Consider the following 115343-nt stretch of genomic DNA (forward strand, 5'->3'; position numbering starts at 1 on the left):
GGCCGGTCCAGCGCCGCGTGCCCGGCCATCAGGTGGCCCAGCGCCCCGGCCGCGCCCAGCCGGCCGCGGTGCAGCCGGCCGTCCAGCACGATCCCGGCGCCGACCTCGATGCCCACCACGACGGCCGCCAGGTCGCCCACCCCGGCCGCGGCGGGCGACTCCCGCACGGCCAGCGCGACCAGGTTGACGTTGCTCTCGACCGCCACCGGGACGCCGTAGCGCTCCTGGAGCAGCACCCCCAGCCGCAGCCCGGGCCAGTCCAGCGCGGGCGCGAACTCGACCAGCCCGATGCGGTCCCGGACCACCCCGGGCACGCCCACGACGAGGGCGCGGGGGGCGCCCGCGTGCCGCCCGGCCCAGTCCCGCAGGCCGTCCACCAGCGCGAGCAGCGGGCCGGTCAGCTCGTCGGCCGCGATCTCCCGCGGCCGGTCCGGGCCGGGGAACGCCCAGTGGTGCTCGGCCTCGTGCAGCACCGTGCCGTCCAGCGCGGCCACCACGCCGACGATCCGGCGCGGGCGCACCGCGATCGCCAGCACGGTCTGCGCGCGGGCGTTGTACCGGATCAGCTGCGGCGGCCGGCCGCCGCTGGACGGCGCCCGCTCCGTCTCCACCTCCACCAGCCCCTCGGCCCGAAGCACCTCCACCAGCCGGTGCACGGTCGCGGTGCTCAACCCGCTCTCGGCGGCCAGCCGCTGCCGGGACAGCGTGCCGTGCCGGCGCAGCACCTCCAGCAGGACGGTCTGGTTCACCTGGGCGACGGTCTGCGTCGTGGCGGTGGCGGGGGTACGGCTCGGGGGCATCGCGCGCTCCTCGGACCGGGCCGGGCCCGGACGGTCAGGACTTTGTCTCAGCTTGAATATATCCTTGGCCCGGCCCGCTCCGCCCTCCTCGCCCGCGCGGGTCGCCCTGCCCGCCCTGCCCTGCCCGCCCTGCCCTGCCCTGCCCGGGGCGCCCGACGAACGACGGAGCCGCCGTGCCGCTCGCCCTCTCCACGCTCGGCCTCCCCGGGCTCCCGCTGGCCGGGGCCGCCCGGCTCGCCGCCGAGCACGGCTGGGACGGGCTCGAACTGCGCTGCGCCGAGGGCGAGTCCGTCCACCCGGCGATGACCCCGGGGGAGCGCCGCAGCGCGGCCCGCGTCCTGCGCGCTCACGGCCTCACCCCGCTCGCGCTCGCCTCCTACGTCGGCGTCGCCGCCCCCGGTCCGGACCGCCCGGTGACCGACGCGCTCCGCACCCACCTGCGGCTCGCCGCCGACCTGGGCGCGGCCGGTCTGCGGGTCTTCCCGCGCGGCGGCGACGGCCCGCGCGCCGAGGCCGACGACCGGGCCGTCCGGCGGCTCGCGGAGGTCGCGGAGGAGGCCCGGCGGCTGGGCGTACGGGTGCTCGTCGAGACCCACGACTCCCACCGGGGCGGCCGGGCGGTGGCCGGGCTGCTGGCCCGGGTCGCCGACCCGGCCGTCGGCGCCCTGTGGGACCTGATGCACACCCACCTGGCCGGCGAGACCCCGGCCGGGACCCACGCGGCGCTCGCCCCGTACCTCGGCCACGTCCAGGTCAAGGACATCGCCGGCCCGCACGACCGCACCCCGCTCCCGCTCGGCGCCGGCGTCCTGCCGATCGCCGACTGCCTGCGCCTGCTGCCGCCGGACACCTGGGTCTGCTGGGAGTACGAGGCGCCCTGGCACCCGGCGGCCGCCCCGTTGCCGCCGCTGCTCCCCGCGGGCGCGGCCTTCCTCGCGGCCCTGCACCGCCCGTCGGGCTGAGCACCCCGCCCGCCGGGGCACACGGGTGCGGGGCGCCGGCCAGGCCGACGCCCCACACCCACGCGGCACCGCGGCCGCTCAGCTGTGCATCACGTCGTACTTCGAGGCCTCGACGAACTGCGGGGCCCACTTCTGCTTCAGGCGCAGGCAGTACCGGTTGAGCAGATCGGCGAACGGCCCCATCGGGCGGCGGAAGTCGACGATCACGATGACCCTGGGCTCGTCGCTGTGGTTCTCCACCTCGTGCTCGAACGAGACGTCCAGGACCGTTCCCTCGCCCTCCCGCCAGGTGTAGTAGTCGCGGTCGAGCCTGATCCGCGGCGGGTTGTCCTTCGGGATCCGCAGGCCGAGGTGGTAGCGCAGCACACCGGCGTACGGGTCCCGGTGGGCCGGCAGGCCGACGCCCGGGTCCAGGATCGAGATGAACGCGTTGACCACGTTGGGCGTGGACATCGCGAAGTCGAGCAGCGCCGGGCAGTCCTTCCTGGCCAGCTCGTTGGGCCGGCCGTACATGTAGGCGTAGTAGAGGCGCCAGTCCTCCGAGACCTGGGCCGCGCGCACGGGGTCGAAGGTCCCGTAGGTCGGGATGCTCGTGCGGCTCAGGAGCGCGTCCACCTCCGCCCGGACGGCGGGGTAGACGGCCTCCAGGGCGCGTACCTCGGGAAAGACCGTGCGCGGGGGGATGATCCGCGGGCGGCCCTCGCCGCCCGCACCGCGCAGGAAGATCCAGTTGGTGACGGCCCGAAAACGCGGGTGGTTGACGCTGGGTGAGCCTTTCATCGTCCGCTCCCGATTCCGTGTGTCCTGAGACGTGTCATGAGTCGATGGCGATGGCTTGGTGGGGTGGCGGGGTGGTGAACCCGGCGATGTACCGGCCGGCTCCGAGCACCGCCACCAGGACGATCCAGCCCGCGACCGGCGCGGCGGTGACCAGGCCGGCGACGAGCAGCGGGCCGGCCGCGCCCTGGGTGGTCTCGCCGAGGACGCAGGCGCTCTGGTAGAAGCCGTGCTCGTCGGCCGCCGCGAGCACGGCGGACAGGCCCCACTCGCCCGCGGCCTCCAGCAGTTCGCCGCCGGTCAGCGCGATCGTGGCCGCGACGAGCAGGACGACCTGCCAGCCGGTCGGCGCGAACCGGACCAGGCCGAGCAGCAGGCAGCAGCCCGCGGTCCACACCGCGGAGTTCCGGAAGCAGCGCAGCGCTCCCTCGCGCGTCGCCGCGCGCCTGCTCACGGCCAGCTGACCGCCCACGGCGATCAGCGAGTTGAGCATCACCAGCCAGCCCAGCACGGACACCGGCACCGAGGCGTGCCGGGTGACCCAGAGCGGCAGCACGGTGCTGAGCAGCGTCGTGTGGACCGTCAGGATCCCCGTCGCCGCGGCCAGTGCGCCGCCGGTGCGCAGACTCCGCGTGCCGACCACCCCCGGTGCGCGGACGGAGGGGGAGCCGCGCCGGCCGGCGCCGAGCGAGGTGGTGGCGAAGCACGCCGCCATGACGAGGTAGCCGCCGCCGATCAGCAGGTAGGCGGTCTCGTAGGCGGACGGCGAACGGGAGGCCAGCAGCCGTACGGAGCACAGCGCGCCGAGGGCGAACCCGATGTTGGTGACGGTGCGCGCCCAGGCGAGCGCCTTGACGCTGTCGCCTCCGGCGCCGGCCAGCATCGCGCGGCGGACCACGTTGCCCGCGCTGTCGAAGCCGCCGGCCACGCAGAGCACGAGCAGCAGGGCCCACGGCGTGTGGACCCGGGCCGAGAGCGGGACCAGCAGCGCCGCGCAGACGGCGGCGACGCTGCCGACGGCGCGGCCCCGGCCCCGGTCGACGAGCAGGCCGGTCGGGACCGCCACCGCCGCCGAGGCCGCCCCCCAGAGCGTCAGGCCGGCCGTCGCGAGCAGCGGCGTCAGCCCGACGATCTGCAGCAGGTAGACCATCACGGTGGCGAGGAAGGCGCCCTTGCCGACGGACAGCACGAGGGTGGCCGAGAGCAGCGCACCGGTCCGCTCGGGCGGCCTGACCCGGGCCGCCGCCGCTACGCGGGCGAGCACAGCCCGCCCCGGGAGGCCTGCCAGGTACGGGCCGTGCCGTCCGGCTGCCCGAAGGTGAACCGCAGCGGGGCCAGGCAGCGGTCCAGGGCCCGGAGCATCGCCGCGTGGTCCGCCGCGCCGCCGCGCAGGAAGTCCAGCCGCATCGTCATCACGCTCGGTTCGAGTTCGCTGCCCACCGGCACCCGGGTGACGTAGTCGACGAGGCCCGGCTCCCGCTCGGCCTCCCGCACCCCGTCCACCCGGCGGAGCGCGCCGCCGGCCAGCGGCGGCAGGTTCCAGTACTGGAAGGCGACGTCCCCGGGGGCGGGTGCCGACGGTTCGACCGGCTGTCCGCAGGCCACCGCGATGCCCAGCTCCAGCAGGTCCAGGCCGGTGGTCCGCCGGTGCAGGTCGGCGATGAAGGCGCCGAGCCGCCCGTTGACCTCGATGATCCGCGGGCCCCGCGCGGTGAGCTTGATCTCGGTGTGCACCAGGCCCCGCCGGATGCCGAGGGCGCGGGCCGCCTCGGTGGCCAGCCGGGCGACCTCGCCGCTCTCGGCGGGGGACAGCTGGGAGGGGAAGAACTGGCCCTGCTCGCGGAACGGGTCGAGCAGCGGGAACTTGCCGGTGACGCCGAGCGTGTGGACCGCGTCGTCGGCGACGAGCGACTCCACGGACACGTAGTCGCCGAAGTCGCCCTCGTCCCGGCCGCGCAGGTACTCCTCGACCACGAACGGGCGCTCGGCGGTGGGCGTCAGCTCCGCGGGGTAGCCCTCGGCGTCCGCCACCAGGTGGGTGTCGCGGCTGCTGTGGCTGTGGACCGGCTTGACGACCACCGGACCGGCCAGTTCCCGTACCGCCGCCAGGGCCTCCTCCCGGCTCGTCACCGGGATCGACCGGACGGCGTCCACACCGGCTCGCGCCAGCCGTCCGCGCTGCGCCCGCTTGTCGGTGAGCAGGGTGACCGTCTCGGCCTCGTGGAACAGCAGTCCCAGCCCGTCGCCGAGCCGCGCGGTCAGCGGGACCAGCGGCTCGCTGAACGTGGTGATGCCGCAGGGCCGGTGGGGACGCAGCAGGGCCAGCGCCGGCTCCGGCGCGTCGGGCTCGCACTCGACGACCGGCCCGAACCCCTCGTACGCCGCCCGCTCCGGCGCCCCCAGGGCGCCGGCGACGGCCACGAAGACCGGGCGGAGGCCGCGGGCCCGGACCGCCGCGGCGATGGCGGCGGGGCCGACGGCCGCGCCCGGGACGACAGCGACGACGACGGTGCTCATCTCTCACCTGACTCTGTGTCGGACAACCGGTAGACCTGGTCCTTGAGCTCCTCGATGCGCCGGTGGTCGCGGTGGATCGCGTCCGCGGTCCCGGCGCACTGGAAGATCCTGAGCGTGCTGGAGTAGAGGTCGACGGTCGGCCGGATCCGGTCCCCGGGCCCGAGCTTCAGGTTCAGGCCGAACACGCTCTCCAGCCCGGCGATCCGCCGCACCGCCCGCTCGTCGATGCTCTCGACCACGCCCGACAGCGTGGTGGAGGTCGTGCAGCAGACGGCCTCCTCGAACTTGTGGTAGCCGCGGCCCGCGTACTCGGCGGCGAACCGTTCGGGCCGCAGGTACGCGAGCGCGCTGAGCGTCGCCTGGTTGGCGCCGGTGCAGCGGTCGTGGAACCCGGGGTGCATGTTCCCGGCGATCCGCGAGCCGACCTCCACCAGCGCCGGCCCGTCGGCGGTGACGATCACCTCGGCGTGGCTCGGCCCGTGGCGGACCCCCAGCGCGGCGAGCGCCCGGTCCACGTAGTCGGTCAGCTCGGCCGCCGGCGGCTCGGCCGGCGACAGCAGGCGCTCGCGGTCGTAGATGTTGCGGCCCGAGGGCAGCAGGCGCTTCTGGTACTCCCACACGCCGCACACGTAGCGCCGGCCCTCGTGGGAGACCATGTCGACGACGTACTCCGTCCCCTCCAGGTAGGACTGGACGAGCGCCTCGCGGTTGGGCGAGCCGTAGATCGTCTCGGTGTCCAGGACGGCCTTCGCCGCGGACCGCACCTGCTCGGCGTCGGCGCAGACGACGACCCCGTCGCCGGCGGCGGAGTCGAGCGGCTTGACGACCACCGGGTAGCGCCCGGCGCGCTGCGCCCAGTCCACCAGGGCCTGCGGGTCGCCGCTCTTGAACTGGTCGGCGCAGTGCAGGCCGGCGGCGCGGAGCACCTCGATCATCCGGTACTTGTTCCGGCGGGCCTCGGAGAGCTCCGTCCCGTTGGTCGCGAGGCCCAGCCGCTCCGACAGCCGGTCCGCGAGCAGCACGCCCGGCTCCTGTCCGGCGAGCACGCACACCGGTGCGTACCGCGCCAGCTCCGCCACCGTCCGGTCGAGGTCCTCGTGGACGATGTTCGCCCGGTAGACGGTCAGGTCCGGGGCGGGCATGGAGGGCATGAGCCCGGGGGTGCTCTGGACGTGCACCAGGTCCGCACCCAGGGCGGTGAACTCCGGTGGCAGGTAGCCGCCGGAGGTGTAGGCGTCGACCAGTACGGCGACCGGCCTGAGCTGTGACAACGTTCCTCCTCGTCATGTCGGTCGGACGGAGCCCGCCGGGCGGACGGCCTCAGCGCGGAAGCCTCCGCGGCGTGCTCCTCCGGGTGGTGCGGGGCACTCAGACCTTCTGACGGGTGGGGCGGAGCCGGATGTCGTCGAGGTGCACGTGGGTCGGGCGGCCGACCGCGAACTCGACGACCGACGCGACGTCCTCCGGGGTCAGCAGCGGCCCGCTCTCGGCGGCGACCGCCTCGAACCACGCGCTGTCGTAGCCGGCGGCGTCCTGGAAGCCCGAGCGGACGAAACCGGGCTCGATCAGGGTCACCCGGACGTTGTGGGCGCAGACCTCCTGGCGCAGCGCCTCGACCAGCGAGTGGACGGCGAACTTGGTCGACCCGTACACCGGGTTCGCGGCCGAGACCTGCCGTCCGACGGTCGAGCCGATGACCACGATGTCGCGGACCCGCCGCCCCCCGTCCAGCTCCGCCTGCCGCACGAACTCGGCCGCGGCGTCCCGGAGCTGGTGGAGGACGGCGAGGACGTTGACCTCGATCAGCCGCTCCCAGCGGGTGGGGTCCGAGCCGAGCACGGTGCCCGGCAGGCCGTGCCCGGCGCAGGCGACGAAGATGCTCGCCGCCTCCCACTCCGCCGCGGCCGCGGCCAGCAGCTCCCGCGCGTGCCCGGGCGTCGTCACGTCGCCCGGGAAGGGCCGGACCGCCCCCGGGGCCTGGTCCGACTCGGCCGCCAGGTCGGCGAGCCTCCTGCCGTCGCGGCCGGTGGCCAGCACCCGCACGCCCTGCCGGGCGAAGCGCGCGGCGATCGCGCGCCCGATTCCGGAGGAGGCCCCGGTGACCACGGCGACCCGCTTCTCGTCCATGTCTGTTCCCTGTCTGTCGTCCATGTCGGTTACCTGGTGCCCGCGGAGGGGAGCTCGCCCTGCTGCCCGAGGCCGGTGAAGAAGGCGTGCAGCCAGGAGCCCGTCACCTCGGGGAACTCCACCCCCAGCCGGGCCAGCAGCCGCCGGGTGCGGGTGTGGTCGTACCGCACGTTGCGGTCCGGTCGGCCGGCCCAGAAGTGCGCGAGCGAGAGCTGCTCCCCGCCGTCGCCGAGGTAGCGGCCGAACAGCTCCGCGAAGCCTTCCGCCCCGTCCTCCGCCAGGGCGTACCCCTGGTCGCGCAGGACCGTGAAGAGCCGCTCGTAGGACACCTCGTGGTGGGTGTCGAGGTGGAAGGTGCCGCCCCGCACCCGCGCGCTGCGCGAGATCTCCAGGATGCCCCGCGCCACCACGTCCACCGGGCTCAGCGCGAGGGTCAGGGCGCCGACCCGGGGCACCCGGCCGATCCGCACCGACGCCCGCAGCAGCTGGACCAGCCGGTTGTCGCCGCCGTTGCGCTGGAAGCGGCCGGACACCGAGTGGCCGCTGACGTTGCCGGAGCGGTAGACGAACGCGTTGCCGCCCTGGGTGGCGAAGCCCTGCACGAGGCGCTCGGCGTCGTACTTGCTGCGCTCGTACTCGTTGAGGAACTCCTGGCCGATGTCCAGGCTGTCCTCCGAGAAGACGGCCGGCTCGCCCGGCGCGCCGCCGCCGCAGACCGCGAGCGTCGAGACGTAGTGCAGGTCCTTGGGCCGGCCGGTGGTCGCCAGCCGGATCATCGCCCGCACCGGCTCGGTGTTCTGCCGGTCGAAGGACTCGCGGTCGCCGAACAGCCTGGTGTCGGCGGCCAGGTGGTAGAGCGCCTCCGCCTCGTGGCACAGCCGTCGGTAGTCCGGCTCGGCGAGGCCGAAGTCCGGCTCGGCGAGGTCGCCGGCCAGCACGGTGAGCCGGTCGGCGTACTGGTCGAGGCGACCGTCCGGGACGTACCAGGCGTAGGCGTCCGCCAGGCGCTCGGCGGGTGTCCGGCCCTCCTTCGCGCGCACCAGGCAGACCACCTTCGACCGGGTGCGGGTCAGCAGGAGGTCGAGCAGGTGCGCGCCGATGAAACCGGTCGCGCCGGTGAGCAGGACGGTGCCGTACTCGCGGACGGACCCGGCGGGCGGCTCGCACTCCAGGGCGCCCGGCACCTGGGCGAGGAGCCCGGTGCTCGATCCCGACTCCAGCACGAACCGGCCGTCGGCGGGCGGGAGCCCCGCGCCGCGCAGCAGGTGGTCGCGGGTGGCGCGGGCCAGGTCGAGCATCCGCTCGGGGTCGTGGCGCGCGGGCGTGTAGGACAGGTCGGCCACCAGCTGCCCGTCGTGGACGCGCGCCGTGAGCTTGAGGCCGTAGCCGCGGTCGTTCTCCGGGCCGCGGACCGGCCCCACCGGGTGGCGCGAGGGCCGCAGGTGCAGGTCGTCGCCGAAGGGCAGGGCGAACGGGCCGAGGTAGTTGAAGCAGACGTCGGCCCGCTGCGGCTGCTCGTGCAGGCCGTAGGCGACCCCGAGGGCGGGCACCTCGGCCAGGGCCGCCGCCGCGGACTTGCCGGTGGCGGCGAGATCCCCGGCGACGGTGCGCACGCTGACGGGGAACGTCGAGGTGAACCAGCCCACCACGCGGGAGACTTCGAGCGTCTCGTCGAAGCAGATCCGGCCGTGGCTCTCCACGTCCGCGACGAGTTCGTCCGTGCCGAGCTGCTCGGTGAGCGCCTGGGCGAAGGCGCCCAGCAGCGCCGCGTGGGCGGGGATGCCGGAGCGGGCCGCGGCCTCGGTCAGGACGGCGCTCTGCGCGCGCGAGAGCCGGAACCAGAGGGCCTGGGCGTCGCCCTCGCGGTTGTCGCCGGGGGCGCCGGGCCGTGGCGCGACGGCGGGCAGCCGGGCCAGGGAGTCGAAGTGCGCGAGGTCCCCGCGCAGTTGCGCGGCCCGGTCGCGCAGGTGAGTGGCCCACTGGCCGAAGCCGGTCGGGCCGGGGGCGGTGGTGGGCTCGCCGCCGCGCAGCCGCTCGCTGTAGCAGCGGCTGAGGTCGCTGACGACGATGCGCCAGGAGACCGCGTCGATCGCCAGGTGGTGGCAGATCAGCAGCAGTTCGGCCCGGCCGTCGCCGAGGAAGAGGTGCACCTTGAAGAGGTTGCCGTCCGCGATGCGGATCTCCCGCTGGAGGGCGGCCGCGACGTCCCGGACGGTCCGGGCGGCCGGGCCGTCCTCCTCGGGCAGCCGGGACCAGCTGAACGCGTCGGCGGGATCGACGAGTTCGCGCCGCCGGCCGTCGGCTCCCGGGCGGAACGCGGTGCGCAGCATGGGGTGCAGGCCCACCACGTCGGCGACCGCGGCGGCCAGCTCGGCCGGCCGCGGCGTGCTGTCGGTCTCCAGCAGCAGGGCCTGGTTCCACTGGTCGGGCTGGGCGAACTCCTGCCGGAAGAACCAGGTCTGGGCGGGGGAGAGCGCACGGTCGTCCGCGACGACCCGGGCGGCGGACGCGCGGCCGTGGTCGTCGCCCCCGCGGTCCTCCCGCAGCCGGGTGGCCAGGGCGGCCGCCGTCGGCTCGGCGAGGAACGCCGCGGCCGACACCCGGTAGCCCTTGGCCTGGAGGTCCGCGATGACCTGGATGGCGTCGATCGAGCTGCCGCCGGCCTGGTCGAAGTCCTGGTCGACCGCGAAGTCGCCGTGGCCCAGGTGCCGTTGCCAGGAGGCGAGGACGTCGGCGAGCACCGGGTCGCCGCCGTCGGCGGCGGGGTCGGACGGGCGGGGCGTGCGCTCGGCGAGCCGTGCTTCGAGCAGCTCCCGGAGGGCGGCCTGGTCGGTCTTCCCGTTGGCGTTGCGCGGGAAGGCGTCGAAGGCCTCGATCCGGTCGGGGACCATGTGCGCGGGCAGCAGCTCCCGCAACTCCCGTCGCAGCGCGGCCGGTTGGACCGCCGGACGGCCGTCGGCGGCCGGCACCACGGCGGCGACCAGCATCGCCCGGTCCCTGGTGAGCAGGACGGCCACCGCGTCGGCGACCGCCGGGTGCCGGCGCAGGCCCGCCTCGACGTGGCCGAGTTCGATCCGGTACCCGCTGACCTTGACCTGCCGGTCGCCCCGGCCGAGGAACTCCAGCACGCCCCGGGAGTCGGCGCGCACCCGGTCGCCGGTGCGGTAGGCGCGTCCGAGGGCCGGGTCGAGCCGCGCGAGGTCGTCCGTGAAGGCCGCCGCGGTGGCCTGCGGGTCGTCCCGGTAGCCGAGCGCCACCGACGGGCCGGCGATGTACAACTCGCCCACCGCGTCCCGGTCGTGGAAGGTCCCGTCGTCGGCGCGGACCAGGAGCCGGGTGCGGCCCAGCGGGGTGCCGATGGGCACGGAGGCGCCGTCGAGGGCGTCGAGGTCGCCCGCGGCGGTCAGCCGGTGCGCGGCGACGCCCACCGTCGCCTCGGTGGGCCCGTAGTGGTTGACGAGGTTCCGGGTGACACCGGAGTCGAGGATCCGGCGGGCCAGCGGCAGCGCCAGCAACTCCCCGCCGAGCAGCAGGAAGCGCAGCCCGGGCCGGGTCGTCCCGTCCTGCCCGAAGGCCCGGAAGACCACGCTCCAGTGCGAGGGGGTGGTCTTCAGGACGTCCACCCGGTGGTCCTGGAGGTAGCGCAGGAGCGCCGCCGGGTCGCGCCGGGTGGCGTCGTCCACCAGGTGCAGCGTGCCTCCGGTCCACAGCGGGAGGAACAGGCAGGTGTTGCCGAGATCCGCGGCGAGCGTGGTCACGTGCGCGTAGGAGAGCGGTTCGGTGATGTCGAGCCGCTGGAGCAGGGACTCGGTGTAGTGCCGGATGTTGGCGTGCGAGACCTGTACGCCCTTGGGCACCCCGGTGGAGCCCGAGGTGTAGAGCACGTAGGCCGTGTCGTCGTCGGCGGGCCCGAGTGCCGCGGGCCCGTCGGCGGGGGCCGGCGGGGGCACGAGGCCGCCGCCGGCCTCGTGCCCGTCCGCCACCCGCAGTCCGGACCGGCGCAGCTCGCCGTGGTGGCGCGGCTCGGCGAGCACGAGGTCGGGGGCGGCGAGGGCGAGCCGGTTCGCCCCCTCGGCGACCGGCTCGGTGGGCTCGACGAGGGTGAAGGCCGCGCCGGCGCCGAGGACCGCCAGCTGGGCGACCACGGCGTCGGCCGTGCGGTCGAGATGGATGCCGACCAGACAGCCGCGACCGATGCCCGACGCCCGCAACAGGCCCGTCAGACGGTCCGCCCTGGAAGCGAGTCGGGCGTAGGTCAGACGTTCCCGACCCACGACGACGGCCGTTCGATGCGGGTGGGTTCGCGCGTGTGCGCGGACGAGCGCCGGGAGCATGCCGAAGTCCTCTCTGCGTGTCGACGGTCGATTCGAAGGCTGTGGCGGGAGCGGCGTCAGCTCCAGTAGACGAGCGGTTCCTTCGGGCCCTTGGTGGCGATGAACGCGGCCGCGCCGACCCGGTGTTCGTCCTCGCCGCTGGTCACCGCGTGCAGCATCCGGGGGCTGAAGATGATCAGGTCGCCGGCCTCGGGGTGGATCACGTGGACCGGGGGCTCCACGGAGTCGGGCTGCAGGCCCTCGACGTCGAGGATCGTCGCGGTCTCCTCCGGGGTCGGCTCGCGCAGCCAGAGGTGCAGGTCGCCGCCCTTCTTCGGGACCTGGAGGTAGACGTTGGCGACCAACTGGTTGAGCACGCCCGCGATTTCGGGGGCGTCGGTCTCCTGGTCGATCGCGTCGTTGTGCGGGTAGAACTTCGAGGTCGAGGGCTGGAAGACGCGGAAGGCGCCGACGAAGCAGGCCCGCTCGCGCAGCCGCAGCAGGTTGGCGCCGGCCGGCCACAGTTCCTGCAGCTCCAGGCGCACCCGGTCGATCGGCGAGAGGTACGGGTGGAACATCGAGCGGACGTCCTCGATGGCCGGCAGGGCGCTGTCGTGGTACTGCTTCGTCAGCTCGGCGTCCCACTTGGTGTCGATGTGCGGCATGTACACCCGTCCGACACTGCTGGTGTACTGCTTGTGGTAGTGCCCGAGCGCCTGGTGGTTGATCGCCTTCTGGGCGACCTGCTCGGCGATCTCGACGGGGTAGTAGCCGCGTACGTGGATCGCGCCGATCTCGCGCTCGGCCAGCTGGAGCAGGGTCCGGGCGGTGAGTTCGGTGGCGATCTCGTTCGTTGCCGACCTGACGACGTGCGCGGTGGCGGTCATGAGCGTGCTCCTGGGAAAGCGACGGGACAGGACTGTGCGCGCGCCTCCGGCGTTCAGCGGGGCGTTGGTGCGGTGGAGGCGTCGGAGGGGCCGCCGGCGGTGCCGTGACGCGTGAGCGGCACGGCGGACACGTCCGGCGCGGGTCTCGGCCGCGAGGACGCGTGGAGCGGCACGAGGAGTGGAACGGCGGTCGGCCGCGGGGGCGTTCGGAGCCCTGGTTTCCGCCGCGTCCCTCCGTTCCGTGACACCGGGCCCCCGGTGTCAGCGCTCGATCACCGTACCCCAGACAATGTGACAGTACAATGTCATGTTGTCCGAAGGGGCTGTGATCAGCCACTGGTGACGGATGGTCAGCAGTTCACGGACGGGACCGGACGGCGGGCGGTGGCGTGCCCGGGCCGGCCGGTGCGTAAGGTGGGTCCGCCGATGATCGTCCGCATGCCGGGAGGCCTCATGACCAGCACGCCAGCCGCCGACGCCCCGCTCCCGGTCGGGGTGATCGGCCTCGGCGACATCGCCCAGAAGGCCTACCTGCCGGTGCTCACCGCGCTGCCCGGGCTCGACCTGCGGCTGATGACCCGGGACGCGGCCAAGCTCGACCGGCTCGGCGAGACCCACCGGATCGCCCCCGAGCGCCGCTTCACCGACCTCGGCGCGCTGATCGACAGCGGCATCCGCGCCGCCTTCGTGCACGCCGCCACCGACCAGCACGTCCCGATCGTCGAGCGGCTGCTCACCGCCGGGGTGGACGTCTACGTCGACAAGCCGCTCGACTACACCCTGGACGGCGCCCGCCGCCTGGTCGACCTCGCCGACCGCACCGGCCGCTCGCTGATGGTCGGCTTCAACCGCCGCTACGCGCCCGGCTACGCCCAGGCCAAGGAGCGCCCGCGCGACCTGATCGTGCTCCAGAAGAACCGCGAGGGCCTGGCCGAGGCGGCCCGCACCCTGGTGTTCGACGACTTCATCCACGTCGTGGACGTACTGCGGTTCCTGGCCCCCGGCGAGATCGAGCACGTGGACGTCCGCGCCCGCACCCGGGACGGGCTGGTCGAGCACGTGGTGCTCACCCTCGGCGGCGAGGGCTTCACCGCCCTCGGCATCATGAACCGGGTCTCCGGCTCCACCGAGGAGGTGCTGGAGGTCTCCGGCGGCGACTCCAAGCGCGAGGTGCACAACCTGGCCGAGGTGGTCGACCACCGCGGCCAGCCGACCGTCCGCCGCCGCGGCGACTGGGTGCCGGTGGCCCGTCAGCGCGGCATCGAGCAGTGCGTGCTCGCCTTCCTGGCGGCCGTCCGCGCCGGGCGCACCCTGGACGCCCACGACGCGCTGCGCACCCACGAGCTGTGCGAGCTGGTCGTGGAGCGGATCGAGGCTTCCTGGGAGTCCGCTGGGAGCGGGCTGTGAGAAACCCGGGCTGAGCGGCCGTCACGTCACCTGCGGGGAACCGTCCGTTCACCGTCGGGGTCTTGTCGGGGCATTTTCTACGCGCGTATCTTGAGGGGCGCCGCGGGGGGCGGGAGACCGTCCTCCGCTTCTTCGCCACGCGAGCAGCGCGCGTTCGACGCGCGCCTCCGCCCGGACCGCCGTGCCACGACCGTGCCGCACGACGGAGCTAGGAGCCCTGCCCCGGTGACCACCGCCCCCGCCTCCCGCCCCCGCAGAACCCTGCTGCGCGCCGCCCTGATCCCGGCCACGCTGGCCGCCTCGCTGGTGCTCGTCCCGCTGCCGGTGGCGAACGCCGCCGCGCCCGCGACCCCGGCCCCGACCGAGGCCGGCCCGCTGCGGATCCACGACATCCAGGGCAGCACCCGGATATCCCCGCAGGCCGGCAAGCCCGTCACCGGAGTGCCCGGCATCGTCACCGGCGTGCGCGCGTACGGCAGCGTCAAGGGCTTCTGGCTCCAGGACCCGAACCCCGACGCCGACCCGGCCACCAGCGAGGGCATCTTCGTCTACACCGGCGGCAACCCGACCGTGCAGGTCGGCGACTCGGTGCTGGTGAGCGGCAAGGTCACCGAGTACTACCCGAACTACAGCGGCGGCTCGCAGTCCATCACCGAGATCACCGCCCCCGGCATCACCGTCCTGTCGGCCGGCAACCCGCTGCCCGCCCCGGTGGTCGTGGACACCCGCAACATCCCCGGCACCTACGCCCCGCCGGCCGGCCCGGACGGCTCCATCGACGGCGGCACGCTCCAGCCGGAGAAGTACACCCTCGACTTCTACGAGTCGCTGGAGGGCATGCTCGTCCAGGTCAAGGACGTCCGGGTGGTGCAGGCGACCGACAAGTACAACGAGCTGTGGGTCGCCGCCGACAAGCAGGACCAGCGCAGCAAGCGCGGCGGCCTGCTGTACGAGTCGTACAAGGAGCCCAACGTCGGCCGGCTGATGATCCAGCAGCAGGCCCCGGTGAACCAGCGGCCGTTCCCGGTCGCCAACGTCGGCGACGAGCTGACCGGCGCCACCACCGGCCCGCTGGACTACAACAACTTCGGCGGCTACACCCTGGTCGCCGGCACCATGGGCACCCTGAAGGACAACCACCTCCAGCGCGAGGTCACCGCCCAGGCCGGCGACCGCGAACTCACCCTCGCCACCTACAACGTGGAGAACCTGGCCCCGGGCAACCCGGACGCCAAGTTCGCCGAGCTGGCCCAGGGCGTCGTCACCAACCTGCGCTCGCCCGACATCGTCGCCCTGGAGGAGATCCAGGACAACAACGGCAACAAGAACGACGGCACGGTGGACGCGAGCCAGACCGTCGCCAAGTTCATCGCCGCGATCAAGGCGGCCGGCGGCCCGTCCTACGACTGGCGCTCGGTCGACCCGCAGGACGGCAAGGACGGCGGCGAGCCCGGCGGCAACATCCGCCAGGTCTTCCTGTTCAACCCGCAGCGGGTGTCCTTCACCGACATCCCCGGCGGCAGCGCCACCACCGCCGTCGGCGTGACCGGCACCGGCGCGGGCACCGCGCTGACCGCCTCGCCCGGCCGGATCGAGCCGAACGACGAGGCCTGGACCAACAGCCGCAAGCCGCTGGTCGGCCAGTTCTCCTTCCGCGGCAAGAAGGTCTTCGTCATCGCCAACCACTTCAACAGCAAGGGCGGCGACCAGGGCATCGACAGCCGCTTCCAGCAGCCGACCCGCAGCTCCGAGGTGCAGCGGATCAAGCAGGCCACCGTCGAGCAGTCCTTCGTCGCCAAGCTGCTGGCCGCCGACAAGGAGGCCAAGGTCGTCTCCCTCGGCGACTTCAACGACTACCAGTTCTCGCCCGCGCTGGCCGCGCTCACCAAGGACGGCGTGCTGCGCGACCTGGTGAACGAGCTGCCGGAGACCGAGCAGTACTCGTACGTCTACCAGGGCAACTCGCAGGTGCTGGACCACATCCTGGTCAGCCCCGAGGTCGGCTACGCCAAGTACGACGTGGTGCACATCAACGCCGAGTTCGCCCAGCAGGCCAGCGACCACGACCCGCAGGTGGTCCGCATCAAGCCGTAGTCCGGGCACCGGTTACGCTGCCTCCGCCACCGGTGATCACCGGCGGCGGAGGCAGCGCCGTGTGACGGGGAGACGATGGACCACCGGATCGAGCGGATCGGACGCGAGGACTGGCAGCGCCTGCGGAAGGTACGGCTGGCCCAACTCCTCGACACGCCCCTGGCGTTCGGCGAGACCCACGAGTACGCGAGCCACCAGGGCGAGGGCAACTGGCGGGCCCGCTGCAACTGGGTCAACGAGCCCGACAAGCTCGGCCTGGTCGCGGTGGACGCCACGGGGGAGTGGGTCGCCACCATGCTGTCCGTCCCGAACCGGGAGCAGCCCGGCGCGCTCGACCTGATCGGCGTCTGGGTGGACCCGGCGCACCGCGGCCGCGGGCACGGCGTCGCCGACGCCCTGCTGGACGCGGTGCTCGCCTGGGCGCGGGTCCGGGGCGCCGGGCGGATGCTGCTCGGGGTGCACGAGGCGAACCCCCGCGCCGCCGCCTTCTACCTGCGGCGCGGGTTCGTCCACACCGGCGGGTCCACGCCGTACGTGCTGGACCCCTCGGCGCGGATCCTGGAGATGGCCCTCCCACTGGACTGACCGGCCCGGCGGGAGGGCCCCGGCTCCGCGTGGGCGCGGCCCGGAGCCGGTACGGCTCAGCCCAGGTACCGGGCCAGCGCCTCGCCGGTCAGCGTGGACCGGGCGGCGACCAGCTCGGCCGGGGTGCCCTCGAAGACCACCCGACCGCCGTCGTGGCCGGCGCCCGGCCCGAGGTCGATGATCCAGTCGGCGTGCGCCATCACCGCCGGGTGGTGCTCGATCACGATGACCGACTTGCCGGACTCGACCAGCCGGTCCAGCAGCCCCAGCAACTGCTCGACGTCGGCCAGGTGCAGGCCGGTGGTCGGCTCGTCCAGCACGTAGACGCCGCCCTTGTCCGCCATGTGGGTGGCCAGCTTGAGCCGCTGCCGCTCGCCGCCGGAGAGCGTGGTCAGCGGCTGGCCGAGGCTCAGGTAGCCGAGCCCGACGTCGGCCAGCCGCTCCAGGATCCGGTGCGCGGCCGGGAGCTTCGCCTCGCCCGAGCCGAAGAACTCCTCCGCCTCGGTCACCGACATCGCCAGCACCTCGGCGATGTCCCGCCCGCCCAGGTGGTACTCCAGCACCGCCGGCTGGTAGCGCTTGCCCTCGCAGTCCTCGCAGGTGGTGGCCACCCCGGCCATCATCGCCAGGTCGGTGTAGACCACCCCGGCGCCGTTGCAGGTCGGGCAGGCGCCCTCGGAGTTGGCGCTGAACAGGGCCGGCTTCACGCCGTTGGCCTTGGCGAAGGCCTTGCGGACGGGTTCGAGCAGCCCGGTGTAGGTGGCCGGGTTGCTGCGCCGGGAGCCCTTGATCGCCCCCTGGTCGACCGAGACCACGCCCTCGTCGACCGGGATCGAGCCGTGGATCAGCGAGCTCTTGCCGGAGCCCGCCACCCCGGTCACCACCGTGAGCACCCCGAGCGGGACGTCCACGTCCACGTCCCGCAGGTTGTGGGTGTTCGCGCCGCGGATCTCCAGCGCGCCGATGGGCTTCCGTACGGCCTCGCGCAGCGCCGTCCGGTCGGACAGGTGGCGGCCGGTCACCGTGCCGCCGGCGCGCAGCCCCGCCACGTCGCCCTCGTAGCAGACCGTGCCGCCGGCCGCACCGGCCCCCGGACCGAGGTCGACCACATGGTCGGCGATCGCGATGGTCTGCGGCTTGTGCTCCACCACCAGCACCGTGTTGCCCTTGTCCCGCAGGCGCAGCAGCAGCCGGTTCATCCGGTCGATGTCGTGCGGGTGCAGGCCGGTGGTGGGCTCGTCGAAGACGTACGTGGTGTCGGTGAGCGAGGAGCCGAGGTGGCGGATCATCTTGACCCGCTGCGCCTCGCCGCCGGACAGCGTGCCGGAGGGGCGGTCCAGCGAGAGGTAGCCGAGGCCGATCTCCACGAAGGAGTCGAGGGCCTGCCGGAGCGTGCCGAGCAGCGGCGCCACCGAGGGCTCGTCGAGGTCGCGGACCCAGGCGGCGAGGTCGCTGATCTGCATCGCGCAGGCGTCGGCGATGCTGATCCCGGCGATCTTCGAGGAGCGGGCCGCCGCGCTGAGCCGGGTGCCCTCGCAGTCGGGGCAGGCGGTGAAGGTCACGGCCCGCTCCACGAAGGCCCGGATGTGCGGCTGCAGCGCTTCCTTGTCCTTGGAGAGCATCGACTTCTGGATCTTGGGGATCAGGCCCTCGTAGGTGAGGTTGACGCCGTTGACCTTGACCTTGGTCGGCTCCCGGTACAGGAAGTCCTGCATCTCCTTCTTGGTGAACTTCCGGATCGGCTTGTCCGGGTCGAGGAAGCCCGAGTTGGCGTAGACGCCGACCGTCCACCAGCTGTCGGTCTTCCAGCCGGGGATGGTGAACGCGCCCTCGGAGATCGACTTGCTGTCGTCGTACAGCTGGCTGAGGTCGATGTCCGAGACGCTGCCGCGGCCCTCGCAGCGCGGGCACATGCCGCCGGTGATGCTGAAGCTGCGTCGCTCCTTGACCGTCCTGCCGCCGCGCTCGACGGTGACGGCGCCGGCGCCGCTGATCGACGGGACGTTGAAGGAGAAGGCCTTGGGGGAGCCGATGTGCGGGGTGCCGAGGCGGCTGAACAGGATGCGCAGCATCGCGTTGGCGTCGGTGGCGGTGCCGACGGTGGAGCGCGGGTCGGCGCCCATCCGCTGCTGGTCGACGATGATCGCGGTGGTCAGGCCCTCGAGGACGTCCACCTCGGGGCGGGCCAGGGTGGGCATGAAGCCCTGGACGAAGGCGCTGTAGGTCTCGTTGATCAGCCGCTGGGACTCGGCGGCGACGGTGTCGAAGACCAGCGAGCTCTTGCCCGAGCCGGACACCCCGGTGAACACCGTCAGCCGGCGCTTGGGGATGTCGATGCTGACGTCCTTGAGGTTGTTCTCGCGCGCGCCGTGCACGCGGATCAGGTCGTGGCTGTCGGCGACGTGCGACTGCGCGTCCGTCCGCTTGGGCATCGTTCTCTTCGCTCCCTGGCTCTCGGCGGTCTCTCGGGGGTCTCTCTGAGGTCTCTCTGGGGGAGGGGCCGGCGGGCCCGCCCCGCGGCCGCCGTCGGTGTGCTCGAACCCTTCGATCCAACCATCGATCCGGCCGGGATCGAACGGCTTTCGGGTGCGGCCGACGGCGGGGAGGGACGGGCCCCGGCGCCCTCGGGCTGGGCCGGGCTTGTCCCGGCCCAGCCGGCTCAGCTCAGCTCGTTGAAGCGGACCATGGTGCCCGCCGGGTCGCGGAACGCGCAGTCGCGGACGCCGTACGGCTGGGTGGTCGGCTCCTGGACGAGCTCGGCGCCGCCGGACTTCAGCCGGTCGAAGACGCCGTCCAGGTCGCGGGTGCCCAGGACGACCCGGGCGTAGGTGCCCTTGGCCATCATCTCGGTGATGGTCCGCTGCTCCTCCTCGGTGCGGCCCGGGTCGGCGGAGGCCGGCTCCAGCACCAGGGAGACGTCCGGCTGGCCGGCCGGGCCGACGGTGATCCAGCGCATCGGGCCGCCGCCGACGTCGCTGCGCACCTCGAAGCCGAGCAGGTCGCGGTAGAAGGCGAGGGAGGCCTCGGGGTCGGTGTGCGGGAGGAAGGTCCAGTGAATGGTGAGGTCGCTCATGACTGCAACGCTAGGCGCGCACCCCGGGCGCGCGCTTCTCGAATCCTGATCGCTTCCCCTCCCTCCCCGCGGCGATCCTCGGGGCGCTCCTCGGGGAGGAACGACCGCGCCGGCCGCCTCGGGGGAGACGGCCGGCGCGGGGCGGAGGGGGCTTCCTAGCAGTCGGGGATGGTCGTGCCGTTGTTGTCCTTGGCGGTGTCGTTGCCCCAGCGGGACAGGTAGAACGCGGAGACCCACTGGCCGGCGGGGCCCCCGTCGGCGTCGGTCTTCAGCCACCAGTGGTTGACGCTGCCGCCGTTGGAGACCTCGCGGCCCCAGGCCTTGCAGTAGACGTAGTTCGTCCCCTGGTTCAGCGTCCCGGTGGCGTTGGTGGAGGTCGGCGAGGAGTAGACGCTCGCGCTCGCGAAGGTGTCCACCCAGTACTTGCCGGTGGCGGGCGGGGTGCCGCCGCCGGGGCAGGTGGGGATGGTCGTGCCGTTGTTGTCCTTGGCGGTGTCGTTGCCCCAGCGGGACAGGTAGAACGCGGACACCCACTGGCCGCCGGGGCCGGAGTCCGGGTCGGTCTTCAGCCACCAGTGGTTGAAGGCGCTGCCGTTGGAGACCTCGCGGCCCCAGGCCTTGCAGTAGACGTAGTTGGTGCCCTGGTACAGCGTCCCGGTGCTGGTGGTGGAGGTCGGGGAGCCGTACACCGGCGCGTTGGCGAGGGTGTCCACCCAGTACTGGCCGCTGTTCGACGGGGGCGTGGTCGGCGGCGGGGTGGTGGAGCCGGGGCCGTACAGCCGGATGGCGCCGTAGTAGTCGCCGTGCGAGGAGAGCGTCGCCACCTGGACGTAGCCGCCGGAGTAGGGGGCCTCGACTATCCAGCCCTGCCCGAGGTACATCGCGACGTGGTGGATGGTGGAGGCGGTGTTGCCGAAGTACACCAGGTCGCCGGGGAGCAGCGGTGCGGTCCCGTCCGCCCGGTAGTAGCGGGCGACGGCGCGGGAGGTCGGCCACTGGGTCCGGGTGGTGCCGTTGATGACGTCGTCGCCGACCGCCAGGTCGTAGGCGTAGCGGACCATGCCGGAGCAGTCCAGGCCGCGGACGTTGCAGTCGTTGGGGGCGCCGTTGGCGGGGTCGCAGAGGCCGTACGTCGGGCCGGGCTGCGAGCCGTGGCCGCCGCCCCACGAATACGGGGTGCCGATCAGCCCGCAGGCGGAGCGGACGGCGGCGGTCGCCTGCGGCGCCGCACCGGTGGAGAGCACCCCGCAGGCGGGCGCCGCCTCGGCCGCCCCGGCACCGGCGAAGAACACTCCGACCGACACCAGCAGCGACAGCAGGGCCGCCCACCGCAGCGGGGCGACCAGCCACCGCGACAGAACGTTTACGCGCGTAGTCATGGTCGCGAATACTTCCGGAGCCGCTGACTCCGGGTCAATGGTCCTGTCCCCCATACCTCCTGTGGTCCGCACACTTGCCGGTGTGCAGGTCACGGGCACGACTACCGGCAACAAGGGGGCAGCCCGGCGCGGACGTGCCGCAGCGGCCGCCGGGCCGGGCTGCTCGCCCCCGGGTGGCACCGGGGCGGGCCGTCACACCCCGGCGGCCAGGGCGGGCGTCGGGACGACCCAGAGCTCGGCGGGGCCGTTGATGATGGCGGACTCCAGCCGGGCCGGCGCCGGACGGGACGGGTCCAGGGCGCTGTCGGGGTAGGCGCCGAACAGGCCCTCCAGGGCCACCTCGGTCTCCAGTCGGGCGAGTGGCGCGCCGAGGCAGAAGTGCGGGCCGTAGCCGAAGGCCAGGTGCTCCTTGTCGGGGCGCGTCGGGTCGAAGTCGTCCGGCCGCTCCGGGTGGACCTCCGGGTCCCGGCCGGCCGCGCCGAAGCCGAGCAGGATCGGCTCGCCCCGCCGGATGACCACGCCCTCGCCCAGGTCGACGTCCTCCAGCGGGTAGCGGAGCGGGAGGTGCATCGCCGGGCTCTCGTAGCGCAGGGTCTCCTCGACGACGGCTTCCCAGTCGAGGGTGCCCGCGCGGACCTCGGCCAGGTGGCGGGGGTGGGCGAGGAGGGCCTGGACGGCGCTGGTGATGAGGTTGACCGCGGTCTCGTACCCGGCGCCGAGCATCAGGAAGAGGATGTCGCGGGACTCCTCCTCGCTGCGGCCCGTCCCGTCGCCGGTGTCGACGGCCGCCACGTCGCTGGCGAGGTCCGGGCCGGGGTCGCGCCGCTTGAGCGCCAGCAGCTCGGTCAGCACCACGTTGATCTCCGCGCGGGAGCGCGTCATCTGCTCGTTCGTGGCCGTCGTCGTCAGCAGGGTGTCCATCGCCGTGCCGATGGGCGGCCGCATGTCGGCGGGGACGCCGAAGAGGTCGCAGATCACCGTCATGGTCAGCGGGCGCGAGAGGGCGTGGCGCAGGTCCACGGCCTCGCCGGGGCCGAGCGTACGGAACGCGCCGACCAGGGCGGCGGTGGTCTTCTCGATGCCGGGCCGCAGCGCGGACACCCGGCGGGGCGCGAACGAGGGCGCCATCCGGCGCCGGGCCGAGCGGTGTTCGCCGCCGTAGAGGTTGAAGAAGTTCTGCTGGAACGCGATCGGCCCCATCGGCCAGCCCTCGGGCACCGAGGCCAGGCCGGGCCAGTGCCTGCGCGGGTCGCGGGAGATCCGCGGATCGCCGGTGAGGGCGCGGATCACCGAGCTGCGGGTGACGGACCAGGCGATGATGCCGCCGGGGAGTTCGACCCGCACGGCGGGTCCGGCGGAGCGGAGCTCGGCGTTCTGTCGGTGCGGGTCCCGGGCGGTCATGTCCAGCACCGGGCAGCGGCTGACGTCTGGATCTGGAGCCATGGTGTTGCTCCTCAGGATCTCTCGGGGTGCCCCGGGCGGGCCGTGCCGGGGCACGGTCCACCGTCTCCGGGGCCTGTGCTCCGTTGTAGAGGGGTACGGCGCGGCCGTCAACGGGGCCGCGGCCCGTCCGTGGGATTCGGTGCTGGCGGCCTCGCCGGATCTTCCCCCCTTTTCCCGGGTGCGGCACACCATCACCGGCGTCCGGGGCGGGCCCGCCGATAAGGCATACGGGCATCGGGAACGCAAATCGGCGATATGCGGAATGCGTAATGCGCCGCACGGTCGGCCGTCCTGGAATCGGCGGTAAGGCCATGGCTTCACCAGGTAAGTCAAGACTTACCTTCGGGGGGCTTTGACCGTATGGTGTGGCTCGAATCGAAGGAGTCCCCCGTGTCGAATACGAATGATCCCGTTGTGCGCGCGGTTGCGTCGGAGCGGGATTATGTGTCCTCTCTGTATGAATTCCTCACCGAGCGGCTTTCCGAGGCGCGAATGCACCGGGCGGGTCTGCTGAAGGCCCCGGCGGAAAGCGCCGGTGAGGCGTACGAGAGGGAAATCGCCGCCGATCGGCTGGCCAGGGAAATCGGCCGGCTGGAGGGCGCCGAAAAGGGCCTGGTATTCGGGCGGATCGACTGGGCGGACGGCACGGCCCTGCGCATCGGGCGGATCGGACTGCACCGGGAGGAGGACGACCTGCCGCTGCTGGTGGACTGGCGTGCGAACGCGGCGCGGCCGTTCTACGAGGCGACGCCGGTCCACCCGATGGGCCTGCGGCGGCGCCGGCACCTGCGCCTGGACGAGCGCACGGTCGTCTCGGTGAGCGACGAGCTGCTGGACGGCAGCGCCCCGACGGACGAGGACGTCGTGGGGGACGGCCCGCTGACCGAGGCGCTGTCGGCCCGGCGCACGGGCCGGATGGAGGCGGCCGTCGCCACGCTGCAGGCCGAGCAGGACGAGGTGGTCCGCTCCGCCCACCGCGGGGTGACCGTGGTGCAGGGCGGGCCCGGCACCGGCAAGACGGTGGTCGCCCTGCACCGGGCGGCCTACGTCCTGTACGCGTTCCCGCGCGCCGCGGAGGAGGGCGTCCTGGTGGTGGGCCCGAACGCCCGGTTCCTCGACTACATCTCCCAGGTCCTCCCCTCGCTCGGCGAGAACGACGTCGTCCTGGCGACCTGCCGGGAGCTGGCCGGAGTGTCGCCGGCCGCGGCGGACCGGTTCGACACGGCGCGGCTCAAGGGCGGCGCCGAGCTCGCCGACGCCCTGGCCGGCCTGCTGCGCGCCTACCAGGCCCCCGCCGGCGACTTCACCGTGCGGGTCGGGCGGGAGCCGGTCCACCTGTCCGCCGAGGAGGTCGCCACGGCACGCGACGCCGCCGCGGCGGCCGTACCGGGGCACAACCCCGCGCGCCAGGTGTTCAAGGAACTCCTGGTCGACGCCGTCACCGACGCGATGCAACGGGACATGGGCGACGTCCTGGAGCAGATCGACGCCGACACCGTCGCGATGACGGGCCTGGACCTCGACCGGTTCACGGGGGCCGGCCGGCACCGCGGCGAGGGCGCGGCCGACACGGGTCCGGCGCACGAGCTGGACCTGGACGCCCTCCGGGCCGATCTCCTCGACGACGCCGGCCTCGACCGGGCGGTCGAGGCGCTGTGGCCGCGGCTGGCACCCGGCGACCTCGTGCGGGCGCTCCTGACGGACGCCGACGCCCTCGCCGAGCAGCTGCCCCGCCTGACCGGGCAGGAGCGGTCCCTGCTGCTGCGCGGTCCGGACGCCCCGTGGACCGACGCCGACGTGCCGCTGCTGGACGAGGCGGCGAGCCTGGTCGACGGCCCCCCGGAGCGGACGTACGGGCACGTCGTCGTCGACGAGGCGCAGGAACTGACCGCCATGCAGTGGCGGATGATCGTCCGCCGCTGCCCGGCGCGGGCGATGACGCTGGTCGGCGACTTCGCCCAGGCGGGCCCGGTCGCGACGGCGCGCGACTGGAAGGAGGCGCTGGCCCCCCACGTCGGACCGCGGTTCAGGCTGCACGACCTGACCGTCAGCTACCGCACCACGCAGGAGATCCTGGAGAGCGTCCGGGGCCTGCTCGCGCGGATCGCCCCGGAGCAGAAGCCCACCCGGTCGCTGCGCGGCGGTGAGAGCCCCCGCACCGTGACCACGCCCCCGGACGGGTTGGCCGCCGCCGTCCTCCGGGAACTCCGGGCCCAGAGCGCCGCGCACCCGGGCGAGCTGCTGGGAGTGGTCTGCGCGGACGCCAGGGTGGGCGAGCTGACGGCCCGGGGCATCGCCCACCATGCGCGCGTCGTGCCGGCCTCCGAGGCGCGCGGCCTGGAGTTCGACGGGGTCCTCGTCGTGGGCCCGGAGGAGATCACCGCGGCCCGCCCCGGCGGGGAGCGGGACCTGTACGTGGCCCTGACCAGGGCCACCAAGCGCCTCTGCACGATCATCGTCCAGCCCGCCTGACGCGCCCCGGCGCCGGCGCCCGCGCCCGCGCCGCCGCCGCGGGCGCGCCCGGCGCGGGACGGACACCGGGGTGCGGCGTGGGCGGGGTACACCGGATCGCAGAAAACAAGCAAGCGTGATTGCTTTTTTCTGCGGGCGGTGCCACGCTGCTGGCGGTGGCGCCCGTCGAAGGGTGCGCCCAACTCACCGGCAGGGGAGGCGCATTGGTGCGCGACGGCGCGGTACTGCGGATCGGCAACGCCTCGGGGTTCTACGGGGACCGCTTCGCCGCGGTGCGGGAGATGCTCACCGGCGGGCCGCTGGACGTGCTCACCGGGGACTACCTGGCCGAGCTGACCATGCTGATCCTCGCCCGGGACCGGCTGAAGGACCCGTCGCTGGGCTACGCCCGGACCTTCCTGCGCCAGATGGAGGAGTGCCTCGGCCTGGCCCGCGAGCGCGACGTGAAGATCGTGGTCAACGCGGGCGGCCTCAACCCGGCCCGGCTCGCCGAGGAGCTGCGCGCGCTGGCCCGGCGGCTCGGCGTCGAGGTGGCCGTCGCCCATGTCGAGGGCGACGACCTGCTCCCGCGCCGGGACGAACTCGGCCTGCCGGAAGGCCTGTTGGCCGCCAACGCCTACCTCGGCGGGTTCGGCATCGCCGCCTGCCTGAGCGGCGGCGCCGACGTGGTGGTGACCGGCCGGGTGACGGACGCGGCGCTGGTCGTCGGCCCCGGGATCGCCCGCTTCGGCTGGACCCCGGAGGACCTGGACGCCCTGGCCGGCGCCGTGGTGGCCGGGCACGTCCTGGAGTGCGGCGCCCAGGCGACCGGCGGCAACTACGCCTTCTTCCACGAGCACGACGTGACCCGCCCCGGCTTCCCGCTGGCCGAACTGCGCGCCGACGGCTCCAGCGTGATCACCAAGCACCCGGGAACCGGCGGCGCCGTCACCACCGGCACCGTCACCGCCCAACTCCTGTACGAGACCGGCGGACCGCGCTACCTCGGCCCGGACGTCACGGCCCGGCTGGACACCGTGCGGCTCACCGAGGAGGGGCCGGACCGGGTCCGGATTGACGGCGTGCGCGGCGAGGCCCCGCCGCCCACCCTGAAGGCGGGCCTCAACCGGCTCGGCGGCCACCTCAACGAGGTGGTGTACGTCCTCACCGGCCTGGACATCGAGGCCAAGGCCGCCCTGGTGCGGCGGCAGTTCGCCGACGCGCTGCCGCCCGCCGCCCGTCCCGCCGAGCTGCGCTGGACCCTCGTCCGCACCGACCACCCGGACGCCGCCACCGAGGAGACCGCCTCCGCGCTGCTGCGGCTGACCGCCCGGGACCAGGACCCGGTCAAGGTCGGGCGCCAACTAGGCAAGGCCGCCGTCGAATCGGGGCTGTCCGGGTACCCGGGCTTCCACCTCACCGCCCCGCCCGGACCGGGCACGCCGTACGGGGTGTTCAGCGCCGTGTCCGTCGACCCGAAGGCCGTCGAGCACACCGCCGTCCTGCCGGACGGCCGCCGGATCGCCGTACCGCCGGCGCCCGTCACCGGCCACACGGCCCAACCCGACCGGCCCGAAGCCGAGTTGCCCGAACCGCTCCCCGAGGGCCCGACCCGGCGGGCCCCGCTCGGCCTGGTGGTCGGCGCCCGCAGCGGCGACAAGGGCGGGGACGCCAACCTCGGCGTCTGGGCCCGCTCCGAGGACGGCTGGCGCTGGCTGGCGCACGTCCTCACCGTGGAGAAGCTGCGCGAACTGCTGCCCGAGACCGAGGAGTTGCCCGTCACCCGGCACCTGCTGCCGAACCTGCGGGCGGTCAACTTCACCCTCACCGGCCTGCTCGGCGAGGGCGTCGCCGCCCGGCACCGCTTCGACCCGCAGGCCAAGGCCCTCGGGGAGTGGCTGCGCGCCCGCCACCTCGACATCCCGGAGGTCCTGCTGTGACCGTGCTGCCCACCCGCGTCGACCCGGCCGGGCCCGAGTACGCCGGGCACCGCGCCGCGATGGTCGCCAAGCTCGCCGAGCTCGACGCCGAGCACGCCAAGGCGCTGGCGGGCGGCGGCCCCCGGTACGTGGAGCGCCACCGCGGGCGCGGCAAGCTGCTGGCCCGCGAGCGGATCGAGCTGCTGGTCGACCCGGACTCCCCGTTCCTGGAGCTGTCCCCGCTGGCCGCCTGGGGGAGCGACTACCCGGTGGGCGCGGCCCTGGTCACCGGCATCGGGGTGGTCGAGGGCGTCGAGTGCGTGATCACCGCCAACGACCCGACGGTGCGCGGCGGCGCCAGCAACCCCTGGACCCTGCGCAAGGCCCTGCGGGCCAACGAGATCGCGCTGGAGAACCGCCTCCCGCTGGTCAACCTGGTCGAGTCCGGCGGCGCCGACCTGCCCAGCCAGAAGGAGATCTTCATCCCCGGCGGCGCCCTGTTCCGCGACCTCACCCGACTCTCCGCCGCCGGAATCCCCACCGTGGCCGTGGTGTTCGGCAACTCGACGGCCGGCGGCGCCTACGTGCCCGGCATGTCCGACCACACCGTGCTGGTCAAGGAGCGCGCCAAGGTCTTCCTCGGCGGCCCGCCGCTGGTGCGGATGGCCACCGGCGAGGAGGCCGACGACGAGTCGCTCGGCGGCGCCGAGATGCACGCCCGGATCTCCGGGCTGGCCGACCACGTCGCGGCGGACGAGGCGGACGCGCTGCGGATCGCCCGCCGGATCGTCGCCCGGCTCGACCACCGCAAGCCCGGCCCCGGCCCGGACCGGGGCGCCGAGCCGCCCAGGTACGACGAGGAGGAGCTGCTGGGCATCGTCCCGGGCGACCTCAAGGTGCCCTTCGACCCGCGCGAGGTGATCGCCCGGATCGTCGACGGCTCCGACTTCGACGAGTTCAAGCCGCTCTACGGCACCAGCCTGGCCACCGGCTGGGCCCGCCTGCACGGCTACCCGGTCGGCGTCCTGGCCAACGCCCAGGGCGTGCTGTTCAGCCAGGAGTCCCAGAAGGCCGCCCAGTTCATCCAGCTGGCGAACCGGCGGAACACCCCGCTGCTGTTCCTGCACAACACCACCGGCTACATGGTCGGCAAGGACTACGAGCAGGGCGGCATCATCAAGCACGGCGCGATGATGATCAACGCCGTGGCCAACTCCACCGTCCCGCACCTGTCCGTGCTGATGGGCGCCTCCTACGGGGCCGGCCACTACGGCATGTGCGGCCGGGCGTACGAACCGCGCTTCCTCTTCTCCTGGCCGAGCGCCAAGTCCGCCGTGATGGGCCCGCAGCAGCTCGCCGGGGTGCTGTCGATCGTCGCCCGGCAGTCGGCCGCGGCGAAGGGCCGGCCGTACGACGAGGACGCGGACGCGGCGATCCGGGCGATGGTCGAGCAGCAGATCGAGGCCGAGTCCCTGCCGGTGTTCCTGTCCGGCCGGCTCTACGACGACGGCGTCATCGACCCGCGTGACACCCGTACGGTGCTCGGCCTCTGCCTGTCCGCGATCCACAACGCCCCGGTCGAGGGCGCCCGTGGCTACGGCGTCTTCCGGATGTGAGGGACCCCAGACGATGATCACCAACCTGCTGGTCGCCAACCGGGGCGAGATCGCCCGCCGGGTCTTCCGGACCTGCCGGGAACTCGGCATCGCGACCACCGCCGTCCACTCCGACCCGGACGCCGGCGCCCCGCACGTGCGCGAGGCCGACGCCGCCGTCCGGCTGCCCGGCGCCGCGCCCGCCGACACCTACCTCCGCGCCGACCTGCTCGTCCGCGCCGCGCTCGCCGCCGGGGCCGACGCCGTCCACCCCGGGTACGGATTCCTCTCCGAGAACGCCGACTTCGCGCGGGCCGTGCTGGACGCGGGCCTGGTCTGGGTCGGCCCGCCGCCCGCCGCGATCGCCGCGATGGGCTCCAAGACCGCCGCCAAACGGCTGATGGCCCAGGCCGGGGTGCCGGTGCTGGGCGCGCTCACCGAGCCCGCCGAGGCCGACCTGCCGCTGCTGGTCAAGGCCGCGGCCGGCGGCGGCGGGCGCGGCATGCGGGTCGTCCGGAGCCTGGCCGAGCTCCCCGGCGAACTGGCCGCCGCCCGCGCGGAGGCGGCCAAGGCCTTCGGCTCGGACGAGGTGTTCTGCGAGCGCTACCTGCCCGCCGGGCGGCACGTCGAGGTCCAGCTGCTGGCCGACGCCCACGGCACCGTCTGGGCGGTCGGCGACCGGGACTGCTCGCTTCAGCGGCGGCACCAGAAGGTGATCGAGGAGGCCCCGGCCCCCGGCCTGCCGCCGGAGGTCCGCGCCGAACTGCACGCGGCGGCCCGCGCCGCGGCCCGGGCGATCGGCTACACGGGCGCCGGCACCGCCGAGTTCCTGCTCGCCGGGGACGGCCGGTTCTTCTTCCTGGAGATGAACACCCGCCTCCAGGTCGAACACCCGGTCACCGAGGCCGTCACCGGCCTGGACCTGGTGGCCCTGCAACTCGCCGTCGCCGAGGGCGCCGAGCTGCCGCCCGACCCCCCGGCCCCCGCCGGCCACGCGATCGAGGCCCGGCTCTACGCCGAGGACCCGGCCAAGGACTGGCAGCCGGCCACCGGCACCCTCCACCGGTTCGAACTGACGCTCCCGTACCAGGAGTTCACGTGTGCCGGAGCGGGCTCCGGCACCGGCCTCCGGCTGGACTCCGGCGTGGAGTCCGGCAGCGAGATCACCCCGCACTACGACGCGATGCTCGCCAAGGTGATCGCCTGGGGGCCCACCCGCGCGGCCGCCGCCCGCCGGCTCGCCGACGCGCTCGCCCGCGCCCGCGTCCACGGCCCGGCCACCAACCGGGAGCTGCTGGTCCGGGCGCTGCGCCACCCGGCCTTCCTGGCCGCGGACCTGCACACCGGCTTCCTGGCCGAGCACGCCGCCGACCTCACCGCCCCGGACACCAAGGGCGTCGACCGCGCCGCGCTGGCCGCCGCCCTCGCCGACGCCGCCGGCCGCCGCGGCGCGCTGCCCTCCGGCTGGCGCAACCTGCCCTCCCAGCCGCAGCTCAAGCGCTACCGGGCCGAGGACGGCACCGAGGCGGCCGTCCGCTACCGGCTCACCCGCACCGGCCTGCTGGCCGAGGACCACCCGGACGTCGAGCTCGTCGAGGCCGCGCCGGACCGGGTCGTGCTGTCAGAGGGCGGGCTGCGCCGCACCTACCGCGTCGCCCGGTACGGCGACCGGGTGCACGTCGACACCCCGGCCGGCGGCACCGCGCTCACCGCCCTGCCGCGCTTCCCCGAACCCGTCGTCCGCACCGACCCCGGCGCGCTGCTCGCCCCGATGCCCGGCACCGTCGTCCGGGTCGCCGCCGCCGTCGGGGACACCGTCACCGCCGGCCGGCCGCTGCTGGTGCTGGAGGCGATGAAGATGGAGCACCGCGTCGTCGCCCCGGTCGACGGCACCCTCGTCGAACTGCGCGCCACCCCCGGCCGGCAGGTCGAAACCGGCACCCTGCTGGCCGTCGTCCGGCCCACCGAAGCCTGAGGAAGGACCCCGCATGTCCATCGGCAGTCAGCTCCTGGAGACCCCCGAACGCCAGACCCTGCGCCGGGCCGTCGGCGACCTCGGCCGCCGCTACGGCTCCGCCTACTACCTCGCCAAGGCCCGGGCCGGCGAGCCCGCCGACGAACTGTGGGCGGAGGCCGGCAAGGCCGGCTACCTCGGCGTCAACCTGCCCGCCGAGTACGGCGGCGGGGGCGGCGGCATCACCGACCTCGCCATCGTCCTGGAGGAGCTCGGCGCCGCCGGCTGCCCGCTGCTGATGCTGATCGTCTCCCCGGCGATCTGCGGCACCGTGATCGCCCGCTACGGCACCCCGGAGCAGCAGCGGCGCTGGCTGCCCGGCCTGGCCGACGGCAGCCGCAGGATGGCCTTCGGCATCACCGAACCGGACGCCGGCTCGAACTCGCACCGGATATCCACCGTCGCCCGCCGGGACGGCGAGGACTGGCTGCTGACCGGCCGCAAGGTCTTCGTCTCCGGCATCGACCACTCCGACGCGGTGCTGTTCGTGGCCCGCACCGAGGACGCACGGACGGGGAAGCTGAAGCCCTGCCTGTTCGTCGTCCCGCGCGACACCCCCGGCTTCGAGTACCGGGCGATCCCGATGGAACTCGTCGCCCCGGAGAAGCAGTTCCAGGTCTTCCTGGACGACGTCCGGCTGCCCGCCGACGCCCTGGTCGGCGACGAGAACGCGGGCCTGCTCCAGCTGTTCGCCGGTCTCAACCCCGAGCGCGTCCTCACCGCCGCCTTCTCGCTCGGCCTCGCCCGCCAGGCCCTCGGCAAGGCCGTCGAGTACGCGAAGACCCGCACCGTCTGGTCCACCCCGATCGGTGCCCACCAGGGCCTGGCCCACCCGCTGGCCCAGTGCGCGGTGGAGATCGAACTGGCCCGGCTGATGACCCAGAAGGCCGGGCTGCTCTACGACGCGGGCGAGGACCTCGCCGCCGGGGAGGCCGCCAACATGGCCAAGTACGCGGCGGGGGAGGCCGCCGCCCGGACGGTGGACCAGGCGGTGCAGACCCTCGGCGGCAACGGCCTGACCCAGGAGTACGGGCTGGGCGCGCTGCTGACCGCCACCCGGGTCGGCCGGGTCGCCCCGGTCAGCCGCGAGATGGTGCTCAACTACGTCGCCCAGCACACCCTCGGGCTGCCGAAGTCGTACTGAGCGGCCGCCGCCGGTGGTCCTGAGCAGCCGCCGCCGCACACGCCACCCCGGTCGGCCACCCGTTCGGTGTCGCCCGCCAGGGTGGTGCCGGCGCAGGCCTTGACGTAGCCGTCGCCACCGGGCGCGGCAGGAGCGGGACGGGGCCGGACAGGGGCCCCACAGCGGGGAGTTCCGCGGGCGGGGCCGCTCCCGGAGGCGGGCGGCCGTGGTGCGCGCCCTCCGGTCGGGCGCCCCCCGGGAGCGACCGTGCCACGGATGGTCCATTACGGGTTCCCCACAATGGCCGAGCCAGGCCCCCTACTGTCCGTATGCTCCTGAACGCGCCCCGCACGGAACTGCTAGCCGGTTTTGTTGCTACGTCAACTTCCATACTGGAGGCCCACCTTGGTGTTCCGAAGCGAGTTCCCCGACGTTGCCGTGGTCGACCTGCCGATCCACGAGGCGGTGCTCGGCGCCGCGGCGAAGTACGGCGACCGCCCGGCCCTGATCGACGGCGTCACCGGCGAGACCACCAGCTACGCCCAACTCGCCGACGCCGTCGAGCGGGTGGCCGCCGGACTGGCCGAGACAGGCGTCCGCCGCGGCGACGTCGTCGCCCTCTTCAGCCCCAACTCGACCGCCTACCCGATGGCCTACTACGGCGCGACCAGGGCCGGCGCCACCGTCACCACCGTCTCGTCCTTCGCCACCCCCGCCGACCTCGCCGGCCAGCTGCGCGACAGCGGCGCCCGCTGGCTCGTCACCGTCTCCCGCTTCCTGCCGACCGCCCGTGCGGCCGCCGAACTCCTCGCCGAACAGGGCCGCCCGCTGGCCGAGACCGTCGTCCTGGACGGCGCCGAGGGCCACCGCTCGCTCGCCGACCTGCTGGCCGCCACCGGCCCCGCCCCCGAGGTCGCCATCGACCCGGGCGAGGACATCGCCGTACTGCCGTACTCCAGCGGCACCACCGGCCTGCCCAAGGGCGTGATGCTCACCCACCGCTCGATCGCCACCAACCTCTCCCAGTGCGACGCCCTCTACCGCCCCGCCGAGGGCGAACGGGTGCTCGCCGTCCTGCCGTTCTTCCACATCTACGGACTGGCCGCGCTGCTCAACCAGCCGCTGCGCTGCGGCGCCACCGTGGTCGTGCTGCCCCGCTTCGACCTGGAGCAGTTCTGCCGCACCGTCCAGGAGCACCGGGTGCAGGCCCTGGTGGTGGCCCCGCCGATCGCCCTCGCGCTGGCCCGGCACCCCGTCGTCGAGCAGTACGACCTCTCCTCGGTCGAGTACCTGCTGTGCGCCGCCGCCCCGCTCGACCACGAACTCGCCGACGCCTGCGCCCGGCGCCTGGGCCTGCCGCACCTGCTCCAGGGCTACGGCATGACCGAGCTCTCCCCGGTCACCCACGTCGTCTCCCCGCGCGAGGGCGACCCCTCGCCCGGCTCGGTCGGCCGGATGGTCCCCTCCACCGAGCTGCGGATCACCGCCCTGGACGGCTCCGACGGCGACCTCGGGCCCGGCGAGCCCGGCGAGCTGCTGATCCGCGGCCCGCAGGTGATGAAGGGCTACTTCGGCCGCCCCTCCGAGACCGCCGCGGTGGTCGACGCCGAGGGCTGGCTGCACACCGGCGACGTCGGCTTCGTGGACGAGCGCGGCTACCTGTACATCGTCGACCGGGTCAAGGAGCTGATCAAGTACAAGGGCTACCAGGTCGCCCCCGCCGAACTGGAGGCCGTCCTGCTCGGCCACCCGCAGATCACCGACGCCGCCGTGATCGGCGTCCCGGACGCCGAGGGCACCGAGTGCCCCAAGGCCTTCGTGGTCCGCGCCCCGGGCAGCACCCTGACCGCCGAGGAGGTCACCGGGTACGTCGCCGGACAGGTCGCCCCGTACAAGAAGGTCCGCCTGGTGGAGTTCGTCGACACCGTCCCCAAGTCCGCGGCCGGCAAGATCCTGCGCCGCGAACTGCGCGCCCGCGAGGCCGGGCGCGCCGCCGCCCGCTGACCGGCCGGGGCAGCCCCGGCGGCCGGGGACCGGGGCGCGTCTGTGAGGATCGTCCCGCCGCGCCCCGACCGGCACCCGCCGCGCCCCGACCGGAACAGGAACCGCCCGCCGCCATGACCAGCCACCCCGCCGCCCGCACCCCGCAGCAGGACCGCAGCCGAGCGACCAGGGCCCGGCTGCTCGCGGCGGCCGTGGACTGCCTGGCCGAGCTCGGCTGGCACGGCTCCACCGTCACCGTCGTCGCCGAACGGGCCGGGGTCTCCCGGGGCGCGGCCCAGCACCACTTCCCGACCCGCGAGGACCTCTTCACCGCGGCCGTCGAGCACGTCACCGCCGAGCGGCTGGCAGCCGTCCGCGCCCACGCGGACGAGCTGCCGACCGCCGGCCCCGACCGCACCGGGGCCGTGGTCGACATGATCGTGCGGCTCTACACCGGCCCGCTGTTCCGCGCCGCCCTGCACCTGTGGACCGCCGCCGCCACCGAGGAGGCGCTGCGCGAGCGGATCATCGCCCTGGAGGGCCACGTCGGCCGGGAGGCCCACCGGGCCGCCGTCGAGTTCCTGGACGCCGACGAGAGCCGCCCCGGGGTGCGCGAATCCGTGCAGGCCACGCTGGACCTCGCCCGCGGACTGGGCCTCGCCAACCTGCTCACCGACGACAGCCACCGACGTTCCGGCGTGATCCGGCAGTGGGCGGGCGTTCTGGAGAGTACGCTGCGGCCGGTACGCCCATGACGCCCGTACACCCGGAGCGACCGGACGCCCCCTGACCAAAGGGGTCGCCGGGCGGCCGATGTCCGTGCAGTCTGGAGAAGAATCCCGGCCGGCACCGACCGCGAGGCCCACCCGGCCGGGCACGAGCCGAACCGGGGTGCTGCCTGATCATGCACGGACACGAGTGGGACGCGACCGCCGCCGACCCGGCACCGGGCCGTGCCCCGGTACGTCCCGAGGGCGCGAACCCCGAAGGCCACCGGCTCGTCCCGCTCGCGACGGCGCTGCTCCAGGACGACGGACTGATCCTGCACTGGAGCGAGGACGCCGAGGCCCTGCTCGGCTACTCCGCCGAGGAGGCCGTCGGCAGCTACGCCGCCCAGCTGCTCACCGACGGCTCCGACCGCTCCGAGGTGCTCGGCCTCTTCCAGCGGATCATGACCGGCAGCGGCTGGTCCGGCGTCTTCCCGGTGCGCCACCGCGACGGCCACAAGGTCGAGCTGGAGTTCCGCACCTACCCGATAGCCGGCCCGGCCGGCACCCTGCTGCTGCTCGCCACCGCCTCCGACACCCGCGCCCTGCACGCCGTCGAGGCCGACCTCGCGGTCCTGGACGGCATCTTCGGCCGCTCGCCGATCGGCATGGCCGTCTACGACACCGGACTGCGCTACATCCGGATCAACGAGGCACTCGCCCGGATGAACGGGGTGCCCGTCGCCGCCCACCTCGGCCGCCGGATATCCGCCGTCCTGCCCGGCATCAACAGCGCCGAGATCGAGCAGATCATGCGCCAGGTGCTCAAGACCGGCAAGCCCGTCGTCGACGCCCGCTCGCACGGCCGGGTCCCCGGCGACCCCCGCCGGGACCGCGCCTGGTCCGCCTCCTACTTCCGGCTCGAGGACTCCACCGGCCGGATCTTCGGGGTCTGTTCCTCGATCATCGACGTCACCGAGCGCTTCCAGGCCGAGGCCCGCGCCGCCCGGGCCCAGGAACGGCTCGCCACCATCGCCGAGGCGACCGCCCGGATCGGCACCACCCTCGACCTCCAGCGCACCGCCGAGGAACTGATCGAGGCCGTCGTCCCCCGGTTCGCCGACTTCGCCACCGTCGACCTGCTGGAGCCGGTGCTGCGCGGCGCCGAGCCCACCGCGATCCCCTCCGACCGGAACGTCACGCTCCGCGCCGTCGCCGTCGGGGAGTCCTACGAGAGCGGCCTCGCGCACGCCGTGGACGTGGTCGGCGAGACCTCCGAGTACGCCCCCGACCGCAGCTACACCCAGTGCCTGCGCGCCGGGAAGCCGCTGCTGCGCACCCACGTGGACGAGGACGTGCTGCGCGGGCTGGTCTCCAGCGAGGAGCGGGTGGCCCCCGGGATGGCGGCGGGCATCCACTCGTACCTGATGGTGCCGATCACCGCCCGGGGCATGGTGCTCGGCGGCTCCGAGTTCATTCGGATGCGCAACCCCGAGCCGTTCACCGCCGCCGACGTCGCCCTCGCCGAGGAACTGGTCGCCCGCACCGCGCTGGCCCTCGACAACGCCCGGCTCTACCGCCGCGAGCGGGAGACCGCCCTCACCCTCCAGCGCAGCCTGCTGCCGCAGGAGGTGCACCGCACCCTCGGCCTGGAGATCGCCTACCGCTACCTGCCCAGCAGCGTGGTCAGCGAGGTCGGCGGCGACTGGTTCGACGTGGTGCCGCTGTCCTGCGGGAGAGTCGCCCTGGTGGTCGGCGACGTGATGGGCCACGGCATCCGGGCCGCCGCCACGATGGGCCAGCTGCGCACCGTCGCCCGGACCCTCGCCACCCTCGACATGCCGCCCGAGCAGGTCCTCACCCGGCTGGACGAGACCGCCTCGGGAATCGGCGAGGGCCAGTTCGCCACCTGCATCTGCGCGGTGTACGACCCGCTGGAGCGCACCGTCCAGGTCGCCTCGGCCGGGCACCTGCCGCCGGTCCGGGTCGCCCCCGACGGCACCGCCGCCCGGGTGGACGTGCCGCCCGGGGTGCCGCTGGGCGTCGGCGGGGTGGCCTTCGAGTCGATCGAGTTCACCATCCCCGAGGGCGGCATGGTCACGCTCTACACCGACGGCCTGGTCGAGCGGCGCGGCGAGGACCTGGACGCCGGGATCGACCGGCTCGCCAGCACCCTCTCCGGCCCCGGCCGGACCCTGGAGGAGAACTGCGACGCCGTCCTCGCGGCGCTGGTCACCGACGGCACCGAGGACGACATCGCGATGATCATGGCCCGGGTGCTGCCGCTGCCCGCCGACCGGGTCGCCACCCTGCCGCTGTCCGGCGGCGGCCGGCTGCCCGGCAGGGCCCGCCGCTTCACCCGCGCCACCCTGGAGGCCTGGGGCCTGGCCGCGCTCACCGACTACGCCGAGCTGCTGGTCAGCGAGCTGGTCACGAACGCCCTGCTGCACGCCGACGCCCCGCGCCGGCTGCGGCTGTTCCGCGACCGGGTGCTCACCCTGGAGGTCGCCGACGCCGGCGGCCAGACCCCGCAGCTGCGCCCGTTCGCCGAGCAGGACGAGGGCGGGCGCGGGATGTTCCTGGTCAGCGAGCTGGCCCAGCGCTGGGGCAGCCGGCTCACCCGGGACGGCAAGGTGGTCTGGGCCGAGCTGGAGCTGCCGTTCGGGGTCTCGTAGGTCCCGTAAGGAACGGTGGTTCCGTACACGAGAACGGCCGTTCCCCCGGGGGGAACGGCCGTTCTCGGTGCGCTGTTACGCCTTGACGCTCGGCTGCGCGGCCGACACGTCGACGGCGCCCTCCGGGCCGGTCCCGGCGCCCGTCTCCGCCCCGGCCGTCGGCTCGGACAGCCCGCGCAGCAGCCGCCAGGCCATCACGGCCGCGCCGACCAGCAGCGCGGCGGCCAGCAGCCCGGCGCTGTTCATGCCGTGGACGAAGGACTCCCGGGCGCTCGCCAGCAGCGGCTGGGCGAGCTCCGGGGACAGGCCCTGCGCCGTCTCGACGGCCGAGCCCAGCGATTCGCCGGCCCGGGCGGCGGCCGCCGGGTCCGTCCCGGCCGGGACCGCCAGCCCGTTCGCGTAGATCGAGCCGACCACCGAGCCCACCAGCGCGATGCCGAGCGCGGTGCCCAGCTCGTACGCCGTCTCCGAGACCGCCGAGGCGGCGCCGGCCTTGTCGGCGGGCGCGGCGTTCAGCACCAGGTCGGCGCCGAGCGTGTAGACCACGCCCTCGGCCGTCCCGACCAGCAGGAAGGAGGCGGCCAGCAGCAGGTAGGTGGTGTCCTGCTCCAGCCAGCCGAGCGCGCCCACGCCCAGACCCATCGCCAGCAGACAGGCCGTCAGCGCCTTGCGGGCACCGTAGCGGCGGGCGATCAGGGCGGTCAGCAGGCCGCCGACCACCGATCCCGCGAAGGCCGGCAGTTCGGCCAGGCCCGCCTGGAGCGGCTGGTAGCCGCGGACCAGCTGGAGGTACTGCGAGACCACGAAGATCACGCCGGAGAGCCCGATCAGGGAGATCAGCGAGGCCGACACGGCCGCGGTGAACCGGCGGTCGCGGAACAGCCGGACGTCGAGCAGCGGGGTCTCCAGCCGCAGCTGGCGGCGGACGAACACGAACAGCGCGGCGGTGCCCAGGACGAAGGCGACCGGCACGTCCCAGCGGTCCACGCCGTGCGCGGCGGCCTCCTTGACCGCGTACACCGCGCCGATCACGCCGGCCATCGACAGGACGACGCTCAGCACGTCCCAGCGGCCCGGCTTCGGGTCCTTGGACTCCGGCAGCAGCCAGGCGCCGAACACCAGCAGCAGGATCAGCACCGGGATGTTCAGCAGGAACACCGAACCCCACCAGAAGTGCTCCAGCAGCACCCCGCCGACCACCGGCCCGAGGGCGGCCCCGGCGGTGGCGGCCGCGCCCCAGATGCCGATCGCGGTGGCCCGCTCCCGGTCGTCCGGGAAGAGGCCGCGGATCAGCGAGAGCGTGGAGGGCATGATCGTCGCCCCGGCCACGCCGAGCAGGGCGCGGGCCACGATCAGCCAGCCGGCGCTCGGCGCGTAGGCGGCCAGCAGCGAGGCGGCGCCGAACGCGGCGGAGCCGGCCAGCAGCAGCTTCTTGCGGCCGATCCGGTCGCTCAGGGCGCCCATGCTGACCAGCAGGCCGGCCAGCACGAAGGAGTAGGAGTCGCCGATCCAGAGCAGCTGGGTGCCGCTGGGGCGCAGCGTCTCGCTGATGGACGGGATGGCGAGGGAGAGGACGGTCGCGTCCAGGGCGACCACGGTCACGGCCAGGACGAGGACGGCGAGGCCGGTCCAGCGCTGGCGGGCGGTCAGGGTGTTCATGGTGTATCGGTGTCCGGCCTGTGGTCGGCGGTGCTGTGGATGGGGGTGGTGACGGCAGCGGTGCTGCGGTCGACGGTGCTGGGGGTGGCGCTTTGGGCGGCAGGGACGGGCGTCCGCGCGTCCGGTCTGCGCAGCGCGCCGCCGAGGAACAGCTCGGCGAGCGAGAAGGCGGCGTCGCGCGGGGCGAGCCGGCCGTCCTGGATGGACCAGCCGACGCCGGCCACCAGGTCGAAGAAGGCCTCGCTCAGCCAGGCGGCGCTCAGCTCGATGCGGAACACGCCCTGCTGCTGGCCGCGCAGGAAGAGCGCGTGCAGCCGGGCGATTTGGACCTCCCAGAGGTCGTTGATGTCGTCGTTCTCGTAGAGCTGGTTCTCGCCGGCCAGGAAGGCGCAGAGCATGGCGTCCGGGACGGAGGCGTCCACCAGGCGGCGCAGCGCGGCCTCGGCGTCGCCCTCTTCGACCTCGGCGGTGTCCAGCGCGGCGGCGAACCGGCGCAGCCCGAGCAGGCCGACCTCGCGGATCAGCGCGTCGCGCCCCGGGAAGAGCCGGTGCAGCGTGGCGCGGCTGATGCCGGCGGCGCGCGCGATCTCGTCCAGGTGGGCGGTCGGGCGGCGGGAGAGCACGCCGACGGCGGCTTCGAGGACGGTGTCGCGGTCGGTGGCCATGGACCGAGTCTAGTTCATATGAGACACCGATGTCTCATTCTTTTGTTCGAGCTCTCAGGTGATGCGCGGGCTCTCGGTGCTCGGGCAGCAAAAAACCGGGGACGGTGGGTGTACCGTCCCCGGTTCCGGGGTGCCTGTGAGCCCTCGCGGGGCGGCGGCTCAGCTCTGGTTGTAGAAGCCGGTGTCGTCCATCGGGCGGTCGATCACCATGACCTCGACGTCGGCCGGGGTGAGCAGGAAGACCCTCCGGGCGATCCGCTCGATGCCGCCCCGGGTGCCGAAGATCAGCCCGGAGGCGAAGTCGACCATGCGCTTGGCCTCGGCCTCCGACATCTCGGTGAGGTCCATGACCACCGGGATGCTCGCCCGGATGTGCTCACCGACCGTCCGGGCCGCCTCGAAGCCCGTCGGCCGCAGGGAGACGATCTTCGTGGGCGCGGGGGCGGCCGGAACCGTCTCCTGATCGACCCACTCGTCGTCGTACACCGCGGCCGGGTAGTTCCCCGAGGGCATCAGCCACCCGTTGTGGTGCTCGTCGCGAAGTGCTCCCATGCCGCGCCTCCCTGCCTCGTCCCGTCCTGGTCCCCCGGGGGTGCGTGCCGTTCTTGACACGTCATCCACTCGTCGGAACTGTCCGAGTATCGCACTGTTCACCGGTCCCGTGCCCGCTCGCAACCCCCGTACGAGTCGTGCCGCGCCGGAAACCCGGGCGAACCCGGGCACTCCCACTGACGCGGCGCAGCGCCGTACGGTTGCGCGCGTTGACCTTATCGGTCGCGGTCACGGCGTAATTGACCTTCTGTCAACAATGCGGAAACGATTTCACCCGCGGTGTCACCCGCAGGGTCACTCGCCGGTCGATCCGTCGATCAATTCGCGCAGAAGATCCGCGTGGCCGTTGTGTCGGGCGTACTCCTCGATCATGTGGGTGAGGATCCAGCGCAGCGTCACGGGCTGACCGCGGCGCGGCTTCTTGCCGACGGTCTCCAGCGGCAGGCCGGCGGCGGCGCTGCGGGCGGCCTCGACCTCGGCGCGCCAGACGGCGAAGTCGGCCGCGACGTCGGCGGTGTCGACGTCGTCGAAGTCGCCGTCCTCGTTCTCCTTGGTCCAGAAGTGCCCCTCGGCGTTCTCCTGGCCGAGCAGGACGGACTGGAACCAGTACTGCTCCACCTCGGCCATGTGCCGGACCAGGCCCAGCAGCGAGAGGTTGGACGGCGGGACGGAGCGCAGCCGCAGCTGGTCGTCCGTCAGGCCCTCGGTCTTCAGCGCGAGGGTGTGGCGGTGGTAGTCGAGGAAGGCGTGCAGGGTGGCGGCCTCGTCGGCCGTCATCGGCGGGTCCACCCGCGGGTCCGGTGCAGTCATGCGCGCCATCCTGGCCTCCGGCGGCGCACCGGCGCGAACGATTTTGTCCTGGTGGGCCGGGCTGGGGGAGTCGGATCGGACGGACGGGCCGGGTTCAGCCGGCCGTCGCCCGGCGGCGGGTCCGGGCCGCCCGCCACAGGCCCACCACGCTGCCCAGCACCAGCAGCGCGATCACCCCCGCCGACAGCAGGAAGGCCGCCGAGCCCGGCCGGCCCGCGCTGGCCGCCGCCGTGACGTACACCGCCGTGGTCGGCACCACGCCGATCGCGGTGGCGAGCACGAAGGGCAGGAAGCGGACCCCGGAGAAGGCCGCGCCGTAGTTGGCCGCCTGGAACGGCATGCCGGGCAGCAGCCGCAGCACCAGCACGCTGCGGAAGCCCTGTTCGGTGAACCGCCGGTCCAGCGCCCCGAGCACCTTCCCGCGCAGGTACGGGCGGAGCGCCTCGCGGCCGAGGCCCCGGCCGAGCACGAAGGCCAGGGCGGCGCCGACCGTGGTGCCGAGCACCGCCAGCAGCACGCCCTGCTGGATGCCGAGCAGCAGCCCGGCCGCGGCGTTCAGGGCCGGCCGGGGCACGAAGGCGAGCGTCCCCACCGCGTAGACCAGGGCGAACAGCGGGCCGAACCAGTAGCCCGGCATCCGGTCCGCCAGCCCGCCGGACAGCAGCTCCGTCGGGCTCCACAGCAGGAGCGAGCCGGCCGCCGCCGCGAGCACCGCGACCAGCAGGGCGAACCGCCACCACGGGGAACGCGGCGCGACGGCGGGCACCTGCGGTGCGAGGGGCGGGACGGGAACGGCATCGGGCTCGAACACCGCCCGAGCCTAACCGGTCCCGGGCCCCGGCCCCGCCGCCGTCCACGCCCCGGTCCAAGGCCTGGGGCGGGGGCCGGGATCAGGGTTCAGCGCGGCCGGGCGAGGAAGCCCAGCAGGCGCTGCCAAGCGTCCCGGGCCGCGTCGGCGTGGTCGACCGCGGCGAGCTCGAAGAAGTTGTGCGGCGCCCCCGGATAGGTGACGAAGGTGTGCGGGCAGCCGGCCGCGGTGAGCGCGGCGTCGAAGGCCTCGACGGCGGCGGCCGGGATGTGCTCGTCCGCGCCGCCCCAGAGGGCGAGGACCGGGGCGGTCAGCTCCGCCGCGAGCTGGGTCGGCCCCGGGGCGCCGTGGAGGGTGTCCGGGTAGCCGTAGAAGCCGACCGCGCCGGCCAGGCCGAAGCGCGGCGCGGCGGTCCGGAAGGCCTGCCGGCCGCCGAAACAGAAGCCGAGCGCGACCACCTCGGCGGGCCCGGCGGCGCGCAGCCGTTCCAGCGCTGCGGTGATGTCGGCGTCCAATCCCTCGGGGGTGAGCGCGAGCAGGTGGGGGAGCAGGTCCGGCAGTTCGCCGAATTCCGCCGGGCGCTTTTCTGGGAAGGCTCCGGCGGTGCGGCCGTAATAGTCGAGGACGAGCGCCGGGTGGCCCTGTTCGGCGAGCCGGGCGGCGGTCTGCCGGTAGAACGGGGAAAGGCCCCTGTTGTCCGGCAGGACGAGTACGCCGACTCCGGTGGCGACTTCCGGGCGGGCCAGGAAGGCGCCGAACCGGGTGCCGTCGGCCGAGGTCAGGGTCAGTGGGGCGGCCTCGGCCAGCGGCCACGGGGCGGGACCGGGGGCGGGCGGGGCGGCGTCCGGGTCGTAGCACACGGGGAATCCCTCTCGCGGAGCACGAAAACCGCCGGACGCGGCGCGCCCGGCGGTTCGAGACTTTAGCGGGGAATTCCCTCAGGAATTCATCATCATATCGTGGAGAGATCTTTTCCGGAAGGCTTTTCCGGTGACGTTGCGGTCACGTTCTCGCCGCCGGAATTCCGTTCGGCCAGCCGCAGCGCCCCGGCGCTCAGCAGCAGGGCGAAGGCGAGCGCGGTGACCAGTCCGAAGGAGACGGTCAGCGAGGTGGCCTGGGCGAGGGCGCCGATGACCGCGGGAGCGATCAGGCCGGAGGTGTAGGTGACGGTGGCGACGCCCGCGATGGCCTGGCTGGGGTTGCTGCCGATCCGGCCGGCCGCGGCGAAGGCGAGCGGGACGATCACCGCGATGCCGATGCCGAGGAGGGCGAACCCGGGGATGGCCAGCGCCGGGCTGTCGGCGGCGACCACCAGCAGGCCGCCGACGGTGGCCACGGCGCCGCCGACGCGGGTGGTGCGGACGGCGCCGAGCCGGCGGATCGCCGCGTCCCCGGCGAGCCGGCTGACCGCCATGGTGAGCGAGAAGGCGGTGTACGAGGCGGCGGCGACGGTGGCCGAGGCGCCGGTGACGTCCCGCAGGTAGACGCCGCTCCAGTCCATCGAGGCGCCTTCGGCGAAGACCGCGCAGAAGCCGACCAGCCCGATCACCAGCGAGCTGCGCGGCGGCAGCGCGAACCGCGGCGGCTCCTCCGCGCCCTCGTGCGCCCGGATGTCGGGCAGGCCGCGGCAGACCGGCTGGGCGAGGGCGAGCAGGACCAGCGCGGTGACGGCCAGTTGGAGCCGGGCGTCGAGGTCCAGGTGGGCGGCGAGGATGCCGAAGGCGGAGGCCAGCAGGCCGCCCGCGCTCCACATCCCGTGCAGTCCGGACATGATCGAGCGGCCGAGCCGCTCCTCGATCTCCACGCCCTGGGCGTTCATCGCGACGTCCGCCATCCCGGCCGCGGCGCCGTACACCAGCAGGGCCGCGCACAGCACCGGCAGCGAGGGGGCGAGCGCGGGCAGGGCGAGGGCCAGGCACCAGAGCGAGATCAGCCCGCGCACCGCGGCCCGGCCGCCGTAGCGGTGCACGAAGCGGCCGGCCAGCGGCATGGCGAGGGAGGAGCCGATGGCGGGCATGACCAGGGCCAGGCCGAGCTGGCCGGTGGAGAGGTCGAGGCGGTCCTGGAGCCACGGGATGCGGGTGACGAAGCTGCCGCTGACGGCCCCGTGCACGCAGAAGACCAGGGCGATGCTGGCCCGGGCCCGGCGGGGTGCGCTCAGCGGTTCCGGTGGTGGCGGTGGTGGCGCGGTGGTCCCGTTCATGGGGTGTTCCCTCCCGGTCGCGCGGTGTGGGGCGCGACAGTGCCCTGTGACGGTCGATAAACTATCAGGAAGGGACCCTGATAGAAACACTCTGGAAGGATGATCCGCCATGACCATCGCGCGTACGGCTACGCCGAGCACCGCCCGGGCGATCAACGACCGGCTGGCACTCAACCTCCTGCTCGAACAGGGTCCGCTGACCGCGACCGAGCTGCGCGGCCTCACCGGCCTGTCCCGGCCGACCGTCGCCGACCTGCTCGAACGGCTCCAGCGCACCGGCCTGGTGGCCGTCGTCGGCGAGCGCGGGGAACAGCGGCGCGGCCCCAACGCCCGGCTCTACGCGCTGGTCGCCTCCCGGGCCCACCTCGCCGCCTTCGACGTCCGCTCCGGCGGCGTCAGCCTGGTCGTCGCCGACCTGGCCGGGCGCAGCCTGGCCACCGCCGAGGTCCCGGTCGAGGGCGACGGCGGGCCGGACACCGCCGGGGAGATCGTCGCCACCCTGCTGGAGACCGCGCGCGGCGCCGGCGTCGACCGGCTGCACACCGTCGCGGTCGGCGCCCCCGGGCTGGTCGACCCGGCCACCGGGCGGCTGCAGAGCACCGGCAAGCTCCCCGCCTGGCACGCCGAACTCCTCGCCGCGCTGCGGGAGCTGCCCGGTACCGAGGTGATCCTGGAGAACGAGGTCAACCTCGCCGGGCGGGCCGAGTACCGGGTCGGCGCCGCGCGCGACCGCGACACCTTCGTCCTGCTCTGGCTGGGCCACAGCGTCGGCGCCGCCGTGATCCTGGACGGGCGGCTGCGCCGGGGCTTCTCCGGCGGCACCGGCGAGATCTGCTTCCTGCCCGTCCCCGGCACCGTCGGCCTGCCCAGCGCCGACAGCTGCGAGGGCGGCTTCCACGGCCTGGTCGGCAGCGCCGCGATCTGCGCGCTGGCCCGAGCCCACGGGCTGCCCGCCGACCCGGCCGGGGACGCCCCCGCCGCCGAGGCCGCCGTCCGGGCCGCCCTCGCGGCCGGCGAGGCGGGCGGGGGCTTCCTGGACGAGCTGGCCGAGCGGATCGCGATCGGCGCGGCGGGCGTCTGCGTGGTGCTGGACCCCGGCTGCGTGGTGCTCGGCGGCGAGATAGGCCGGGCCGGCGGGCCGGAGCTGGCCGGCCGGGTCGAGCGGCGGCTGGCGCTGCTCTCCCCGCTGAGCACCGAGGTGCGGGCCGGTGCGGCGGGCGGCGGCGCGGTGCTCGCCGGGGCGGTGCTCACCGCCGGGGACGCGGCACGGCGCGACCTCTTCGGCGAGCCATAAGGTATGCCATGGGGCGGCCCTCACATGATCGTCCGTACCGCCGGTACGGCAGGATGGCGCGGGGGCGCCCGCCCCGAGAACCCGAACCACCGTCAGGAGACGCACATGGGCCAGCCCGAGGTGCCGGCCAACCCGTACCGCATCGGCGAGGCCGCGGCGCTGCTCGGCGTCAGCGCCGACACCATGCGGCGCTGGGTGGACGCCGGGCGGGTCGCCGCCGCGCGGGACGAGCACGGGCACCGGATCATCCCGGGTGCCGAACTCGCCGCCTTCGCCCGGGAGTTGGCCCGGCCGGAGAACGCCGAGGCGGAGGGCCGGCCGTCCTCGGCGCGCAACCGCTTCCCGGGGATCGTCACCGACGTGGTGCTGGGCGACGTGGCCGCGCAGGTGGAGATCCAGGCCGGGCCGTTCCGGGTGGTGTCCCTGATCAGCCGGGACTCGGCGGTGGAGCTCAACCTGGTCCCCGGTGCGCCCGCCACGGCGGTCATCAAGTCCACCAATGTGATGATCGAACGCCGCTAGCCGGCCCGGTGGATCCCCGCGGATCCCTCCGCAGCCCCCTGCAACCCCCTTCGTACGAGTCCCGGAACGAACCGAGAGGCGCCCGGATGCCACCCCCGCACCTGCCGACCACCCAGAGCGCCGTGCTCGCGATCGAGGCCGTGGCCGCCCGGCACGGCCGCACCGTCCGCGCCCAGCACGACATCGGCCGCGACCGGACCTTCGCCGGGCTGGTCGGCCCGGACGGTCCGGGCGGCTCGGGCGGCTCGGGCGGCTCGCTCGGGGAACTGGACGCCATCCCGCACGAGGCGCTGCTGGAGTTCGACGGCCGCCCCGCCGTCACCGTCCGGCTGTTCACCCACGACGAGGTCGCCGTGACCGTCGAGGGCATCGCCTTCGACGTCGACCGCGACCGCGTCCCCGGCTTCCTGAACGCCGTCTGGTCCGACCTGGTGCACGTCAAGGCGCGCACCTTCCCGCCGTCCACCACGCTGATCGTCACCGTCCCCGGGGAGCCGAGCCACCGCGAGGACATCGGCGTCCACAGCCTCACCCCCTGGCTCGCCGGAAGGATCCGATGAACGCCGCCGCCAAGCCGCTCGCCGCCAAGCCGCTGGCCGTCGCCCATCGGGGCGACCCGTACCGCTTCCGCGAGAACACCCTGCCCTCCGTCGAGTCCGCGCTCGCCGCCGGGGCCGACGCCGTCGAGGTGGACGTCCAGCTCACCCGCGACCGGGTGCCCGTCCTGCTGCACGACCGCACCCTGGAGCGGCTCTGGGGCGACGCGCGGTCGATCGACCGGGTCACCGCCGACCAGCTGGAGGAGCTGCGGCAGGGGCCGCTCGCCGTCCCCACCCTGGCCGAGGCGGTCAAGGCGGTGACGGCCGTCGAGGGCCGCCGGCTGCTGATCGACCTGGACGACGCGGGCCCGGCCGCCGCCGCCTGGTCGGTCGTCACCGGGCTCGGCGCCGAGGCGGCGGTCGCCTTCTGCGGCCCCACCGCCGCCATGCTCGCGGTGCGCGAACTGAGCCCGGACGCCGAGATCGCGCTCACCTGGAAGCAGCCCCGGATGCCGGTGCGCGCCCTGCTGGACGACCTGCGCCCGCGCTACCTCAACCCGCCGTTCGGCCTGGTCACCCCCGAGTTCACGGCCGCCGCGGCGGAGCGGGGGCTCGCCGTCTCCACCTGGACCGCCGACCTGCGCCGCACCATGCGCCGGCTGCGCGACACCGGGGTCGCGTCCATCACCTCCAACCGGATCGGCGTCCTGCGCTCGGTGCTGGACGGCCGCCGCTGACCGGAGCGGTGCTCGGCCGGAGGGCGCCCGGGTCGCCCGTTCGGGTGCTCCCGGCCGATCCGCCGCGCGGCCCGTCGGAACCTCTGCTGAGCTGGGGCGGTTCGGAATCGTCGACGACCCCCGGCGGAGGTGGCCGTGTCCGTGGAGCGCCCGCCCGGCGAGCAGCGGCAGCCGGACGACCGCAGGCCGTACCTGATGCTGCCGCCCGGGCTGCGGCAGGCGGCGGCCTGGTCGGTGGCGGTGATCCTGCTGATCGCCGTCGCCTCGCTGGTGGTCTTCGCGCTGGTCGAACTGCGGGCCGCGACCGTGCCGTTCGTCCTGGCGCTGCTCGGGGCCTCGCTGCTCTACCCGGTGGTGCCGTGGCTGGTGGGCCGGGGCGTGAGCCGGAGCCTGGCGGCCGGGCTGACCTGCGTGGTGCTGGTGGTCGCGGTCAGCGGGGTGATCGCGCTGCTGGTCAACTCGCTGGTGCACAGCGCCCCGCAGATCGCCTCCTCGCTCCAGGAGGCCGGGCAGCGGCTGGCCGACTGGCTGGGCCCGCTGGGGGCGAAGATCCGGCACGGCCTGGACAACGCCAAGGGCGAGACCAACTCGCTGGTCTCCACCCTCACCAACGGCGTGCTCTCCGGGCTCGGCCTGCTCACCCAGCTGATCACCGGCGGGGTGCTGGCGCTGGCCCTGGTGTTCTTCTTCCTCCGGGACGGCCACCGCACCGGCGACGCCATCCGCTCCTACCTGCCCGAGCGCAGCGCCACGACGGTGATCGCCTGCGCGGAGCGGGCCTTCGACGCGATGGCCGGGTTCATGCGGGGCACCACCCTGATCGCGCTGATCGACGCGGGCTTCATCACCATCGGCCTGATCGCCCTCGGGGTGCCGGGCGCGCCCGGGCTCGGCGCGCTGGTCTTCATGGGCGCCTACATCCCCTTCGTCGGGGCCTTCCTGTCCGGCACGGTGGCCGTGCTGGTGGCGCTCGCCGACGGCGGGCTCGGTACGGCGCTCTGGGCGCTGGGCGTGGTGCTCGCGGTGCAGATGATCGAGGGCAACGTCCTCCAGCCGGTCATCCAGAGCCGGACGGTGGAGCTGCATCCGGCCACCATCATGGTCGCCGTGGTGGCCGGCTCGGGCATCGCCGGGATCATCGGCGCCCTGCTCGCCGTGCCGGTCTGCGCCGCCGTGATGGGCGTCATCTCGGTGCTGCGGGGGGACCCGGACGCGCGGGAGAAGTCGGTTGCCGGGGCGTGACCCGTTGTGCGAGCATCACTAATGCGATTTGAGTCGCGATAGTGAGGCGGAGGGGTTGCGTGGAACTGTTCGAGGTGGCCGAGGCGGGGGCCGGGCCGTACGGGGTGGCCGTGGGGCCCGACGGGGGCGTGTGGTTCACCCTGGTGCACACCGGGGAGATCGGGCGGCTGGCCGCGGACGGGACGGTCGAGCGCTTCGGCCTCGGCGCGCCGGAGTGCGGGCCCGCGGTGATCACGGCGGGGCCGGACGGGGCGCTCTGGTTCAGCCGGATGCGGGACCACCGGATCGGTCGGATCACGGTGGACGGGACGGCGACGTCCTACGCGCTGCCGACGGAGGAGGCCGGGCCGTACGGGATCGCCGCCGGGCCCGACGGGGCGCTCTGGTTCACCGAGCTGAACGTCGGCCGGATCGGGCGGATCACCGTGGCCGGTGAGGTCACGGAGTTCCCGCTGCCGCTCGCCGGGGCCTTCCCGTCGCTGATCACGGCCGGGCCGGACGGGGCGCTGTGGTGCACGCTCAACCAGGCCGACGCCGTCGCCCGGATCACCGTGGACGGCCGGGTGACCGTCCACGGGCTGCCCACCGGGGGCACCGCGCCGGTCGGCATCACCGCCGGGACGGACGGCGCGCTCTGGTACGTCGGCATCGGCGGCGGGCTGGTCGGGCGGATCACCGTGGACGGCGAGGTGACCGAGTACCCGCTGGCCGACCGCGCGGCCCGCCCGCACGCGATCGCGGCCGGGCCGGACGGCCGGCTCTGGTTCACCGAGTGGGGCGCCGGCCGGATCGGGGTGCTCGGCCCGGACGGGCGGCTCGACGGCCACCCCCTCCCGGGCGGGGGTGCCGAGCCGCACGGCATCGCCGTCGCCCCGGACGGCACGGTGTACGCGGCGCTGGAGCGCGGGCAGCTCGCCCGGCTGGACGGCGCGCCCGGTCAGGGCTGACGGCGCAGCAGCTCCTCCAGGTCGGCGAGCAGGCCGAGGGCGGCGGCCCGGTCGGGGGCCGGCTCCGGGGCGGGGGAGCGCTCGGCGATCACCCGCAGGGCGGCGGCCGCCTGGCGGGCGAACATGGCCAGCAGGTCCAGCTCGGGCAGGCTGGCGCGGGCCTGCGGGGCCGGGTCCAGCACCTCCAGGACGCCGAGCACCCGGCTGCCGTGGGTGAGCGGGGCGGCCATCAGGGCGGTCGGGACGTACGCGGTGGACTCGGCGAAGTCCCGGTCGAAGGTGCGGTTGGCGCCCAGGTCGTCCACCACCATCGGCTCGCCCGAGGCGGCCACCCAGCCGGCGATCCCCCGGCCGGCCGGGAAGCGGCGGCCCACCAGCGACTCCTCGCCCCGGCCGGAGACGGCCTGGAAGACCAGCTCCCCGGCCGCCTCGTCGAGCAGGCACACCGAGCCGGCCTGGGCGCCGAAGATCGCCCGGGCGACGTCCACCACGGACTGGAGCAGCTCGCGGGCCAGCGGGTCGACGGCGGGGTCAGTGCTGAGGGTCATCGGGCGCCTCCGGGGTGGGGGTGGAAGGGACCTGGACGTTGGCCGCGGTGAGGTAGAGCGCGCTCTTCAGCTGGAAGGTGGTCAGCCTCGGCCGCCGGGACAGGATGCGGGCGCAGAGCCCGGCCACGTACGGGGTCGCGAAGCTGTTGCCGGTGGTGCGGATGGTGGCGCCGCCGAGCCAGGGCACCCGGACGTTCTGGCCGGGGGCGAAGAACTCCACCGGCGGCGCCGGGTTGTACAGGTGCAGCTCCGGGTCCTCCTCCTGGTGGCTGCCCACCGAGATGACCGAGGAGAAGCGCCACGGGTAGCTCTCCACCGGGGTGTTGTGGGCGGAGGCGACGATCGCGGTGCGGGCGAAGAAGGCGTCGTCGGCGATCGCGTGCAGCTGCTCCAGGAAGCGGGTCCGGGTGGTGGAGAGGCTGAGGTTGACCACGTCGAAGCCCTGCCCGACGGCCCAGCGCAGCCCGGCGATCAGCATGTCGCCGGTGCCGGTGAAGCGCTCGCCGAGGACCCGGACGCTGTAGAGCTCGCAGTCCGGGGCGGTGCGGCGGATGATGCCCGCGCAGGCGGTGCCGTGCCCGCAGGTGTCGCCGGCGCTGTCGGGGCGGACGGTCAGCTCCCGGGTGACCGGGTCCTTGACCACCGCCCAGGAGCCCTGCACCGGCCCGACCAGCGGGTGGTCGGGCTCGATCCCGGAGTCGACCACGCAGACCCGGACGCCCTTGCCGGTGCCCCCGGCGTCGGATGCCCCGGCGTCGGTGGCGACGGCGTCGGCGAGCACCGGGAGGTCGGCGGGGGTGCGGTCGCGCAGGCTCCAGGTGAGGCCGGCCGGGCCGCTCACCGGGTGCCCCCGAGCCGCTCGGCGCGCCGAACGCCCGGCAGGTGGCCCTTGGCGGCGAACCGGTCCCGGGCGGTGGCGGCGGCCGCCGCGGCCTCGGCGGGGCGGTCGAGCAGCAGCAGGGCGTGCGCCCGGTCGAGCGCGGTCAGCGCCTGGAGCAGCAGCGACTCGGTGGCCTCGGCGGCGGACAGGGCGGCGGCGGTCAGGTCCAGCGCCGGCGCGGCCTCGCCCCGGGCGGCGGCGAGCCGGCCGCGCAGCGCGTCCAGCTCGATCGCGAGCACCGGCGGTAGCGCGGCGACGGCGTCCGCGCCGTCCAGGTGCCGGGCGGCCTGGGCCGGGCGGTCGGTGTCCAGCAGGACCCGGGCGGTGGTCAGGGCGAGGCGCGGCAGCGGGGCGGCGCTGCCCTGGTGGCGGGCGATCTCGGCGGCGTCGGCGAGCAGGTCCAGCGCCTGGCCGCCCTGCCCGAGCGCGGCCGCCGCCTGGGCGGTCAGCGCGGGCAGCGCGATCATCGCCTCGGCCAGCGACAGCTCCCCGGCCAGGCCGTTGGCCTCGGCGAGCAGCAGCTCGGCCTCCTCGGGGCGGTCGCGCAGCGCCAGCAGGACGGCCAGCGGGCCGTTCAGCGCGACCCGGACGGTCCGCCGGCCGGTGCCGTGCTCGGCGAGCAGGGCGCGCAGCCGGAAGGTCGCGTTCGGGACGGGCTCGGGGCCGGCCAGCAGAGAGGCGGCCAGCGCGGCCAGCACGGCGGCCCGGTCCAGCTCGGCGTCGGTGCGGGAGACCTGGCCGAGCGCCCGGTCCAGCAGCTGCTCGGCCTCGGTGTGGCGGCCGGCCAGCAGGTGCTCCTCGGCCAGCCGCAGCCCGGCCCGGGCCTGGCCGAGGTCGTCCCCGGTGTCGGTGAACAGCGGCAGCACGGCGCGGGCGGTCGCGGCGGGCTGGTCCTGGCCGGGCGGCAGGCCGCGGGCGGCCAGCGCGAGCCGGGCGTGCGCGGCGTCCAGCGGGTCGGCGGCCGCGTCCCGCACCTGGGCGAGGACGGGCAGCGCCTCCTCGGCGCGGCCGAGCGCCAGCCGGGCCTCGCCGAGGCGGCGCAGCACCGGGCCGGTGGCGCGCTCGCCCGGGTAGTGCAGCCGCACCGCGCGCTCCAGCAGGTCGGTGGCGGCGGGCAGGTCGGCGCGGGCCAGCGCACCGGCCCCGGCGGTGCCGAGGGCGGTGGCCGCGCGGGTGCGCAGCACGTCGGTGCGGGTGTCCAGCAGGCCGAGTTCCAGCCGGTAGCGGTGGGCGCGCTCCAGGTGGCCGCCGACGGCGGCGTCCCCGGTGGAGCGGACGGCCGGCAGGTCGGCGGCGCGCTCGTGGCGCTCGGCGCGGGCCCGCTTGGACATGGACTGGTAGACCGACTCCTGGACCAGGCCGCTGCTGAACCGGTAGCCGGTGCCGGTCGGTTCGACCAGCCGCAGCTCGGCCAGCCGGGCCAGCGCCGCGTGCAGCCGCGGCGGGGTGTCGTCGACCCAGGCGGACGGGCCGGCCGGCAGGCCGTCGATCGGGCCGGTGAAGACGTCGTCCTGCGGGTCGGCGAAGGCGTCCTGGTCGCTGCCGCCGTGGGCGAGTTCGGCGAGTTCGGCGGCGGTGAAGGCGCGGCCGAGGACGGCGGCGAGGTCGAGGGTGGCGCGCTCGTCGCGCTCCAGCCCGTCGATCTGGGCGCTGAGCAACGCCCGCCCGGTGGGCGGCAGTTCGTCCGTCAGCGCGGGGCCCTCGGTCTCGGTGAGGGCGGCCAGCAGCTCCTCCAGGTGCAGCGGGTTGCCCTCGGCGCGCTCCAGCAGCCTGGTGGGCACCGCGTCCTGGTGGGCGCTCAGCTCGGTCAACTGGGCGGCCAGCAGGGCGGATTCGTCCCAGGACAGGCCGCCGACCGGCAGCGTCGGCAGCTCCGGGCGGGCGGCCGGGAGATCGGGGCGGGTCAGGCAGAGCAGCAGCACGGGGGCCGCGCCGAGTTCGGCGGCCAGCCGCTCGACGGCGTCCAGCAGCACCGGGCCGGCCCACTGGCAGTCGTCCAGGACCAGGACGGCCGGGCGCTCGACGGTGCGGCCGCGCAGGATCGCGGCCAGCAGCTCCAGCGAGCGGCCGGCGTCGATGCCCGGCGCCGTCGCCTCGTCCAGCCGGGCCAGCGCCTCGGCGGGGGCGGCGCCCTCGGGCTCGTCCAGCAGGGTCCGGACCGCCTCGGCGAGCGGCGCCAGCACGCCCTGCCCGCCGAAGCTGCGGCAGCGGGCGGTGCCGCAGCGCGCGGTGCGCCGGCCCACCCGCTCGCGCCAGTCCCGCACCAGCCGGGTCTTGCCGATGCCCGCCTCGCCGGCCACCAGCAGCAGCTCGGCCCCCTGGCCGCCCGCCACCCGGGCCAACGCGGCGTCCAGCAGGGCCAGTTCGCGCTCCCGGCCGACCAGCGGGACGTCGAAGCGGCGCAGCAGCTCCGGGTCGTCCTCGTCCAGGCCGACCAGGCGGTAGGCGGTGACCGGCTCGGCCTTGCCCTTGAGGTGCAGCGGGCCGACCTCGTCCACCTGGGCGGCCGGGCCGGCCGCGCGCAGCGTCTGCGGGCCGATCAGCACCTGGCCGGGGGCGGCCCGGGTCTGCAGCCGGGCGGCGATGTTCACGGTCTCGCCGGAGATCAGCGCCTGGCGCGCCGAGGCGTCCGAACCCGCCACCACCTGGCCGGTGTTGACACCGATCCGGACGTCCAGGCGGACGCCGAGGGTGGCGTCCAGCTCGGTGTTGAGGTCCTCCACGTCCTCCAGCATGGCGAGCGCGGCGGCCAGCGCCCGGTGGGCGTCGTCCTCGCGGATCACCGGGACGCCGAAGACGGCCATCACGGCGTCCCCGATGAACTTCTCCAGGGTGCCGCCGTGCGCCTCGATCCGGTGGTGCATCCGCTCGAAGTAGCGCAGGACCACCTCGCGCAGGGTCTCCGGGTCGAGCGCGCCGGACAGGGCGGTGGAGTCGACCAGGTCGCAGAAGACCACCGTGACCAGCTTGCGCTCCTCGGCGGCCAGGTCGAGGGCGGCGGCCCGGGGGGTGCCGCAGGAGGGGCAGAACTGGTCGTTGGTGCCGACGAGTTGGGCGCAGAGTGGGCAGGGCATGGTGGCCGTCCTTCGGTCGTCCTTCGCGGTGCGGGGCGTGCGCGGCGAAGCGGAACGGGTGTGCGCGGCGGGGCGGTTGGCGCGGCCCGGTGGTGCGGGCCGGCCGGTGGTGCGGGGCGTGCGCGGCGGGGCGGTGGTACGGGGGCGCGAGCGTTCCGGGCCAGGGTCGCGGGCGCGGCTTCGGGCCCGGTTCGGGAACGCCTGGTAGGCGGTATGGCCGCAGGTGGGACGGGGTGCGGGCGCCTCCCGGGCGGGCCCGCCGGGCCCTCGGCGGGCCGGCGCGGCCGCTCCGACCTGCGGCCATACCGGTTTCCAGCCGGCCCCGAAGCCGGGCGCAGGCGGCTCGGGCCACGGTGGTCGGCAACGGCGGGCAGCCGCCCGCCGGAGCCGTAACCACCCCCGTGCGGAAGGGAGTTCGACCATGGCCGAGAACATGGAGCAGCAGAACGTCGGCGAGAGCGGCGAGGAGACCCCGGAGGTCGAGGCGCACGTCGCCAACATCCTGGACCTCCAGGCGATGAAGGTCCTGAGCGAGTCCTCGGACGGCCTCTGCTTCAGCCTGATCAGCTACGTCCACGGCGCCGAGACCACGGTCTGACCGGAGTCCGGACGCCGGGCCGTGCGCGGGGGCGGACGCACCGCCGCCCCCGGCCGCCGACACCCGGTCGCCGGCCGCCGGTTCCCGGTCACTGGTTCACCGGTCACCGGTCACCGGTCACCGCAAGGCTTCCGGGGCGGTCCCGCCGAGACGGGGCCGCCCCGGCCCGATCCGCACCCCCGGGTGCCCCGCCGACCACGGAGGACGGCCATGGACCCCACCCCGCTCTCCCGCAACCGGGACTTCCGACTGCTCTGGGCCGGCGGCCTGCTGGCCTCCCTCGGCTCCCAACTCGCCTCGATCGCCCTGCCGTTGCTGGTCCTGCGGGAGACCGGGTCGGCGGCCCGGGCGGGCGCCATCGGCACCGTCTCGGTCGGCGCGCTGCTGATCACCACGCTGCCCGGCGGGGTGCTCGCCGACCGGATCGAGCGGCGCCGGCTGATGCGGATCTGCGACGTCCTCAGCCTGCTCGCGGTCGCCGCCCTGGTCGTCGCGGTGCTGCGCGGGCACACCCCGCTGCCGCTGGTCCTGCTGGTCGCCGCCGCCGGGGCGCTGATCTCCAGCGTCTACGGGCCGGCCGCCGGCGCCCTGCTGCGCGCGGTGGTGCCCACCGGGCAGGCCCGCGAGGCCTCCTCCCGGATGCAGGCGCGCGGCGCCGCCGCCCGGCTGGCCGGACCGCTCGGCGGCGGGGCGCTGTTCGCCTGGCACCCGGTGCTGCCGTTCCTCGCCGAGGGCGTCGGCCTGCTGCTGTCCACCGTCTGCGTGGCGCTGATCCGGACCCGCGCGAAGCCCGCCACGACGGGCGGACCGGCGTTCAGCCGGGCCGAACTGACCGCCGGACTGGCCTTCGTCTGGCACCGGCCCTACCTGCGCACCCTGCTGCTGGTCTTCGGCCTCGGGATGAACTTCGCGTTCAGCGCGCTGATGTTCACCACCCTGGCCGTCGCCTCCGACGGCGGCCGCTCCGGCCTCGGCGGTGGCACCGTCGTCTCCTGCACCGCGGCCGGCGCCCTGGCCGGGGCGCTGCTCGCCCCGAGGCTCGCCGCCCGGGCCCGCGACGGCAGCCTGGTCGCGCTCGCCTGCTGGGCCTGCGCGCTCACCGCCGGGGTGCTGGTGCTGACCAGGGCCCCGCTGGTGATCGGGCTGCTCTGCGCCGTCTGCATGTGCCTGTCCACCGTCGCCAGCATCGGCTTCGTCTCCGGCATGCTGACCGCCGCGCCGCCCGATCGGATCGGCCGGGTGCAGAGCGCGGCCGGCTTCCTGTCCACCCTGGTCCAGCCGTTCGGCCCGCTGGTCGGCGGCGTCCTGCTCGGCTCGCTCGGCGGCACCCGGACCTTCGCCCTGCTGGCCCTCGCCATCGCGCTCTGCGCGGCCGTGGTCACCTGGGCGCCGCCGGTGCGGCGCGGACCGGTGCTCAGCCCCGCCGTCTGACGCACCGCCCGCCGCCGCACCGCCCGCTCCCGGACGACCCCGGAAGACTTCGGAACAGGAGGCCCACGATGGCCGACGTCCACGAGACCCAGCTCTACTGCCTCGCCGACCCGACGTACTACGACACCCCCGGACGGCTGCGGGACGGGGACAGCCGCTACCCGCTGGGCCTCGGCGAGCCGCCCGAGGGCTGGCGGCGGGAGCAGCGCGGGCTGTGGACGGTGCTGCGGCCCGACGGCGGCCGCCTGCCCGAGCAGGGCTGGAAGCTGCACGTGTCGGCGGCGCAGGACGGCGCCGAGCGGACGCTGGCCGTCGCCGCGGGGATCTGCACCGCCCGCCGGGTGGCGTTCAAGTTCCTGCGCAGCCCGGCGGCGCTGCGGGTGGCCAACGGCAAGTACGCGGGGCGCGGCGGCAGCGGCAAGTTCGTCACCGTCTACCCGGCCTCGGACGGTGAGTTCCTCTCCCTGGCGGAGGAGTTGGCCGAGGCGCTGGCGGGCTTCCCCGGGCCGTACGTGCTCACCGACCTGCGGATCGGCGACGCCCCGGTGTACGCCCGCTACGGGGCCTTCGTCGAGCTGTGGTGCCGGGACGCGCGGGGCAGGACCGTCCCGGCCCTGCGGGACCCGTCCGGCGCGCTGGTGCCGGACCCGCGCGAGCCGGCCTTCCGGCTGCCCGCCTGGGTCGAGCCGCCGGCGGCGCTGCGCCCGCACCTGGCCGCCCGGGAGGCGGCCGGCGGGGAGCTGCCGTACCGGATCGTCGAGGTGCTCCAGGTCTCCAACGCGGGCGGGATCTACCTGGCCGAGAAGCACGGCACGGGCGAGCGGGTGGTGCTGCGCGAGGCCCGCCCGTACGCCGGGCTGGACGGCACCGGGGCGGACGCCCTGACCCGGCTGCGGCGCGAGCGGTGGGCGCTGGAGCGGCTGGCCGGGCTGGCGTGCGTGCCCCGGCTGCACGAGGTGCGCACGGTGTGGGAGCACACCTTCCTGGTGCAGGAGCACATCGAGGGCGTCCAGCTGTTCGCCGAGGCGATCCGGCGCTACCCGCTGGTGCACCAGAACTGCACCGCCGAGCAGCGCGCCGCGTACGCGCGGTGGGTGGGCGGGGTGGTGGACGGGCTGGCGGAGGCGCTCGACGCCCTGCACGCGCGGGGCGTGCGGTTCGGGGACCTCCACCCGGCCAACGTGGTGCTCCGGCCGGACGGGTCGGTGGTGCTGGTGGACTTCGAGTACGCGGCCGAGCTGGACGACCGGCGGGTGCCGACGGCCGGCGCCGCCGGGCAGCACGTCCCGCCGGGGCTGGGCGGCGCCGAGGCCGACCGCTACCTGCTGTGGGCCACCTGGCTGATGCTGCTGATGCCGGTGATGGAGCTCGCCGACTGCGACCCGGGCAAGCTCCCGGCGCTGGAACGGCGGGCGCGGGAGTGGTTCGGACTGGGACCGGAGGAGGGGCCGGTGCGGCCCGCGGCGGTGGCGCGGGTGGAGTCGGCGAGCGAGCGGCGCGGCCGGGAGCTGCTGGCCGGGCCCTCGCTCGACCCGGTGTGCCGGGAGCTGGTCGCGGGCATCCACGCGGGCGCCACCCCGGACCGCCCGGACCGGCTCTTCCCCGGGGACGTGGCAGGCTTCGCCGACGGCGGGACGGGCGTGTCGCACGGCGCGGCCGGGGTGCTGTACGCGCTGCACCGCGCCGGGGCCGACTGGCCGCAGGAGTACGCGGACTGGCTGGTCGCGGCGGTGCGCCGGCGGGCCGACCGCCCGGCCGCCGGCGGGCTGTACGACGGGCCGCTCGGCATCGCGCTGGCGCTGGCCCGGATCGGCCGGACGGAGGCGGCCGAGGAGCTGGCCGGGCGCGCCCGTACGGCCCTCCCGGCGCGCGCGGCGGGCCTGTTCGGCGGCCGGGCCGGCGCGGGGCTCGCCCGGCTGCGGCTGGCGGACGCGCTGGACAGCCCCCGGGAGCTGGTCCACGCGCTGGACGACGCACGGGAGTTGGCCGCGGTGCTGGGCGGCGCGCCGGTGCCCGGGCTGGACGAGCCCACGGCCGCCGGGCTGCTGTACGGGCTGGCCGGCGTCGCGCTGCTCCAGCTGCGGCTGTACCGGCGGACCGGGGAGCGGTGGCTGCTGGACTCCGGGCGGGTGGCGCTGGAGCGGGCGGTGGCGCGGTGCGTCCGGGTGCCCGACGGGTCCGCGCAGGTGCTGGAGTCCGGGCGCAGGCTGGCCTACCTGGACCGGGGCAGCAGCGGGATCGCGCTGGTGCTGCGGGAGTACCTGGAGCACGGCGAACTGCCGGGCGGGGAGGCCTTCCTGGCCGACGTGCGGAAGGTCTGCGCGCCCGGGTTCATCCGGGAGCCGGGGCTGTTCCGGGGCCGGGTCGGGCTGACGCTGGCGCTGGACCGGCTGAGTGGGGCGCCGGCCCGGGAGGCGGTGCTCGGCCAGGTGGGCAGGCTCCAGTGGCACCTGGTGGCCCGGCCGGAGGGGCTGCTGGTGCCCGGGATGCGGCTGCGCCGTTTCTCGGCGGACCTGCACACGGGCGCGGCCGGGGTGCTGCTGGCGCTGTCCGGGCTGACGGAGGGGCGCGGGGCGGAGCGGGCGGACGTGCTGGACCTGCTGACCCTGGGGTGAGCGGCTCCTGGGGCTGTCACACGGGTTCCGGGGACCGCGCGGGCGCCGCGACGGTGGTCTGCGGTGCCCCGACGGTCTCCGGTGCCCCGACGGCGGTCCGCACCGCCCGCTCCCGGGCGTGCAGATGGGTGAGCCGGGGCAGGGCGTACAGCGCGGCGTGGGCGGTGACCTCGCCGGTGGGGGAGGTGACCGCCCCGGTGTCGGTGAGCGCCTCCAGGGTGCGCAGGGCGAGCCGCTCGGGCCGGCCGAGGGCGGCGGCGGCCTCCGGGAGGGTGAAGAGCAGGGCGAGCGGCAGGGCGGCGAGCCGGGCGAGGGCGAGCCGGCCCTGGTCGGTGAGGTCGCGCCAGCCGGAGTCCAGCCGGGCCCGGACGGTGACGTCCCCGGCGACCAGCTCGTCCAGGGCGCCCGCCGGGTCCTCCAGCCGGGCCGCGTACTCGGCCAGCGGGAGGTGGCGCAGCACGGCCAGCCGGGTGCCCGCGACCCGTACGGCGAGCGGCAGCAGCCCGCAGGCGGCCGCGATCCGGGCGGCGGCGGCGCGGTCGGCGCCGGTCCGGCCGGTGCCGACGATGCGGCCGAGCAGGTCCAGGGCCTCGGCGGGGGCGAGCGGCGGGACGGCGATGCGGCGCACCGAGGCGAGGCCGGCCAGCTGGCCGCGGGAGGTGACCAGGACGGCGCTCGGGCCGAAGCCCGGCAGCAGCTCGCGGACCACGGCCTCGCCGGGGGCGTCGTCCAGGACCAGCAGCAGGCGGCGGCCGGCGAGCGAGGCGCGCCAGAGCGCGGCGGCCCGGGCGATGTCGGCCGGGGCGGTGTCGGCCCGGGCGGTGTCGGGCTGGGCCGGGTCGGCGGGGCCGGGGGCGGTCCGGTCGGCCGCGGCCGGTGCGGCGCCCGGGCGGCCGGTGAGGGCGGCGAGTTCGGCGAGCACCTCGGGCAGCGGGCGGGCGGCGCCGTCCTCGGTGCGCAACCGGACCAGTACCCGGCCGTCCGGGAAGCGGTCGGCGAGCAGGTGGCCGGCGTGCACGGCGAGCGCGGTCTTGCCGCTGCCGGCCGGGCCGGTGAGCACCGCGACGCGTCCGCCGCCGGAGCCCAACTCGTCGACGAGCTGGCGTAGTTCGTCGGTTCTCCCGGTGAAGTCGGCGGTGTCGGCGGGCAGCAGGGAGCCGCCCGGGCCGGTGCCGCGGTCCGGGCGGGCGGCGGTGGGCAGGGAGCGGCCGCGGGCGAGCAGTTCGCGGTAGCGGGCGGTCAGTGCGGGGCTCGGCTCCAGGCCCAACTCGCGGGCGAGCAGCTGGCGGTGGGTGTCGTAGACGGCGAGCGCCTCGGCCTGCCGGCCGGAGAGGTGGAGGGCGTTCATCCGGGCGGCCTGGAGGCGCTCGCGCAGCGGGTGGCGCTCGGCGAGTTCGGCCAGGTCCTCGGCGACGGCGCCGGCGTTGCCGAGCTCCAACTCGGTCTCCGCCCAGTCCTCGTGGACGCCCAGGCAGCGGGCTTCCAGCCGGCCGGCCTCCGCCGCGACGGCGGGGGAGCGGCGCAGGTCGGCGAGCGGCGGGCCCTGCCAGAGGTCGAGGGCCTGGCGCAGCAGCCGGGCGGCGGGGGCGAGCGCCCCGCCGTCGGCGGCGGCCCGGCCGGCCCGGGCGAGGGCCCGGAACCGGAGCAGGTCCAGCTCGGGCTCGGCGACCCGCAGCAGGTAGCCGGCCGCCGAGTGCGACAGCCGGTCGGGCCCCTCCTCGCGGCCGAGCAGGGTGCGCAGGGTGCAGATGTAGACCTGGAGGTTCTTCCGGGCGGTGCGCGGCGGCTCCTCGGGCCAGACCGCGTCGGTGAGCAGGTCGACCGGGACGGCGGTGTTGGCGCGGCTCAGCAGGACGGCCAGGACCAGTCGCTGCTTCAGCGGGCCGAGGGCCAGCGGGCGGCCGCCGGCCTCGCCGGTGAGCGGGCCGAGGACGGCGAAGCGCAGCCGGGTGGGGGTGGCGGGCTGGGCCAGGGGCATCGGCGTACCTCCGGGGCGTGGGCGGCGGCAGTGCGGCGGTGTAGCAGGTGGTGGGGCCGTGCGGTGGTGGGCGCAGGCTACTTGACGGCCGATCGGCGCTGAAGGCCACGGAATCGACCGGCTTCGGTCACATCGGCCGCACAACCGGGGTGCCGGAAGGTGGGATCGACGGGGGGTTTCGTACGACTGTGCGGACGGCGTTCCGGCAGGTCGAGCCGGGTGGCGGGGGCCGGCCGGGCCGGGCGGACGGAGGGCGCGCGGGGCGCCGCCGGACGGGTGCGCGGGGCGGTGGGGAGGGGCGCGTTCCGGCGGTTCTCGACCGGGGCTCAGCGCCGCGGCGAGCGCGGCCCGAGCGGGCGGCGCGGTCGCGGGCGGCGGCCCGACGGCCGGTCAGGAGGCGGCGTCCGCGCGGACGGCAGGCGGTGGCCGAGCGGACAGGAGGTCCCGGTCGCGCGGTCGGGAGGTCCCGGTCGGGGGCCGGGAACTCGGGCCCAGCGGCCCCGGACGGGCGGGCCGAAGGGCCCTGGGGTGCGGAGGCGGCCTGTTCGGATCATGGAGCGCCACCCATTCGCACGACGTTCCGAAGGAGTGCGTCCTTGAGCGCCACCCAGGCACAGGGCGACCCCACCTCACCGCCGACGACCCTCCCCGCAGGGGCGGTCAGGGCCAGGAGGCCCGGTTCGGCCCTGGTCAGACTGCTGACCACCACCGACCACAAGACGATCGGCACCATGTACCTGGTGTCCTCGTTCGCGTTCTTCCTGATCGGCGGCATCCTCGCCCTGGTCATGCGCGCCGAACTCGCCCGGCCCGGAACGCAGATCCTCTCCAACGAGCAGTTCAACCAGGCGTTCACCATGCACGGCTCGGTGATGCTGCTGCTGTTCGCGATGCCGCTGTTCACCGGCTTCGCCAACTGGATCATGCCGCTCCAGCTCGGCGCGCCGGACGTCGCCTTCCCGCGGCTGAACATGCTGTCCTACTGGCTGTTCATGTTCGGCTCGCTGATCGCCGCGGCCGGCTTCGCGACCCCGCAGGGCGCCGCCGACTTCGGCTGGTTCCTCTACGCGCCGCTGTCCGACGCGATCCACTCGCCCGGCGTCGGCGCCGACATGTGGATCATGGGCGTGACGCTGTCCGGCTTCGGCAGCATCTTCGGCGCCGTCAACTTCATCACCACCATCATCTGCATGCGCGCGCCCGGAATGACCATGTTCCGGATGTCCATCTTCTGCTGGAACGTGCTGCTGACCTCGGTGCTGGTGCTGCTGGTCTTCCCGGTGCTGGCCGCCGCGCTGCTGGCGCTGGAGTGCGACCGCAAGTTCGGCTCGCACGTCTTCGACCCGGCCAACGGCGGGGCGATGCTCTGGCAGCACCTGTTCTGGTTCTTCGGCCATCCCGAGGTGTACATCCTGGCGCTGCCGTTCTTCGGCATCGTGTCGGAGGTCATCCCGGTGTTCAGCCGCAAGCCGATGTTCGGCTACTCCGGCCTGATCGCGGCCACCATCGCGATCGCCGGCCTGTCGGTGACGGTGTGGGCGCACCACATGTACGTCACCGGGCAGGTACTGCTGCCGTTCTTCTCGTTCATGACCTTCCTGATCGCCGTGCCGACCGGGGTGAAGTTCTTCAACTGGGTCGGCACCATGTGGAGGGGCTCACTGAGTTTCGAGACCCCGATGCTCTGGACGGTCGGCTTCCTGGTCACCTTCCTCTTCGGCGGCCTGACCGGCGTGCTGCTCGCGGCCCCGCCGATCGACTTCCACGTCTCCGACTCGTACTTCGTGGTCGCGCACTTCCACTACACGCTGTTCGGCACCGTGGTCTACGCGATGTTCGCCGGCTTCCACTTCTGGTGGCCGAAGATGACCGGCAAGAAGCTCGACGAGCGGCTCGGCCGGATCACCTTCTGGACCCTGACCGTCGGCTTCCACGCCACCTTCCTGGTCCAGCACTGGCTGGGCGCCCAGGGCATGCCGCGCCGCTACGCCGACTACCTGGCCTCGGACGGCTTCACCACCCTGAACACCGTCTCGACCATCGGCTCGTTCCTGCTCGGCCTGTCGATCCTGCCGTTCCTCTACAACGTCTGGAAGACCGCCAAGTACGGCGAGAAGGTCACCGAGGACGACCCGTGGGGCTGGGGCCGCTCGCTGGAGTGGGCGACCTCCTGCCCGCCGCCGCGGCACAACTTCGTCAAGCTGCCGCGGATCCGCTCCGAATCCCCGGCCTTCGACCTCCACCACCCGGACATCGCGGCCCGGGACGTCCTGGAGCACAGCGGCAAGCCCGCCACGCACCTGGGCGACGTGGAGCCGGCGAAGTACGACCGGCCGCTGAGCCGGGCCGACCGCGCGCGGGTGGCGTCCGCCTCCACCGACTCGCCCTCCTCGGACGGCTGAGTCCGCTCCCCCCGAACGCCGTCCCCGCCCGCGTCGCTGCCCCCGGGCGGGCGGGGACGGCCCCGTCCGCTCCGCTCCTCACCCTCCTCACCCCTTCGTGACCAGGAAGGCCGGGTCGTGAACCACACCGTTCTCGCCATCGGCACCGCCGCCCTCACCGCGAGCGGCTGTGTCTGGTACCTGCCCGCCATCGCCGACCTCCAGGCCGGCGCCGACCGGCCCCGCTCCACCCGTACGGCCGCCGCGGCCTGCGTGCTCTGGTGGGCCGGGCTCGCGCTCGCGGGCGGGCTGCTGCTCGTCCTGTCGGACTGGCGGCCCGCCGCCCAGATCGCGCTCGCCGGACTGGTGGGCGGCGCGGCGCTGCGGGTGCGGGCCCTGGTGGACCGCCGCCGGGAGGTACGGGAGACGGCGGTCCGCTGGGCCGCCCTGGACGCGGGGCCCGCCCCGCGCTCCAACCGGCCGCCGGCGCTGGCCCTGGCGGGCTGGTTGGTGGTCGGTGCGGCCGTCGCCTTGCTCGGAGCGGCGGCCATCCTGCTGTCCGGCGGCGGCGAGGTCGTGCCCCGGGTGGTGCTCGCGGCGGTCAGCGGCGCGGGCGTCGCGCTCGCCTTCCTGCTGATGGGGCTGGGGAACGTCCGGCGGCAGGGGCGCTGAGGGCGCCCGGCCGGCCCAGTCGAGGTCGGGGCCCGTACGGGTCCTGCGGCCCGGTCCGAATGGGGCCGTTGGGCCCTGGGCCCGCGGCCGGTCGCGGGGGGATGATGCCCTGGGCCCCGCTGGGAGTGTGCGGGGGTGACGAAGGTGGAGCCGCGTGATGGCGACCAAGACGGAGGGTGCCGAGGCCTCGGCACCGGTCCGGGTGTTCCTGCTGGACGACCACGAGGTGGTGCGCCGCGGGGTGCACGACCTGCTGGACGGCGAGCCGGACCTGGAGGTGGTCGGCGAGGCGGCGACGGCCGAGCAGGCGCTCGTCCGGGTGCCGGCCCTGCGGCCCGACGTGGCCGTGCTGGACGTCCGGCTGGGCGACGGCGACGGCGTCTCGGTCTGCCGTGAGCTGCGCTCGCGGATGCCCGGGCTGGCCTGCCTGATGCTGACCTCCTTCGACGACGAGGAGGCGCTGCTGGACGCCGTGATGGCGGGCGCCGCCGGGTACGTGCTCAAGCAGATCAGCGGGACCGACCTGGTCGCCGCCGTCCGCACCGTCGCCTCCGGGCGCTCGATGCTCGACCCCGGCGCCGCGACCCGGCTGCTGAACCGCCTGCGCAGCGACGCCGAGCCCGCCCAGCCGGTCACCACCGGACCGGGCCTGACCGTGCGCGAGCAGGAGGTCCTCGAACTCATCGGCGAGGGCCTGACCAACCGGCAGATCGGCGAGCGGCTCTACCTCGCCGAGAAGACCGTCAAGAACCACGTGTCGCGGCTGCTCGCCAAGCTCGGCGTCGAGCGCCGGGTGCAGGCCGCCCTGATCGCCACCGAGCTGCGCCAGGCCTCCGCCGCCCCGCAGCCCTCCGTGCTGCGCTCCGGCCGGTACTGACCCCGGGCCCTGCCCGGCGGGTCCTCCGGGTCCTGTCGGGCGGGGCCGTGGGCCGTGGGCCGTGGGGCCCGGGGCCGACGGCCCGCCGGGTGGGGCCCTCGCCGGGCCCCGCCGGGACCATCGGCCCTCGCGGCCCGGCCCGGGCCCGGGCGAGCATCGCTCGCATGAACCGCGACCACGTCCCGTCTCCCCGGCCTGTTCCGTCTCCCCGGCCCGTTCCGCACGACCGCCCCGTCCCGGCCGACCGTCCCGACCTTCCGGAACTGCGCGAACTCGACCGGAAGCGGTCGCTGGAGCTGCTGGCCCGGGCCGAGGTCGGCCGGGTGGTCTACACCGTCGACGCCCTCCCGGCCGTCCTGCCGGTGCCGTTCCGGCTGGCCCCCGGCGGCGTGCTGCTCTCGGCCCCGGCCGGCTCCGAACTGGCCCGGGCGGTGGACGGCGCCGTGATCGCCTTCGAGGCCGACGAGGTGGACGGCCGGGACGGCTCCGGCTGGTTCGTCACCGTCCTCGGCCGCGCCCAGGTCCGCCCGGCCACCAGGGCGGCCGACCCGGGCGGCACGGTCCGCATCCGCATCCGCCCGGAACTCGTCATCGGCCGCCGCCTGGCCTGAAAGGGCCTACGGGCCCAGCAACGCCCTGGCGGTGCGCAGGAGTTCGGCGTCCGCCGCCGCGTCCGCGGTGCCGGCCAGGCCGGAGCGGAAGAGCGAGGCGCCCTCGATCAGCATCACGAACACCCGGGCGCGGGACCGCCGTTCCTCCTCCGTCAGGGCCGGGCGGCGTTCGGCGAGGAAGCAGGCGACCAGCTCCTGGTAGCGGTCGTAGAAGGCCCGGACGGCGGCGGCCACCGAGGGGTCGCGGGCGGCCAGCGCCCACAGTTCGGCGAACAGGCGGACCAGGCGCATGTCCTGCTGCTCGGCGAGCAGTTCGCGGAGCAGGGCGTCCTCGTCGCGGCCCGGGTCGAGCAGCGGCGCGAGCCGTTCCACCGAGCGGGCGAGGACGCGCTCCAGCACGGCGGCCACCAGCTCGGCGTGGGTCGGGAAGTAGTGCTGGAGGTGCCCGAGGCGGACGCCCGCGGCGGCGGCCACCGCCCGCATGGACAGCTCGCCGCTGCCCGTCGTGACCAGCAACTCCTCCGCCGTGTCCAGCAGTTGCTCCCGCTTCTGAGCACCCTTGCCGCTCAGGCCCCGGACGCTGCTCATGCCGCCGCCTCCGTGCCGCGCGCTCCGTCCGCCGCGGTGACCGTGACGGTGACGCCGAGGGCCGCCAGGTCCTCCAGCACCCGCCCGGGGCGCGGGGTCTGCTCCGGGAAGGCCACCCCGGCGGGCGGCGGGGCGCCGTCCGTGCCGAGCGCCCGGCGCAGCGCCAGCAGGGCGCCGACGGCGGTGAGTCTGGCCTGACCGGCCCGGTCCTCGACGGTGGCGGTGAGGGTGCGTCCGCCGGAGGTGACGTCGGTGCGCAGCAGGGCGGTGCCGCCCTCGCCGGGGGAGTAGAGCAGCGCGCGCCGGGCCGGCTCCCAGCGGTCGCCGCGGCCCCAGCGGAAGAAGCCGGCGTGCCGGGCCGCGAGCAGGGCGGTGGTGGAGGAGCGCGAGCTGAAGCCGATCCGGGTGGCGGCGGTGGTGGTGCCCAGGGTGAGCGGGAGGGTGAACTGCTCGGGGGTGTCGATCCCGGCGACCAGCGTCGGGGCGTCGCCGATCCGGACGGTCCGCGGGCGGCTGAGCGGCACGACGGAGCGGCGTCGGCCGTCCTGCATCACCTCGTAGTCGAGCCCCAGGCGGTCCATGAACTCGACCGAGTCGGCGCCGGCCCGGTCCGCGAGGTCCCAGCGGATGGCGGTCTCGATCCGCTCGGCCCCGCCCAGCCGGTCCGCCAGGGCGGCGGCGACCAGGCTGGTCACCCCGCCCATCCAGGCCGAGGAGAGCAGCACCGGGGCGGTCGGGCGCAGCAGGGCGGCGAGCGTGGCGGCCCGCTGGAGCCGGGCGGTCCAGCGGGTGACGTCCACGTACGGGACGCCCGCGCGGACGGCGGCCCGCAGCACCCGGTCGTCCGGGTCGTTGACCACCCCGACCACCGCCCGTACGGCGGCGGTGAACGGCTCGGGGCCGGCGAGGTCCCAGCGGCGGGCGGTGGCGTCGTCCAGTTCGGCGGCGAGGGTGCCGCCGCGCTGCTCGGAGCGGCCGGTGAGCAGCAGCGGCCAGGCGGGGGAGGCGAGCCGGGCGAGTTCGGTGCCGACGGTGCCGTAGCCGCCGACCAGCAGGACGGGGCCGTCGGGGTTGTGACGGAGGCGGTCGGAGGGGAAGGTGGGGTGCACGGGGATGCCGCCGGAAACGGGTTCGGTGCTCATGGAGACAAATATAGGTCACACGACCTAAAATTGTCGTCATGACTGAATCCACTGTTACCGGTTCCACCGATGACCTGTGCTTCTTCGACAGCGGCCACGGCCGCCTCGCCTACCTCGACGCCGGTACGGGCGAGCCGCTGGTGCTGCTGCACGGCGGCCTGCTGGACCACCGGAGCTGGGCGGACCAGCTCCCCGCCCTGCTGCCCGCGTACCGGGTGATCGCGTTGGACACCCGCGGCCACGGCGCCTCCGACAACGCGAGCCGGCCGTTCCGGCCCGCCGACGACCTGGCGGACCTGCTGCGCCACCTCGGCCTCGGCCCGCTGACGGTGATCGGGCTGTCCATGGGCGGGACGATCGCCCTCGACCTGGCGCTCGAACACCCGGAGCTGGTCCGCGCGTTGGTGATCAGCGGCAACGGCACCAGCGAGTCCGAGTTCACCGACCCGTGGCTCGGCGAACTCGCCGCCGACCAGACCGCGGCCCTCGCCGAGGGCGACGGCGAGGGCTGGATCGACTCCTTCACCCGGCTCGCCTCCGGGCCGCACCGCCGCCTGGACGAGGTCGACCCGGAGGTGGTGCGCAGGCTCAAGGAGATGACCCGGAACACCATTTCCAAGCACACCCCCGACGACCCCCAGTACCTGGTGCCGGTCACCGACACCTGGAAGCGGCTGACCGGGATCACCGTCCCGCTGCTGGCGATCAACGGCGGCATCGACTCCGCGGACCACGTCAACCTGGCCGAACGGGTCGTCCGCACCGTCGTCGACGGCCGCGCGGTGACCGTCGAGGGCACCGGGCACTACCCGAACATGGAGCGGCCGGCGGAGTTCAACGCCCACCTGCTCGCCTTCCTGGGCGCCCTGCGGGGCTGACCGCCCCGCGGGGAGCAGACCTCAGGACCCGACCGGGGCCTCCCACGCCAGCCGGGTGCCGCCGCCCTCGGCCGGGTCGACGGTGAACGAGCCGCCGACCCGGTCGGCGCGCTCGGCCAGGTTGCGCAGCCCGCTGCGCCGCCCGCCCTCGGGCACGCCGACGCCGTCGTCCGTCACGGTCAGCGCCACCCGCCCGGCCAGCGCGCGCAGCGTCACCTCGACCCGGGACGCCCCGGCGTGCCGGGCGGCGTTGCTGAGCGCCTCGGCGAGGACCGCGACCACGTGCCCGGCCAGCTCCTGCGGCACGTCGGTGTCCAGCAGGCCCTCCATGCTCAGCCGGGGCGCGAAGCCGAGCGGCCCCTGGGCCTCGGTGACCACCCGGGTGGCCCGGGCGCGCAGGCCGCGGTCCGGCTCGCTGTGGGCGCGCAGGCCGAAGATGGTCGAGCGGATGATCTTGATGGTCTCGTCCAGGTCGGCGACCGCCCGGGCCACCCGGTCCGCCGCGGCCTGGCTCTCGATCAGCCGGCCCGCGCTCTGCAGCGTCATCCCGGTCGCGAACAGCCGCTGGATCGCCAGGTCGTGCAGGTCCCGGGCGATCCGGTCACGGTCCTCCAGCAGGTTCAACTGCTCGGCGTCCCGACGCCGTTCGGCCAGCTCCAGGGCCAGCGCGGCCTGGTCGGCGAAGCCCAGCAGCGGGCCCGTCTCCTCCGGCCCGAAAGCCGGCTGCCCCTGCGCCCGGGCCAGCAGCAGCACGCCCCGCCCGTACCCGGCACCGGTGCCCAGCGGCACCGCCACCGCCGCGCCCAGCCCGTCGAAGCGGCCCGCCGGACCGGCCGGGAAACGGGTGTCGGAGGCCAGCTCGTCACTGGTGGCCGGCGAACCGGAGGCGTACGCGGCGCCGGACAGCGTGCCGTCCACCGGCACCGTCACGCCCAGCCGCGCGGAGGGATCGGCGCCGAGCGCGACCTCCACCGTCAGCTCCTCGGCCCGCTCCTCCGGGCCGGCCAGCGCCACCGAGACGTCCGCCAGCTCGGCGCCGGAGATCTCCCGGGCCCGGCGGGCGATCAGCTCGACCACCTCCAGCCGCGGCGCCCCCGACAGCAGGCTGCGGGTGATCTCGGTGCTCGCCCGCAGCCAGCGCTGGCGCAGCTGCGCCTCCTCGTACAGCCGGGCGTTGTCGATCGCCACCCCGGCCGCGACCGCCAGGGTCGAGATCACCGCCTCGTCGTCCTCGTCGAAGTCCAGCCCGCCGCGCTTGTCGGTCAGGTAGAGGTTGCCGAACACCTCGCCGTGCACCCGCACCGGCACCCCCAGGAAGGTGTGCATCGGCGGGTGGTTCGCCGGGAAGCCGGCCGAGGCCGGGTGGTCGGACAGCACCGGGCAGCGCAGCGGCCGCGGCTCGCGGATCAGCTCGCCCAGGATGCCCCGGCCCGACGGCGGCGGGCCGATCTCGGCGATCTCCTCCTCGCTCAGGCCCACCGTCAGGAACTGCGACAGGGTGTGCCCGTCCGGCCCGATCACCCCGAGCGCCCCGTACCGGGCGTCCACCAGGTCGGCGGCGGCCTCCACGATCCGGTGCAGCGCCTGCGCCAGGTCCAGCTCACGCCCGACCGCCAGCACCGCCTCCAACAGGCTGTGCACCCGGTTCTGCGTGCCGCGCGCCGCGTCGATCCGCCACTGGAGCTCCTCCAGCAGCTCGTCCAGGCGCAGCCGTGGCATCCGCGCGCCGCCACCCGCCGCGCCGCCGTCCGCTCCGCCCACCGCTGTCCTCCTCGTCGTCCTGCCCTGACCAGCCCGTCCACCGTCCGGACGCACCCCGCCCACCGTCCGGACGGCCCCCGCCGCCCGACCCGACTCGGGTGCCGTCCGACCAGCGGGATTGCCGTGTTCAAGGTAGTGCCCCGGTGTCGGTGGCCGGGACGGCGGGGTCGGCCGTAGGCTCCGTCGGGCGGGCCTTTCGTCCCGTCGCGGAGGGTCCTGCGGCCTCTGCCGCCGGGCCGTGTGCGGGTGTCAGGGTGGGGGAGGAGCGGACGGGGCGTCAGAGCGCACCGCGGCCCGCACCGAACCGCCGAGCGTCGACAGCGTGTCGACAGTGTGGAGGAAGAGACATGACGTCAACCGTGCTGGCCGGGGTCGACGGGTCGCCGCAGAGCACCGCGGCCGTTCACTGGGCCGCCGCCGAGGCGGTGCGCCGGGGCGCCTCGCTGCGCCTGGTGCACGCCTGGCCGTGGCTGACCGACGGGGTGTCCTCCTTCGCGGAGTCGGACGACCTGCCCGAGGCCGTCCGCCGCACCCTGGCCGAGGCCGCCGAGGACGTCCGCGGCCTGTACCCGGACCTGACCGTGGAGACCGACGCCGTCCTGGACGCGCCGGTGGACGGTCTGCTGGCCGCCGCCGCGGAGGCGGAGCTGCTGGTGCTCGGCTCGCGCGGCCGCGGCGGCTTCACCGGGCTGCTGCTGGGCTCGGTCAGCATCTCGGTGGCCGGGCGCAGCACCGTGCCGCTGGTCGTGGTGCGCGAGGCCGGAACGGCGGGCGAGAGCGGCAAGGGCGAGGTGGTGGTCGGCGTGGACGCCCACACCCCGGAGCCGGAGGTGCTCGACTTCGCCTTCCGCGCGGCGGCCCTGCGCGGCGCCCGGGTCCGGGCGGTGCACGGCTGGGACCTGCCGCCGGTGTTCGGCTACGCGGGCGGCGCCGTCCCGGCCGCCGAGCTCGGCCAGCTGGAGGCGTTGGAGGCCGAGCTGCTCTCGCTCGCCCTGGCCGGACCGCGCGAGCGGTACCCGGACGTCGAGGTGGTCGAGGACGTGCAGCTCGGGGCCGCCCGCGCCCTGGTCGAGGCCTCCGCGGGCGCCGCCCTGGTGGTGGTCGGCCGGGGCCGCCGCCCGATCGAGTTCGGCCCCCGGCTCGGCCGGGTCGCGCACGCCGTCCTGCACCACGCCGAGGCTCCCGTCGCGGTCGTCCCGCACGGGTGACGGACGCCCGTCCGGTGGATCCGCCCCCGTCCCGATCCACCGGACGGGCCTGTGCCCGCCAAGGCCCCCCGCCCGGCCGTCGTGAGGACGGGCCCAAGGGCCCTGTCGTCCGCGCGGCCGGGCGCGCACGCTCGGAAGCAGCGGGACCTCCGGGCCCGCCCTGACCCCGCGGTTGATGCCGAAGCCCAGCGGCTGAAGGAGTGGATCGCCATGACGCTCGACCCGGCTCTCACCCAGATGCTCAGCGCGGCCGACCTGCGCCTGCTCGCCGCCGCCGGCGGCGCGGCGCCGTCGCTGCACAACAGCCAGCCCTGGCGCTTCGTGCCGACGCCGGACGGGCGCGGGCTCGCCGTGTACGCCGACACCGGTCGCTCCGTACCGCTGGCCGACCCGGCCGGCGCGGCCGTGCACATCGCGGTCGGCGCGGCCGTGTTCAACCTGCGGGTGGCGGCCGGGCGGCTGGACCGGGAACCGCTGGTCCGGCTGCTGCCGGACGTCGCCGAGCCCGGGCTGCTCGCCGTGCTCGACCTCTCCCGCCCGGCCGTCGCGGAGGCGCCCTTCGGTCGCGACCTCTACCCCGCCATCGCCGCCCGGCACTCCAGCCGCGAGCCCTTCACCCAGCGCGACGTGCCCGAGGCGGTGATCGGCGAGTTGATGGCCGCCGCCCGGGAGGAGGGCGTCACCCTGGCCGCGCTGGAGGAGGAGGGCGTACGGCGGGTGCAGGAGCTCACCGCCGACGCCGAGCGCCGCAACGCCGCCGACCCGGCCAGGGCCGCCGAGTCCCGCGCCTGGCTGCGGCCCGACGACGGCACCGCCGAGGACGGCATCCCGCGGTCGGCGCTCGGCCCGCAGGACCACGACGCCCGGGTGCCGATGCGCGAGTTCGGCGGCCGCCCGCCGGAGGCCCCCGAGCAGCCGCCCTCGCAGCGCTTCGAGGCGCTGCCCCAGCTGTGCACCCTCACCACCCGCGGCGACGGCCCGCCGGACTGGCTGCGCACCGGGCAGGCGCTGGAGCGGGTCTGGCTGCTGGCCACGCTGCACGGCGTCCGGCTCACGGTCTGGCACCAGGCGATCGAGTGGCCGGACACCCGCTGGGCGCTGCGCGACCCGGCCGCCGGGCCGGGCCACGTCCAACTGGTCCTGCGGGCCGGGTACGGCCCGCCCGGGGCGGCCACCCCGCGCCGGGCGGTCGAGGAGACGCTCGGGGAGCGGCCTTCCTGAGCCGATGAGGTCAGGGCGTGTCCCGCGGATCCTTCCGGTCCGCGGGACACGCCCTGACGTTTTCAGCGCGCCCGTTCAGCGCGGCCGTTCGGCCGCCGGCAGCACCTGGGCGGCGAGCCGCAGCGGCGGGCTGTGCCGGAAGGTGAGGGTGAACTCCACCCACTGGCCGGCCCGCAGCGGCGGCGGGTCGGCGATCATCAGGTCCGCGTCCTCCGGGGTCATCCGCAGCTCGCCGCGGCCCGGCACCGGCAGCGCCGGGGCCGGCTCCCAGCGGCCCGCCGCGCCCTGGTGCAGGTGCCGCTTCAGGGTGATCCGGCCGCCGAACTCCCAGCTGGCACCGGTCAGTTCGTCCGGTATGTCGCCCGGGTTGCGGATCGTGAAGAAGGCCGCCGTGGCGGAGGCCGCGCCGGCCGTCGGCAGCAGCACCCAGCCCGGTCCGGCCTCCACCGGGCGGTCGCGGCCGGCCCCGCCGAACGCCGTCCAGCCGGTGAGCAGGACCAGGGCCAGCGCCGCCGCGCCGACCGGCGGGCCGACCGCCCCGAGACGCTTCCAGGCCTTCACCGTCGTCCTCCCCTGCGCTGTCCCTGTCCCTGTCCCTGTCCCTGGCCCTGGCCCCTGCGCTGTCCCCGCCCCGGTTCCCAGGTGCGCAGCCGCAGGCTGTTGCCCACCACGAGCAGCGAGCTGAGCGACATGGCGACCGCCGCCAGCATCGGGTTGAGCAGTCCGACCGCCGCCAGCGGGATCAGCACCAGGTTGTAGCCGAAGGCCCAGAGCAGGTTGGCCCGGATGGTCGCCAGGGTCTGCCGGGCCAGCCGTACGGCGTCCACCACCGCCTCGATGTCGCCGCGCACCAGGGTCAGCCCGGCCGCGCCGATCGCGGCGTCGCTGCCGGAGGCCAGCGCCACCCCGAGGTCCGCCGAGGCCAGTGCCACGGCGTCGTTGACGCCGTCGCCGACCACCGCGACCGTCCGTCCGGCGGCGCGCAGTTCGGCCACCACCTCGGCCTTGCGCTCGGGGGAGGCCGAGGAGTGCACCCGCTCGATGCCCAGCTCGGCGGCCACCGCCCGGGCGGCGCCGGGGCCGTCCCCGGTCAGCAGTACGGTCTCCAGGCCCAGTCCGCGCAGCCGGTGCAGGGCCCGCCAGCTCCCCGAGCGCACCGTGTCGCCGACCGCCAGGACGGCCGCCGGCCGCTCGTCCAGCTCGACCACGACGGCCGTGCGGCCCGCCTCCCCGGCCTGCGCCACCGCCTCGGCCAGGGCCGGCGGCAGCGCGGCGTCGTCCGGCCGCCCGACCCGGACGGCCCGGCCCTCGACCGTCCCGGACACCCCGAGCCCGGTGGCGGCCGCGAAGCCGGTCACGGCCGGCAGCGGCCCGCAGCGCTCGCGGGCCGCCGCCGCGACGGCCCGGCCGATCGGGTGTTCGGAGCGGTGCTCGACCGCGCCGGCCAGCCGCAGGGCCTCGTCCTGCGTGGGACCGTCCGCGGTGGTGACGGCGGCCAGTTCCATCCGGCCGGTGGTCAGCGTCCCGGTCTTGTCCATCACCACCGTGTCCACCCGGCGCAGGCTCTCCAGCACCTCCGGGCCGCGCACCAGCACGCCCAGCTCCGCGCCCCGCCCGGTCGCCGCCAGCAGCGCCGTCGGCGTGGCCAGCCCGAGCGCGCACGGGCAGGCCACCACCAGCACCGCGACCGCCGCCGTCACCGCCGCCTGCGGGGCCGCGCCCGCGCCCAGCCAGAAGCCCAGCACGCTCGCCGCGACCGCCAGCACACAGGGCACGAACACCCCGGCCACCGCGTCCGCCAGCCGCTGCGCCCGCGCCTTGCCGGCCTGGGCCTCCGCCACCAGCGCGGTGATCCGGGCCAGTTGGGTGTCCGCGCCGACCGCCGTGGCCCGCACCACCAGGGCGCCGCCCACGTTCACCGTCGCGCCCGCCACCCGGTCCCCGGGGCCGACCTCGACCGGCACGCTCTCCCCGGTCAGCAGGCTCAGGTCGAGTGCCGAACCCCCGTCGACCACCACCCCGTCGGTGGCCACCCGTTCGCCCGGCCGCACCACGAACTCCTGCCCGGGCAGCAGCAGTTCGATCGGCACCAGGCGCTCCTCGCCGTCCGCCCCCCGCAGGCACACCTGCTTGGCGCCCAGCTCGGCCAGCGACCGCAGCGCGGACCCGCTGCGCCGCCGCACCCGGCCCTCCAGCAGCCGCCCGGCCAGCACGAACAGCGGTACGCCGACCGCCGCCTCCAGGTACACGTGCGCGGTGCCGCCGCCGTCGGCGGTCAGCGAGAAGGGCATCCGCATGTCCGGATCGCCCGCCCCGCCGAGGAACAGCGCGTACGCGGACCAGCCGAAGGAGGCCACCACACCCAGGCTGACCAGGGTGTCCATGGTCGCCGCCGCGTGCCGCAGCCCCCGCAGGGCGCGGAGGTGGAACCCGGCCGACCCCCAGGTCACCACCGGGACGGCGAGCGCGAAGCAGACCCACTGCCAGGCGGTGAACTGCGCCGACGGCACCATCGACAGCACCAGCACCGGGACGGCCAGCAGGGCGGTGACCAGCAGCCGCCACCGCTCGTCCGGCTCCTCCGCCGCCACCCCGACCGGCGCCCCGGCGGGCAGCGGCTCGGCGGTGTAGCCCGCCCGCTCGACCGCCGCCACCAGCTCCGCGACCGGCACCCCGGCCGGGTGCAGCACCCGGGCCCGTCCGGTCGCCAGGTTCACCCCGGCCGTCACCCCGTCGATCCGGGCCAGCCGCTTCTCCACCCGGCCCACGCACGCCGCGCAGGTCATCCCGCCGACCGCCAGATCGGTGGCGACCACGGGCTCGGCGACGGCGCTCACCGCATCCCGCCCATGCCGTGCCCGTCCATCCCGGGCGACGCGCCGCCCCCGCTACCGGGCCGCAACCCGGGCGCGACCGGGCCGACCTGGCGCCCCACCCCGTAGGCCACCACGAACACCACCACCAGCAGCAGGACGAACCCCGCCAGCACACTCAACGGCCGGACTCCCGGCGACTTCGCACTCACCCCCCAGCAGTCGGACGGGCGACGCGGTTGGTTCCCGTACGTTCCGGAACCGGTTCCCGTACGTTCCCGAACCGGCGGTGCCAGGCCGCTCCGCCGGGCGGCGCCCCGGCGGGTGTCCCTTGTCAGTGGGGCGTCGTAGGTTTGCTCCGCACGCCGAACACCGGGCGTGCGGACCGAGGAACACCGAAGGGGGAACCAGCGATGAAGCGTACGGGGAAGCACGGCTTCGCGGCGGTGGCCGGGGCGGTGGGGGCGGTGCTCGCCCTCGCCGGGACGGCGGTGGCGCAGCCGGCCGGGAGCGGGGCCGAGGCGCCCGCCGCGGTTCCCGGCCAGCCGGGGACGGGCGAGATCCTGCCGCACCCGGGGCCGGAGGGGCTGATCTGGATACCGGACTGGATCGGCGACGGCGGCGCCGTGACGGCCTCGGTGAACCCGTCGCAGCCGTTCACGTTCACGCTCGGCTGCCGGGGCGGCGGCTCGGTGGACGTGCACATCGGCGGCGCGGCGCCGGTCGACTTCACGGTCCAGTGCCCGGTCGACTCCACCGGCGTCGGTTCGGTGGAGGTCCCCGCCCGCCCGGGCCGGGACCTGCTGTTCACCGCGCACACCTCGGACCCGTCGATCCACTGGGGCATGTACGCCACCCAGGCCGACTAGACATATCGCACGGCTACGGCCGAACGCTGCGCGGCCCGATGGCGGTGGCACCCGACACGCCGACCCGGGCCCGCAGTTCGCGGTCGGCGGTGGCGACCAGGCAGGTGCGGGCGGGGTTCCGGGCCTTCTCGGCCCGGACCAGCTCCACGATCCGGTCGTCGCCGCTGCCGCTCGCCGCCACCACCCGTACTCCGGGCACGCCGTCCACCCCCCGGGCCGCGCCCTCGACGACCAGCACCACCTCCAACGGGCCGGGGTGCTCCGGCACGCCCCGCTCGGCGACGGCCACCAGCGCGTCCCGCAGCCGCTCGGCGGCGCCCCGCCGGTCGCGCCACCAGCCGTCCGGCACCGATCCGACCACGTTCGCGCCGTCCACCACCAGCAGCGGGAGCGGCCCGGCCTCGTTCTCGTCCATGGCCGCCAGCCTGCCACGCCGCCAGGCCGGGTTCCGCGGTGGCCGGTCGGAGCCGCGCCGCTCGGCCGAACCGGCGACGCGGGCGGCATGTCCGGTGCCGCCTGAGCGCCGGCCCCGGGCGGCTCGGGTAGGCAACGGGCCCATGGACACACGCATCGACGAGATCGCCGAACGCATCTACCGGATCTCGACCTTCGTCCCGGAGATCGCCCCGCCCGCCGGGTTCACCTTCAACCAGTTCCTGGTCGACGCCGAGGAGCCGCTGATCTTCCACACCGGGATGCGCTCGCTGTTCCCGGCGGTGTCCGAGGCGGTCGGCCGGGTGCTGCCGGTGGAGCGGCTGCGGTGGGTGACCTTCGGCCACGTCGAGGCGGACGAGTGCGGGGCGATGAACGAGTTCCTCGCCGCGGCCCCGCACGCGCGGGTCGCGCACAACACGCTCGGCTGCCTGGTCTCGCTGAACGACCTGGCCGACCGCCCGCCGGTGCCGATGGACGACGGCGAGGTGCTGGACCTCGGCGGGCGCCAGGTGCGCCGCCGGGTGCGCAACATCAACACCGCGCACGTGCCGCACGGCTGGGAGGCGCGGGTGCTGTTCGAGGAGCAGACCCGCACCCTGTTCTGCGGCGACCTGTTCACCCACCTCGGCAACGGGCCCGCCGTCACCGACGCCGACCTGGTCGAATCGGCCCTGGAATCCGAGGGGCTGTTCCGCCAGACCTCCTGCCTGACGGCCGCCGCGACCGCGCTGCGCTCCCTCGCCGAGCTGCGCCCGCGCACCCTGGCGGTGATGCACGGCTCGTCCTTCCACGGCGACGGCGCGGCCGCGCTGAACGCCCTGGCGGACGGGCTGGAGGAGCGGTTCGGGCCGGAGTCGGGGTTCGTCGGGCTGCCCAGCGCACTGGCGGGCCCGCACCCGTAGCCCGGTCCGTCAGCGCCCGGCCCGTCGGCGCTCAGTCCGTCAGCGTGATCCGGATGCCGACGGTGCCGCTCTCGCCGCGCCGCAGCCGGCTGCCGAGCAGGGTGAGCACGCCGAGCAGGCCGTACTTCTGGCGCAGCAGGGTGCGGTAGGCGGCGGTGCGCTCGGGGCCGAGGAGCTCGGCGGTGGCGGGGTACTGCTCGCCGGTCGGGCGGCCCTTGACGTCGCACGGGCCGACCAGCACGTCGGCGCGGTTGCGGATCCGCTTGACCTTCCAGGAGTCCGCGACGGTCCAGACCCCGAGCGCCTCCCCGTCGCGCACCACCCACACCGGGGTCGGCACGGCGGTGCCGTCCTTCCTGTACGTGGTGACGAGCAGGTAGCTCCCGGAGGAGAGCTGGACGATCCGGGCGAGCCGGTCCGCGGCGGAGGGGTCGGGCGTGGTCATGGCCGGAAGTCTAGAGGGCCCCGGGCACCATCCCGGGCAGCGGAGACGGGCGGTCACCAGAACTGCGCCAGCGCGCTCTCCTTGAAGGGCGTCGGGCTCACGCTGAGGTCCCCGGCGAAGGGCCGGTCCAGTACCAGGACCAGCAGCAGGCTGAACCCGATCAGCGCGGCCACCGAGCCGACGAACAGCAGCCGCACCTTCGGGCTGCGCAGCCCGTACAGCAGGGTCAGCGCGAGGATCACCAGCGCGCCGCCCACGATCAGCACCTGGAGCAGGACCGGCAGTTCGTTGCGGCTCTCGTTGATCCGGTCCCGGCGCTGCCCGACCGCGTCGTTGAGGCTGCCCAACGCCTCGGTGTAGAAGGCCTGTTCGGACTGGGACTGGGGCTCGTACTCGCGCAGCACCTGGTACATCCGGTCCACCTTGGTGGCCGTCACTGTGAAGTCGCCGCGGCCGGCCCTCATCAGCGGCCACTGCTGCTCGACCACGGCGTGCACGTAGTCGTGGATCGAGGCGTTCACGGCGGTCTGGACGTCGGGCGGGAAGGCCTTGGCGTCGCGGGCGATCTGGGAGATCGACGTCGCCTCGGTGGAGACCACCTTCTGGGTGTCCTGGAGCTCGGTCCACAGGTTGACGATGACGAAGGCGAGGATGATGCCGTAGATCGCCCCGAACATGCCGAGCACCACGCCGACCATGTCGTTGTTCTCGCCACCGGTGAGGGCGGGGAAGCGGCGGGTGGTGAGGAGGCTGCAGGCCACGGCCAGGACGACGAAGCCGCCGACGACCAGGAACGTGAGCTCGGTGGTGGAGAAGTGGTTCAGCAGCCAGAGTTCCACGGCCGTCCGTCCTCGCCGGTCAGTCGGGTGTGGTCCCGCGGGGCCCGCGGGTGGTACGGGGAGGCCCGCCGGTACGGGTGGTGCGGAGCAGGGTGCGGGCGCGGCGGGTGAGGCGGTGCCGGCCGTGGCCGCCGACGCCGGTGGCGCCGGTGGCGCCGCCGACGGCGGTCGCCCCGCCCCCGTCGTACGCCGCGGCGGACGCGGCGGACGCGGTGCGGCGGCGGGCGGTGACGCGGGCGGTGGCCCAGGCGGCGAGGGCGGTGGCGAGGACGGCGGCGGTCCAGACGGCGGGGGCGAGGCCCGAGCCGGAGCCGCTGGTCAGCGGGGGACGGGACCAGGGCGGCAACTGCTCGCCGGCCTCGGCCCCGCCGGCGGCGGCGGACGGCCCGGCGGGGGCGGGGGCGGCGGTGTCGTCGACCAGCTTGCCGACCGGCTGGACCTTCCCGGCGGCCGCGAAGCCCCAGTCGAGCAGGCTGGCGGCCTCGTCGTAGACCCTGCCCTGCGCGTCCGGGTGCATCACCGTCACCAGCAGGGTGCGGCCGTCGCGTTCGGCGGCGCCGGTGAAAGTGGCGCCCGCGTTGGTGGTGTAGCCGTTCTTGACGCCGATCAGGCCGGGGTACTTGCCGAGCAGCCGGTCGGTGTTGGCGATGTCGAAGCTGGTGCGCTGGCCGGTGAGCTTGTCCAGTCCGCCGGGGAAGCGCGCGGTGCGGGTGGCGCAGTAGGAGCGGAAGTCGGCGTTGCGCAGCCCGGCCCGGGCGAAGAGCGTGAGGTCGTAGGCGGAGGAGACCTGGCCGTCCATGTCGTAGCCGTCCGGGGAGACGACCTTGGTGTCGCGGGCCTGGAGCGCCCGGGCGCGCTCCTGCATCTCGGTGACGGTCTGCTGGAGGCCGCCGTTCATGTGGGCGAGGACGTGGACGGCGTCGTTGCCGGAGCTGAGGAAGACGCCCCGCCAGAGGTCCTCGACCCGGTACGGCAGGTTCTCCTTGACGCCGACCAGGCTGCTGCCGGCGCCGAGGCTGGCGAGCTCGGTCGTGGTGACCTTGTGCTCGGTGGTGCGGTCGAACTTGGGCAGCACGGTGTCCGCGAACAGCATCTTGAGGGTGCTGGCCGGGGGCAGCGGCAGGTGGGCGTCGCGGGCGGCGAGCACCTCGCCGGTGGCCGCGTCGGCGACCAGCCAGGAGCGGCCGGTCAGGTCGGAGGGCAGCGCGGGCGCCCCGGCCAGCGGCGCGACCTGGACGGCCGGGCGGCCGAGCCGCTCCCCGCCGACGGCGGGGACGGAGTCCTGGGCGAGGGAGGCCGGGGCGGTGACGACGAGGACCAGGACGGCGCAGGCGGCGGCTCCGGCCGCGGTCACGGCGGCGGAGGGCGACTTCAGGGGTGTGCGGGTGGGGAACACACGGCGAACGTACCCGCGCCGCCGCCGGGCCGCCGGGCCTGCTGCTCCGTCCGGAGCCGGGCTGAGCCGTCCGGAGCCGTCCGGAGTCGGGCCGGGTGGTGAGGCACTGTGAGGAGCCGGGTCGGAGCCGCGCGGAAGGGACGACTTTGGTGGCGTCGGCCCGCACCGAAAGTCGGATGTCCGGCGGAGGGCCGGATTCCTAGGCTCGGGAGCATGAAGACCCTGCTCGGCTACCTCGGCTCCGTGTTGATCGTCGGCGGCGCCTCCGGCCTGCTGTCCACCTGGATCGAGGGCTTCCGGCTGTTCGGCTTCGTCCGGGTCCTGGTGCCGGCCGGCCACGAGATCGCCGGGTACTCCACCCTGGTGGTGCTGGGTGTCCTGCTGGCGCTCCCCGCCGCCCGGCACGGTTAGCGGATGCGCGGCACGGCTGGAACGCGCCCGGCACGGTCAGCGCACGCCCTGATCGTCTGAGGGCGCCCCCGCCGCGATGCCGTCGAGCAGGACGGCGAGCCCGGTACGGAAGGCCTCCCGGTGTCCGTCTTCGGGGGCGCCGCCGCCGGTGCTCTGCAGGGCGACGAGCAGGGGGAAGCGCTCCGCGAAGTCCGGTGCCAGCTCGGCGAGTCGGGCGGAGCGGGTGGCCCACCAGTCCTCGTCGGCGATCCCGGTGGCGGCGGCCGCGCCGCGCGCGTCGGCGGTGGTGGCGGCCAGGCCGCGGACGAACTGCCAGAGCGCGGCGACCGCCCCGCGCAGCCGCGCCGGCGCCAGGCCGGCCGGCCGCAGTGCGCGCAACAGCGCCTCCATCGCGGCGAGTTCGGCGGGGCCGAGGACCGGCCGGGCCTGTGAGACCTGGAGCACCCAGGGGTGGCGCAGGTAGCAGGCGTACAGGGCCTCGGCCCAGGCGGTGACGGCTTCCCGCCAGGTGTCGGCCACCGGGAGTCCGCCGGGGAATTCGGCGGGAACTCCCGAGGGGGGTTCGGTGGCGAGTTCGGCGAGCGCCCGGTCGTGCATCAGGTCGAGCAGTTCGGCCTTGCCGGGCACATAGGTGTAGAGCGCCATCGCGGTGCGGCCGAGCCGTTCGCCCACGGCGCGCATCGACAGCGCGGCCATGCCCTCGGCGTCGGCCACCGCGATTCCGGCGGACACGATCGCGTCGACGCTCAGGCCCGGCTTGGGGCCGCTGCGCCCGGCGCGCGGCTCCTCGGGCGCGCCCCAGAGCAGGGCGAGCGCGCGGTGGGCGTCGCCCTGCCCGGCGTAGACGGTCATCCGACATCTCCTTATGGCGTAAAGTATCGCTCCGACGGCAACTCTTTATGCCGTAAGGTTACCAATCGAAGGGGTTTCGCGATGACATTGCCCGTCACCTTCGTCGAGGTCGTCGAGGTCAGCCGGATCACACCGCGCACCGCCCGGATCACCTTCGCCGCCGAGGAACTCCCCGACGCCGTCGGGACCGCCCCGGACCAGCAGCTGAAGCTCTGCTTCCCGCGCCCCGGGCAGCGCGAGCCGGTGCTGCCCGTCCGGCAGGACGACCCGATGGGCTGGTACCAGGCCTACCTGGCGATCCCGGAGGCCGAGCGCCCGCTGCTGCGCAGCTTCACCCTGCGCGGCCGGCGGCCCGGCACCCGGCTGGTCGAGATCGACTTCGTGCTGCACGGGGACTCCGGCCCGGCCGCCGCCTGGGCGGAGCGGGCCGCGCCGGGGGACCGGCTCGGGATGGTCGGCCCCTCCGCGCTGTACGCCCCGCAGGTCCCCTTCGTCGAGGCCGCCACGGAGGCCGACTGGGTGCTGCTGGCCGGCGACGAGACCGCGCTGCCGGCGCTCGCGACGCTGCTCGGGGTGCTGCCCGAGGGGGTGCGGGCGTACGTGTGGATCGAGGTCGCAGACCAGGCGGAACGCCAGGAGCTGGAGAGCCGCGCCGAGCTGGAGGTGGAGTGGCTGTACCGCGACGGCGCGGCCCCGGGCACCGTGCTGACCGAGGCGTTCCGGGACGGCGTGCTGCCGGGGGGTGAGCCCTTCGTCTGGCTGGCCGGGGAGGCGGGGGCGGTCCGGGAGGTCCGCCGGCTCCTGATCGAGGAGCAGGGGGTGCCGAAGGAGGACATCGACTTCACCGGCTACTGGCGCCACCGGTTGACCCAGGACGACGCGCCCACCGCCGAGGACCTGGCGGACGCTCAGGAGCGACTGGCCGGCACCTGAGACCGGGCCGGGCGTCCCGCCGCGGGACGCCCGGGCGTCGCGGCGGCCGTTTCGCCGGGCGGCGGCGTGGGAAGGGAGTCCGCCGGGGCTCTCCCGTGCCGGCCGTCCGGATCCGGTAAGGGCCGATCGGCTGAAAGATGCGGATTCGACCCGATTTCCTCTCCGAATTTTACTGATTGATGGTCAACTTTACTTTCTGATGGGGATTTACCCCCTTGTCGTGATCCTCTCAGGTGCGTTGGAATGCGTCAGCTGTCCATCTGACGAGAGGATTTATATGATCGGCTGGCGGAAAACCCAGCTAGCGGCCGCCGTCACGGTGACCGCCGCGTCCATGGTCCTGAGCCTCGGGACCATCGCGACCGCGGCCCCGGCCCCCGAACCGCAGAACGCCCAGGCGGCGTCCACGGACGGGTCCCCGGTGCCGGTGATCGTCATCATGAAGGACCAGATCGCGGACGCCCCGGCCGACCACGGCCACCTCGGCGCCCGGCAGCAGAAGACCGCCGACGCACAGGCGCCGCTGCTGAACAAGGTCAAGGCCGGCGGCGGCACCGATATCAAGAGCTTCGTGGTCGGCAACGCCTTCTCGGCCACGGTCAGCCCCGCCCTGCGGGCCCAGCTCCAGGCCGACCCGGCCGTCTCCTCCGTGGTGGCGGACGCCCAGGTCCAGGTCGCCCCGCCGGCCGCCGCCAAGGCGAAGGCGGCCAAGGACACCGCCGCCGCCAAGGCGCCCAAGGCCGACGCCGCTCCGCAGGCCGTTTCGGGCAGTAACGGCCAGGGGGCGGAGGAGAACGCGACCAACACGGTCTGCCCCGCCGACCCGGCCAAGCCGCTGCTGGAGCCCGAGGGCCTCTACTCGACCCGGGCCGTCACCGGCAACGGCAAGCCCGGCGTGGAGGACCTCGCCACCGGCAAGGGCGTCAAGGTCGCCTACATCGCGGACGGCCTCGACCCGAACAACCCGGACTTCATCCGGGCCGACGGCTCGCACGCCGTGGTCGACTACCAGGACTTCGCGGGCGACGGCTGGGACGCGCCGACCGGCGCGGCCGAGGCCTTCGGCGACGCCTCGGCGGTCATCGCCCAGGGCCGCCAGGTCTACGACGTCTCCAAGTTCGTCAACTCCTCGCACCCGCTGCCGGCCGGCTGCAACATCCGCATCCGCGGCCTCGCCCCGGACGCCGACCTGGTCGCGCTGAAGGCCGGCGGCGAGATGATGTCCAACTCGTCGATCCTCCAGTCGATCGACTACGCGGTGCGGGTCGCCCACGTGGACGTGCTGAACGAGTCCTTCGGCGGCAACGTCACCCCGGACAGCGGCGCGCACGACACCATCTCGCTCTTCAACGAGCAGGCCGTCAAGGCCGGTGTCACCGTCGCGGTCTCCACCGGTGACGCCGGCCTCAGCGGCACGATCGGCACCCCGGCCACCGACCCGTCCGTGATCGCGGTCGGCGCTTCGACGGACAACCAGAACTACCAGCAGACCGGTTACGCGGCCTCCCAGTTCTCCAACAAGACCTGGAGCAACAGCCGCATCTCCGCGCTCTCCTCGGGCGGCTTCACCCAGGCCGGCCGGACCGTCGACCTGGTCGCGCCGGGCGAGTCGGACTGGGCGCTGTGCACGCCCGACACCAGCAAGTACACGGACTGCACGGGCTACAACGGGCAGCCCTCGCCGATCCAGCCGTTCGGCGGCACCAGCCAGTCGGCCCCGTTCGTCACCGGTGCCGCGGCCCTGGTCATCCAGGCCTACCGCGACACCCACGGCGGCGACTCGCCCGCCCCGGCGCTGGTGAAGAAGTTCCTCACCGGCACCGCCACCGACCTCGGCGTGCCGGCCGAGGAGCAGGGCGCCGGCCTGCTGAACGTCCGCGCCGCCGTCGAGGCCGCCCGCGGCTACGACGACGGGGACGGCACCGACGGTGCGAAGACCGTCGTGGTCAACACCGGCCAGGTCGACATCGCCGGCGCCCCCGGCTCGACCCACACCGCCGACGTGTCCGTCACCAACACCAGTGACAGCACCCAGACGGTGAGCGCCACGACCCGCAGCTTCGCGCCGCAGTCGAGCAACCGGCAGACCGTGCAGCTGGACCCGTCCTCGAAGGACACCTTCAAGTACGCGACCAACGGCGCGGACTGGGTGCAGAAGCAGGTCAAGTTCACCGTCCCGGCCGGCGCCGACCGCCTCGCGGCCTCGATCGCCTGGCAGGGCGCGCCCAACCCGGTCACCAACGGGCCGGTGGTCCGGATGACGCTGCTCGACCCCTCGGGCCGCTTCGAGACCAACACCCGTCCGCAGGGCGGCGCCACCCCGGCGAACTTCGGCCTGGTGGACGTCCCGCACCCGGTGGCCGGCGAGTGGACCGCCGTCCTCTACACCCCGGCCGGCCAGGCCGGCTACAACGGCGCCGTCGAGCTCGGCACCGCCACCCAGCGCGCGGTGCCGGCCGGCGCCGTGAGCCCCGGCACCACCGACCTGAAGCCGGGCCAGACCAAGACCCTCAAGGTCCAGCTCACCATCCCGGCCACCAGCGGCGACTCCAGCGAGGCCGTCCTGGTCTCCGGCTCCAACGGCAACACCACCAGCGTCCCGGTCGTGCTGCGCAGCCTCGTCCCGGTCAGCCAGGGCAAGGGCACCTTCACCGGCACCATCACCGGTGGCAACGGCCGCAGCGCCTCGCCGACGCAGAGCTTCTCGTACGCCTTCGACGTCCCGAAGGGCCAGAAGGACCTGCGGGTCGGCCTGACCGTCGGCAAGGACTCGAAGCTGCTCATGCAGGGCGCGCTGATCAGCCCGAACGGCACCCCGGTCGACATCGAGGGCAACGGGCAGTTCGACGCCCAGGGCAACCTGGCGGGCACCGGCAACGGCGTCTCGGCCACCGCCGTCAACCCGGCCGCCGGCCGCTGGCGGTTCGTCCTGAACGTGCTCGGCCCGGTCAGCGGCCAGGAGCTCGCCCAGGACTTCACCGGCACCATCGCGTTCAACCAGAACCAGGCCACCGCGGCCGGTCTGCCGAACGACGCCCGCACCAGGCTGGCGGCCGGCAAGCCGGTCACCGTCCAGGTGAACTACACCAACAACACCGTCGCGACCCAGCGGATCGCGGCCGACGGCCGGCTGGACCGCCGGGTGGACGTGCCGCTGGTGCCGCAGGGCACCTCGGCGACCGTCACCCTGCCGCTGAGCCTCAGCTCCGCGGTGCCGTCCTTCCTGGTGCCGCCGGGCACCGACCGGCTCAAGGCCGTGGCGGCGTCCTCGACGCCGGCGCAGATCGAGCTGAGCGCCACCACGGGCTCGCCGGACCTGTTCGGCGACCTGAAGAAGGCCCAGGACGGCTCCACCGTCTCGGTCGTCACCGACAACGGCACCGCCGAGCAGCCGGTCGTCCCCGGCACCTGGAGCACCTTCGTCCAGCAGATCGGCCCGTTCGGCACCGGCGGCGCGCCGGCCGGCACCTCCACCATCACGGCCACCGCGCACACCCAGGCCTTCGACCCGGCGCTGACCTCCAGCACCGGTGACCCGTACGCCGCCTCGGTGAACGCCTCGGCCGCGGCCGCCACCCCGGTGACCGTCGCCCCCGGCGCCACCGGCACGCTCCAGGTGACGCTGACCCCGACCGGCCCGAAGGGCAGCACCGTCAAGGGCGTGCTGTACCTGGTGTCCGGCCCGACCGGCGTGGCCACCGCCAACAACGCCCTGAACACCACCGGTTCGGTGCTCGCGGCGATCCCGTACAGCTACACCGTGAACTGACGCCACGTCAGTCGACGTCAGGCCGAGGCCGTCCCGGGGTTCCGGGGCGGCCTCGGCCGCGTTCGGCGGCCGGGGTTCCGGGGGCGGCCGACTGGGCAGGGTCGGGAGTGAACGGATGTTGTCACCGGATGTTGTCACCGGATGGGGAGTTGCGAGTTGAACGACGCGATCAAGCACGGCGAGGTCGTGGTGAACGGCGTACGGCTGCACTACGCGGAGCAGGGCGAGGGGCCGCTGGTCCTGCTGCTGCACGGCTTCCCGGAGAGCTGGTACTCCTGGCGCCACCAGTTCGCGCCGCTCGCCGAGGCCGGCTACCGGGTCGTCGCGCCGGACCAGCGCGGGTACGCCCGCAGCGAGCAGCCCGAGCGGATCGACGCCTACACCCTGCTGCACCTGGTCGGCGACGTGACGGCGCTGATCGCCGCGCTCGGCGAGGAGAAGGCCGTCGTGGTCGGGCACGACTGGGGCGCGCCGGTGGCCTGGGCCGCCGCGGCGCTGCGGCCGGACCTGGTGCGCGGGGTGGCCGGGCTGAGCGTGCCGCCGCTGCCGGCCGGGCCCGGCACCCTGTCCGCGGCCCGGGAGAACTTCGGCGAGGGCTTCTACCAGATCTACTTCCAGGAGCCGGGCCGGGCCGACGCCGAGCTGGCGGCCGACGTCAAGTCCAGCCTGCGCCGCATCCTCTGCGGCATCCAGCCCGACGGCGAGCCGCGACCGTGGATCGTCCCCGAGGGAAAGAAGCTGCTGGACACCGTCCCGGAGCCGGAGAGCCTGCCGGACTGGCTCACCGACGAGGACCTCGACGTGTTCGCCGCCGACTACGCCCGGCACGGCGAGAACGCCTTCACCGGGGGCCTCAACTGGTACCGCAACATCGACCGGAACAGCGAGCTGATGACGGCGTTCGTCGGCCAGCGGATCGACGTGCCCGCGCTGTTCGTGGTCGGCGAGCGGGACCTGGTGAACGCGATGATCGCCCCGGAGGCGGTCCAGTACCTGCTGACGCACCTGACGCCCCGGCTGCACCGGCACGTCCGGCTGCCGGACACCGGCCACTGGACGCAGCAGGAGCGCCCGGCCGAGGTCACCGAGGCACTGCTGGACTTCCTGGCGCACCTGGACAAGTAGCCGGCCGGGGCACCGGGCGCGGCCTCGGGGGCCGCGCCCGGTGTCAGACCGGCAGGAGGCGGGCGATCAGCTCGCCGAGGCGGCGGGCGTTGCGGCAGGAGTGCATCTCCACCACGCCCGCGTAGACGAGGGCGGCGGAGTCGCCGGTCGGCCAGAGCGAGGGCTGCTCGGGGTTGAGCCAGAACACCCGGCGGGCCCGGGCGGCGATCCGGCGCAGCGCGTCCGGGTTGGGGTCGCGGTGGTTGTTCCTGGCGTCGCCGAGGACCAGCACGCAGGTGCGCGGGCCGACGGCGTCCAGGTGCCGTTCGGCGAACTCCCCGAGTGCGGAGCCGTAGTCGCTGTTGCCGTGGTAGCCCGTGACCTCGGCCTCGGCGAGGATCCGGGCGGCCAGGCGTGCCGGGTCGTCGCCGCCGCGCAGCAGGCCGGTCACCTCGGCGGTGCGGTTGACGAAGGCGAACACCCGGACCTTGCTGAACTGTTCGCCCATCGCCTGCACCAGCAGCATGGTGAAGTCGGCGAAGCCCGCCACCGAGCCGGAGACGTCGCACAGCAGCACCAGCTCCGGGCGGGCCGGACGGCGCCGCCGGTACGCGGGGCGCAGCGGCACCCCGCCGGTGCCCAGCGAGCGGCGTAGGGTGCGGCGCAGGTCGATCTCGCCGCGGGCGGCGCGCCGGCGCCGGGCGGCCAGCCGGGTGGCCAGCTTGCGGGCCAACGGGTGGACGGTGCGGCGCAGTTCGGCGAGCTGGTCGCGGCCGGCGTAGAGGAAGTCGACCCGGTCGGCGGTGGGGGCGACGGCGCGTTCGGCGATCCGCTCGGGGCCGCGCAGCTCGGCGACCCGGCGGCGGGCCTCGCCGGCGGCCATCGCGCGGAAGTCCCGGATGCGGCGGCGGATCTCGTCGGCGAGTACCCGGTCGGAGAGGTCCCGGTCGGCGGGGCCCCGTTCGGCGGGGTCCCGGGCGCCGGGCCGTTCGCGCAGGGCGGCGAGGACGCGGGCGAGCAGCGTCTCGGGGGCGAGCCGGCCGAGCGCCTGCTGGGCGGACCAGCCGCCGGAGCCGGGGGAGCCCCCGCTGCCGGGGGAGCCTCCGGTGCCGTACCGGCCGAAGGCCTCGATCAGCTCGCCGGCCAGCCGGGCCTGGGCGGCGCGGTCGTCGGCGGCCAGCGCGGCGGCGAGGCGCTCGCGCAGCTGCTCCCGCAGCGGGTCGGGGCGGCCGAAGCGCGGCGGTTCGGGGTCGTCGGGGACGGGCGGCGGGTCGGCCCGGACGGCCTCCGGGGTGCCGACACCGAGCGGGAAGAACAGGTCGAAGGCGGCGTCGTAGACGGTCCGTTGGGCTTCCGAGCGGAGCAGGGCGGCGGCCAGGCCGGCCCGCATCTGCTCGCGGTCGGCGAAGCCGAGGACGTCCAGGACGGCGGCCGCGTCCACCGTCTCGGCCGGGCCGATCCGCAGGCCGTGCCCGCGCAGGGCGCGGACCAGGCCGGTGAGGCGGGCGGCGGTGTCGGCCTCCCGGGGCACCGTCATGCGAGGGTGAGCTTCTGGGCGGCCTTGCGGACGTCGTCCTGGTGCTTGAGGATCACGCCGAGGGTGTCCCGGACGACCGTCTCGTCCAGGGTGCCGGCGCCGAGCGCCAGCAGGGTGCGGGCCCAGTCGATGGTCTCGGCGACGGACGGGGCCTTGCGCAGCTCCATCGCGCGCAGCGCGCCGACCACCCGGACCAGCGACTCGGCCAGCGTCTCGTCCAGTCCGGGCACCTTGAGCCGGACGATGCGGCGCTCCAACTCGGCCTCGGGGTAGTCGAGGTGGAGGAAGAGGCAGCGGCGGCGCAGAGCCTCGGAGAGCTCGCGGGTGGCGTTCGAGGTGAGCAGCACGAAGGGGCGGCGCTCGGCGGTGATGGTGCCCAGCTCGGGGACGGTGACCTGGAAGTCGCTGAGCACCTCCAGCAGCAGCGCCTCCACCTCGACGTCGGCCTTGTCCATCTCGTCGATCAGCAGCACGGTCGGCTCTTCGCCGCGGATCGCGGTGAGCAGCGGGCGGGCGAGCAGGAACTCCTCGCCGAAGATGTCGGTGCGGGCCTCCTGCCAGCCCTCGTCGCGGCCGGCGGTGATCCGCAGCAGCTGCTTGGCGTGGTTCCACTCGTAGAGCGCGCGGGCCTCGTCGATGCCCTCGTAGCACTGGAGCCGGACCAGCCGGGCGCGGCCGATCGCGGCCACCGCCTTGGCGAGTTCGGTCTTGCCGACCCCGGCCGGGCCCTCGACCAGCAGCGGCTTGCCGAGCCGGTCGGCGAGGAAGACGGTGGTGGCCACGGAGGTGGAGGCCAGGTAGCCGGTGGCGGCCAACTGCTCGGCGGCGTCCGCCACCGAGGTGAAGAAGCCCGTGCCGTGCCCGCCGTCGTCGCTCATCCGCCTGCCCCGTTCCGGTTCGCCGTCTCCGTGCGGCGCCACCCTACCGGCCGGTCACTTCGCTGTCTCGGGGACGGGCGTCCGGGGTCGGGGGCGGGCGTTCCGGTTCGGGGACGGGTCCGGCGCAGCGGCGTACGGCCCGGTGAGGGTGCCGTACGCCGCCGTCGTCAGGACGGGCCGCGGGGGCCCCGGCGTCAGTTGACGAAGAGCGCCGGGCTGCCGGCGACGGAGCTGTCGAGCACCGGGCCGTAGGTGGCGCTGAAGTAGCCCGTCGAGAAGCACAGGCTCGGCCCGGACACCAGGGCGAACGGCTGGCCGGCGAAGCCGATGGTGTTGCCGGTGTTCGAGGTGGTGCCGTTGATCCCGGTGCTGTTCTGGTAGTTGCAGCTGATGCTGCCCAGGATGGTGTTGAGCACCACGGTGGTGCCCATCACGCCGGCCGCGCCGGGGGTGAGCTTGACCGGGTTGCCAGGGGCGTCGCTGACCGTGTTGGTGAACGGCAGGCTGGTGACCGTGACGCTCTTGACGCCGGTGACACCGATGACGTTGGAGGTGCAGGAGCCGAAGGTCTGGGTGTCGAGCCGCTCGACGGCGCTGCCCGGCGCGGCCGGGTTGGCGGTGACGGTCGCCGAGAAGGAGGAGGCGGCACACTTGACGCCGGTCGACCCGGTGGCGCTGTTGTTGAAGTTCGCGGTGGTGCCGGAGACCAGGTTGGCGGTCAGCACGTCGCCGACGGCGACGTCCGGGCCGCTCGGACTTCCGGTGGTCAGGACCGCGCCGGCGGCCTGGGCGGGGGTCACGGCCGCGCCGGTGAGGGCGAGTGCGGCCAGGGCGGCGGTGGCGAGGGTGCGGCTGATGCGCATGAGGGTACCTCTCTCCGTCCGGTGGACGGGGGTGGGGGAAACCCGGCGTGCGGGTGTGGTGGTGTGCACGACGGGGGAGGGGCGTGACGGGTGCCGGAGGCTTCGCACCGGAGACGTCGTACCGTTCCCCGGGTCGCGCTCCGGGCCGCGCTCCGGTCTTCACACCGGATACCTCGGCCCATGCCGAGGGCGGGCGGGCCCGGCGCCACGGGCCCGTCCGTGCGGTACGGCGGTGCGGACGTACGCGAGGGTGGGCGTACGGCGGTGCGGTGGAACTGCGATGGAACTGCGGTGGTACGGCGGTGCGGTGGAGCTGCGGTGCGGCCTTGCGTGTGGCCTTGCGTACGGACGGCGGCGTGGAACACCGCGGCACCGCGCCGTTCGGTCGGGGACGTGCGGTGCCGTCGGGGCCCTCGACGACTGCCACCGTCGCGGTCCCGTCCCCGCCGTGGTCCCGTGGTCCGGGCTTTCGCCCCGGTCCGCGGAGCCCCCGGAGGTCCGGCCGGTGGGCGCCTGCTGGCCCGCCGGTTGGAAACCTGTCAGTGTTGTAAACCCGGTGTTCCATCAATGTCAATACAGGACACAGGAGTTGGTGATGGATCGGAAACACCTCCGCGGAGCCGACGTGGTCCTGCTGCCGGGTGCCCGGACCGGCCGCGATCCGGCCCGCTCGATCAAGCCGGGCCCGCGCCGGCTGCCCGCCGGCGTGGTCGCCGCGACGCAGCGCGATCGACTCCTGGACGGGCTGGTGCGGACCGTCGCCGAGCGCGGCTACCAGCACGCGACGATCAGCGACATCTGCCGCGCGGCGGGCGTGACCAGGCCGGTCTTCTACGAGCTGTTCAACGGCAAGGAGGACGCCTTCCTGGCCGCGCACCGGCACGGCACCGGTGTGGTGATCCGGCGGATGGCGGCCGCCTTCGCGGCCGAATCCGACTGGTGCCGGGGCATCCGGAAGGCACTCGGCGCGATGCTGCAACTGCTGGCGGGGACACCGGCGTTCGCCACGATGGCGGTGATCGAGATCGAGGCGGTCGGTCCGGCCGGCCGCCGGGAGCGGGCCCAACTGCTGACCAGGTTCCGCTCGTTCTTCGCAGAGGTGCCCCAACTTCCGGGCGGGGTCGGGTCGAAGGAGATGGTGGACGCCGTGGTCGGCGGCGTCTACAGCGCGATCTACCGGCGGATCGACTCCGGCCGGACCGAACAACTACTGGAGCTCCTGCCGCTGTTGAGCCTGTTCTGCCTTTCGCCCTTCCTCGGCCCGGCGGAAGCGGCCGAGCGGCTGGGGGTGCGGGACTGGCCGAAGCGGGTCGCGGATTGGTGAAGATCCTTCGTGCACCTGTATTGACCCGGCCAATACCGGGCAGTAGCTTCCCAGTTACCTACCGGCGCCGACCGGTCCGCCCCGCTGCCGAGGGGCGGACAGCCCGGTCGGGCCGGGGAACGCTGTCCGCGCCAGGACAACGTGCCAAGTGCCTGCACACCCATTCCACCCACAGGGAGCACACACATGGCCATGTCCGAGGACGCCGCCACGGCGGCCGAGACCCCGCAGACGCCGAGCGGGCCGAGAAGAGGACGGGTCGGGCTCAAGCGCACCGCCCTGATGGCCGTACCGGCCATCGCGGCCGGTGGCGTCCTGATGGCGCTCACCGCCCAGGGCGTGCTCGCCGCCCAGTTCTCCATCTCCGGCATGCCGTTCACGATCACCGCCGACAAGCTGGACGGCGAGGGCTTCGCCCAGTTCGGCTCGCTGGACTCGATGATCCCCGACAGCCCCAACGCGGGCTCCACCGGCGGCCAGGTGCTGGTCGCGGTGTCGGCGATCAAGAAGGCCGAGATCACCAACCTGTGCCAGAGCGTCGACCTCGGCGGCATCAACCTGGTGATCCACGCGGGCGACGGCGGCACCCCCGTCACCGCCTCCGACCTCACCACCGACTCCGACATGCTGTCCGGCGACGCGGAGTTCAAGAACATCGAGATCGGCGGCGACGCCAGCACGTACACCAAGGCCGGCCCGGTCGGCAAGGGCAACCCCGGCGTGTTCGGCCAGCAGGCCGACCACGTCACGCTGACCCACCTGAACCAGCACAACTACGCGAGCACCGCCGTCGGGTTCAAACTGCCGAACCTGCGGCTGAGCTTCAGCTCCACGGGCTGCTGAGCATGGCGGAGTCCGTACCGGAGCCGGCCGGCACCGGCGAGGGCACCGCGGCACGGGCCGAGGGGGTGGCCGCCGAGGGGACGGCGGCCGCGCCCGCCCAGGCCGTGGCGGCCCCCGTCGCCGAGCCCGCCGCACGCCCGGTCACACGCGACTGGCGGGGCCGGCGACCGTTCTGGGGCGGGCTGCTGGTGACACTCGGCGGCGCCGAGGTCCTGTTCACCCTGAAGGCCCCGCTGCCCGTCATCCTGCACATCGGGATGCAGGGGCTGGCCGGGTACCTGGTGCCCGCGGTGATGCTGCTGTGCGGCCTGCTGATCCTGTTCAACCCGGCGCAGCGGCTGTTCTACTCCATCCTCGCCGTGCTGGCCTCGCTGGCCAGCTGGGTCACCTCCAACCTGGGCGGCTTCGTGATCGGGATGCTGCTCGGGGTGGTCGGTGCCTGTCTCACCTTCGGGTGGCTGCCCGACCAGCCGCTGCGCCAGGGCCGGCAGCGGCGGCTGGAGCGCCGGGAGGCGCGCCGGGCAGGAGTCTGACGACGGCGGTGCCCCGGGTCCTGGTGGTAGGAGAGCACCGGGGCGCGGGGCACCCTTCCGTCCTGCCCGCCCGTTCCGGGGGTGCGTGCGCGCGATGGGGCCCGTGCGCGGTGGGGGTGCGTGCGCGCGGTGGGGGTTCGTGCGCGCTGTGGCCGAAAAGCGTCCCGGTCCGGACGTACCACCGCAAGGGGTCGTTGGTCCCGGGTCTCTCCGGGGCGATCGGCCCTTCTCGTGTCCGGCGGCCCGGCAGTTCACTGGGCGGGACATGGACAACAGCAGCAGCATGAGCACTGGCACCGCCACCGCCACCGCCACCGCCGAGTACGACCGCCTGATCGCCCGCCATCACGCGATGCGCCTGCGACGCCAACTCCTCGCCCCCTCCACCTCGGCCGGCGGCGACCTCGGGTGCAACGCGTACGGGGAGGAGGGCGGCTACGACGGCGCCGCGGACCAGCACGTCATCCGGCGCGACCTCGACCTGATCTCCCCGCTCGCGGACCTGATCGACCACCTCTACGCGGTGATGTTCAGCCACCGCCCGTACCTGCGACCGCTCTTCCCCGCCTCGATGGAGTTCCAGCAGCTCCACCTGGAACGGATCTTCCACCATCTGATCGACCACCTCGACCGCCCGGCCGAACTGGAGCAGACGCTCCGCCAACTCGGCCGCGACCACCGGAAACTGGGCGTCCGTCCGGTGCACTACGAGGCCTTCGAGGAGGCCCTGTGCGCGGCCGTCCGGCACCGGGCCGGCGAGCGCTGGACGGAGGAGCTGGAGGGCGCCTGGGTGCGGATGCTGCGCTTCGCCGTCGGCGCGATGGTGGCCGGCGCCGACTCCGCGCTCACCGAACCCCCGTACTGGCACGCCGTGGTGACCGGCCACGAGCGCCGCCGCCCCGACCTCGCCGTGCTGCGGGTGCGCACCGGCGAACCGTACCCGTACCGGGCCGGGCAGTACGGCACCGTCGAGCACCCGGCGCTGCCGCACACCTGGCGGCAGTACTCGATGGGCTGCGCCCCGCGCGCCGACAACGAGCTGGAGTTCCACGTCCGCCGCACCGCCCCCGGCGGGGTCAGCGCCGCCCTGGTCGAGCACACCGGCATCGGCGACCGGCTGCGCCTCGGCCCGCCGCGCGGCAGCCTGCTGCCCGACGGCGACGCCCGCGACCTGCTGCTGGTCGCGGGCGGCACCGGCCTCGCCCCGATGAAGGCGATCATCGAGCAGCAGACCGCCCACCGGCCGACCGGCCGCCGGGTCCACCTGTTCGTCGGCGCCCGGGACCGCCGGGACCTCTACGACTGGCAGTCGCTGTCCGAACTCGGCCTGCACAAGCCGTGGTTGACCGTCACCCCGGTCACCGTCGGCGAACTCGCCGACGCCGTCGCGACGGCCGGGGACTGGCGCGAGCACCTGGCCTGCGTCACCGGGCCGGCCGGCATGGTCGGCTCCGTCCGCACCCGGCTGACGGCGGCGGGGCTGCCGTCGGCGCAGGTGCGGTTCGACCAGGCGCTGTTCCGGTGACGCCCGCCTGACCGGTGACGCCTGCCTGACCGGTGACGCCCGCCCGTCCGGTCGGGTCGGCTCAGCTGATGACGACCGCTCAGCGGAAGCAGTAGGAGTCGGAGGAGGCGTCGCCGCCCGCCAGGTGGGTCTGGTGGACGCGCAGGCCCCGGAAGTCGGCGCCGTGCGGGAAGAAGCGCTCGTCGACGCTCAGCCCGCCGGCCTCCGGGTCGGCGTCCAGCTTGACCATCCAGGGCTCGATGCCGTCCGGGTAGAACTGGTCGTCCCAGGCGCCGTAGAGCGAGTTGGTGAGGTAGACCCGCCGGCCGTCCCGGCTGATCTCCACCATCTGCGGCGCCCCGCTCAGCGGACGGCCGGGCTCGGCCGGGTGCGGGGTGCGGGCGGTGATCCCGCCGAGCCGCACCGAGCCGGCCAGCCGGGGGTGGAACGGGTCCGAGACGTCGTACTGGAACAGCTCGCCGGTGCCCCATGCCGACACGTACAGCCAGCGGTCGTCCACCGACAGGTTGATGTCGGTGACCAGCGGCGGCACCGCGCCGAACGGCCGCAGCGCGGGCGGCAGGTCCTCGGCCGCGGCCGGCTCGGCGGGGATCTCGATCACCTTGCGCGCGGTGAACGCCGGCCCGTCCCGGTACCAGAGCCAGACCGAGGAGGACAGGTCCTCGACGTTGGTGACCACCCCGGCGAACCCCCACTCCGCCTGCGGGTCGTGCGCCGGGCGCAGCTCCAGCACCATCTGGTACTGGTCGCCGAGGTCCACCCGCTGGAGGTGGCGGCCGGAGTCAAGCTCCCAGAAGTGCAGCGCGTGGCCGTACTTGCGCCCGAGCAGGAGCTCCGGCACCACCCCGCCCTCGACCATCGACGGGGTGCCCCACTCGCTGGTGATGCCCACGTTGGTGCCCAGGTGCCACCAGACGTCGTAGGCGAAGTGCTGCGGCCCGCGCTCGGTCTCCCAGGCGCGCAGCACCTCGAAGGTGGTGTGGTCGAGCAGCGCCACCCCGCCTGGGCCGTCGTTGCCCTCGGCGCCGCCCAGGCAGGACAGGTAGACGCCGTCGGGGCCGCAGTGCAGGGTGTGCGGGCGCGAGTAGCCCGCCTTGGCGGCGAGCTCCTTCGCCTCCACCGTCTTGACCAGCCGCGGGCGGACCGGGTCGGGGTAGGTGTCCATGACGTGCAGCCGGGAGGAGCGCAGCCCCGGCAGCAGCAGGTAGCGCCGCTCCGGGTTCTCGTGGCACGCGTGGGCGAGGGCGCTGGAGCAGGCATTCCAGCCGAAGTGGTGCAACTCGTCGCCGAGCGTGGGGAGTTCGGCGAAGTTTAGGACCTTCCCGTAGCTCGCCGAGTCCGGATCGGTGTCGACGCTCAGCAACGCGTCCGGCCGCCGCCCCGACCGGTCGAACCCGGCCACGTACGCCAGCCTCTCCGGCGGGGCGGCGATCGCCTCGGCGGCCGAACGGTAGAGCGACGGATCGGTGTGCCCGTGCTGCATGCAAACTCCCCAACTCGCCTGGTCTGTCCCGGAAGCGTTCCACAGAACCACCGGCGCACAGCAGGCGCACGAGGGGCGGGCGACTACGCTCACGGGGTGCACAACAGCATTCGCGGGGGGACCTTCCACGCCCCGGTCGTCCAGGCGGACACGGCGCACGTCACGGTCACCGCGCGCCCGCCCACGATCGCGGGGCTGCCGCCGGTCACCTCCGCCTTCACCGGACGCGACCAGGACCTCGCCGAACTCCGCGCCCTGCTGGCCCCGGACGGCCCGTCGACGGTGACGGTCACCGGCCTCGGCGGCATCGGCAAGACCACCCTCGCGCTCGCCGCCGGCCACGCGCTGCTCGGCGAGGGCCACTACTCCGCCGCCCTCTTCGTCGACCTCCGCGGCTACGACGAGACCCCGGTCGAGGCCGGACAGGCCCTCGACACCCTGCTCCGGGCCCTCGGCGTCCCCGCCGAACACATCCCGCCGGAGCAGGAGAGCCGCGCCACCCTCTACCGCGCCCGACTGGAGCAGCACGGCGGCGGCGTCCTGGTCATCGCCGACAACGCCTCCGCCGCCGACCAGGTCCGCCCCCTCCAGCCACTGCCCGCCACCCGCCACCGCCTCCTGGTCACCTCCCGCGAAACCCTCCCCGGCCTCGGCGCCCGCCTCCACCGCCTCGGCGTCCTCGACGCCGAGGCGGCCGTCGCCCTCCTCGACACCGCCGTCCGGGCCGCCCACCCGGACGACGAGCGGATCACGGCCGACCCGGCGGCCGCCGGGCGGATCGCGAAGCTGTGCAGCCACCTCCCGCTCGCTCTGCGGCTCGCCGCCGCCCAGCTCGTCCTGGACCCGCACCTGTGCCCGGACGAGCTCGCCGAGGACCTCGCCGACCGCGCCGCCCGGCTCGATCTCCTGGACGACGGCGAGATCGGCATGCGCATCGTGCTCGACCGCTCGCACCGGCGCCTCACCGAGCCGCAGGCGGAGCTCTTCCGCCTCCTCGTCCTCAACCCCGGCCCCGACATCTCGACCGAGGCCGTCGCCGCGCTGACCGGCACCAAGCCCCGCGAGGTCCGCTCCCGGCTCGCCCGGCTCGCCGGCAGCGCCCTGATCGAACAGACGGCGGGCGGCGGCCGCTGGTACCTGCACGACCTGGTGCGCGACTACGCCCTGGAACAGTCTGGGCCGAAGAGCGAGGCTCAGTGTCGACTGACGAACTACTACCTGACTACTGCTCTGCTCGCGGACAAGGCGGTTTGCGCGCCGTCCGGGATCCGATCTCGTGATGGTTTCCGTGATCGTGTCGAAGCCACCTCATGGTTGAGGAACGAGAGTGCCAACCTGGTGGCGCTTGCTCAGACGGCGACGGTGATCGGCTTCCCGAATGTTGCGCTGCGTATTTCAGAGACCATCGCCCGCCACTTGGTGCAGTGGTCTCGAAGCGATGATGCGACTGCGGTGACCGGCGCGGCTGTTGCCGCGGCTCGCCTTATGGGAGTCAGGTCTGAAGAGGCGGGCGCATGGAACAACTACGGCCTGGCGCTGGACGATGCTCGTCGGTTTGACGAAGCGATCGACGCTTATCATCACGCATGCGCCATCTATCGGGAGATCGGTGATCAACGGGGAGAATCCTTCGCCTGCGGAAACCTCGGAAGTACCCTCGGGACGCTGCACCGTTTCGAGGAAGCGATCAAGGTCACCGAATATTCCATCGTCGTTGGTAGTGGGCATGGCGATCGGCTCTGGGAAGCACGCTCGCTGGGCAACCTGAGCGTTCTTCTCCGAGACGTGAGGCGCCTTGATGAGGCCCTCGATACGTCCAGGCGTGCGTTGGCGATCTTTCAGGAGGCCGGAGATCTAGAAGGCGAGGCGTGCGCCTGGGGATGTGTCGCGGAGATTCTGAGCGACCTGGATCGATTCGAAGAAGCGATCAATGCTCATGAGTGTGCCTTGGCTGTCTATCGCGAGATCGCGGACTGTGGCGGAGAGGCTGTCGCTTTGTCGGACCTCGCACTCACTCTCGAGCGAGCGAGTCGGGTCCACGAGGCCGTAGACCTCTATGAGCTGGCAGATGCCCGTCTACGAGCGCACGGTGACCGGCACAGTGTCGGGCGGAACCTGAGAAACCTAGGTGCCGCTCTTCGGGCCCTCCAGCGGTTCGACGACGCGCTGCGAGTATTCGATCAGGTGCTCTGCATCGATCGGGAACTTGGCGACCGACACGGAGAGGCAAGGACCTGGGGAGGCCTTAGGGCAGTGTTTCGGGACCTCGGCCGGCCCGAGGATGCGGCCGACGCCCACCGGCGGATGGCGCAAGCCGCGGCGGAGGCCGAGAACGCGGTGGCCGAAAGCATTGCGATCATCACATCCCAGCAGGTCATTCCGGCCGGTGACGAGCCGGGCGGAGCCAGTACAGTCAGCCCCATGGAGTTCCGTGAAGACATCCTGGGTGCCCCCTACGAGGCCGCCGAGCTGACGCTGCGGCCGGACGACGAGGGGCCGGTGTGCGCGACCCTCGTCCGGCGGCCGGTGCCCGGGGCGGAGCGCGCCGTGCTCTACATCCACGGGTACAACGACTACTTCTTCCAGACCAACCTCGCCGACCACTACGCCGCGCTCGGCTTCTCCTTCTACGCCCTCGACCTGCGCAAGTACGGCCGCTCCCTGCGCCCGCACCAGTCGCCGAACTTCGTCCGCGACCTCGCCGAGTACGACGAGGAGATCGACGAGGCGGTCCGGATCATCCGCGAGGTCGACGGGCACCGGCAGCTGCTGCTGAACGGGCACTCCACCGGCGGGCTGATCGGCGCGCTGTGGGCCGCCCGGCGCGCCGGGCGCGGCCTGGTGGACGGGCTGTTCCTCAACTCGCCGTTCCTGTCGATGCCGGCCGGGCCCGCCGTCCGCACCCTCGGCGGCCCCGCCGTCACGGCGCTCGGGCGGCTGGCGCCGACCCGCGTCCTGCCGTCCGCGCTCAACCCGCACTACACCCACAGCCTGCACAAGGACCACCAGGGCGAGTGGGACTTCGACCTCACCCTCAAGCGCCCCGAGAGCTTCCCGCTGTACGCGGGCTGGCTGTCCGCGATCCACCAGGGCCACCGGCGGCTGCACCGGGGACTGGGCATCGACGTGCCGGTGCTGCTGATGGCCTCGACCCGCTCCATCTCCACCACCAAGTGGCACAGCGCGCTGCACCACGCCGACGCCGTGCTGCGCGCCGACGACATCGCCGCGCAGGGGCCGCGGCTGGGCCGGCACGTCACCATCGTGCGGATCAAGGGCGGCATGCACGACCTGGTGCTCTCCGGGGAGGCCGCGCGCACCGAGGTGTTCGCCGAGCTGGACCACTGGCTCGCCGCGTACCTCGACGTCGAGCCCGTCGGAGAGCACGCGTGACCTCCGAGCACGACTGGCACGACGGGCACGATTCGCGGGACGAGGACGACGAACCGGTGCCGGTCGGCCGCCGGACCGACCTGGGCTTCGCCAAGCTCATGCCCGACCTCGACCGGGACGGCGGCTGGCTGCTCACCCTGGACGGCACCCCGCAGTCCTACGTCGACCTCGCCGACCCCACCCACCTGGAGTTCGAGTACACCCGGCGCCTCGGCCACCTCGCCGACGCCCTCGCCCCCGCCGGGCAGCCGCTGGACGCGCTGCACCTCGGCGGCGGCGCGCTCACCCTGCCCCGCTACCTGGCCGCCACCCGGCCCGGCTCGCGGCAGCGGGTGGTGGAGGTCGACGGGCCGCTGTTGGAACTGGTCGCCGAACACCTGCCCTGGCAGGGCCCCGGCGCGGACATCACCGCGACCGTCGGCGACGCCCGGGCGGCCCTCGCCGAGACCCCGGCCGACTCGCAGGACCTGGTGATCGCCGACGTCTTCCACGGCTCGCGCACCCCGGCCCACCTCACCTCGGTGGAGTTCCTGCGCCTGGCGGCCGCCGCGCTGCGCCCCGGCGGCTGCTACGCGGCGAACCTGGCGGACGGCCCGCCGCTGGCCTTCGCCAAGGCGCAGGCGGCGACGGTGCGCGCGGTGTTCCCGTACGTCTGCCTGGTGGCGGAGGCACCGGTGCTGCGCGGCCGCCGGTACGGCAACATCCTGCTGGCCGGCTCGACCGCGCCGCTGCCGGTGGCCGACCTGACCCGGCTGCTCGCGGGCGACATCTTCCCGGCCCGGCTCACCGACGGGGACGACCTGGCCGCCCTGGTCGGCCGGACCGCCCCGGTCACCGACGCCGAGGCCACCGACTCCCCGCCCCCGCCGGACGGCGCCTTCAGCATCGGCTGAACCCTCGGCCCCCTCGCGGCCCCTGGCGCGGAAATCCGCTGGTCCGTCCCCGTCCCCGCCGGTAGCCTGCGGGGACGATCAAGGGAGGTGAGCCGGTGCGTCCGCTGCTCCTGCTGGACGTCGACGGACCGCTCAACCCGTGTGCGGCGAAGCCCTACCGGCGGCCCGAGGGCTACCGGACCCACCGGCTGACGACACCACGTTGGGAAGCGGCCGAGCGCCGCCGACTCACCGCCTGGGGGCTTCCCCACAAGGCCCCGAAGCCCCTGCGGGTCTGGCTCAACCCGGCCCACGGCCCGGCCCTCGCCGCGCTGCCCTTCGACCTGGCATGGGCGACGACGTGGCAGGAGGAGGCCAACACCTTCATCGCCCCCCTGCTCGGGCTGCCCGCCCTGCCGTACATCCCCTGGTCCGAGCCACGGCCCGAGCCGGACGACGGCGTGTTCTGGAAGACCCCACAGATCGTCACCTGGGCGCAGGGCCGCCCGTTCGCCTGGGTCGACGACCTGATCACGGACGCCGACCGCACCTGGGTCGAAACCCACCACCCGGCCCCGGCACTCCTCCACCACATCGACCCGAAAGCCGGCCTGACGGCGGAGGACTTCGCCCTCCTGGCGGACTGGGCGAACGGGCTGGCCTGACCGCCGGCCCCGCTATGTCCTCCTGGCGCAGAACGGGGACAGGGGCAGCCGCAGGGGGTGGTCAGGGGCGGTCGAGCAGTAGCTCCACCCCGAGTGCGGCCTGCGTGGACTCGATGTTGTGCTGTGCGGGCAACGGACTTCCCTTGCTGAGGAGTTGGCTGGCCGGGTGTGCCCCTGCCCACGATACGAGGCAGGGGCACCCTGATGTCCGGTCAGTGGCTGTCGGGGACCTTGTCGTCGCACGGGGAGCAGTTCGCCCCGTCGATCGCCCACAGCTCCTCGTCGGCGTCGAACCCGTTGCCGCGCAGGAACTCGGCGGTACGGACCACGGTGCCGTCGCTACGTCGCTACGTCGCTACGTCGCTGGATCAGCGGGGCGTGGTGCTTGTACCGGCCGGCGTTGTACGCCTCGCAGACGGCGAAGTACACCGGCGTGTCCAGCAGGAGCTGGTGCACCCCGATGTCCACGATCTTGCCGACGCCCAGGTGCACCTGCGGGTGTTCCATGGCGGTGATCGTGTAGGCGATGGCGTTGTCGAGGATGCGCTCGGCCATGTTGCGGACCATGGTGTTGTCGCGGAGCAGGAGCGCGATCTCGCGGTCGTACAGGTCGCCGGTGTTGCCGGGTCCCTCGAACACGTTATACGTCAGCTCCTTGACGTACGGCCGGACCGCGTTGAGGAGCGCGCGGGGGTCGCGGAACTTGGTGTCCGCGGGCGCTTCCAGCGCAACGGTCATGGTTCGTTCCTCTCTTCTCGGTGGCGCACTGCCTTCGCCGTGGCGGCGGGGGTGCGTGATAGACCGTAGGGAGGCGGCTACAGGCGGTGCCACAATCTTGCATCGTCTTGCACGGATTCACCCGAGCGCGTGGATTGCCTGCTCAATGAGGGTCCGAGCTTCACGGCCGTGCACTGCCATGCTGGAGAGGGCCTTGAACGCCTTCGAGTACGCGGCGATCTCGGTCGGCGTCGTGATCTTGACGACGGCGGTCAGCAACTCGGCGTCCACCTGCCGATCATCGAACATGTAGAAGGCTTCGAGCGGCCACATCACGCGAGGCGCCCGGAAGGGAATCACCCCGAGACTGACGCGCGGCAGGGCCATGACCTCCAGCAGGTGGCGCAGTTGATCCGCCATGGCCTCATCGTCGCCGAGCGGGTAGTAGAGGACCGTTTCCTCCAGGACGAACGCGTACGTGCAGCTTCCCTGGTGGAGGTAGCGTCCGCGCTGAAGCCGGCTCTCGACGGCAGCCTCCACGTCGTGCGGAGTGTTCTGGAAGGCCGTGATGGTCTCCATCAGCGCACGCGCGTACTCACGGCGCTGGACGATCCCCGGCATGACGTTGGAGCAGTACATCCGGATCTGCCGACTGTTCGCGAACAGGGGCAGGATGGCCTCCTGGGCGTGCTTCATCCCCGTTCGGTGAAGGCGCTTCCACTCGACGTACATCTCGTCGGCCGCACGGCTCGCGGCGACCAGGTCCGCGGCCTGGTCCTCCGCGCCGCAGGCTGCGCACCATCGTTGGATGTCGCCAGCTGACGGTGGGGTCTTGGCACCCGCGATGCGTGAGACCTTCGACTCGCTGAAGCCTGTTCGTAGGGCCAGACCATGCCCTGTGAGGCCGGCATCCTGCTGAAGCGCTTTCAACCTCTTGGCGATCGTCTCGCGGGCGCTCTGCGCGCTGGAGGACGGCGACAGGGGCATGATCCGGTAGTCCTGCGTACTGGATCAGACGGCGAACTTCTCGTGCTCCACTCCGCGCTCCCACACCGCTTCGAAGGCGTTGGCGCAGAGCTCGACCACCGCCGGATCCTCGGAGTACTGCGGGTCCAACGCAGCTCCGGGCCCGTCGAACAGGTTGAAGCGGACAGCGCGCCCGTCCACCAGCCAGAAGTCGTTGCCCGGCAGGGCGAGGCCCGACGCCTCACTGCGAGGCAGCCAGCGCACCTGCTCGCCGATGGCCAGGTTCACGCTGGTGATGTGGTGCTCGTACCGCACGTAGTCCGTCACCGGCACCGACACGACGCGGGCCCGGCGGACCTGGACGCCTCGGGCGACGGTACGGCGGACGAGGTCGCTCCACCCGCTCCAGTACTCCGAGTCGGGGTCGACATCGACGGCTTCACCACGGTGCCACTTGGCGAGTTCGGTGGCTTCCTCGGCGACGCTGTACTGGTCACGCAGTTCCAGGTGCACCGCCGTGCTCCTCGCCGAGTTCAGCATCTCGACGAAGCTGGGAACGCTCTGCCTCATCACACGCCCTCCTGAGAATCGGCACCATTCGGGCCGGAATCCGAAACACTCCCTCGTGCGACGGGATCGTGTTCTCGTGGTCCGGACCGTGGCCGGCCGCGAGCACGCCGGCGATCGACGCCTCGTCGGCGACGTAGCTCTGGACCAGCAAGTCCCCGACCCCCTCGTCCACCCAGACGGTCGGCCTGTTCCCCTGACCGGTCTCCGGGTCGATACCAAAGAACCGTATCGCCATGCCCACCCCTCCTGTCACTTCACTTGCGCTACCTTGCATGGCTGTTGGTGCAGGAACAGGATCACGCGCGGGCCGATGCCGTGTCAGGCGTTTCACTTTCTGATGAGCAGCCAGCTCAGCGACTTCGAGTCCAGCACTGCGGTAACAACCCTCGGCTCCAAGACAAGGCCTCGTCCACACCGGCGCTCAAGAAGGAGCGACAGAATCCCGCGCATCGTTACCCAAAGTAGCCGATCGAATCCCTTCTCGACGGTGCCGACCTGTTCTCCGAGGCCGCTGACGCCCGGTGGCGACCTCTGCGGTCTTCTCCCGGGGCACAATGGCATGGTCCGGCAGGGGGGAGGGGCCCATGGGGAAGGCGGACGGACCGTGGGACCGGCGCCCGTGGCGCGGGCCGGCGGCGGGTCAGGTGCTGCGCGGGTTGATCGCCGTGCTGGGGCTGGCGATCGTGGTGTTCGGCTTCGTCCGCTACCACGACGCCTACGACGAGGGCGGGGCCTACCTCGACGCACCCGTCTGCGGTGCCACGGCCGATGGGGCGGCACAGGCGGACTGCCTGCGTCCCGAGAGCGGCCGGGTGACGAAGAAGTGGGTGGACGCCAACAGTGACTCGACCTCGTACCGCCTCGCCGTTCTCCGGGAGGACGCGCCGGGCCGCACCTACACGGTCGACCAGTCGTTCTACGACGCGGTGGACGTCGGCTCGACCGTGGAACTGCGCTTCTGGCGGGGCCGGGTGGCCGAGATCATTCACCAGGGGCACCGAACCGACCCGCAGACCACCCCGTGGGCCCTGATGTTCCGGATCGGGCTGCTGGTCGTGGCGGGCACGGCGCTGTTGGCCGGCGGCCTGGCCGGGGCGTTCCTGGGGGCGTGGAGGATCCAGGCGGTGATCCTGGTCCCGCTGTTCCTCCTCACCTGGGACGTCGGTGCGCGGCTGCTGGCCTGGCGCTGGCCGCAGGCCCTCACCATGGGCCTGCCGGCGCTGGCCTGGCTGACCGCCGCCGCCCTGGCGACGGCGGTGGCCGTGGTGGCGGCGGAGGACTGAGCGGCCGGGGACCGATTCTGGGCGCAGCTGCGGGTGGGCATCGTGCTGGCCGAGCAGGCCTGGGCCGGGCCCGCTACGGCCTCCTGGCGCAGGGGGCAGGGGCAGCCGCAGGGGGCGGTCAGGGGCGGTCGAGCAGTAGCTCCACCCTGTCGAGTGCGGCCTGCGTGGACTCGATCAACTCGCTGTCCCCCTTGGCGATCCGCAGCCGCAGTGCCTCCTGCAGATGGGTCCGGGCGTGCGTGAGGTCACCGTGTTCCATCAGGTGTTTGCCGGTGTGCTGGAGCGCGAAGTCGAGGAGTTCCGGGTGCCGGGTTCGCGCGGTGTCCAGCGCGCTGCGGTAGAGCGCGTCCGCGGTCCGCACGTCACCGGCGTAGCGGTGTGCGTCGGCGAGGTTGAGTCCGGTGGCGAGGACGGCCCGGGTGTTGCCCGTCTCCGCGGCGAGGTCGAGCGACTGGCGGAGGAGTGTACGGGCCTCCTCGTGGTGGCCCAGGCACAGGTGGCCGATGCCGATCCACCTGGTCAGGAGGCGGGCGCGGGCGGGGTCGGTCCCCTCGGGCAGGGCCCGCAGTTCCCCGTGGAGCCGGCCGACCGCGGTGGTCAGCTCGTTCCGGTCGGTGGGGACCATCCGCAGGTCGTGGTCGTGAGTGATGAGGTGCTGGAGCACATGGCCCTCCGTGGTTCGGTTCTCCACCCCGTGGGGTGAGAAGTGCCCACGCGGGAGAACGAGTTCGCGCGCTCCAGGTCGCGTGGAAGGCCCGGTCGATGGTTGGCGTCGTAGAGCTCCACGGGTCGGTGAGTCGGCGCGTCGGCGGGAGGGGAGGTGCGGACGGGGTGTCAGAATCGGCGGGTTCATGCCCATGACGGGAACACGGCGGGAACGCGACGGAACGCGACGGAACGCGTCGGACCGCGACGGGACCACGTCCGAAGGAGCGAGCGATGAGTGGCGGCGGGGAGCGGCCGGAGCTGGGGCAGGTACCGGAGACGGCGCTGTGGACGCTGTGGCACCGGGCGGTGGAGGCGCGGCGGCCGGACACCGTGCTGCCGGACCCGAAGGCGGTCGAGCTGGTGGAGCGGATCGACTACCCGTTCGCGGCGCGGTTCGGGGAGAACGCTCTGGTGAGCCAGCTCCAGGCGCTGCGGGCCGCCTGCTTCGACCGCGAGGTGGCGGACTTCCTGACCCGCTGCCCGCGCGGGACCGTGGTCGGGCTCGGGGACGGCCTGGAGACCCAGGCCTGGCGGGTCGACAACGGGCGGGCGAGCTGGCTGTCGGTGGACCTGCCGGAGACGGTCGCGCTGAGGCGGCGGCTGCTGCCGCCGGACGAGCGGCACCGGATCGTCGCCCACTCGGCCACCGATCCGGGCTGGATGGACGAGGTGGACCCGTCGAACGGGGTGCTGATCAGCACCGAGGGCCTGCTGATGTACCTGCGGCCGCAGGAGGTCCGCGCGCTGATCGCGGCCTGCGCCGAGCGCTTCCCGGGCGGGGCGATGGTGCTGGACGCGGTGCCGCGCTGGTTCAGCCGGCGGGCCGTCGAGGGCAAGCTGCGGGACCGGTACTACCAGGCGCCGCCGATGCCGTTCGGGATGGACGCGGACGAGCGCGGCGGGCTGGCCACCGCGCACCCGGGGGTCACCGACGTGCGCGAGGTGTACCCGGAGGGCGGGCGGTGGCCGGTGAGCGCCCTGCTGCCGTTCGCGCGCCGGATCAAACAGCGCCCGTCCGTGGTCGCACTGCTTTTTGCCGAATCTTGAAGAAACGGTGGTCGAGCTGGAACCATGGCGCGGGGGCGTACGTCGTAACCACGGGTGATCGGCCGGGGGGACAGGCCGCCCGGCACGTTAGGCTCGTTTCCGGGGGAGCGGCCTGGGTGCCGCCATCGGACGAACTGCCGGGACGGGCACGCGGCTCCAGGGGGAGCGCGGCCGGTCCCGTCCTGCCACGGAGGGACTGGCCTTGCACATCGACGCCTGGATCGAGGGGATTCCGCCGACAGCGGTGTACGCCGTGGTCGGTCTGATCATCGGGCTGGAGTCGCTGGGCATTCCGCTGCCCGGCGAGATCGCCCTGGTCACGGCGTCCCTGATGGCGGTCAAGGGTGTGGTGAGCCCGTGGGGCGTCGCCATCTGCGCGATCGCCGGCGCGATCATCGGCGACTCGATCGGCTACTCGATCGGGCGCAAGGGAGGCAAGCCGCTCTTCGAGAAGCTGGGACGCAAGTTCCCCAAGCACTTCGGGCCCTCCCACCTGGCCACCGCCGAGCGCTCCTTCCAGAAGTGGGGCATGTGGGCGGTCTTCTTCGGCCGGTTCATCGCCCTGCTGCGCATCTTCGCCGGCCCGCTCGCGGGCGCGCTGAAGATGCCGTACTGGAAGTTCCTGATCGCCAACGTGCTGGGCGGCGTGGTCTGGGCCGGCGGCACGACGCTGCTGGTCTACAAGGTCGGCAAGAGCATCGAGCCCTGGCTGGCCCGGTTCTCCTGGGCGGGCCTGGGGGCGGCCCTGGTGATCGGCCTGCTCTCGGCCTGGATCATGAAGCGCCGCGCCGCCAAGACGCACGCCAAGATCGAGGCGGAGGAGGCGGCCAAGGCCGCCGCCGCGGCCAAGGAGCCGGTCGCCGACTGACCTCCCGTACGGCCGGTCGTGCGACCGGCCGTCCACAACCACCGTCGTGGTGCCCTCGGGCCCTCGGAGTAGCATCGGCCGGGTAGCTGCCGATCTTGCACTCTGGAGGGCCCGATGTCTTCGCAGCCGACCTGGGACGCCGTGGACGCCTACTTCTCCGAGCAACTGGTCGGGCACGACCCGGTGCTGGAGGGCGCCACCGCCGCCGCCGACGCGGCCGGACTGCCGAAGATCGCGGTCGCCTCCAACCAGGGCAAGCTGCTCCATCTGCTGGCACTGACCCAGGGCGCGAAGCGGATCCTGGAGGTCGGCACGCTCGGCGGCTACAGCGCGATCTGGCTGGCCCGGGCGCTGCCCGCGGACGGCACCCTGCTCACCCTGGAGCTGGACCCCCGGCACGCCGAGGTCGCCCGGGGCAACCTGGCGGCCGCCGGGCTGGCCGGGGTCGCCGAGGTACGGGTCGGCCGGGCCGCCGACTCGCTGGCCGCGCTGGTCGAGCAGGGCGTGGAGCCCTTCGACCTGGTCTTCATCGACGCCGACAAGCCGAGCAACCCGGAGTACTTCCGCCGGGCGCTCCAGCTGACCAGGCCCGGCTCGCTGATCATCGTCGACAACGTGGTGCGCGGCGGCGCGGTCGCCGACGCGGACAGCACCGACCCGGCGGTGGTCGGCACCCGGGCGCTGCACGAGCTGATCGCGGCCGAGCCGACGGTCACCGCGACCTCGGTGCAGACGGTCGGCAGCAAGGGCTACGACGGCTTCACGCTGGCCCGCGTCCGGGGCTGAACCAGGGCGCGCGCCGCGAATCACGCGCCGCGAGCACGCGGCGGCGTCGCGACCATGCGGCGGCGTCGCGACGGAACACGAACGCGACGGAACACGGACGTCGCGACGGAACACGAAGGAAACGGAGACATCGTGCGGATCGGACTGCTGGGAACTGGCCCCTGGGCGGAGCGGGTGCACGCGCCCGTCCTGGCCGAGCACCCCGGGCTGGAGTTCACCGGCGTCTGGGGCCGCCGACCGGAGGCGGCCGAGGCGCTGGGCGCCGCGCACGGCGTGCCCGGGTACGCGGACCTGGACCGGCTGCTGGCCGAGGTGGACGCGGTCTCGATCGCGCTGCCCCCGACCGTGCAGGCGGGCCTCGCGGTGCGGGCCGCCGAGGCGGGCTGCCACCTGCTGCTGGACAAGCCGGTCGCGCTGACGGTGCCGGACGCCGAGGCCGTGGCCGAGGCGGTGCGCGAGCACAAGGTCGCCTCGGTGGTCTTCTTCACCGTGCGCTTCGGCGGCGAGCAGATTCCGTGGATCGAGCGGCAGGCGGAGCTCGGCGGCTGGTTCACCGGCCGTTCGGACTGGCTCGGCTCGGTGTTCGCGCCCGGCAGCACCAGCCCGTACGCGGCCTCGCCGTGGCGGGTCGAGAAGGGCGCGCTGTGGGACGTCGGCCCGCACGCGCTGTCCGTCCTGCTGCCGGTCCTGGGCGACGCGACGCACGTGACGGCGGCGGCCGGCCCGCTGGACACCGTCCACCTGGTGGTGCGGCACGCCGGCGGCGCCTCCAGCACACTCGCGCTCAGCCTGACCGCGCCGCTCGCGGCCGGCGGGACGGGCATGGAGCTGCGCGGCGAGCACGGCGTGGTGCAGCTGCCCCCGCGCGGCGAGGGACCGGCCGCGGCGCTGCACCGGGCGCTGGACGCCCTGCGGGCCTCGGCGGCCTCCGGCGAGCCGCACCCGTGCGGGGCGGACTTCGGCCTGCGGGTGGTGGAGATCCTGGTCGGCGCCGAGCGTTCGCTGGCGACCGGCGCCACGGTGGCCGTCTGAGGCCTGCTGTCGGGCAGGGCCCTGACAGTCCCTGACAGTAGGGAAGGACGCCGGGCGGGGCACCCAGGTGCCCCGCCCGGCGTCGTCCGTCAGATGCCGAACGGCGCGGCGTACCGGACGGTGCCCGCGGGCAGCGGGTGGCCGGCGTCCAGGGCGAGGGCCATCAGCGCCTCGTCCGGGACCTCGATGCTCAGGCCGATGCCGTGGGCGGAGGCGCGGGTGAAGCCGAACCGCGGGTAGTAGTCCGGGTGCCCCAGGACGACGACGTGGCGCTCGCCCAGGTCCCGTGCCGCGTCCAGTGCGGCGCGGACGGCGGCGGAGCCGGCGCCGGTGCGCTGGTACGCGGGGAGCACGGCACACGGGGCCAGGCACAGGGCCGGGACGTCGCCGATGTGGCAGCGGGTCAGCAGGGCGTGGCCGACGGCGGTGCCGTGCTCACCAGTGCCCTGCTCGTCGGTGCCGTGCTCGGTGGTGGCGACGAGGGACAGGCCCTCGATCCAGGAGGCGTCGGCGCGCAGCGCGTCGACGAGGTCGGCCTCGGCGGGAGTTCCGAAGGCGGCGAGGTTGATGTCGCGGATGGTCGGGATGTCGGTGCCGGTCTCGGCACGCGTGATCCAGTTGCGCATGGTGGACGGAGATCCGTTCCTGAGGAGTGTTCGTGCGGGCCCCGCGGGCTCACGCCCCCGGCGAGGCGGGACAGGAGGAGGTCAGGCCGCGGCCCGGGACGTGAGGGAGACCCGGACGCTGCGCATGGCGGCCTTGAGCGCGGTCATCAACCCCACCTCCCTCTTCTTCCTCTGCCCCTGCGTGCTCCTGAACGGCACGTACTCCGGACGAGTGTACCCGGTCCGCCCGGGTCGGTCCCGTCCGCCCGCTCCGCCCGCTCCGCCCGGTCGGTCTGGTCCGTCCGCTCAGGCGGGCGGCAGCGGCGGCAGCGGTGTCCCCGGCGGCGGGGTCGAGGACGGGCGGCGGTCGGTGGGGCGGCTCGGCGGGATGACGGGGGCGCGGAAGTCGCGCGGGCCGGTCCACAGCGCCGGGACGGCGTCGCTGCGCCGGGCCAGTTCGTACGCCAGCGCCTCGTAGTTGACCCGCCAGCCGTGGAAGTGCGCCCAGGCGTCCTCGACCGGGCGCTCGCGCGGGAACCCGGCCGCGGTGATCATCGCGACGGCGCCCAGGTACTCGGCGTAGGTCAGCCGGATCGGGATGTCCGGGTCCGGGTCCGCTTCGAAGTCGATCCGCAGCGAGCGGCCGATGTCGCGCATCGCGGTGAAGCCGGCCCGGATCACCAGCCGGGCCTCGGGCGGGGCCGAGCGCGGGCAGAGCGCCAGGTGCAGGGCGGCGGCGTCCATCACGGCGATCAGCCCGACCACCCAGCTGCGGTGGGGCTGCGGGGAGCGGAAGGAGAGCAGCACCGGGTAGTTGGAGTGGCTCTCGCCGATGTCGGCGGCCAGCCGCTCCCAGTCCCGGTAGAGCTGGGGGAGCGCCGTCTCGGTGTCCACCAGGGACTGGCGGGCCAGCAGCTCGGGGCCCCAGGCGGGCTCGCCGGCCCGGGACTGCAGCAGGGTCACCTCGGTCTCGCGGCGCTGGTAGGCGGCGTAGAGGGTCGGCAGGTAGGCGATCTGGAGGGCGATGACCAGCGGGCCGCTGGCGGCGGCCAGGAAGTCGATCGCGGAGAGGTGGAGCCGCTCGCCGCTCGCGAAACCGAGGGTGAACAGGCTGGACCCGGCCTCGCGCACGGAGACCGACCAGCTCAGTTCGGAGGTGCCGTGCAGCAGCAGGGTGTAGGCGGTCAGCATGCAGCTGAGCCAGACGCCGAGCATGCCGAGGAGCACCAGCGGCGCCAGCCAGGTGAGCGCCCGGTCCTGCGCGAGGTAGCCGCGGTTCGGCCCGGCGGACAGCCGCAGCAGCGTGCGCAGCACCCGCCAGAGCCGCATCACCAGCGCCGAGTAGAGGCCGCGCGGAACGACCAGCGTGCGCAGGATGCTGCCGATGATCAGCAGGAGCAGCAGCGTGCCGAGCGCGGTCTGGATCATCCTCATGGCGCCATTCTGGCGGCACGCCGGGGCTGGCGCGGACCGGGTTCGGCGCGGGCGGGCGTCCGCGGGCTGTTCGTCCACGGTCCGCGGCCCGCCCGTCGGACGCTCACGTCCCACCCGTCGAGCGCAGTATGACCATGATCACACCAAAGCCAGGCATACGTACTGATGTTCTCATCACGTCTATGTGTACGGAGGGTCAGCCCACGAGCGAATCGGAGACCGGACTGTGCGTGCTCAGCAAGACGGCGGGGCCGAAGACGTGGCCGAAGACGGGGCCGGGGAGACGGCCGAGGGCGTGGCCGAGGAGACCGCCGAGAAGACCGCCGGCGAGACCGCCGAGAAGGAGACGCCCGGGCGCCGACGCCGACGTTTCCTGCCGCGCCCGCGCCCCCGGCCGTTACGCGGGTCGCGTCCGTTCCGGGGCCGGCGCCCGTCCCTGCGGATCGACTACCCGCGCCGCGGCCGGCGCGGCGTCCGCCGCTGGCTCCCGTCCTGGCGGCAGCTGCTGCTGGTGGCCGGGACGGGCGCGGCCGGGCTGAGCGGCTGGCTGCTCTGGTTCTACGCGCACACCGCCGTCCCGGAGGACCTGAACTCCTTCGCCACCCAGCAGAACAACGTCTACTACTGGGCGGACGGCAGTGAGATGGCGCGGATCGGTCCGACCAACCGGCAGGAGGTGCCGCTCGGCCAGGTGCCGGAGCCGGTGCAGTGGGCGGTGCTGGCCGCCGAGAACGAGACCTTCTACGACGACCCGGGCATCTCCGTCACCGGCATCGGGCGCGCCGTCGTCCAGATGGTCACCGGCGGTGAGACCCAGGGCGGCTCCACCATCACCCAGCAGTACGTCAAGAACATCTACCTGAACCAGCGCCAGGACATGTCCCGCAAACTCAGCGAGATCGTCATCGCGATCAAGCTGGACGACCGGATGAGCAAGCAGGACATCCTGGCCGGCTACCTCAACACCAGCTGGTTCGGGCGCGGCAGTTACGGCATCGAGCGCGCCGCGGCGGCGTACTACGGCAAGGACGTCTCCCAGCTCGACCCGAGCGAAGGCGCCTTCCTGGCAGCGCTGTTGAAGGGCGCCGGGCAGTACGACCCGGCGGTCAGCGCGGAGAACCGGGAGCGCGCCGAGGAGCGCTGGTCGTGGATCCTGGACCGGATGGTGGAGGTCGGCAAGCTGTCCGCCGCCGAGCGCGCCAAGTACACCGTGTTCCCCGAGCCCAGGCCGCAGCCGAAGTCGGCGGGGCTGAGCGGCCAGACCGGGTACCTGGTGGACATGGCCCGCGCCTACGTGGAGAGCCACAGCGACATCACCCCGGCCCAGTTCGACCTCGGCGGCCACCAGATCCGCACCACCTTCGAGAAGCCGAGGGTCGACGCCCTGGCCGCCGCCGTACGGGAGGGCACCGCGGGGATCGACCCGGACAACCGGGAGGCCGACAAGCTCCTGAAGGTCGGCGCCGCCTCGGTGGCCCCGGACGGCCGGATCGTCGCGCTCTACGGCGGCACCGACTACCTCAAGCAGGGCTTCAACAACGCCAACACCACCACGGTGCCGATCGGTTCGGCCTTCACACCGGTGGTGTACGCCGCCGGGCTCGGCCAGGGAGTGCAGCGCCAACGGGGCGGCGACCGCACCCCGGTGACGCCCGCCACCCCCTACAACGGCGACGACGGGGTGAACGTGATGACCCCGGAAGGGCCGTACTGGGGACGGGACGGGAAGATCGTCAAGACCGCCAACGACGGCAGGCGGAACTGGGGCACGGTCACCCTGCGGAACGCGGTCGAACAGTCCGTCAACGGGCCGCTGATGCAGCTCGGCATGGACGTCGGCCTGGACCGGGTGCAGAAGACCGCCACCGACCTCGGCCTGCTCCCCAACAGCCTGGGCGAACTCGTCCCCGCCCTCGGCGTCGGCAACTCCACCCCCAGCGCCGTCCGCACCGCCGACGCGTACGCCGCCTTCGCGGCCGGCGGCAGCCACACCGACCCGTACTCCGTCCTCAGGATCTCCCGCAACGGCGCCCAGCTCCCCCTGCGCCTGCCCGCCGCCACCCAGGCACTGACCCCGTCGGTCGCGGCCGAGGTGGACGCGGCACTCAAGGGCTCCGTCCGCGACGGCGCCGCCAAACCGGCAGCGGAGGCCGGCCCCGGCCTGGCCGCCAAACCCGGCACCACCGCGGACCGTACGGCAGGGTGGTTCGTCGGCTACAACGGGCAGCTGTCGACGGCGGTCACCATCTTCCGCGCGGACCTGAAGGACATGAAGCTGCTCTCCCTCGAAGGCCTCGGCGGCGCCACCCCGGACACCTCCGACGCCGCCCTCCCGACCCGCATCTGGAGCACCTACATGAAGACGGCGGCACAGTAGGCCGGTCGGCTGCCGGGCCCGAGACCCTCACGGGCCCGGCAGCCACGCCTTGCCGTCGTGTCGTTCCGGTCGGCGGCCGAGGTGCCGCCGCGAGCCGGGCGGAAGACAATTCCGGGGACCGGGTGCGGGGGGACCGCCTACCCTCCGGGCAACGGAGCGAAAGGGGTGGGGAGTTGTACGGCGAGCTGGTCTGTGACGAGGGGCCCATCAGCGTCGTGGTGACCGATCCGGGCCCGCACGTCCTGGAGGTCGCGAAGGCCGTCAGGCGACGGACCGGGCTCAGCCTGTGGCACGGCAAGCTCCTCCTCGGGCGGCTTCCCGCGACCATCCTCGACGACGTGACCTCGGACCTCGCCGAGGCCGTAGCGGGCGAGCTGCGCGCGGCCGGGGCCAGCGTCGAGGTGCGGCGCTGAAGGAGGGCAGGTCGTCGCCGTCCGCCGTCGTTGGCTACACACGGCCCGCGGACACAACCTGGTCCGTGAGGGCAGCACACAGTAGGTCGCGAAGCCAGGCTGTGGATCCGCGCTGAGGCTTTGCCCCGTGTCCTTCCACCCGTCTGCCCCAGGCCGACCGATGCCCGAGGTAGATCGGCATCACGACTCGCCCGTCCATCTGCTTGTCGGACTGATCTGACAAGATCATGGATGGGACAGGTCGTGCCGAAGGGGGAACCGTGGGAAGTTCGTTGCACGTGGGCAGTGTGCTCAGGTACGCGGCTACGAAGGACGCGACGCCGGCGACCGTCGACGGATTCGACAACTTCTACTTCGTCACTGAAAGCCCCGGCCGGCCACGTGCCCAGCTCGAAAAGGGCATCAACCCCATGGCCAAGGTCAAGACGGTGGCCGGGCTGCGGCGACCGGCTGTGATGATCCGGTCGAGCCCTTGGAAGGCGGGCTCGGAACAGACCCCGTGGCACGACGTGTTCGACGTGGACAACGGACATGTCCGCTACTTCGGTGACCACAAGCCCGAAACGATGAAGCCGGTCGGTGGCACCACGGGCAACGCGGCGCTCCTGGAGGCCTTCGACAGCCACCAGGCACCCACGCCCGAGGGAAGGGCTGCTGCCGCGCCGCTGCTGCTCTTCCGTTCCGTCCCGCACAACGGCAGGGACAAGGGCCAGGTCCAGTTCTGCGGCGCGGCCTTGATCGAACGGGCAGAACGTGTCGTCCAGTGGGGAGGCGCGACGAAGACGACGTTCACCAACTACGTGTTCGATCTCGCGGTCATCGACCTCACCGAGGAGGACGACAAGCTGTCCTGGGACTGGATCACCGCCCGACGGGACCCTGGCCGGTCCGATGCCGAGATCCTGAAGCTGGCACCCGCAGCATGGCGAGGTTGGGTCAAGCACGGTCACTCGGTCCTGCCGAAGGTGCGTCGGCGGGTGGCCCGCAGCCAGGTGGTCAAGGTGCGTGACCAGCGCCCGACGGCCGGCAGTTCCATCGAGGCGGACCTTCAGGCGGTCTACCAGCGGTTCGACGACGACAAGCACGCCTTCGAGATTCTGGCAGCGGTCGTCGCCGAGAAGGTGATGCGCGGCTCCGGGCACAGCTACAAGGAGGGTTGGCTCACCCGTCGTTCCGGCGACGGTGGTGCCGACTTCGTCGGGCGGCTCGATCTCGGCAGCGGCCTGGCCGGCACGAAGCTGGTCGTCCTCGGGCAGGCCAAGTGCATCAAGCCGGACAGCCTCGTATCGGCCGAACAGATCGCACGCGTGGTGGCCCGTCTCAAGCGGGGCTGGATCGGCGTGTACGTCACCACCGGTTCCTACTCCGAGCCAGCGCAGTTGGAGATGGTCGAGGACCAGTACCCGGTGGTTCTGATCAACGGGCAGGACCTGGTCAGGGAACTGCGCGAGATTGCCGTCCAGGATCATGGCGGGGATCTCATGACGTGCGTCGACGCCCTGTTGAGCAGCCGATCCCCGGAGGTGCTCAACCGCAGGCCCGAGGAGATCCTTCTCGCCTGAACACCCAGGAGGAGGAGCCCGTGGAGTCGGCGGGACGGCGACGGCGGGGCAGGAGCGGTGGCCGCTGTTCATCGGAATCCGGATTAGGGTCGTGGGCGGGCCGAGGGCGGTCGTGGGCTCTGAGGGACTGAAGCGGATGCAGCGGATGAAGATGACGTTCGGGCTGTTGGGGCCCCTGGCGGTCGCCGTGGACTCCGTGCCGCAGGCGTTGCCGCGGGCCGCGGTGTTGCGGGGGCTGTTGGGGGTCCTGCTGCTGGCGGAGGGGGAGCGGCTGTCGGTGGGGCGGCTGCTGGAGCTGGTGTGGGCGGGGCAGGCGGACCGGGTGGGCCGGGGTGCGGTGCACACCGGGATGTCGCGGCTGCGCGGCTGGCTCGGCGGGTTCGGGGACGAGTCGGTGGTGCTGGAGTCGGACGCGCAGGGGTACCGGCTGGTGACCGGGCCGGGCGCGGTGGACCTCGGGCGGTTCCGCGGGTTCGCCGCCGACGGGGACGTGGCCGGGGCGATCGGGTTGCGGCGCGGGCCGGTGCTGGCCGGGCTGGAGCGGGTGAACCGGGAGGACCCGCTGGTGGCCGCCGTGGAGGACGAGGTGCGTGCCACGGTCCTGGCCCTGGCCCGGGCCGCGCAGGCCGATGGGGCGGCCCGGACGGCCGTTCCCGCGCTGACGGCGCTCGCCGAGGAGTACCCGTACGACGAGCCGGTGCAGGCCGCCCTGTTGGAGCTGCTGGCGGCGGACGGGCGGGCGGCGGAGGCGTTGCGCCGCTTCCAGGCGCTGCGCCGGCGGCTGTCCGAGGAGCTGGGGATCGAGCCGGGCGAGCAGGTGCAGAGCGTCTTCCTGGCGCTGCTGGCGCACGACCGGGAGGATGCCCGAGCCGTTCCGGGGTGCTCCCGGGTGCCTTCCCAACTCCCGCGTGACATCCCGGACTTCACCGGTCGTGACGAGCAGGTGCGGCTCGTCCTGGACGCCCTGGCGGCCGGCCGGGTGCCGGTGATCGCCGGGATGGGCGGCATCGGCAAGACGG

General features: G+C 74.3%; 92 protein-coding genes and 3 pseudogenes (2 of these 95 running past the window's edge). 50 read left to right on the forward strand and 45 right to left on the reverse strand.

Features of this window, described 5'->3' with window-relative positions; translation table 11 throughout:
* A protein-coding gene (locus tag ACLWS4_RS11760; protein ID WP_416874051.1) for an ROK family protein crosses the window boundary here: on the reverse strand, window positions 1–800 show its 5' portion. It extends 415 nt beyond the left edge of the window; the window shows 800 of its 1215 coding nt (coding positions 1–800); it begins with the start codon at window positions 798–800; its stop codon lies off the left edge, out of view.
* 173 nt (window positions 801–973) lie between these two features.
* Between ACLWS4_RS11760 and ACLWS4_RS11765 the strand changes: the two genes are divergently transcribed.
* Complete coding sequence (locus ACLWS4_RS11765) at window positions 974–1762, forward strand: sugar phosphate isomerase/epimerase family protein (protein ID WP_416874052.1); 789 nt, start codon at window positions 974–976, stop codon at window positions 1760–1762.
* A 78-nt stretch (window positions 1763–1840) separates the two neighbouring features.
* Here the strand turns inward: ACLWS4_RS11765 and ACLWS4_RS11770 are convergent, their stop codons facing one another.
* From ACLWS4_RS11770 to ACLWS4_RS11800, 7 genes are all read right to left on the reverse strand, one after another.
* Window positions 1841–2542 carry an aspartyl/asparaginyl beta-hydroxylase domain-containing protein gene (locus ACLWS4_RS11770; RefSeq protein WP_049650443.1) on the reverse strand — a complete coding sequence of 234 codons (702 nt, stop codon included), beginning with the start codon at window positions 2540–2542 and terminating at the stop codon, window positions 1841–1843.
* 34 nt (window positions 2543–2576) lie between these two features.
* On the reverse strand, window positions 2577–3803 hold the full coding sequence (locus ACLWS4_RS11775) for an MFS transporter (protein WP_416874053.1): 1227 nt from the start codon (window positions 3801–3803) through the stop codon (window positions 2577–2579).
* The gene (locus ACLWS4_RS11780) at window positions 3788–5056 is read right to left on the reverse strand and encodes an ATP-grasp domain-containing protein (RefSeq protein ID WP_074003739.1); all 1269 of its coding nucleotides are present in this window, start codon (window positions 5054–5056) and stop codon (window positions 3788–3790) included. The genes ACLWS4_RS11775 and ACLWS4_RS11780 overlap by 16 nt, the downstream gene beginning before the upstream one ends.
* Window positions 5053–6327 (reverse strand): ATP-grasp domain-containing protein, encoded by a 1275-nt coding sequence (locus tag ACLWS4_RS11785; RefSeq protein WP_416874054.1) that lies wholly within the window; start codon window positions 6325–6327, stop codon window positions 5053–5055. The genes ACLWS4_RS11780 and ACLWS4_RS11785 overlap by 4 nt, the downstream gene beginning before the upstream one ends.
* A gap of 97 nt (window positions 6328–6424) precedes the next feature.
* The gene (locus ACLWS4_RS11790) at window positions 6425–7207 is read right to left on the reverse strand and encodes an SDR family oxidoreductase (RefSeq protein WP_387967490.1); all 783 of its coding nucleotides are present in this window, start codon (window positions 7205–7207) and stop codon (window positions 6425–6427) included.
* 5 nt (window positions 7208–7212) lie between these two features.
* Window positions 7213–11517 (reverse strand): amino acid adenylation domain-containing protein, encoded by a 4305-nt coding sequence (locus ACLWS4_RS11795; protein WP_416874055.1) that lies wholly within the window; start codon window positions 11515–11517, stop codon window positions 7213–7215.
* A 56-nt stretch (window positions 11518–11573) separates the two neighbouring features.
* Window positions 11574–12383 (reverse strand): 2OG-Fe(II) oxygenase, encoded by an 810-nt coding sequence (locus tag ACLWS4_RS11800; RefSeq protein ID WP_049650437.1) that lies wholly within the window; start codon window positions 12381–12383, stop codon window positions 11574–11576.
* Between the two features lie 453 nt (window positions 12384–12836).
* Here ACLWS4_RS11800 and ACLWS4_RS11805 point away from each other — a divergent pair, with 453 nt between their 5' ends.
* From ACLWS4_RS11805 to ACLWS4_RS11815, 3 genes are all read left to right on the forward strand, one after another.
* Window positions 12837–13790, forward strand: coding sequence for a Gfo/Idh/MocA family protein (locus tag ACLWS4_RS11805; protein WP_416874056.1), 954 nt, complete (start codon window positions 12837–12839; stop codon window positions 13788–13790).
* A gap of 225 nt (window positions 13791–14015) precedes the next feature.
* A complete protein-coding gene (locus ACLWS4_RS11810; protein WP_388045770.1) occupies window positions 14016–15884 on the forward strand; it encodes an endonuclease/exonuclease/phosphatase family protein in 1869 nt (622 codons plus the stop codon).
* A gap of 75 nt (window positions 15885–15959) precedes the next feature.
* Window positions 15960–16469, forward strand: coding sequence for a GNAT family N-acetyltransferase (locus tag ACLWS4_RS11815; RefSeq protein ID WP_049650436.1), 510 nt, complete (start codon window positions 15960–15962; stop codon window positions 16467–16469).
* 56 nt (window positions 16470–16525) lie between these two features.
* Here the strand turns inward: ACLWS4_RS11815 and ACLWS4_RS11820 are convergent, their stop codons facing one another.
* The 4 genes from ACLWS4_RS11820 to ACLWS4_RS11835 all read right to left on the reverse strand — a co-directional run bounded on the left by ACLWS4_RS11820 (window position 16526) and on the right by ACLWS4_RS11835 (window position 22364).
* Window positions 16526–18901 (reverse strand): ATP-binding cassette domain-containing protein, encoded by a 2376-nt coding sequence (locus ACLWS4_RS11820; RefSeq protein WP_416874057.1) that lies wholly within the window; start codon window positions 18899–18901, stop codon window positions 16526–16528.
* A 227-nt stretch (window positions 18902–19128) separates the two neighbouring features.
* On the reverse strand, window positions 19129–19542 hold the full coding sequence (locus ACLWS4_RS11825) for a VOC family protein (protein WP_049650434.1): 414 nt from the start codon (window positions 19540–19542) through the stop codon (window positions 19129–19131).
* 155 nt (window positions 19543–19697) lie between these two features.
* The gene (locus ACLWS4_RS11830) at window positions 19698–20921 is read right to left on the reverse strand and encodes a C40 family peptidase (protein WP_416874058.1); all 1224 of its coding nucleotides are present in this window, start codon (window positions 20919–20921) and stop codon (window positions 19698–19700) included.
* 192 nt (window positions 20922–21113) lie between these two features.
* The gene (locus ACLWS4_RS11835; RefSeq protein ID WP_416874059.1) at window positions 21114–22364 is read right to left on the reverse strand and encodes a cytochrome P450 family protein; all 1251 of its coding nucleotides are present in this window, start codon (window positions 22362–22364) and stop codon (window positions 21114–21116) included.
* Window positions 22365–22808: 444 nt separating this feature from the next.
* On the opposite strand from ACLWS4_RS11835, the gene ACLWS4_RS11840 reads away from it, so the two are divergent.
* From ACLWS4_RS11840 to ACLWS4_RS11875, 8 genes are all read left to right on the forward strand, one after another.
* The gene (locus ACLWS4_RS11840) at window positions 22809–24836 is read left to right on the forward strand and encodes a HelD family protein (protein ID WP_416874060.1); all 2028 of its coding nucleotides are present in this window, start codon (window positions 22809–22811) and stop codon (window positions 24834–24836) included.
* Between the two features lie 281 nt (window positions 24837–25117).
* Window positions 25118–26755 carry an acyclic terpene utilization AtuA family protein gene (locus tag ACLWS4_RS11845; protein WP_416874135.1) on the forward strand — a complete coding sequence of 546 codons (1638 nt, stop codon included), beginning with the start codon at window positions 25118–25120 and terminating at the stop codon, window positions 26753–26755.
* Window positions 26752–28350, forward strand: coding sequence for an acyl-CoA carboxylase subunit beta (locus tag ACLWS4_RS11850; RefSeq protein WP_416874061.1), 1599 nt, complete (start codon window positions 26752–26754; stop codon window positions 28348–28350). The genes ACLWS4_RS11845 and ACLWS4_RS11850 overlap by 4 nt, the downstream gene beginning before the upstream one ends.
* A gap of 13 nt (window positions 28351–28363) precedes the next feature.
* A complete protein-coding gene (locus tag ACLWS4_RS11855; protein ID WP_416874062.1) occupies window positions 28364–30304 on the forward strand; it encodes an acetyl/propionyl/methylcrotonyl-CoA carboxylase subunit alpha in 1941 nt (646 codons plus the stop codon).
* A gap of 13 nt (window positions 30305–30317) precedes the next feature.
* Entirely contained in the window at window positions 30318–31487 is a 1170-nt protein-coding gene (locus ACLWS4_RS11860; RefSeq protein WP_375873644.1) for an acyl-CoA dehydrogenase family protein, read from the forward strand.
* Between the two features lie 384 nt (window positions 31488–31871).
* Window positions 31872–33470, forward strand: coding sequence for a 4-coumarate--CoA ligase family protein (locus ACLWS4_RS11865; RefSeq protein ID WP_049659698.1), 1599 nt, complete (start codon window positions 31872–31874; stop codon window positions 33468–33470).
* 113 nt (window positions 33471–33583) lie between these two features.
* Entirely contained in the window at window positions 33584–34204 is a 621-nt protein-coding gene (locus tag ACLWS4_RS11870) for a TetR/AcrR family transcriptional regulator (RefSeq protein ID WP_049655195.1), read from the forward strand.
* A gap of 149 nt (window positions 34205–34353) precedes the next feature.
* Window positions 34354–36831 (forward strand): SpoIIE family protein phosphatase, encoded by a 2478-nt coding sequence (locus ACLWS4_RS11875; RefSeq protein ID WP_416874063.1) that lies wholly within the window; start codon window positions 34354–34356, stop codon window positions 36829–36831.
* 75 nt (window positions 36832–36906) lie between these two features.
* Here ACLWS4_RS11875 and ACLWS4_RS11880 read toward each other — a convergent pair whose 3' ends face one another.
* From ACLWS4_RS11880 to ACLWS4_RS11910, 7 genes and pseudogenes are all read right to left on the reverse strand, one after another.
* Window positions 36907–38490: an MFS transporter gene (locus tag ACLWS4_RS11880; protein ID WP_380739562.1), complete on the reverse strand. Its 1584-nt coding sequence runs from the start codon at window positions 38488–38490 to the stop codon at window positions 36907–36909.
* A 128-nt stretch (window positions 38491–38618) separates the two neighbouring features.
* Window positions 38619–39155, reverse strand: a pseudogene (locus ACLWS4_RS11885) (TetR/AcrR family transcriptional regulator); the annotation flags it as partial.
* Between the two features lie 159 nt (window positions 39156–39314).
* Window positions 39315–39707 carry a cell division protein SepF gene (locus ACLWS4_RS11890; RefSeq protein WP_053112231.1) on the reverse strand — a complete coding sequence of 131 codons (393 nt, stop codon included), beginning with the start codon at window positions 39705–39707 and terminating at the stop codon, window positions 39315–39317.
* A 294-nt stretch (window positions 39708–40001) separates the two neighbouring features.
* Window positions 40002–40517, reverse strand: a complete 516-nt coding sequence (locus tag ACLWS4_RS11895; RefSeq protein WP_049655198.1) for a DinB family protein — start codon at window positions 40515–40517, stop codon at window positions 40002–40004.
* A 94-nt stretch (window positions 40518–40611) separates the two neighbouring features.
* Window positions 40612–41328, reverse strand: coding sequence for a TVP38/TMEM64 family protein (locus tag ACLWS4_RS11900; RefSeq protein WP_259316442.1), 717 nt, complete (start codon window positions 41326–41328; stop codon window positions 40612–40614).
* An 86-nt stretch (window positions 41329–41414) separates the two neighbouring features.
* Window positions 41415–42185: a dienelactone hydrolase family protein gene (locus ACLWS4_RS11905; protein WP_375873648.1), complete on the reverse strand. Its 771-nt coding sequence runs from the start codon at window positions 42183–42185 to the stop codon at window positions 41415–41417.
* A 92-nt stretch (window positions 42186–42277) separates the two neighbouring features.
* Window positions 42278–43528: an MFS transporter gene (locus ACLWS4_RS11910; protein ID WP_416874064.1), complete on the reverse strand. Its 1251-nt coding sequence runs from the start codon at window positions 43526–43528 to the stop codon at window positions 42278–42280.
* A gap of 109 nt (window positions 43529–43637) precedes the next feature.
* On the opposite strand from ACLWS4_RS11910, the gene ACLWS4_RS11915 reads away from it, so the two are divergent.
* From ACLWS4_RS11915 to ACLWS4_RS11940, 6 genes are all read left to right on the forward strand, one after another.
* The gene (locus ACLWS4_RS11915) at window positions 43638–44822 is read left to right on the forward strand and encodes an ROK family transcriptional regulator (protein ID WP_416874065.1); all 1185 of its coding nucleotides are present in this window, start codon (window positions 43638–43640) and stop codon (window positions 44820–44822) included.
* Between the two features lie 105 nt (window positions 44823–44927).
* Window positions 44928–45344 (forward strand): TOBE domain-containing protein, encoded by a 417-nt coding sequence (locus ACLWS4_RS11920; RefSeq protein WP_181970475.1) that lies wholly within the window; start codon window positions 44928–44930, stop codon window positions 45342–45344.
* Between the two features lie 86 nt (window positions 45345–45430).
* On the forward strand, window positions 45431–45904 hold the full coding sequence (locus tag ACLWS4_RS11925; RefSeq protein WP_416874066.1) for a hypothetical protein: 474 nt from the start codon (window positions 45431–45433) through the stop codon (window positions 45902–45904).
* Window positions 45901–46620 carry a glycerophosphodiester phosphodiesterase gene (locus ACLWS4_RS11930; protein WP_416874067.1) on the forward strand — a complete coding sequence of 240 codons (720 nt, stop codon included), beginning with the start codon at window positions 45901–45903 and terminating at the stop codon, window positions 46618–46620. The genes ACLWS4_RS11925 and ACLWS4_RS11930 overlap by 4 nt, the downstream gene beginning before the upstream one ends.
* A gap of 135 nt (window positions 46621–46755) precedes the next feature.
* Window positions 46756–47862: an AI-2E family transporter gene (locus tag ACLWS4_RS11935; RefSeq protein ID WP_416874068.1), complete on the forward strand. Its 1107-nt coding sequence runs from the start codon at window positions 46756–46758 to the stop codon at window positions 47860–47862.
* A 59-nt stretch (window positions 47863–47921) separates the two neighbouring features.
* Window positions 47922–48809, forward strand: a complete 888-nt coding sequence (locus ACLWS4_RS11940; protein ID WP_416874069.1) for a virginiamycin B lyase — start codon at window positions 47922–47924, stop codon at window positions 48807–48809.
* Here the strand turns inward: ACLWS4_RS11940 and ACLWS4_RS11945 are convergent.
* The 3 genes from ACLWS4_RS11945 to ACLWS4_RS11955 are packed head-to-tail and all read right to left on the reverse strand — an operon-like array spanning window position 48800 to window position 53311.
* Window positions 48800–49357: a GAF domain-containing protein gene (locus ACLWS4_RS11945; protein ID WP_049661076.1), complete on the reverse strand. Its 558-nt coding sequence runs from the start codon at window positions 49355–49357 to the stop codon at window positions 48800–48802. The genes ACLWS4_RS11940 and ACLWS4_RS11945 overlap by 10 nt on opposite strands.
* Window positions 49341–50198 carry a S8 family peptidase gene (locus ACLWS4_RS11950; RefSeq protein WP_049661078.1) on the reverse strand — a complete coding sequence of 286 codons (858 nt, stop codon included), beginning with the start codon at window positions 50196–50198 and terminating at the stop codon, window positions 49341–49343. Before ACLWS4_RS11950 ends, ACLWS4_RS11945 begins: the two co-directional genes overlap by 17 nt.
* The gene (locus ACLWS4_RS11955) at window positions 50195–53311 is read right to left on the reverse strand and encodes an adenylate/guanylate cyclase domain-containing protein (protein WP_416874070.1); all 3117 of its coding nucleotides are present in this window, start codon (window positions 53309–53311) and stop codon (window positions 50195–50197) included. The genes ACLWS4_RS11950 and ACLWS4_RS11955 overlap by 4 nt, the downstream gene beginning before the upstream one ends.
* A 421-nt stretch (window positions 53312–53732) precedes the next feature.
* Between ACLWS4_RS11955 and ACLWS4_RS11960 the strand changes: the two genes are divergently transcribed.
* From ACLWS4_RS11960 to lanKC, 3 genes and pseudogenes are all read left to right on the forward strand, one after another.
* Window positions 53733–53909: a hypothetical protein gene (locus ACLWS4_RS11960; protein ID WP_158077737.1), complete on the forward strand. Its 177-nt coding sequence runs from the start codon at window positions 53733–53735 to the stop codon at window positions 53907–53909.
* Window positions 53910–54119: 210 nt separating this feature from the next.
* Window positions 54120–55446 (forward strand): annotated as a pseudogene (locus tag ACLWS4_RS11965) (MFS transporter); the annotation flags it as partial.
* Entirely contained in the window at window positions 55409–57955 is a 2547-nt protein-coding gene (lanKC, locus tag ACLWS4_RS11970) for a class III lanthionine synthetase LanKC (protein ID WP_416874071.1), read from the forward strand. The pseudogene ACLWS4_RS11965 and the gene lanKC, both read left to right, overlap by 38 nt.
* A 16-nt stretch (window positions 57956–57971) precedes the next feature.
* On the opposite strand, the gene ACLWS4_RS11975 is transcribed toward lanKC, so the two are convergent.
* The gene (locus tag ACLWS4_RS11975) at window positions 57972–59933 is read right to left on the reverse strand and encodes a BTAD domain-containing putative transcriptional regulator (RefSeq protein WP_416874072.1); all 1962 of its coding nucleotides are present in this window, start codon (window positions 59931–59933) and stop codon (window positions 57972–57974) included.
* Between the two features lie 596 nt (window positions 59934–60529).
* Here ACLWS4_RS11975 and ctaD point away from each other — a divergent pair.
* The 4 genes from ctaD (at window position 60530) to ACLWS4_RS11995 (ending at window position 64474) form a co-directional block, all read left to right on the forward strand.
* Window positions 60530–62335, forward strand: coding sequence for a cytochrome c oxidase subunit I (gene ctaD / locus ACLWS4_RS11980; protein ID WP_079272337.1), 1806 nt, complete (start codon window positions 60530–60532; stop codon window positions 62333–62335).
* 117 nt (window positions 62336–62452) lie between these two features.
* The gene (locus ACLWS4_RS11985; RefSeq protein WP_074003717.1) at window positions 62453–62986 is read left to right on the forward strand and encodes a hypothetical protein; all 534 of its coding nucleotides are present in this window, start codon (window positions 62453–62455) and stop codon (window positions 62984–62986) included.
* Window positions 62987–63143: 157 nt separating this feature from the next.
* Complete coding sequence (locus tag ACLWS4_RS11990; protein ID WP_074003716.1) at window positions 63144–63863, forward strand: response regulator; 720 nt, start codon at window positions 63144–63146, stop codon at window positions 63861–63863.
* A gap of 164 nt (window positions 63864–64027) precedes the next feature.
* Window positions 64028–64474 (forward strand): pyridoxamine 5'-phosphate oxidase family protein, encoded by a 447-nt coding sequence (locus tag ACLWS4_RS11995; RefSeq protein WP_416874073.1) that lies wholly within the window; start codon window positions 64028–64030, stop codon window positions 64472–64474.
* Window positions 64475–64480: 6 nt separating this feature from the next.
* Here the strand turns inward: ACLWS4_RS11995 and ACLWS4_RS12000 are convergent, their stop codons facing one another.
* Entirely contained in the window at window positions 64481–65062 is a 582-nt protein-coding gene (locus tag ACLWS4_RS12000; RefSeq protein WP_416874074.1) for a TetR/AcrR family transcriptional regulator, read from the reverse strand.
* A complete protein-coding gene (locus ACLWS4_RS12005; protein WP_416874075.1) occupies window positions 65059–66204 on the reverse strand; it encodes a saccharopine dehydrogenase in 1146 nt (381 codons plus the stop codon). Before ACLWS4_RS12005 ends, ACLWS4_RS12000 begins: the two co-directional genes overlap by 4 nt.
* Window positions 66205–66242: 38 nt before the next feature.
* On the opposite strand from ACLWS4_RS12005, the gene ACLWS4_RS12010 reads away from it, so the two are divergent.
* The gene (locus tag ACLWS4_RS12010) at window positions 66243–67082 is read left to right on the forward strand and encodes an alpha/beta fold hydrolase (protein ID WP_117486647.1); all 840 of its coding nucleotides are present in this window, start codon (window positions 66243–66245) and stop codon (window positions 67080–67082) included.
* Between the two features lie 21 nt (window positions 67083–67103).
* Here the strand turns inward: ACLWS4_RS12010 and ACLWS4_RS12015 are convergent, their stop codons facing one another.
* Entirely contained in the window at window positions 67104–68801 is a 1698-nt protein-coding gene (locus tag ACLWS4_RS12015) for a GAF domain-containing protein (RefSeq protein ID WP_074003842.1), read from the reverse strand.
* Between the two features lie 389 nt (window positions 68802–69190).
* Here ACLWS4_RS12015 and ACLWS4_RS12020 point away from each other — a divergent pair, with 389 nt between their 5' ends.
* On the forward strand, window positions 69191–70051 hold the full coding sequence (locus tag ACLWS4_RS12020; protein WP_416874076.1) for a universal stress protein: 861 nt from the start codon (window positions 69191–69193) through the stop codon (window positions 70049–70051).
* Between the two features lie 210 nt (window positions 70052–70261).
* Window positions 70262–71272 (forward strand): Acg family FMN-binding oxidoreductase, encoded by a 1011-nt coding sequence (locus ACLWS4_RS12025; RefSeq protein WP_416874077.1) that lies wholly within the window; start codon window positions 70262–70264, stop codon window positions 71270–71272.
* Between the two features lie 75 nt (window positions 71273–71347).
* On the opposite strand, the gene ACLWS4_RS12030 is transcribed toward ACLWS4_RS12025, so the two are convergent.
* From ACLWS4_RS12030 to ACLWS4_RS12040, 3 genes are read right to left on the reverse strand one after another with little or no spacing between them, the layout of a single operon-like run.
* The gene (locus tag ACLWS4_RS12030) at window positions 71348–71833 is read right to left on the reverse strand and encodes a copper chaperone PCu(A)C (protein ID WP_049658911.1); all 486 of its coding nucleotides are present in this window, start codon (window positions 71831–71833) and stop codon (window positions 71348–71350) included.
* Window positions 71830–74109 (reverse strand): heavy metal translocating P-type ATPase, encoded by a 2280-nt coding sequence (locus tag ACLWS4_RS12035; RefSeq protein WP_416874078.1) that lies wholly within the window; start codon window positions 74107–74109, stop codon window positions 71830–71832. The genes ACLWS4_RS12030 and ACLWS4_RS12035 overlap by 4 nt, the downstream gene beginning before the upstream one ends.
* On the reverse strand, window positions 74106–74267 hold the full coding sequence (locus ACLWS4_RS12040) for a hypothetical protein (protein WP_158077736.1): 162 nt from the start codon (window positions 74265–74267) through the stop codon (window positions 74106–74108). The genes ACLWS4_RS12035 and ACLWS4_RS12040 overlap by 4 nt, the downstream gene beginning before the upstream one ends.
* Before the next feature lie 231 nt (window positions 74268–74498).
* On the opposite strand from ACLWS4_RS12040, the gene ACLWS4_RS12045 reads away from it, so the two are divergent.
* Window positions 74499–74954 (forward strand): hypothetical protein, encoded by a 456-nt coding sequence (locus tag ACLWS4_RS12045; RefSeq protein WP_074003709.1) that lies wholly within the window; start codon window positions 74499–74501, stop codon window positions 74952–74954.
* A gap of 13 nt (window positions 74955–74967) precedes the next feature.
* Here ACLWS4_RS12045 and ACLWS4_RS12050 read toward each other — a convergent pair whose 3' ends face one another.
* Entirely contained in the window at window positions 74968–75369 is a 402-nt protein-coding gene (locus ACLWS4_RS12050; RefSeq protein ID WP_074003708.1) for an NTP pyrophosphohydrolase, read from the reverse strand.
* A 142-nt stretch (window positions 75370–75511) separates the two neighbouring features.
* Between ACLWS4_RS12050 and ACLWS4_RS12055 the strand changes: the two genes are divergently transcribed.
* Complete coding sequence (locus ACLWS4_RS12055) at window positions 75512–76291, forward strand: hypothetical protein (protein WP_049659151.1); 780 nt, start codon at window positions 75512–75514, stop codon at window positions 76289–76291.
* 31 nt (window positions 76292–76322) lie between these two features.
* On the opposite strand, the gene ACLWS4_RS12060 is transcribed toward ACLWS4_RS12055, so the two are convergent.
* Genes ACLWS4_RS12060 through ACLWS4_RS12070 form a run of 3 tightly spaced genes read right to left on the reverse strand, consistent with a single transcriptional unit; the run spans window position 76323 to window position 78971 of the window.
* Complete coding sequence (locus tag ACLWS4_RS12060) at window positions 76323–76736, reverse strand: PPOX class F420-dependent oxidoreductase (protein ID WP_416874079.1); 414 nt, start codon at window positions 76734–76736, stop codon at window positions 76323–76325.
* A 53-nt stretch (window positions 76737–76789) separates the two neighbouring features.
* Window positions 76790–77575, reverse strand: coding sequence for a DUF4239 domain-containing protein (locus ACLWS4_RS12065; RefSeq protein WP_074003706.1), 786 nt, complete (start codon window positions 77573–77575; stop codon window positions 76790–76792).
* A 19-nt stretch (window positions 77576–77594) separates the two neighbouring features.
* The gene (locus ACLWS4_RS12070) at window positions 77595–78971 is read right to left on the reverse strand and encodes a D-alanyl-D-alanine carboxypeptidase family protein (RefSeq protein ID WP_416874080.1); all 1377 of its coding nucleotides are present in this window, start codon (window positions 78969–78971) and stop codon (window positions 77595–77597) included.
* A gap of 213 nt (window positions 78972–79184) precedes the next feature.
* On the opposite strand from ACLWS4_RS12070, the gene ACLWS4_RS12075 reads away from it, so the two are divergent.
* Complete coding sequence (locus tag ACLWS4_RS12075) at window positions 79185–79382, forward strand: hypothetical protein (protein ID WP_049660802.1); 198 nt, start codon at window positions 79185–79187, stop codon at window positions 79380–79382.
* A 36-nt stretch (window positions 79383–79418) separates the two neighbouring features.
* Here the strand turns inward: ACLWS4_RS12075 and ACLWS4_RS12080 are convergent, their stop codons facing one another.
* On the reverse strand, window positions 79419–80234 hold the full coding sequence (locus ACLWS4_RS12080; protein WP_416874081.1) for a TetR/AcrR family transcriptional regulator: 816 nt from the start codon (window positions 80232–80234) through the stop codon (window positions 79419–79421).
* Window positions 80235–80315: 81 nt separating this feature from the next.
* On the opposite strand from ACLWS4_RS12080, the gene ACLWS4_RS12085 reads away from it, so the two are divergent.
* The 3 genes from ACLWS4_RS12085 to ACLWS4_RS12095 all read left to right on the forward strand — a co-directional run bounded on the left by ACLWS4_RS12085 (window position 80316) and on the right by ACLWS4_RS12095 (window position 86061).
* Window positions 80316–81167 (forward strand): siderophore-interacting protein, encoded by an 852-nt coding sequence (locus tag ACLWS4_RS12085; RefSeq protein ID WP_416874082.1) that lies wholly within the window; start codon window positions 80316–80318, stop codon window positions 81165–81167.
* A gap of 334 nt (window positions 81168–81501) precedes the next feature.
* Entirely contained in the window at window positions 81502–84936 is a 3435-nt protein-coding gene (locus ACLWS4_RS12090) for a S8 family serine peptidase (RefSeq protein WP_416874083.1), read from the forward strand.
* Between the two features lie 156 nt (window positions 84937–85092).
* A complete protein-coding gene (locus ACLWS4_RS12095; RefSeq protein WP_380739456.1) occupies window positions 85093–86061 on the forward strand; it encodes an alpha/beta fold hydrolase in 969 nt (322 codons plus the stop codon).
* A gap of 43 nt (window positions 86062–86104) precedes the next feature.
* Here ACLWS4_RS12095 and ACLWS4_RS12100 read toward each other — a convergent pair whose 3' ends face one another.
* From ACLWS4_RS12100 to ACLWS4_RS12110, 3 genes are all read right to left on the reverse strand, one after another.
* Window positions 86105–87577: a VWA domain-containing protein gene (locus tag ACLWS4_RS12100; protein ID WP_416874084.1), complete on the reverse strand. Its 1473-nt coding sequence runs from the start codon at window positions 87575–87577 to the stop codon at window positions 86105–86107.
* Window positions 87574–88455 carry an AAA family ATPase gene (locus ACLWS4_RS12105; RefSeq protein WP_416874085.1) on the reverse strand — a complete coding sequence of 294 codons (882 nt, stop codon included), beginning with the start codon at window positions 88453–88455 and terminating at the stop codon, window positions 87574–87576. The genes ACLWS4_RS12100 and ACLWS4_RS12105 overlap by 4 nt, the downstream gene beginning before the upstream one ends.
* A gap of 194 nt (window positions 88456–88649) precedes the next feature.
* On the reverse strand, window positions 88650–89318 hold the full coding sequence (locus ACLWS4_RS12110) for a hypothetical protein (RefSeq protein WP_049650670.1): 669 nt from the start codon (window positions 89316–89318) through the stop codon (window positions 88650–88652).
* A 595-nt stretch (window positions 89319–89913) separates the two neighbouring features.
* Here ACLWS4_RS12110 and ACLWS4_RS12115 point away from each other — a divergent pair.
* The 4 genes from ACLWS4_RS12115 to ACLWS4_RS12130 all read left to right on the forward strand — a co-directional run bounded on the left by ACLWS4_RS12115 (window position 89914) and on the right by ACLWS4_RS12130 (window position 93543).
* Window positions 89914–90642: a TetR/AcrR family transcriptional regulator gene (locus tag ACLWS4_RS12115; RefSeq protein WP_074003698.1), complete on the forward strand. Its 729-nt coding sequence runs from the start codon at window positions 89914–89916 to the stop codon at window positions 90640–90642.
* A 186-nt stretch (window positions 90643–90828) separates the two neighbouring features.
* Window positions 90829–91485: a DUF6230 family protein gene (locus tag ACLWS4_RS12120; protein ID WP_416874086.1), complete on the forward strand. Its 657-nt coding sequence runs from the start codon at window positions 90829–90831 to the stop codon at window positions 91483–91485.
* Between the two features lie 2 nt (window positions 91486–91487).
* Entirely contained in the window at window positions 91488–92018 is a 531-nt protein-coding gene (locus ACLWS4_RS12125) for a DUF6114 domain-containing protein (RefSeq protein WP_241852985.1), read from the forward strand.
* A 283-nt stretch (window positions 92019–92301) separates the two neighbouring features.
* Window positions 92302–93543 (forward strand): globin domain-containing protein, encoded by a 1242-nt coding sequence (locus ACLWS4_RS12130; RefSeq protein ID WP_380780567.1) that lies wholly within the window; start codon window positions 92302–92304, stop codon window positions 93541–93543.
* A 79-nt stretch (window positions 93544–93622) separates the two neighbouring features.
* Here ACLWS4_RS12130 and ACLWS4_RS12135 read toward each other — a convergent pair whose 3' ends face one another.
* Window positions 93623–95026 carry a selenium-binding protein SBP56-related protein gene (locus ACLWS4_RS12135; protein WP_416874087.1) on the reverse strand — a complete coding sequence of 468 codons (1404 nt, stop codon included), beginning with the start codon at window positions 95024–95026 and terminating at the stop codon, window positions 93623–93625.
* A gap of 96 nt (window positions 95027–95122) precedes the next feature.
* On the opposite strand from ACLWS4_RS12135, the gene ACLWS4_RS12140 reads away from it, so the two are divergent.
* The 3 genes from ACLWS4_RS12140 (at window position 95123) to ACLWS4_RS12150 (ending at window position 99956) form a co-directional block, all read left to right on the forward strand.
* On the forward strand, window positions 95123–98419 hold the full coding sequence (locus ACLWS4_RS12140; protein ID WP_416874088.1) for an alpha/beta fold hydrolase: 3297 nt from the start codon (window positions 95123–95125) through the stop codon (window positions 98417–98419).
* Window positions 98420–98517: 98 nt separating this feature from the next.
* Window positions 98518–99312 (forward strand): spermidine synthase, encoded by a 795-nt coding sequence (locus ACLWS4_RS12145; protein WP_416874136.1) that lies wholly within the window; start codon window positions 98518–98520, stop codon window positions 99310–99312.
* Between the two features lie 104 nt (window positions 99313–99416).
* Entirely contained in the window at window positions 99417–99956 is a 540-nt protein-coding gene (locus tag ACLWS4_RS12150; RefSeq protein WP_416874137.1) for a hypothetical protein, read from the forward strand.
* A 212-nt stretch (window positions 99957–100168) separates the two neighbouring features.
* On the opposite strand, the pseudogene ACLWS4_RS12155 reads toward ACLWS4_RS12150, so the two are convergent.
* The 4 genes and pseudogenes from ACLWS4_RS12155 to ACLWS4_RS12170 all read right to left on the reverse strand — a co-directional run bounded on the left by ACLWS4_RS12155 (window position 100169) and on the right by ACLWS4_RS12170 (window position 102444).
* Window positions 100169–100694 (reverse strand): annotated as a pseudogene (locus ACLWS4_RS12155) (hypothetical protein).
* Window positions 100695–100811: 117 nt separating this feature from the next.
* Complete coding sequence (locus tag ACLWS4_RS12160; RefSeq protein ID WP_416874089.1) at window positions 100812–101660, reverse strand: helix-turn-helix domain-containing protein; 849 nt, start codon at window positions 101658–101660, stop codon at window positions 100812–100814.
* 24 nt (window positions 101661–101684) lie between these two features.
* Window positions 101685–102209: a DUF6879 family protein gene (locus ACLWS4_RS12165; protein WP_416874090.1), complete on the reverse strand. Its 525-nt coding sequence runs from the start codon at window positions 102207–102209 to the stop codon at window positions 101685–101687.
* Entirely contained in the window at window positions 102133–102444 is a 312-nt protein-coding gene (locus ACLWS4_RS12170; protein ID WP_416874091.1) for a hypothetical protein, read from the reverse strand. The genes ACLWS4_RS12165 and ACLWS4_RS12170 overlap by 77 nt, the downstream gene beginning before the upstream one ends.
* Before the next feature lie 349 nt (window positions 102445–102793).
* Here ACLWS4_RS12170 and ACLWS4_RS12175 point away from each other — a divergent pair, with 349 nt between their 5' ends.
* Window positions 102794–103492, forward strand: a complete 699-nt coding sequence (locus ACLWS4_RS12175) for a hypothetical protein (RefSeq protein ID WP_416874092.1) — start codon at window positions 102794–102796, stop codon at window positions 103490–103492.
* Between the two features lie 118 nt (window positions 103493–103610).
* Here ACLWS4_RS12175 and ACLWS4_RS12180 read toward each other — a convergent pair whose 3' ends face one another.
* Window positions 103611–104156, reverse strand: a complete 546-nt coding sequence (locus ACLWS4_RS12180) for a tetratricopeptide repeat protein (RefSeq protein WP_416874093.1) — start codon at window positions 104154–104156, stop codon at window positions 103611–103613.
* A gap of 275 nt (window positions 104157–104431) precedes the next feature.
* On the opposite strand from ACLWS4_RS12180, the gene ACLWS4_RS12185 reads away from it, so the two are divergent.
* The 4 genes from ACLWS4_RS12185 (at window position 104432) to ACLWS4_RS12200 (ending at window position 107933) form a co-directional block, all read left to right on the forward strand.
* Window positions 104432–105247 carry a class I SAM-dependent methyltransferase gene (locus tag ACLWS4_RS12185; RefSeq protein WP_416874094.1) on the forward strand — a complete coding sequence of 272 codons (816 nt, stop codon included), beginning with the start codon at window positions 104432–104434 and terminating at the stop codon, window positions 105245–105247.
* Window positions 105248–105449: 202 nt separating this feature from the next.
* On the forward strand, window positions 105450–106115 hold the full coding sequence (locus ACLWS4_RS12190; protein WP_117486626.1) for a DedA family protein: 666 nt from the start codon (window positions 105450–105452) through the stop codon (window positions 106113–106115).
* A gap of 114 nt (window positions 106116–106229) precedes the next feature.
* On the forward strand, window positions 106230–106901 hold the full coding sequence (locus ACLWS4_RS12195) for an O-methyltransferase (protein WP_416874095.1): 672 nt from the start codon (window positions 106230–106232) through the stop codon (window positions 106899–106901).
* Window positions 106902–107033: 132 nt separating this feature from the next.
* Window positions 107034–107933: a Gfo/Idh/MocA family protein gene (locus tag ACLWS4_RS12200; protein WP_049650681.1), complete on the forward strand. Its 900-nt coding sequence runs from the start codon at window positions 107034–107036 to the stop codon at window positions 107931–107933.
* Window positions 107934–108022: 89 nt separating this feature from the next.
* Here ACLWS4_RS12200 and ACLWS4_RS12205 read toward each other — a convergent pair whose 3' ends face one another.
* Both ACLWS4_RS12205 and ACLWS4_RS12210 read right to left on the reverse strand, forming a co-directional pair.
* Complete coding sequence (locus ACLWS4_RS12205; RefSeq protein ID WP_074003688.1) at window positions 108023–108559, reverse strand: GNAT family N-acetyltransferase; 537 nt, start codon at window positions 108557–108559, stop codon at window positions 108023–108025.
* Between the two features lie 285 nt (window positions 108560–108844).
* Window positions 108845–109972: a hypothetical protein gene (locus tag ACLWS4_RS12210; RefSeq protein ID WP_074003687.1), complete on the reverse strand. Its 1128-nt coding sequence runs from the start codon at window positions 109970–109972 to the stop codon at window positions 108845–108847.
* Window positions 109973–110198: 226 nt separating this feature from the next.
* On the opposite strand from ACLWS4_RS12210, the gene ACLWS4_RS12215 reads away from it, so the two are divergent.
* From ACLWS4_RS12215 to ACLWS4_RS12230, 4 genes are all read left to right on the forward strand, one after another.
* Complete coding sequence (locus ACLWS4_RS12215; protein WP_416874096.1) at window positions 110199–112349, forward strand: transglycosylase domain-containing protein; 2151 nt, start codon at window positions 110199–110201, stop codon at window positions 112347–112349.
* A 173-nt stretch (window positions 112350–112522) separates the two neighbouring features.
* Complete coding sequence (locus tag ACLWS4_RS12220) at window positions 112523–112762, forward strand: ribosomal protein L7/L12 (RefSeq protein WP_074003686.1); 240 nt, start codon at window positions 112523–112525, stop codon at window positions 112760–112762.
* Window positions 112763–113040: 278 nt separating this feature from the next.
* On the forward strand, window positions 113041–114324 hold the full coding sequence (locus tag ACLWS4_RS12225) for a restriction endonuclease (protein WP_388045689.1): 1284 nt from the start codon (window positions 113041–113043) through the stop codon (window positions 114322–114324).
* A 145-nt stretch (window positions 114325–114469) separates the two neighbouring features.
* Window positions 114470–115343: the beginning of an ATP-binding protein gene (locus ACLWS4_RS12230; protein WP_416874097.1), read on the forward strand. Its footprint extends 2114 nt past the window's final position; only the first 874 of its 2988 coding nucleotides appear in the window; it begins with the start codon at window positions 114470–114472; the stop codon falls past the right edge of the window.

This window comes from Kitasatospora sp. SC0581, from assembly GCF_048159585.1.
Taxonomy (GTDB): Bacteria; Actinomycetota; Actinomycetes; order Streptomycetales; family Streptomycetaceae; genus Kitasatospora.

Coding starts and splice junctions, on each gene's coding strand:
- ACLWS4_RS11845 (WP_416874135.1), top strand. CDS start 25,118: ATGCTCACCGGCGGGCCGCTGGACGTGCTCACCGGGGACTACCTGGCC.
- ACLWS4_RS11955 (WP_416874070.1), bottom strand. CDS start 53,311: ATGCCCTGCCCACTCTGCGCCCAACTCGTCGGCACCAACGACCAGTTC.
- ACLWS4_RS12005 (WP_416874075.1), bottom strand. CDS start 66,204: ATGAGCACCGAACCCGTTTCCGGCGGCATCCCCGTGCACCCCACCTTC.
- ACLWS4_RS12060 (WP_416874079.1), bottom strand. CDS start 76,736: ATGACCACGCCCGACCCCTCCGCCGCGGACCGGCTCGCCCGGATCGTC.
- ACLWS4_RS12075 (WP_049660802.1), top strand. CDS start 79,185: ATGAAGACCCTGCTCGGCTACCTCGGCTCCGTGTTGATCGTCGGCGGC.
- ACLWS4_RS12050 (WP_074003708.1), bottom strand. CDS start 75,369: ATGGACGAGAACGAGGCCGGGCCGCTCCCGCTGCTGGTGGTGGACGGC.
- ACLWS4_RS11830 (WP_416874058.1), bottom strand. CDS start 20,921: ATGACTACGCGCGTAAACGTTCTGTCGCGGTGGCTGGTCGCCCCGCTG.
- ACLWS4_RS12195 (WP_416874095.1), top strand. CDS start 106,230: ATGTCTTCGCAGCCGACCTGGGACGCCGTGGACGCCTACTTCTCCGAG.
- lanKC (WP_416874071.1), top strand. CDS start 55,409: ATGGCCGACGTCCACGAGACCCAGCTCTACTGCCTCGCCGACCCGACG.
- ACLWS4_RS12080 (WP_416874081.1), bottom strand. CDS start 80,234: ATGACCGTCTACGCCGGGCAGGGCGACGCCCACCGCGCGCTCGCCCTG.
- ACLWS4_RS11815 (WP_049650436.1), top strand. CDS start 15,960: ATGGACCACCGGATCGAGCGGATCGGACGCGAGGACTGGCAGCGCCTG.
- ACLWS4_RS12130 (WP_380780567.1), top strand. CDS start 92,302: ATGAGCACTGGCACCGCCACCGCCACCGCCACCGCCGAGTACGACCGC.
- ACLWS4_RS11890 (WP_053112231.1), bottom strand. CDS start 39,707: ATGGGAGCACTTCGCGACGAGCACCACAACGGGTGGCTGATGCCCTCG.
- ACLWS4_RS11895 (WP_049655198.1), bottom strand. CDS start 40,517: ATGACTGCACCGGACCCGCGGGTGGACCCGCCGATGACGGCCGACGAG.
- ACLWS4_RS11880 (WP_380739562.1), bottom strand. CDS start 38,490: ATGAACACCCTGACCGCCCGCCAGCGCTGGACCGGCCTCGCCGTCCTC.
- ACLWS4_RS12055 (WP_049659151.1), top strand. CDS start 75,512: ATGGACACACGCATCGACGAGATCGCCGAACGCATCTACCGGATCTCG.
- ACLWS4_RS12110 (WP_049650670.1), bottom strand. CDS start 89,318: ATGCGCATCAGCCGCACCCTCGCCACCGCCGCCCTGGCCGCACTCGCC.
- ACLWS4_RS12170 (WP_416874091.1), bottom strand. CDS start 102,444: ATGGCGATACGGTTCTTTGGTATCGACCCGGAGACCGGTCAGGGGAAC.
- ACLWS4_RS11820 (WP_416874057.1), bottom strand. CDS start 18,901: ATGCCCAAGCGGACGGACGCGCAGTCGCACGTCGCCGACAGCCACGAC.
- ACLWS4_RS11800 (WP_049650437.1), bottom strand. CDS start 12,383: ATGACCGCCACCGCGCACGTCGTCAGGTCGGCAACGAACGAGATCGCC.
- ACLWS4_RS12210 (WP_074003687.1), bottom strand. CDS start 109,972: ATGAGGATGATCCAGACCGCGCTCGGCACGCTGCTGCTCCTGCTGATC.
- ACLWS4_RS11990 (WP_074003716.1), top strand. CDS start 63,144: ATGGCGACCAAGACGGAGGGTGCCGAGGCCTCGGCACCGGTCCGGGTG.
- ACLWS4_RS12000 (WP_416874074.1), bottom strand. CDS start 65,062: ATGAGCAGCGTCCGGGGCCTGAGCGGCAAGGGTGCTCAGAAGCGGGAG.
- ACLWS4_RS11870 (WP_049655195.1), top strand. CDS start 33,584: ATGACCAGCCACCCCGCCGCCCGCACCCCGCAGCAGGACCGCAGCCGA.
- ACLWS4_RS11960 (WP_158077737.1), top strand. CDS start 53,733: ATGGCCGAGAACATGGAGCAGCAGAACGTCGGCGAGAGCGGCGAGGAG.
- ACLWS4_RS12175 (WP_416874092.1), top strand. CDS start 102,794: ATGGGGAAGGCGGACGGACCGTGGGACCGGCGCCCGTGGCGCGGGCCG.
- ACLWS4_RS12145 (WP_416874136.1), top strand. CDS start 98,518: ATGCCCGACCTCGACCGGGACGGCGGCTGGCTGCTCACCCTGGACGGC.
- ACLWS4_RS11925 (WP_416874066.1), top strand. CDS start 45,431: ATGCCACCCCCGCACCTGCCGACCACCCAGAGCGCCGTGCTCGCGATC.
- ACLWS4_RS11790 (WP_387967490.1), bottom strand. CDS start 7,207: ATGGACGACAGACAGGGAACAGACATGGACGAGAAGCGGGTCGCCGTG.
- ACLWS4_RS11835 (WP_416874059.1), bottom strand. CDS start 22,364: ATGGCTCCAGATCCAGACGTCAGCCGCTGCCCGGTGCTGGACATGACC.
- ACLWS4_RS12090 (WP_416874083.1), top strand. CDS start 81,502: ATGGTCCTGAGCCTCGGGACCATCGCGACCGCGGCCCCGGCCCCCGAA.
- ACLWS4_RS11795 (WP_416874055.1), bottom strand. CDS start 11,517: ATGCTCCCGGCGCTCGTCCGCGCACACGCGCGAACCCACCCGCATCGA.
- ACLWS4_RS12015 (WP_074003842.1), bottom strand. CDS start 68,801: ATGCCACGGCTGCGCCTGGACGAGCTGCTGGAGGAGCTCCAGTGGCGG.
- ACLWS4_RS11780 (WP_074003739.1), bottom strand. CDS start 5,056: ATGAGCACCGTCGTCGTCGCTGTCGTCCCGGGCGCGGCCGTCGGCCCC.
- ACLWS4_RS11770 (WP_049650443.1), bottom strand. CDS start 2,542: ATGAAAGGCTCACCCAGCGTCAACCACCCGCGTTTTCGGGCCGTCACC.
- ACLWS4_RS11860 (WP_375873644.1), top strand. CDS start 30,318: ATGTCCATCGGCAGTCAGCTCCTGGAGACCCCCGAACGCCAGACCCTG.
- ACLWS4_RS11920 (WP_181970475.1), top strand. CDS start 44,928: ATGGGCCAGCCCGAGGTGCCGGCCAACCCGTACCGCATCGGCGAGGCC.
- ACLWS4_RS11825 (WP_049650434.1), bottom strand. CDS start 19,542: ATGAGCGACCTCACCATTCACTGGACCTTCCTCCCGCACACCGACCCC.
- ACLWS4_RS12205 (WP_074003688.1), bottom strand. CDS start 108,559: ATGCGCAACTGGATCACGCGTGCCGAGACCGGCACCGACATCCCGACC.
- ACLWS4_RS12120 (WP_416874086.1), top strand. CDS start 90,829: ATGGCCATGTCCGAGGACGCCGCCACGGCGGCCGAGACCCCGCAGACG.
- ACLWS4_RS12045 (WP_074003709.1), top strand. CDS start 74,499: ATGAAGCGTACGGGGAAGCACGGCTTCGCGGCGGTGGCCGGGGCGGTG.
- ACLWS4_RS12115 (WP_074003698.1), top strand. CDS start 89,914: ATGGATCGGAAACACCTCCGCGGAGCCGACGTGGTCCTGCTGCCGGGT.
- ACLWS4_RS12010 (WP_117486647.1), top strand. CDS start 66,243: ATGACTGAATCCACTGTTACCGGTTCCACCGATGACCTGTGCTTCTTC.
- ACLWS4_RS12185 (WP_416874094.1), top strand. CDS start 104,432: ATGAGTGGCGGCGGGGAGCGGCCGGAGCTGGGGCAGGTACCGGAGACG.
- ACLWS4_RS12160 (WP_416874089.1), bottom strand. CDS start 101,660: ATGCCCCTGTCGCCGTCCTCCAGCGCGCAGAGCGCCCGCGAGACGATC.
- ACLWS4_RS11930 (WP_416874067.1), top strand. CDS start 45,901: ATGAACGCCGCCGCCAAGCCGCTCGCCGCCAAGCCGCTGGCCGTCGCC.
- ACLWS4_RS11855 (WP_416874062.1), top strand. CDS start 28,364: ATGATCACCAACCTGCTGGTCGCCAACCGGGGCGAGATCGCCCGCCGG.
- ACLWS4_RS11805 (WP_416874056.1), top strand. CDS start 12,837: ATGACCAGCACGCCAGCCGCCGACGCCCCGCTCCCGGTCGGGGTGATC.
- ACLWS4_RS11945 (WP_049661076.1), bottom strand. CDS start 49,357: ATGACCCTCAGCACTGACCCCGCCGTCGACCCGCTGGCCCGCGAGCTG.
- ACLWS4_RS12100 (WP_416874084.1), bottom strand. CDS start 87,577: ATGACGGTGCCCCGGGAGGCCGACACCGCCGCCCGCCTCACCGGCCTG.
- ACLWS4_RS12105 (WP_416874085.1), bottom strand. CDS start 88,455: ATGAGCGACGACGGCGGGCACGGCACGGGCTTCTTCACCTCGGTGGCG.
- ACLWS4_RS11975 (WP_416874072.1), bottom strand. CDS start 59,933: ATGCCCCTGGCCCAGCCCGCCACCCCCACCCGGCTGCGCTTCGCCGTC.
- ACLWS4_RS12165 (WP_416874090.1), bottom strand. CDS start 102,209: ATGAGGCAGAGCGTTCCCAGCTTCGTCGAGATGCTGAACTCGGCGAGG.
- ACLWS4_RS11915 (WP_416874065.1), top strand. CDS start 43,638: ATGACCATCGCGCGTACGGCTACGCCGAGCACCGCCCGGGCGATCAAC.
- ACLWS4_RS11910 (WP_416874064.1), bottom strand. CDS start 43,528: ATGAACGGGACCACCGCGCCACCACCGCCACCACCGGAACCGCTGAGC.
- ACLWS4_RS12125 (WP_241852985.1), top strand. CDS start 91,488: ATGGCGGAGTCCGTACCGGAGCCGGCCGGCACCGGCGAGGGCACCGCG.
- ACLWS4_RS12135 (WP_416874087.1), bottom strand. CDS start 95,026: ATGCAGCACGGGCACACCGATCCGTCGCTCTACCGTTCGGCCGCCGAG.
- ACLWS4_RS11875 (WP_416874063.1), top strand. CDS start 34,354: ATGCACGGACACGAGTGGGACGCGACCGCCGCCGACCCGGCACCGGGC.
- ACLWS4_RS12025 (WP_416874077.1), top strand. CDS start 70,262: ATGACGCTCGACCCGGCTCTCACCCAGATGCTCAGCGCGGCCGACCTG.
- ACLWS4_RS11995 (WP_416874073.1), top strand. CDS start 64,028: ATGAACCGCGACCACGTCCCGTCTCCCCGGCCTGTTCCGTCTCCCCGG.
- ACLWS4_RS12085 (WP_416874082.1), top strand. CDS start 80,316: ATGACATTGCCCGTCACCTTCGTCGAGGTCGTCGAGGTCAGCCGGATC.
- ACLWS4_RS12020 (WP_416874076.1), top strand. CDS start 69,191: ATGACGTCAACCGTGCTGGCCGGGGTCGACGGGTCGCCGCAGAGCACC.